The organism is Mesorhizobium sp. CA14 (assembly GCF_020165195.1).
GTDB lineage: Bacteria > Pseudomonadota > Alphaproteobacteria > Rhizobiales > Rhizobiaceae > Mesorhizobium.
In genome coordinates, this window is the sequence record NZ_JAIUHR010000016.1 from 1 (window position 1) to 113,888 (window position 113,888).

Genomic DNA, 113,888 nt, shown 5'->3' on the forward strand with positions numbered 1-113,888 from the left:
ACCATCCTCTGCGCCATGCTGCGCAACAATCAGGAATGGAACCCTCAACACACCTGAAAAACACAGTTGCTCATCCGGCCGCTTCGCCGCCACCTTTTCCCCGACGGGGAGAAGAGACTGGCGCCAGCGCCGGCCATCTCCTCTCCCCTCGGGGAGAGGTCAGCCGAGCGAAGCGGAGGCTGGGTGAGGGGAGCGCCACACGCGGTTGGCTCGCTCCAAGGCGATACCGGCGTCAGCCGCCGTTCGCCACCAGGGCGATGGCCGCGCGCAGCTCATCCAGTCCGGCGGCCTTTTCTGACGAGGTGGCCAGCACCACCGGAAACGCCGCCGGCCGCTTCTTGATCTTGGCCAGCGTCTCCTCGATCAGCCGCGGCACGCCGGCAGCCTTGATCTTGTCGGTCTTGGTCAGCACCACCTGGTAGGACACCGCCGCCTTGTCGAGCAGCGTCAGCACTTCCTCGTCCTTGGCCTTGATACCGTGGCGCGCGTCGATCAGCACATAGACGCGTTTCAGCGTCACGCGGCCCTGCAGATACTCATAGATCAGCTTGGTCCACTCATCGACCTTGTCCTTCGGCGCGCTGGCATAGCCGTAGCCCGGCATGTCGACCAGCGCCATCGGCGGCAGGTCGGCGCCCTCGCCGGAAAAGCCGTCGGGCACGAAATAGTTGAGCTCCTGCGTGCGGCCCGGCGTGTTCGAGGTGCGCGCCAGGCCCTTGTGCCCGACCAGTGCGTTGATCAGCGACGACTTGCCGACATTGGAGCGGCCGGCGAAGGCGATCTCCGGCGGTCCTTCCGGCGGCAGGAACTTCATCGACGGCACGCCGCGGATGAAGACCCAGCCGCGGGTGAACAGCTCCGGGCTGATCGCCGTTTCGTTCGGGGTCTTGTCGTTTGTCGTTTTTTCGGGCGCGTTCAAACCGCTGCCTCCAGCCTGGAAATGTCGGCACCGCGGATGGCATCGAGATTGTGGCTGATCTTGTCGACCGACCAGTCCCACCAGGCCGCCTTCAAAAGTCGCCGCACCGTGAATTCGTCGAAGTGCATCTTCACCACCTTCGCCGGATTGCCGGCCACGATCGCATAAGGCGGCACGTCATGCGTGACAACCGATTTCGCGGCGACGATGGCGCCATTGCCGATCCTGACGCCCGGCATGATCACCGCATCCATGCCGATCCACACGTCATTTTCGACGATGGTGTCGCCGCGGATCTCCTTCGACCATGTCTCAGGGTCGAAGCCTTCCTCCCAGCCATGGCCGAAGATGTTGAACGGATAGGTCGAGAAGCCGGACATGGCGTGGTTGGCACCGTTCATGATGAAGCGCGCGCCTTCGGCGATGGCGCAGAATTTGCCGATCACCAGCCGGTCGCCGATGAAATCGTAGTGATGCAGCACGCATTTCTCGGCGAATTTATCGGGACCGTCGGGGTCGTCGTAATAGGTGAAGTCGCCGATCTCGATGTTGGGCGATGTCACCAGCCCCTTCAGGAAGCCGACGCGTGGATGCATCGCGATCGGATGCTTGATGTTGGGGTTGGGTCCGGGCATCGCGGTCCTTTGCAGGCGGGTTTGGGCGCGGCCGGCGAAGCCCCCGCGCGCAATCAAACTAACGCGATCCTTTGACGGCACCAACCGTTCAACGGCTGCCGCGGCAGATCGCGATCGGGGGGAGGGGCGCTGTCGGAGATTGGCCGGAACCCTGCGACGTCGTCATATCCGGCCCTGCCGGTTTCGGCGCTTGGCGAAAATGCGCTGTCGCTGAAGATGGCGGCGGGTTGATCGGCCGCTTCTGGCGCCGACGTTGGAAGTTAGCCGAATCGCCCGTCACTCGGGCTTCACCGAGTATCCATGCCGTGACCCTTGCCGTAGAGTGCTACGGCGCAGAATGCAACGCCTTAGCGTAACGGCATGGATTCCAGGGTCTGCGCGCGTCGCTTCGCTCCTTGCTCCGCCCTGGAATGACGGCGGAGCTGCACGCCTTCTATTCCGCCGGCGATGGTTTCTTGCGGAACATCGATGCCAGATTGTCCCACAATTCGATCTTGGCGCCCTGGCGCTTCATGATCACGCCCTGCTGCAGGATCGACAGCGTGTTGTTCCAGGCCCAGTAGATGACGAGGCCGGCCGGGAACGAGCCCATCATGAAGGTGAAGATCACCGGCATCCAGGTGAAGATCGCCGCCTGCGTCGGGTCCGGCGGCGCCGGGTTCATGCGCATCTGCAGGAACATGGTGATGCCCATGACCACCGCCCAGGCGCCCATATGCGGCAGGAAGGCGGGCGCCGCGAAGGGCAGCAGGCCGAACAGGTTGAAGATCGAGGTCGGGTCCGGCGCAGCAAGGTCGTGGATCCAGCCGAAGAACGGCGCATGCCGCATCTCGATGGTGATGTAGAGCACCTTGTAGAGCGAGAAGAAGACCGGGATCTGCAGCGCCACCGGCCAGCAGCCGGCCAGCGGATTGATCTTCTCGGTCTTGTAGAGCTCCATCATCGCCTGCTGCTGCTTCATCTTGTCGTCCGCGTATTTCTCGCGGATCTCCAGCATCTTCGGCTGCACCTTCTTCATGTTCGCCATCGAGGCGTAGGACTTGTTGGCGAGCGGGAAGAAGATGGCCTTGACGATGACGGTGGTGGCGAGGATCGCCAGCCCGAAATTGCCGAAGAATTTGTAGAGCGTGTCGATCAGCCAGAACATCGGCTTGGTGATGAAATAGAACCAGCCCCAGTCGATCAAAAGGTCGAACCGCTTGATGTGCCGGTCCTGGGCATAGGCGTTGATCTTGGCGACTTCCTTGGCGCCGGCGAAGACTTCGGTCTCGACGGTCGCCGACTGGCCGGCCTCGATGTTGATCGGATCGGTCAGGAAGTCCGACTGATAGCGGTGACGGCCGTCCTCGAAATAGGCATAGCGCGGCTGGAAGGGCTGCTTCTCGGTCGGCACCAGCGTCACGGCCCAGTATTTGTCGGTGATGCCGAGCCAGCCGTCGGTCGACTTGCCGGGCTTGACTTCCTTGTCCTTCTCGATGGTCGCGTATTTGTACTCCGACAGCCCCTCGGCGCCGGTGACGCCGATCAGGCCCTCATGCAGCACATAGGTGCTGGCGACCGCCGGCTTGTCGTAGCGCGTGACCCGGCCATAATTGAACAGGCTGACGGCGGCGCTGCCTGAATTCTGCACCGTGTCGGAAACGGTGAACATGTAGTCGTTGTCGACCGAGATGGTGCGCTTGAAGGTAAGACCCTTGTCGTTGGTGTAGGTCAGCGTCACCGGCGTCGAGGGGGTCAGCGTCGGATTGCCCTCCACGCTCCATACCGTGTCCGAGCTTGGCACCGCGCCTGTCTTGTCGGTGCCGACGAAACCGATCTCGGCGAAATAGCCGGTGGGCAGCGCCTGCGGGTTGAGCAGTTGGATCTCGGGCGAATTCTTGTCGACCGTCTCGGTGTAGTGCTTGAGCTTCAGGTCGTCGAGGCGCGCGCCGGTCAGGTTGATAGAGCCTTCGAGGCTGGGCGTATCGATCTTGACGCGCTTGGTCGCGGCGATGGCCTGGTCACGACCGGCCGCCGTGGTCGTGTCGCCGCCGGGCGCGCTGGGGATGGCGCCCGGCGCCTGAGCCGTCGGCGCCGTGGCCGGATTGGTTCCTTGCGCTTCCTTCTTCTGCGCCTCGACGCGCTGCTGCTCTATGCGGGCCTGCTCGCGCTGCTGCTCCATCTTCGGGTTCATGTAGAACACCTGCCAGAGCGTCAGGATCAGCACCGACAGCGCGATGGTGATGAAGAAATTGCGGTTGTTTTCCATCGAAAGCCCTGGCCTATCGTGTTCCGCGCAGCCGGCGGGAAAGCTCGGCCTTCAACTGGCCGAAGGGAATGGCAAGCACGTCTTCACGCCCGACGATGACATAGTCATTGCCGGGCGCCATGTCATCGGCGGCATGAACGCGCACGGCTTCCCTCAGCCGCCGCCGGACGCGGTTTCGCACCACGGCGTTGCCGACCTTCTTGGTGACGGTGTAGCCGACGCGCGGCGCAAGGTCATCGCCGCGGTCGAGAACTTCAACGAGAAAAAGCCGCCCGCGGCGTTTCTCGCCGCCGCGCACAGCCAGGAAATCCGCGCGTTTCAGAAGCCGCCCGGGAGTTTTCCCCTGTGGCTTGCCGGGTGCGGGCAACGATCTCGTCTTCCGTTCAGGCGCTGAGCCGCTTGCGGCCGCGGTTGCGGCGGGCAGCAACGACGCCACGGCCACCCTTGGTGGCCATGCGGGCACGGAAACCATGCCGGCGCTTACGGACGAGCTTGGACGGTTGGTAGGTACGCTTCATTTGTTTTAATACCGCGGCGTGCGGCCCTTCTTGATTCTGTCACTCTGTAACAGGAGCTTTGCCGGGCCGGCTTAGGCGCGATCGAAACCGCGCCGGGACGAACGGCCCGAGCGTGAGCGGGCTTATAGAAAGAAGGTTTTTGGAAGTCAATCCGGCGCGGCCGCGAGGCATTTTTCGCTGGACCAAGGTTGAAATTGGCAAAAAAGCCGCAAATCGCATAATCTGAACCGATCAAGGCTTCGTGAAGACCGCGTCATGACGAATGAAGCTCTGTCCACCGATGAAAAGGCCCGGCCGGCTGCGGCGAACTCGTCGCGGCGGGTGCCGCTGTCGCGCGGCCTGTCGACCAAGCTTCTCTTCCTCACCATCGCCTTCGTGCTTTTGGCCGAAGTCCTGATCTTCCTGCCCTGGATCGCCAGCTATCGGGTCAACTGGCTGAAGGAGCGCTTGAGCACCGCAGCCGCCGTGTCGATCGTGCTCTTGCAGGGCGAGCCCAACGCGCTGTCGCACAACGCCCAGAACGACGTGCTGATGGCGATCGGCGCCAAGGCCATCGCGGTGCGCGACGGCGGGGTCTCCCGGCTGCTCGTCGTTTCCGACATGCCGCCCCAGGTCGACGAGCATATCGACATCGCCGATGTCGGCCTGGTCAACGGCATGACCGGCGCGCTCGAGACGCTCTTTTTCGGCGGCAAGCGCATGCTGCGCGTCTTCGGCCCGGTCGGCGACAGCGACAAGGAATTCGAGCTGATCATGCCGGACTACCGTCTGCGCGACGCTATGCTCAGATATTCGCGCAACGTCGCCGTCGTCTCGCTGTTGATCTCGCTGTTCACCGCCATGCTGGTCTACGCGGCGATCGACCTGATCATGATCGGGCCGATCCGCACCATGACGCGTTCGATCCTGGCCTTCTCCGAGGCGCCCGACGATCCTGGACGCGTCATCCGTCCCGCCGACCGCGCCGACGAGATCGGCGTGGCCGAGCGCGAGTTGTCGCAGATGCAGGACCGGCTGCAGAAGATGCTGTCGGAGCAGAAGCATCTCGCCGACCTCGGCCTCGCCGTCTCCAAGATCAACCACGACATGCGCAACATCCTCGCTTCCGCGCAGCTGATGTCGGATCGCCTGCGCCAGGTGAAGGACCCGACCGTGCAGGCCTTCGCGCCGAAGCTTCTGCGCGCGCTCGACCGCGCCGTCTCCTATTCCGAAGGCGTGCTTCACTATGGCCGCACGCAGGAGCCGGCGCCGTCGCGCCGCCGTGTGCGATTGCGCCAGCTGGTCGACGACGTGCACGGCCTGCTCGACATCGAGGAGGGCATCGAGTTCGTCAACGGCGTCGAGGCCGCCTTCGAGGTCGACGCCGATTCCGACCAGCTGTTCCGCGTGCTGACCAATCTTTGCCGCAACTCCGTGCAGGCGATGGCCGCCGACACCGAAAGCGCGGTGGTGCGCCGGCTGGCGGTCTCGGCCGAGCGCCATGGCAGCGTCAGCCGCATCACCGTCGCCGACACCGGCCCCGGCCTGCCGCCCAAGGCGCGCGAGAATCTGTTTGCCGCCTTCCGCGGCTCGGCGCGCAGCGGCGGTACCGGCCTCGGCCTGGCGATCGCGCATGAATTGATCCGCGCCCATGGCGGCACGGTCGAGCTTGTCGAATCGATCGGCGGCCGCACCGTCTTCGCCGTCGTCATCCCCGACCAGCCGGTCCGGCTCGATCAAGCGCGCAATGGCCTGCGCCGCCCGGCTTGAGGCCGCCGCCTCCGGCGGAGCCGCTTGTCGGCAGCGGCGCGCCTCGATCAAAGCCGGCAAAACCACCTGCGACAAAACTTTTGCCGGATCGGCTTGCTTTTCGCAAATTCAGTCGTTAGGGAACACTCCACATCGCGGCCGGCCGTCTCGACCGGATCGCGGGGCCTGTGTCATGCACGGCCTGTTGCGCGCCCGTAGCTCAGCTGGATAGAGCACCAGACTACGAATCTGGGGGTCAGGAGTTCGAATCTCTTCGGGCGCGCCATTTCAATTCCTTGAATCATTAGCGTTTCAAGTCGCCGCTTACGCGCAAAAGCAATCACGATCGAGACCTCGCCATGCTGTACCGAATGCAGTACCGCTTGAGGCGTGATTGCCGCTTCGCGACAGCCTCTGCACCTACCGGAGCCAATGCGCCCCAGATTCGCGGCACAGCGATCTCTCGCGAGGTCCCGCATTCCAATTTTCAGACCAACTTGGTATCGATCGGACAAAGCGGCATATTTGGCACAGGCAACCCATGACGCCAAATCGACAAACCGAGACTCCTGTCCGAGCCTATCATGGCAGCTTCTCCGACCCGGGCTCGATGGCGCAGGCGATCGGCGGTACCAATTCCTGGTCCGGCGATCCTCGTCCAATCGGGCGGGCGGGCAAGAACTTTCATGCGACATTGGAGCTGGCGGCTGTCGACCGGATCAATGTCTCCATCGGCAGATTCACTGAAGCCATTTCTCAATCCGGCGTTACTGCGAACCTGCATACGTTCATGTTCGCCATCGAACCTGGTACTGTTCGCCGCGTTTCGGGCAGGAAACTCTCCGGCCGACATGTTTTTCATTTGCGGCCAAACGAGAGGACTGTCACGAGCTCTCCGCCGGGTATGCCCTGGGCCTCCGGCGTCATCTCAATACCTTTCGACCTGCTCGCCGCGCATGGACCGAAACTGGCAGGGATAGACCAGCTCGACGACGACCGGATGTTTCTGGCGCCCAAGGCGGCCATGGCCCGGCTTGTCGGGTTGACGAAGGACGTTTCGCGCGCCATCAGGGAGACACCGCAGATCATCGAGGCGCCGCAACCGGCCAAGGCGCTTTCGGGCGCCATCCTCGATGCGCTTCTCGCCTGTCTCACCCAAAGCAATGTGAGACCCGACCGCGCCGCTCTCGGCCGGCATCGTCAGATCGTCGCTCGTTTTGAGCGCGCGGTGGAAGAACGCCTCGAGGAGATGCTGTCGCTGGGCAACATCTGTGCAGCCGTCGGCGTGGCAGAGCGAACCCTCAACCTCGCTTGCCGGGAATTCCTTGGAGAGAGCCCGGTACAATATGCCCGCAACCGCCGCCTCGACCGAGTTCATGAAAGGCTGTTGGCGTCCGATCTGGCCACGATCCCGGTGACCAGTGTGGCTATGCAGTACGGCTTCTGGGAACTCGGCCGCTTCGCCCAGGCCTATCGCCTTCGTTTCGGTGAGCGTCCTTCCGACACCTTGCGCCGAAACGCGCATTAATCTGTCGCCACGATCCCCAGTCCGTTCATGCCGGAATTGCATAGTGCCACTCGCGCCGCGCATGGCAAGTGACCGGCTTCCACCGTTGAAGCTCCGGCAAGGTCACACTGATGGTCTGCGCTGCCTTTGCGGAACCTAACACAGCGCCAGGCCACCAGAACCAAAGGGAATCAGAATGACCCTTCGCATCAACGACGTCGCACCGGATTTTATAGCGGACACTACCGACGGGCCGATCGCTTTTCATGATTGGATCGGCGACGGCTGGGCGGTCCTTTTCTCGCATCCCAAGGATTTCACGCCAATCTGCACGACCGAGCTTGGCACGATGGCCGGCCTCAAGACTGAGTTCGACAAGCGCAACGCCAGGATCATCGGCATCTCGGTCGATCCGGTGGAGAACCACAACAAGTGGAAGAGCGACATCCGCCAGGCGACCGGCCACGCGGTCAACTATCCGATGATCGGCGACCGGGAACTCGAGGTCGCGAAGCTCTACGACATGCTGCCAGCCTCTGCCGGCGACACGTCGGAAGGGCGCACGCCCGCTGACAATCAGACGGTGCGTTCGGTGTTCGTCATCGGACCCGACAAGAAGATCAAGCTGATACTCACCTATCCGATGACGACCGGCCGCAATTTTCGGGAAATCCTGCGCGCCATCGATTCCATCCAGCTCACGGCCAAATTCCCGGTCGCGACTCCCGCCGACTGGGAGCCCGGCGAGGAGGTGGTGATTGCCGGGTCTGTCTCGGACGAAGATGCCGCAAAACGCTTTGGCGCCTTCGACGCCATTCTTCCCTATCTGCGCAAGACCAAGCAGCCGACGGCCTGAAGCGATGCGAGTTGATATTTCAATCGTAGTTCCCGCGAGACGGGCGGCGGTAGGTGGGACCAATGCGGCAGCAGTTTGAACAAGCGCGGACGAAGACGCCGTTGCATCGGCATGCCCGGCTGGTACGCGGTTCGGCCTCGATCGCGGCGCTGGCGTTCGCGTTGGGCATTGCGGCGCCGATGGCGCATGCGCAGCAGATCACAAAGGCCGGCGGCAATGCCACGGGCGGTATCGCCGGCGGTGGTGGCGGCAGTGGTGGCGCCGTAGCCAGCGCAGGCGGCTCTGCCGCAACAACACCAGGCGGATCGGCACAGGACGGCGCGGCCGGGACCAGTGCTACAGGCGGCGCCGGCGGCCAGGCAGGAACTCCGAACGATCTCGCAGCCGGTGGTGGGGGCGGCGGCGGTGCTGGCGATGGCACCAACTTTGGCGGCAACGGCGGCAATGGCGGCGGCGGCAACCTGCTCTCGACGACCGGTACCTTTTCGCTAAGCGGCGGCTATCTCGGATCATCCGGCAGCGGCGGCGCCAGTGGCGCTGGCACCGGCAGCGTCGGCGGTGGCGGCAGGACCGGCGCGGGCGGCGCCGGCGTTTTCCTCTATGCCGGAGGGACGCTCGCCGTCCAGGCCGGCACCATCATGGGTGGGGACGGCCTGGACGCCGGCAGCATCGCCGGTGACGCCGGTGCCGGCGTACTCAGCAATCTGGGGACCATCAGCAACCAGGGAACGATCGCCGGCGGGGCGGGAGGCGACGGATTCGGGGGTGCCTTCGGCGGCGATGGCGGCGCGGGCTTGGTCGCCTGGGGTGGCAGCATCGACAACGCCGCGACCGGCGTGATCGCCGGCGGCAACGGTGGGAATAATAGAACCAGTATCTTCGGCCGTACTGCGGGTGACGGCGGCGCTGGCGTCCAGTTCCTGAATGGCCAGACGGGCAGCCTGTTCAACGCGGGCACGATCCAGGGCGGCACCCGCGGCGAGAGTCCCGAGGTGCCTGCGCTTGGCCACGCCGGCGTGGGCGTCATGGGCGCGGCGAGCGGCAGCATCGCCATTGTGAACTCCGGGACGATCACCGGCGGAACGGGCGTCACAGGGGGCGGACCCGCGGTGCTGGCCAACGCCATCTCGCTGTTCGGCAGCAACAACCGTCTGGAATTGCGGGCGGGCTCGACCATCACCGGCAATGTCGTGGTTGCGCCGGGCGGCGGCAACAATGCGCTGGTGCTCGGCGGCACGACAGACGCCAATTTCGACGTGTCGCAGATCGGCGATACGCAACAGTATCGCGGCTTCGACACTTTTGAGAAAACCAACACGAGCCTCTGGATTCTGACCGGGGCCGGCAATCAGAACTGGTCGATCACGGGCGGCGCTCTGCAGGGCGACACGAGCAGCATCGCCGGCAATGTGACCTTCGTCAGCAGCCCCGCCAACCGTGCCGTCGTCTTCGATCAGGCCTTTGACGGAGTCTATGCTGGCACGATGTCCGGCGATGGCGCGCTGTTCAAGGACGGCGCGGGCACGGCAACGCTGACGGGAGCCAATACCTATACCGGCGGCACGACGATCATGGACGGCACGCTGCAGATCGGCGATGGCGGCACGGCGGGCTCGATCGCCGGCAACATCGTCAACAACGGCACGCTCTCGTTCAATCGCTCCGACGCCTATACCTTCGCAGGTGAGATTTCCGGCAGCGGCATCATACGGCAGCTGGGCGACGGCAGGACGACGCTGACGGGAAACAGCGCCGGCTTCACCGGCGCAACCACGATCGCGGCCGGTACGCTGGCGGTGAATGGTTCCCTCATTGGCTCAGCGGTGACGGTGCAGTCCGGCGCCACCTTGGGCGGATCGGGCACGGTCGGCGGCACGAATGTCGAGACCGGCGGCCGGCTGGCGCCTGGCAATTCCATAGGCATCCTGACGATTGCCGGCAACCTCACCCTTGCACCGGGCGCCAACCTCGACTTCGAGCTGGGCAGCCCCGGCGCATCGTCCGCCGCGCCCGGCGTCAGCGACCGCGTCGTCGTCAGCGGCGACCTGGCTCTCACCGGGACGGTCAACCTGTTGCAGAGCAGCGCCCCGGCCGACGGCGACGCGGGCCTTGGCTATTACCGGCTGATCACCTATGGCGGCGCCCTCACGAGCAACACCGCGGCGATCGGCAGCACGCCGGCGCTGAGCGGCGGCCAATATGAGCTGCAAGCCGGTAGCGGCCGGGTGGATCTGTTCATCGATACCTCGCTCGGCGACGATACCCTGCAGCATTGGCAAGGCGGCGACGGCACCTGGAAGGCCGGCAACCCGCAATGGCTGAACCAGGGAGGCGCCGAACCGGTGGCCTGGGCGGGCAAGCACGCCATTTTCAAGGACGCGGGTGTCTACGCCGGCGGCACAGTCACGGTGGAAGGCGCGCAATCGTTCAAGGGCATCCAGTTTGTCGACGAGGGCTACCGGCTGCAAGGCGCCGGCCAACTGGTTACGGACGCGGCCGGCAGCGAAATCCGCGTGCTCGCCAATTCCGCCGAGATCGCCAACGCGATCACCGGCACGGGCGCTCTCATCAAGACCGAGGCCGGCACGCTGGTGCTGACGGGCGACAACACCTACACCGGCGGGACTCGCATCGACCAGGGCACACTGCAGGTCTCCGCCGACGCCAATCTCGGCGATGCGAGCGGCAAGGTGACGCTCGACGGAGGCGCGCTCGCAACGACCGCCAGCTTCTCGATGGCGCGCGCGTTCGAGATATCGAGCACCGGCACACTCCTTCCCGGTGAAGGGACCAGGCTGACGATAACCGGCGTGATCTCCGGTGCGGGAAACCTTCTCGTGAAAGGCGGCGGCACGACGGTGGTTACGGCAGACAGCTCCGCTTTCACCGGCACGACCTCGATCGACAAGGGCACGCTCGCCGTCAATGGCGGCCTATGTGGCGACGTCAACGTGCTGGACGGAGGCCGGCTGCAAGGCACCGGCACGGTCTGCCATACCAACAACTTCGACGGCGGCACGGTGGCGCCCGGCAATTCGATCGGCACACTGACCGTCGCCGGCGATTACGTCGGCAGCGGCGGCACGCTCGATATCGAGACGGAACTAGGCGGCGACGCTTCACCGACCGACCGGCTGGTCGTCACCGGCAACGCCTCCGGCACCACCAGAGTCAAGGTCACCAATGTCGGCGGCGCTGGCGCGCAGACGGTGGAAGGCATCAGGATCATCGATGTCGGCGGCAGCTCGGACGGCACTTTCAGCCTGCTCGGCGACTATGTGTTCCAGGATCAGCAGGCGGTCGTAGGTGGCGCCTATGCCTACCTGCTGCAGAAAAATGGCGTCAATACGCCAGCCGACGGCGACTGGTATTTGCGTTCGACCTTCCTCAATCCCGAAAATCCTGAGGATCCCGACCCGCAGCCGCTCTATGCGCCCGGCGCGCCGCTTTACGAGGCTTATGCCGGCGTGCTGCAGAGCTTCAACGAGCTAGGCACCCTGCAGCAGCGCGTCGGCAACCGCTCATGGGGCGAAGGCGCCACGCCGCAAGGGGCCGATGTCCCCGGCGCTGCGCCGCTCGACGGCAGGGCCATCTGGGCGCGCCTCGAGGCGGCTCATGCAGAGTTCGACCCGGAAACCTCTACCTCCGGCACCGCCTACGACGTCACCACCTGGAAGATGCAGGCCGGGGTCGACGGGCTGCTTGGCGAGAGCGCGGCCGGCCAGCTGCTCGGCGGCGCCACTGTCCACTACGGGCAGGCCTCTTCGGACGTCTCCTCGGCCTTCGGCACAGGCTCGATCGACGCCACCGGCTATGGCCCCGGCGGCACGCTCACCTGGCTTGGCAACTCCGGCTTCTATGTCGACGCGCAGGCCGAGGCGACCTGGTATGACAGCGATCTCAAATCCGCGACGCTCGCCACCACGCTTGCCGACGGCAATGAGGGCTTCGGCTATGGTCTGAGCATCGAGGCCGGCCGGAAAGTCGCCCTCAATAACAACTGGTCGCTGACCCCGCAGGCTCAGCTCACCTATTCGTCGGTCGATTTCGACGACTTCGCCGATCCGTTCGGCGCCGTCGTCTCGCTGGGCAGCGGCGACACGCTTGTCGGCCGGCTCGGCCTTTCCGCGGACTACGAGGATCAGTGGGTGGATCGCGCCGGTCAAGTGAGCCGCGCCCATGTCTATAGCATTGCCAATCTCCACTATGACATCCTCGACGGCTCGAAGGTTAACGTGTCCGGAATAGACTTCGTCAGCGAGAACCAGGCGCTGTGGGGCGGGCTCGGTGCGGGCGGCTCGCTCTCTTGGGCCGACGATCGCTACGCCATCTTCGGCGAGGCGATCGCGCGCGCCAGCCTGGAAGACTTCGGCGACAGCTACGCTATCGGCGGCAAGGTCGGGTTCAGCGTGAAGTGGTAGCCGGGTGATTGAGCTGACTGACCTACAGAGCCTGCGACTCGCGCCGGTTCGCTATGACGTCCGCCGCAAGCGGGCCAGAGGTCCATCCTGTGGGTGATGAGTTGGCGTCGGGATACAGCAGCGCGCCCCGGTGCTACAAAATGTGCTCGCGCGGCTAGCGCCCGAGACCAATTGCAAAACAAACCAGTCGGTCTAAGCTGAACCGATTGCACAACGCAATCAGATCGCGCGAATTCATGTGAGGAGCACGCAATGGCCAAGCTCGTGTTCGGGATGAACCAGTCGCTGGACGGCTATGTCGATCATAAGGCGTTCGGGCCAAGCCTCACGCTCTTCCGCCACTTCATTGCGGAGGCCGAGCGGCAGTCGGGCAGCGTCTACGGTCGCCGCATGTACGAGATCATGCGCTATTGGGACGACGAGCATCCCGAGTGGGATGTCGAGCGGCTTGCCTACGCGGCGGCGTGGCGGCGCCAGCCGAAATGGGTCGTCTCGCGCTCGTTGAAGTCTGTAGGTCCCAACGCCACGCTCGTCGAAGATGATCTCGAGGGCGCAATGCGGAAGCTGAAGGCCGAGCGCGACTGCGAGATCGAAGTCGCCGGCCCGGACTTGGCGCGAGGCCTCACCGAACTGGGCTTGATCGATGAGTATCGGATCTACCTGCACCCCGTGGTGCTTGGTCAGGGCAAGCCCTATTTTGCCGGACCCCGGCCGCCGCTGCGTCTGATGGCTCATGATCGGATCGGCGAGGATGTGATCAGGTTGACCTACGTTCCTGCCTGATTGCGACGTCCTCTCGAGCTGCGCCAGACTACTTATCCGAAGTTCGCAGTTCAAATCTTCGGACGCCATTCGTGTTCAACGCCCACTCTGAATGGTCAGGGCAGGGCTCAGCGCGGCTTATGCCGTATATGCCAGCGCCAGGATTCTGGGCGAGATGGTGAAGCGCACCGTCAGACGATTGCCGGATGAAGTGACCGCCTCGCCCGAGGTGAGATCGACGGCGATGTCCTCAAAGCCCAGCACCCGGCCGTCGAGCGGAAACGAGGCCTTGTAGACCGCCTCCTTGATCGCAAACAGAATGCGGCTGCCTATATCGGAATCAAGATCGCCCAGGCGGTCTTGCGGCGTTGCCACCATGCCTTGGAGGTCATGCGGCAAGGGCAGGGCAGGCTCGATGTCGACGCCCACGCTTCTCATCGCGCTGGATCGCCCGGCGACCGCCACGGCAAGTTCGTCGTCATGCGCGATTGAACCGACGATCCCTGCAGGCCAGATCGGGTTTCCCAGTTGGCCCCGCAAGACGGCGAGATCCGCACAGCTCAGGCGCCGCAGCAATTCATGCGCGACCCGGCGGCCCGCTCCGGTGGCGGCGCGCGCCCTCTGTTCGCGCGTGGCGATGGAAGCGCCTTCCGCCGGCAGGAGGTATTGTTCGTCGCCGGCACGAACAAGACGGCAGCCGGTGACGAGGCCGGGCGGCATGAGGCCGGCCAGCGCCTGCTCGCCGGCGCTCTCGATGTCCGCGTCGTCCGGCCGTGTGCTCACTTGCTGCCCAATTCGAGCACGGCAATCATCTCACCATCCTCGTCCAGTCCCGTCTCGACGAAACCGAAGCCGGCATAGAGCCGCCGCGCCGCCTCGTTCTCCGGTTCGTAGCAGATCGAGACGCGGCGTATGTGGCCGATCTGCGCGATCTCCTCCAGCGCCTGGGCAACCGCGGCACGGCCGAAGCCCTTGCCCTGTTCGCGGCGGTCGATCATGAAACGGTAGATGATCGCCTCGTCATCGTCGTCCGGAGCGCTGTACATCAGGAATCCGACGACGCGCCCGGCCGCAACGACAGCGCGGGCGACGGCCTCATCATCCTCCCCGGCCTCTTCCAGCGAGTCGGCATTCGAGGCGACGAAGCCTTGCTGCTCAGGCATCAGTTCGAGCGCCAGGATCGCCGCCCGGTTGTCCTCGCCGACAGGCCGCAGGGCCACCTGGCGGTCGTGCGGCCGCGCTTCGGCCGAACGCGTCACTGTTTCTGCCCGATCTCGATCGCGCGCGCGTCGATCGGCGTCACCACGCCATAGAGCTTCGCCGGGTTGCCGCGCCACACGGTGTTGGGCTCCAGCACTTCGCCCTTCATGACGAAGCAATCGAGGTCCGCCACGGATCCCTCGCCCATCACCACGGCGTAGTGGATGAAGGCGGCAGAGGCGAGCGTGCAGCCATTGCCGATGCGGATATAGTCGGATTTGAACGCGCCTTCCTCCAGCGAATGCGCCTGGATGACGCAGCCCTCGTTGAGCGTCGCGTCGTCGCCGATCTCCACCAGCGACCGCTCGGTGATGATGCTTCCCCCGTCATAGACGCGCCGCCCGACCTTCACGCCCACCAGACGCAGGATCAGCGGCCTGAACGGGGTGCCGGTGAACAGGCCCATGATCGGCGAATCGGACAGTTTCCAATGGCGTTCGTGGCGCCAGAAGACCGGGTCGTAGATCGTGGCCATCCTGGGCTTCAACCGGCGGAAACCGAGGCTGACCCGTTCCAGGAAGATGTAGAACGGAATGCCGATCGCCGTGGTCAGCACCACCGCCAGGAACAGCGCCGTCTGGCCCCATTCGGTGTAGTAGTTGAGCGCCCTGTCCCAGATGGCGAGCGTCAGGAACAGGATCAGCCACTGCGCGGCCAAGAACAGCAGCGCGGTGACCAGATTGTGGAGGTTCTTCAGCGGTAGCCGGCGGTGGCGCTCCTTGTCGGAGATCAATCCGAGAAGCTCCTTGTCGCGATTGACCATGCGCGGGATTTCAAAAGGCGGCGACCCCAGCAGCCCGACATTCTCGCGCAAGGGACCATCGACCGGTACATGCACCTTGGTCCCGAGCAGGCAATTGTCGCCGGTGCGGGAATCCGGCGAATAGATGATGTTGTTGCCGAAGAAGTTGCGCTCGCCGACCCGCGTGTGCTCGAGCCGGAAGGAGTTGGCGGACTTCTGCATGTTGACCATGAACAGGCCGTCCGAGACCATCGTTTCCGAGCCGATCTCGCTGAGCTGCGGGTTTTCATGCCGCTGGTTGGTGCCGAAATTCGACCCGGTCTGGTCCACCTTGTTCAGCCGCCAGCCGATGGCGCGCAAATAGTAGACGATGGCCGAGCTGTCGCCGAACAGCACGTTCAGCAGTCGCACGTTGCTGACCAACTCCAGCATCGATTGCAGCCAGTAGTGGAAGCCGTAGAGCGAATAGTCCCGGCCGGGCTTCAGCATGAGGTTGAACAGCCGCGGCACGATGGCCGCCAGCAGCACGCCGCCGATGATGAAGCCCGCCAGCGTCACCGTGGTGCCGATCGCTACGATGCCGATGGTCTCCTGATAGTCGTCGCCGATATTTTCCCAGTAGGTGTGGAACAGAAGCGGGAACGGCGTGACGATGGCGAAGAGGATGAAGAGCTGGATCGCCTCGTAGATGATCCGGCGCGCTCGCGACAGCGGCATGTTGGGAACCGTGCAATAATCCGCCTCGGTCGGAATCGCCGGCGATCCGTGCCAGCGCTCGCCGGCAGGGATCGCCTGTCCGCGATGCAGCGACGAAGCGTGGCCCAGCTGGGCGCCGTCGCCGACGCGGGTGTCGATGTCCAGCGTTGAGCCGACGCCGACGAAAGCGTTGTGGCCGATGTCGAGCGGGCCGGTGTGGATGTAGCCCGCCTGGGCGCGGAAGCCCAGGATCATGGAATCCTTGCGCAGGATCGAGTTGTCGCCGATCCTGATCAGGTCGGTGCAGACCGGAACGGAGCGGCACTCGATAACGGTGCGGTCGCCGAGCCGGGCGCCGAGCAGGCGAAGATAGAGGCTGTACAGCGGGCTGCCGCGGAACAGCACCACCGGCGCGGTGCGGACCAGCGTCTTGACGACCCAGAAGCGATAATAACGCCAGCCCCAGATCGGGAACGTCTCGGCCTTCCAGCGGCCGACCAGCAGCCATTTGGCGATGATGGCAAAGCCGCTGAGCCCGAAGAACACGCTGGCGGACAAGAAGACGCAGCGCAGATAGAGCTGCACCGGGTCGTCCAGCGCGTCATAGACCCAGTTGAGCCCGTCATTGATCGCCCAGAGCGAGGCATAGCTGTAAAGCGCGTAGAACATGAGCTGCCCAAGGCCCGTGCTCCAATAGGCGAGGCCGGAAGCCCGATGCGTCAGCATCGGCTCGCTCGCGGCAACCGCGACCATCTGCGGCGCACGCAGATAATCCGCGAGCTTCGCAACGGTGGGATGCAGGTAGATGTCGCGCATCGAGGTCGTCGACCACGCCTTGCGGGAGCGGATGCGCGCGCAGAACCTCGCCATCAACAGCGAGTTCGCGCCGAGGTCGTCGAAGAAGTGGTCTTCGATGGAGATGTCATCGAATTTCAGCACATCCTGCAGCGTGTCGACCAGGAACCTCTCGTCCTCGTTGCGCGGGTCGATCATCGCATGGCCGGCCGCGACGCGCGCGGTGGTCGGCTTGGGCAGTTTCCTCAGGTCAACCTTGTTGGAGACGGTCATCGGGATCGCGGGCAGCTGCTCCAGATAGGCCGGAATCATGTAGTCGGGCAGCCGCTGCTTGAGCTCCCGCACGAGCATGGTGCGATCCACATTGTCGCCGCCGCTCCTGGGGGCATAGTAGGCGACCAGTTCAGTGCGCTCGGGCTCGATCTCCCACGTCGTGACCGCCGCCTGCGCGATGCCCGGCTGTTCCAGCAGCACGGCCTCAATCTCGCCCAGCTCGATGCGGTAGCCGCGGATTTTCACCTGCGTGTCGATGCGGCCGTGATACTCGATCTCGCCCTTGTCGTTGATGCGGCCGAGATCGCCCGTCCGGTAGATGCGGCCGCTGGGATTGTTCGGCAGGCCGATAAAGTCTTTGATGAATCGCTGTTCGGTGAGTTCCGGCCGGTTGAGATAGCCTACCGCCACGCCCATGCCGCCGATGCAGACCTCGCCCAACTGGTCGCCGGTCAGCACCTTCGGCGTTTCGGGGTCGAGAATTGCTATTGAATAGGTGGGCAGCGGCGTGCCGATCGTCACCGGTTCGTCCGGCGTCAGCAAGGACATGGTGGCGGTGACCGTGGCTTCGGTCGGGCCATAGGTGTTCAGGATCTGGCGGCCGGGCTTCGCCCAGCGCACAACGAGCTTTTGCGAGCAGGCTTCGCCGCCGACCAGGATCGCGCGAAGGCTGGGCGCGTCGCTCTCGATCGACGACAAAAGCGTCGGGCTGCAGGCCATGCAGGTGATGTGATGCTCGCGCAGGAAGCTGGCCAGCTCCTCGCCCACGAGGGGCTGCTGGCCGGGCGCCGGCACGACCGTGGCGCCGGCGGCAAAGGGCACCCAGATCTCCTCCGAGGAGAAGTCGAAGGCGATGGTCATGCCCTGATACACGCGGTCGCCCGGCTGGTAACCGTAGGATGCTGCGGCGACGCGGATGAAGTTGCAGAAGCTCTGATGCGTGATGACCACGCCTTTCGGCTTGCCCGTGGTGCCGGACGTGTAGAGAATGTAGCAGGTCTGGTCCTGGCTGCCCTCTGGCAGGGGCGCCGTTTCCGGCTTGAGAGCGATTTCGGATTCCGCCGAGTCGATCGAGATATGCGGAACAGGCAGGCGCGCCACGCGCGCGGCATAACCGGAGACGCTGATCACCATCGTGACGCTGGCGTCCTCGATGATCATCACCATGCGATCTTCAGGGAAGGCGGTGGCTAAAGGGACGAAGGCCGCCCCGGCCTTCATCACGGCAAGGATAGCGATATAGGTTTCGGCGGAGCGGTCCAGCAAAAGGCCTACCCTGTCGCCCGGCTTCACGCCACGCTCGATCAGCAGATGCGCGAACTGGTTGGCACGGATGTTAAGCTCGCGGTATGACCAGGGCCGGCCGCCGGAAATCACCGCCGGTGCCGCGTCGAAGCGGCTCGCCAGATCGCCGAAGAAGCGGTCGAGCCTCTCATGCGGCTCGCCCTTATGGATGAAATCGGGGCCGATCAGGATCTGATCGCGCGGTGGCGATTCCGTCACTACTTTGGCTTTGGCCGCGTTTTTCTTGGCGGGCTTGCTTGCTTCATTCAGAGACATTGGGAGGACCCGCGAGCTGGTGATGGCTCGCACTATGCCGTGATTGGCGAAAAGACAATTGGCTGACGATGATGGGCCAGTTGATTTGCCTTTGCGGCGGATTTGAGATGGCGTTCCGATCGGCAATTCATGCCACGCGACGTTCACGATGTTGTGACGGAGCGCCGTCCCGCGAGGGCACCTGATCGCCTCTATTCAGCCCTTGGCGGCATTTGGCCTTCCCGTTCGCGCCGCCGATGCCGCATGCCCGGCGCTTCCGGGCGTAGATACACGGCCAGGCAGCAGCAACAGATGGCCAGTCCGACGATCGGATATTTCAAGGCGACGATCGCGGCGAGCCCGAACAGACAAAGCGTCGCCGCCGCGCGAAGGCGCATCGTTTTGCGCGCGCTCTGGGGGATCGTCTCCGCCGGCAGCGGCTCGATCAGCTCGCGGATGAGGAAGAGGTAGGTCAGGTTCACCAGGAAGAAGACACCGGCATAGAAGGCGACGGGCTGCGGCGAGAGTTCGCTGATGGCCATCCAGGCGGTGGCCAGCGGCAGCAGAGAAACCGAGAACAGATGCGCGAAATTGTGCCACATCAAGCGGGCGGTCATCCCGGTTGCGTAGCGCAGCAGGTGATGGTGGTTCGCCCAGACAATGGCCATGAACAAGTAGCTCACGCCATAGCTCAGCCAGGTCGGCCACAGTCCGAGCAGCGCCGCGAAGGTCGGGATTTCCGGCGGGCGAAGCTCCAGCACCAGCACGGTAATGAGAACGGCGAACACGCCGTCCGAGAACGCGTTCAACCGTTCGAGGCCTGATGAAGGAAGCATGTGGCCGTCCTCTCGCCGGTGCCGCCAGGCCGAGTATAACTTTGCCGGCGGCCGATGCGAACACGCTGGACAGCACCTCAACGCGACACGCTCGGTTCTATTCGAATAGTGATCGCGTCGCAGCTTAATCGGTAAGCAAGCAGATATCCGCTTCGACAACGCAATAAGGCGCGTAGCGGAAATCGCGGATGCGCGCGACCTCTTCGCCGCGCCAGTCGATCAGCACGAAGCCGCGCACGGCATCGTCCGCCTGCGGGTTGCGGATCAGGATCGCCGGCTGGTTATCGACGAAGCCGAGCGACAGCTCCCAGTCGCCGACGCGGTCGTAATTGCCGAAATACGTCGAAGCCTCTTTTTTGCCCCTGAGCCGGGTGCGATTCACGACCTCGAGCTCGATATCTTCGGCGATCAGCCTCCTGACCCCGTCGAAATCGCGCGCGTTGAACAGGTCGACATAGTGGCGCAGGCGGCGCTCCTCCTCCGGATCGAGCCTCGGCATGGCGACTTCATCGGTTCGGCCGGCCAGCGCCTTCAGCTCTGCCCGGCCGCGATGCAGCGCCGCCTTGGTGGCAGCCAAAGTCGCGCCCGTCACCTCGCAGGTTTCGGAAAGGCTGAGGCCGAGCACGTCGGTCAGGACCACGGCGCTGCGCTGCGCCGGCGTGAGCTGCATGAAGCTGCGCAGGCTTGCCGCCGCCGCAAGCCTCGCCTCGGCGCTGGCCGAGAGATCTTCAATTGTCGTCATATCGGTTTCGCTCATTCGGGAGCGCTCCCGCTGGCGGCGGCGCAGATGATCCTGCGCCGCATTATGGGCGATGCGGAACAGCCACTGCTCGGGGCGCTCGACGCGAGCGCCGCCATCATGCGCGGCAAGCGCCTTCACCACCGTCTCCTGCACGATGTCCTCGCCCTCGATCGCCGAGCCAGCCATGCGGGCCGCATAGCGGTGCAGTTTCGGCCGCAGGCCGACGAGCATGGTGTCCAGTTCCGCGCGGTCGAACCCTGCTGAGCTCATTCGTCCTCTTTCTCGCCTGGCCGATGCCATGCGGTGCCCGGGTCAGGCGGGCACGGCTTCATCGGCCTTGGCCAGCATACGATAGTTGCCGACGATCTTCGCCGGTGCCCTCACAAGCGGCGTCGAACGTCGCGCAGCATGGTCGGCGCCGAAAGCCTTGAACGCGTCGAGTTCGGTCAGCGCCGAGCTGTCCTTGTCGTAGCCGACGAAGTGGACGAACTCGCCATTCTCCAGTTCGAGCACCAGATAGCGCACGGATTGCGGCTGCGTTTCATCCAGCGCCTCGAACACTTTTGCCACCAGCGCCCGGTTCTCGGCGATGCCGGCGTCCTTCACGCCGTAGCGGATCAGATTGTAGGTCATGGTCGTCTCCTGTTTGAGGTGTCTGCGTGAGGAAGACGTTTCGCGTTGCCGAAAAGATTCTCATCGGCTCGCGAATCCTTTTGCCCGGGGCAAACGTCTTTCGCGCGTAGAGGCCGCGCCCGCGGCCGCGATGAGGAGAGACATCATGCATATCCAGTTTGCCGAACTGCCCGTATCCGACCAGGACCGCGCCAAGGCGTTCTACACCGAAAACCTTGCGTGCCAGGTCATTGCCGATCACCCGATGGGCGATGGTGGCTGGCGCTGGGTCGAGGTGGCTTTTCCCTTCGCGGTCACCAACCTGCATTTCATCAGGCGCGCCGATGCGGCACCGAGCGCCGAGCCGGTGCTCGTCCTGGTCGACGATGATGTCGACGCAAGGGTCGCATCGCTTAAGGCCAAAGGCGTCGAGATCGTCACGGAGCCGCAGCAAGCGCCGTGGCAGCCGGGCCGCACCGTGGCCGAATTCCGCGACAGCGAAGGCAACCGCATGATGCTTGCCAGCCGATAGCAACATCGCCTCGCGGCCGCCGGCCCATGCGCTCAGCCGACCGCTTTCGCCGCCGCCCGCCCGGCGCTGCGTCCCGAAAAAATGCAGCCGCCGAGGAACGTGCCTTCCAGCGCCGCATAGCCATGCACGCCGCCGCCGCCGAAACCGGCGGCTTCGCCCACAGCGTAGAGACCTGGCACCGGCCGGCCGGCGGCATCGAGCACGCGGCTGTCGAGGTCCGTCTGCAGGCCACCCAGCGTCTTGCGGGTCAGGATGTTGAGGCGCACCGCGATCAGCGGGCCGTTCGCCGGATCGAGCATCTTGTGCGGCTTGGCGGTGCGGATCAGCCTGTCGCCTAGATAGGCCCGGGCGCCGCGCAGCGCGGTGACCTGGGCGTCCTTCGAGAACGGATTGTCGAGTTGCCTGTCGCGGGCGCGGATCTCCTGCTCGACCAGGGCGACCTCCAGCAGCGGCTCGCCGCCGGCCAGCGCGTTCATCCGCGCCACCAGTTTCGCAAGGTCGGCCTCGACGATGAAATCCTCGCCCTTTTCCATGAAGGCTTTCACCGGGCCGGGAATTCCCGATGTCGCGCGGCCCAGCACCTGCCGCCAGCTTTTTCCGGTGAGGTCGGGGTTCTGCTCGGAGCCCGACAGCGCGAACTCCTTCTGGATGATCTTTTTGGTCAGGATGAACCAGGAATAATCGAAGCCGGTGCTCATGATGTGGCTGAGCGTGCCCAGCGTGTCGAAGCCCGGATAGAGTGGCACCGGCAGCCTTTTGCCGCGCGCGTCGAGCCAAAGCGAGGAGGGGCCGGGCAGGATGCGGATCGCGTGCTCGGTCCAGATCGGCGCCCAGTTCTTGATGCCCTCGACATAGTGCCACATGCGGTCGCGGTTGATGATCGAGCCCCCGGCAGCCTCGGTGATCGCCAGCATGCGGCCGTCGACATGGTCGGGCACGCCGGTGATCATCCGCTTCGGCGGCGCGCCCAGGCGCGACGGCCAGTTCTGGCGCACCAGCTCGTGATTGCCGCCGATGCCGCCGGAAGCGACGATCACCGCTTGCGCGCTGAGCTCGAACGCGCCGGTCACGGCGCGCGAGCTCTTGCGGCCGCGCTCAACGCTGCTCGGTTCCAGCATATCGCCGCGCACGCCCGTCACCGTATCGCCTGTGCGGATGATCTCGTTGACCCGGTGGCGGAACTTGAACGCGACCAGCCCGCGCTTCTGCGCCTCGCGCACGCGCTGCACGAAAGGCTCCAGCACGCCGGGCCCGGTGCCCCAGGTGATGTGGAAGCGCGGCACCGAGTTGCCGTGGCCGGTCGCGTTGCCGCCACCGCGCTCGGCCCAGCCGACCACGGGGAAGAATCTCAAGCCCCGCTCGATCAGCCAGGAGCGCTTCTCGCCGGCGGCGAAGCCGACATAGGCTTCCGCCCATTTGCGCGGCCAGAAATCCTCTGGCCTGTTGAAGGCGGCCGTGCCCATCCAGTCCTTGAGCGCGAGGTCGTGCGAATCGCGGATGCGCATGCGCCGCTGCTCGGGCGAATCGACCAGGAACAGCCCGCCGAACGACCAGAAAGCCTGGCCGCCCAGCGACTGTTCCGGCTCCTGGTCGACGATGATGATCTTCCTGCCGGCGTCGGTCAGCTCGGCCGCGGCGACGAGGCCGGCCAGCCCCGCGCCGACAATGATCACGTCCGCGTCAGCCATCTTTCCTCCCAGAACCAGCCGGCAAAACTTATTGCGAAGCCTCAGATGGGCTCCCAGCCGTCCTTGTCCCCGGCGCGGAAGATGGCGTCGATGACTTTCTGGTTGAGCACCGATTCCTCCAGGGTGAAGACGCGGTCCTTGCCGCCCTGGGCGGCGCGCACGAAGGCTTCGCACTCCAGCCGGTATTGCTGCGTGCCCGGGAAGCGGAACACCTGCGCCTCGGTGTGGTTCTGGTTGTGCAGCTCGATGCGGTGGTGGTCGTAGAGCCCGGCATTGAAGGGGGCGAAGACCTCGATGAAGCCCTTCTCGCCGTGGAACACCATCACCTGCCGCGCCGCCATCTGCGTCGAGAGATAGAAGGACAGCTCGAAATCGCCGAAATCGGCGCGGATCGAGGAATAGATGTCGGTGCCGAAATTCTTGTCGCGCTCGATATTGGCCTGGACGCGGATAGGCTCCTTGCCGGTCGAAAAGCGCGTCGACACGGTCGGATAGACGCCGATGTCGGGCAGCGCGCCACCGCCGAGATCGAGCTGGTTGCGCATGTTCTTGGGGTCGACATTGTAGTAGGAGAACGCGCCCTGCACATGGCGCAGCCGACCGATGGCGCCGCCGGCAATGAGGTCGCGCACCTTGATCCATTGCGGGTGGTAGGTGACCATGAAGGCTTCGCAGACCAGCACCTTCTTCTCGTCGCGCAGCTTGATCAGCGGCGGGATGTCCTTGGCGTCGAGCGCCAGCGGTTTTTCCACCAGCACATGCTTCCCGGCCTCGATCGCCTTTGCCGTCCATTCGACATGCTGGGAGGTGGGCAGCGGAATGTAGACGCCGTCGACCTGCTTGCAGGCGAGCAGGTCCTCATAGGAGCCGAACGCATGACAGGCGCCGAAACGCTCGCCCAGTGCCTTGGCCTTCGACAGGTCTCGGCTGGCGATCGCCGACAGGACGCCGTTCTCCGATTCCACGATTGCCGGCAAAAGCTGCTCGCGGCCGATCTTTGCCGTCGACAGAACACCCCATCGGAACATCACGCTTCTCCCATGACGGTTACATCGATGGAGGTGTGCCCCAAATCGAGGGAAAAGCCAATGTGGGAGAAGCTCCCTTCCTCGCCCCACGCAGTGGGGAGAGGTGGCTCGGCGAAGCCGGGACGGAGAGGGGTCTTCATAGAGCGCCGGGTTGCCGGAGCCGCCTCATGATCGCCAGCTTGCAAGGGCTCTGCCGTCGCGAAGGTCTCCCCCCGCTCCGTCTCGGGCTTCGCCCGAGTCCCCTCTCCCCCGCTTTGCCGGGGCGAGGAAAGGGACTGCGCCTAACCCCTCTTGCCCGTCAGCATCATGTCGAAATCGACGACATTGGAATAGAGCGGCGTGCCGACATCCATGCCATAGCGCGACCGCAGAACCTTGCCGGTGACGTGGAATTTGATGGTCCCGCCCTTCAATCCGGCGAGCTCGGCCGTGAATTTTTCCGGAAACGTCTTGCGGCGCGCCGTCAGCCGGCCGGTCACCACCGCCGTCGTGTCGCCGGTGCGCGTCACGTTTGTAGAGCGGAACTGGATCTCCGGATTGTTGGCGGCGTCGAACACGGCGTCGGAGCGCAGGAAGGCGTCGATGCGGCCCTGCCCGGTGCCGACGCTTTCGGGATAGATGGTGAGGTCCACCTTGGAGCGGCCGACATCGCCATTGTCGATGCGGATCGTGCCCTTGAAACGGCCGAAGGCGCCGTCGAAGCCACCGCCGCCGGCCTTGCCGATGGTAAAGCGGATCGAGGAGGCCGACGGGCTGATCGTGTAGCTGCCTGCGGCGTCGCTGAGCGCCACCGCGGCAACGGCAGGCATAGTAAGGCAAGCGGCAAAAGCCGCCAATCCGAGGATACGCGCGTTCATGGGTTCTTCCTTCCGCAGATACGTTTTTCTGCGTTCTCGCCCCACCAACGAATGATGGCGCAGTTCTATTCCCTGCCTGACGAAGGTGTGATCATGCGCGTCAGCACCATATCGCGCAGCAGGAAATGGTGGCGCAGGGCCGCTGCGATGTGCAGCGCCACCAGCGCGATGCCGGCATAGGCGAGATACCAGTGCGCGGAAGCCCAGAAGCTTTCCGAAGCGTCGGATTCGGCCAGCGGCAGATTGGGCATCACGAAGAGATTGAACGGCATGGTCGGGATCTCCAGCGTCGACACCGAGACCAGCGCCCAGCCGGAAAGAGGCAGCGCGATCTGAAACGCATAGAGCGCGAAATGCGCGAGCGGTGCGGTCCTGCGCTCCAGCGTTCCGACCGCAGCCGGCAAGGGCGGCGCCGCATTGCCGAGCCGCCAGGCGATGCGCAGGATGATCAGGCCGAGCAGCAGGAAGCCGAAGGATTTGTGCAACTGGATCAGCTCGAAGGACGTTCGCTGGCTTTCGATCCGCACCATGACGACGCCGAGCACAAACTGACCGATGAAGATGATGCCGATCAGCCAGTGAAGGACGATCATCGCCCAGCCATAGCGGGTCGGGGTGTTGGTGAGAGATTGCATGCGAGGCGAACGAAGCCGGCGCCGGCTTTCTTCCGAGATGTGCAGCCAATGTCGGCGGCGCCAATGTCGGTAAGTGGATGCGAACCGAAGCGACGGCTTCGTTCCGCAATCGCCTCCTACCCGCTCACTTTGAAGAAATCCACGAAGGCCCTGAGCGCCGGCCGCATTTGCCGGCGGCTGGGATAATAGACGAAGAAGCCGTCGAAGGGCGGGCACCAGTCTTCCAGCACGCGGATCAGCCTGCCGTCGGCGAGCGGCGCCCGCACATAGGGCTCGAAGACGAAGGCCAAGCCGGCGCCGTCGACCGCCGCCTGGGCGATCAGATGATCCTCGTCGAGGATTAGAGGTCCCTCGACCGCCATCTCTATTTCCTCGCCGTCCTTCTCGAACTCCCAGCGGTAAAGGATGCCGCTGGAGAAACGGAAGCGGATGCAGCGGTGGCCGTTGAGGTCACGCGGATGGCGCGGCTTGGGCATAGAAGCGAAATAGGAGGGCGCTGCGACCACCGCGCCGCGGATTTCGGGTCCGATCCGCACCGCGATCATATCACGCTGCAGGCTTTCGCCGAGCCGCACGCCGGCGTCGAAGCCGCCCTCGACGACATCGGTGAAGCGGTCCTCGATGACAATCTCCAGCACGATATCGGGATAGGCGGCGGCAAAGGCGCCGAGCCGCGGTGTCAGCACCAGATGCGCGGCGGTGCGCGGCACGCTGAGCCTGAGATTGCCGGCCGGCCGGTCGCGCGCCTCGACCGCCGTTTCCAGCGCCAGGTCGATCTCGGACAGGGCCGGCCGCAGCCGTTCCAAAAGCTGCGCGCCTTCTTCGGTCGGAGCCACGCTGCGCGTGCTGCGCGCGAGCAGCCGAACGCCGAGCCGTGCTTCCAGGCTCGATACCGCATGGCTCACCGCCGAGGGCGCGATGCCGAGCTCGCGGGCGGCGCCGCGGAAGCTGGCGCATTGGGCGACCGAGGCAAGCACAGCGAGTTGTGAAAGGTTCGTCCGGTTCATTGTTCTATTTTATAGAGCAAGCCGTACAAAAGAGAAAGAATTATCGAACGCATCGCGAGGCGCTATCTCTTGCCCATCGCAACAAGGAGATGCGCCATGAAAACCCGCAAACTTGGAACTGAACTCGAAGTCTTCCCCGTCGGCCTCGGCTGCATGGGCATGAGCTTCGGCTATGGCGGCCAGCCGGAGGCGGAAGCGATCGCGACGCTGCGCCGCGCCGTCGAAATCGGCGTGACCTTCTTCGATACGGCCGAAGTCTATGGTCCATATGAGAACGAGATCCTGCTCGGTAAGGCGCTGAAGCCGGTGCGCGACAAGGTGACCATCGCCACCAAATTCGGCTTCAAGATTTCCGAGCACGGCTCGGGCACCGACCGTATGATTGGCGTCGACAGCCGTCCCGAGCACGTCAAGGCGGTGGCCGAAGCCTCGCTGAAGCGGCTCGATACGGACGTGATCGACCTCTATTACCAGCACCGCGTCGACCCCAACGTGCCGATCGAGGATACGGTCGGCGCCATGGCCGAACTGGTGCGCGAGGGCAAGGTCCGGGCGCTCGGCCTGTCGGAGGTGAGCGGCGCAACGCTGCGCCGGGCGCATGCCGTGCACCCGATCGCCGCCGTGCAAAGCGAATATTCGCTGTGGAGCCGCGATCCCGAGGACGAGGTCTTCGCCGTCTGCCGCGAGCTCGGCATCGGCTTCGTCCCCTACAGCCCGCTCGGCCGCGGCTTGCTCACCGGCGCGATCAGCAAGCCGGACGCCCTCGGCGCCGGCGACTGGCGCCTCACTTTGCCGCGCTTCCAGGCCGAGGCCATGGAAGCCAACAACGCGGTCATTGCTGTGCTGGAGAAGATGGCGGCTGAAAAGGGAGTGACGCCGGCGCAGCTGGCGCTCGCCTGGGTGCTGCACCAGGGCGATTTCATCGTGCCGATCCCCGGCGCAAGGAAGATTCGGCACCTTGAGCAGAACACGGCCTCGGCGAATATCGAGCTGAGCGCGGTCGAGGTCGCGGCGATCGGTGATGCGCTGTCGCCTGACAAGGTCGTCGGCAAGCGCTACACGGAGGAATTGCTGGCGCTGGTGAACGGGTGATAGTTGAAAGGGCGCTTCGGCGCCCCCTAGGAAAGGTCGGCGCGAGGCCCCCCTCTCTGTCCCGCCGACTTTTCTAATGTCCTACCACGGCACCACCTCAATCTCCGGCCAGTACTCCTGCGCCCTTCTCCCCTTCGCCTCATGCGTCCGCTGATTGTCCAGCACCCGGTTCGGTGTGATGCGAAACGAAAAAAGGTCGTCGAGCCCGAACGGCGCCACTAGCTCCAGAGCTCCGTCGGCGCCGTACCGCACCCCGACCGCATGCGTCTTCGACGCAAAATAGCTCACCGATTCACTCGCGCTGGCATAGCGCGGGCATTCCTGCCCGAACTTCACCGGATACCACAGATGCACCCGCGCCTGGTTGCGTACCTCGACCGGCAGTGCCAACCCCTCGAAATGCACCGCCGCCCGGCGGATCACCGCGTCCTCGGCCTCGTAGGATAAATCCGTGTCATCGAAATAGAACAGGTCGACATCCTTGATGCCGTAGCCCGGCGGCTTGCCGGTCAGATGGTTCCAGACGCTGTTGTAGAGCGCGCCGGAAACCACCAGCCAATCGGGCAGCGCGAGTTGGCGCACGCGCGTCAGCGTTTCATTGAGCAGCGGGTCGCCCGCAACGATGGCGAGGAACGCCGCGCGCTGTTCTTCGAAGGCAAGGCCGGAATAGCGGAGATGGTCCATCGCTCTTTTGGAGAGCGATTCGCCATGCTCCGGCAATCCTCAGAAGCAGTTCCAGGAAAAGTGCACAGCGGTTTTCCGCCCGGAATTGCGTAAGGCAGAGACGCGCTACGCCCTCAGAACGCCGCCCGTCTGCTTGTTGACGTTCTCGACGATGCGTTTTGCGAGCGCCTCGAAATCCTCGTCGGTCAGCGTCTTTTCGACCGGCTGGATCGAGACCTCGATGGCGATCGATTTCTTGGCCGCACCGAGCGACGCGCCCTCGAACACGTCGAACACCGAAACGCCGGTGACCAGCTTCTTGTCGGCCGCGAGCGCTGCCCGCACCAGCGTGCCGGCTTCCACCGACCTGTCGACGACGAAAGCAAAATCGCGCTTCACCGCCTGGAACGGGGAGAGCTCCAGCTTCGGCTTGGTGCGCGTCGGCTTGGCCTTCGGTTCCGGCACGGCATCGACGAAAACCTCGAAGCCGCAGATCGGACCGGACACATCGAGCGTTTCGAGCGTCTTCGGATGGAACTCGCCGAATGTGCCGAGCACGGTCTTGGGGCCGAGCTTGATCGTGCCCGAGCGCCCGGGATGATACCAGGCCGGACCGCCGGGCTCGATCTGCAGCCGGTCGACCGGCGCGCCGCAGGCTTCGAGCGCCGCGATCGCGTCTGCCTTGGCGTCGAACACGCCGACCGGCCCCGTATTGCCGGACCAGCTCCGGCCCGAGCCGTCGAGCTTGGCCGTGCCGCGCCGCACGCCGGCTGCGACGCGCCGCTGCTGGTCGGCCATGTCGCCTTCATAGGTGCCGGAGACCTCGAACAGAGCCACATCGCCGATGCCGCGGTCGGCATTGCGCTGCGCGGCCGCGATCAGCCCGGGCAGCAGCGAGGGCCGCATGTCGGACATGTCGGCGGCGATCGGGTTGGCGAGTTTCAGGCCGTTCTGGCCGCCGCCGAACAGCTCGGCGTGCTTTGCGGGGATGAACGACCAGGTCACGGCCTCCATCATGCCGCGCACGGCGAGCGCGCGTTTGGCTGCGCGGGTGCGCAGCTGCAGCGTGGTCAGGATCTTGCCGTTGACCGCGTCATGCGAGGTAAGCGGCTGCGGCGCTATGTTGTCGACGCCGTGGATGCGCATCACCTCCTCGACCAGATCCGCCTTGCCGTCGATATCCGGCCGCCAGGACGGCACCTTCACCTCGACGGTCTCGCCCGAGCTGCGCGGCTCGAAGCCGAGCCGCGTCAGGATGCTGAGCGCTTCCTCTCTTGGCACCTCGATGCCGGTCAGCCGCTTCACTTCCGAGAGCGGGAAGAAGATGATCTTCGGCTTGTGGCCGGCATAGCCCGCCACTTCGATTTCCGTCGGCGTCCCGCCGCAGAACTCAAGCACCAGCTTGGTCGCAAGCTCGACACCCGGCACCATGAACTCGGGGTCGACGCCGCGCTCGAAACGATAGCGCGCATCGCTGATGATGCCGAGCGTGCGGCCGGTGCGGGCCGTCGTGATCGGATCCCAGAGCGCCGATTCGATCAGCACGTCGGTTGTGTTCTCGTCGCAGCCCGAATGCTCGCCGCCCATGATGCCGGCGATCGATTCGACGCCATTGTCGTCGGCGATCACGCACATTTCCGGTGTCAGCGTGTATTCGCGCCCGTCAAGCGCCAGTACCGTCTCGCCTTGCTTGGCGCGGCGCACGACGAGGTTGCCGGCGACCTTGTTGGCGTCGAAGACATGCAGCGGCCGGCCGCGGTCGAAGGTGACATAGTTGGTGATGTCGACCAAGGCGCTGATCGGGCGCAAGCCGATGGCGATCAGCCGCTGTTGCAGCCATTTCGGCGATGGGCCGTTCTTCACGCCGGTCACCAGCGTCAGCGCGAAGCCGGGGCAGAGTTCCGGCGCCTCGATCTTGACCTTGACCGGGCACATGCCATTGCCGACATGCGGCATGATCGCGCCGCCCGTAAGCCGGCCGAGTCCGCTCGCCGCGAGATCGCGCGCGATGCCGTAGACGCTGGTCGCGTCCGGCCGGTTCGGCGTCAGATTGATCTCGATCACCGGATCGTCGAGACGCGCATAGGCGGCGAAGCTGGTGCCGACCGGCGCGTCCTTCGGCAAATCGATGATGCCGTTATGCTCGTCGGAGATTTCCAGCTCGCGTTCCGAGCACATCATGCCGTGGCTTTCGACGCCGCGGATCTTGCCGACCGAGAGCGTCACGTCGATGCCGGGAATATAGGTGCCAGGCGCCGCGAAGGCGCCGATCATGCCCGCGCGGGCATTGGGCGCGCCGCACACCACCTGCACCGGCGGCTTGCCGTCGCCGGTGTCGACGGTCAGCACGCGCAGCCGGTCGGCGTCCGGATGCTGCACTGCCGTCAACACTTTGGCGATGACGAAAGGTTTCAGGCCGGCCTTGTCATCGACATGCTCGACTTCGAGACCGATCGCGGTCAGCCGCTCGACGATCTCGGCAAGCGAGGCGTCGGTCTCGAGATGGTCCTTGAGCCAGGAGAGGGTGAATTTCATGACTGTGTTTCCGAGGGTCTTTGTTCTTCGGGCCGGGGCACGCTGGTCTTCAGCTCGCGCGGCAATGCGTCGGGCATATGCAGGAAAGGCAGCTGCTCGCGCACATGCGCATGCACGGTCGGCCTGAAATAGGCCGGCATGTCCATGGCGCCGAGCATGAAATAGATCCGGTTGTCGAGCCGCTGATCGGTATAGGCGATGGGCGAGCCGCAGATGCCGCAGAACGAGCGCTCCACCGGGCCGTTGCGGTAGCTTTTCAGCGATTTGCCGTTGAGCGCGACCTGGTCGGCCATGAAGCCGACAAAAGCCGATACCGGCGCGCCCGTCGCGCGCCGGCAATCGCCGCAATGGCAATAGCTGATGTGATGCGGCTCGGCCGAGGCCTCGAACCGCACCGCGCCGCAACGGCAGCCGCCGGTGTGAGGTGCCGTCATGCAGACAGTCCCCCGAACAGCGTCGGCAGGTCGAGCGGCCGGAAGCCGTAATGCGACAGCCAGCGCACGTCCGCATCGAAGAAGGCGCGCAGGTCCGGCATGCCGTATTTCAGCATGGCGATGCGGTCGATGCCCATGCCCCAGGCGAAGCCCTGATATTCGTCGGGATCGAGCCCGCCGGCGCGCAGCACGTTGGGATGCACCATGCCGCAGCCCAGGATCTCCATCCAGTCGGACCCTTCGCCGAAGCGCACCTCGCCCGGACGCGAGCGGTCGCACTGGATGTCGACCTCGAGGCTGGGCTCGGTAAACGGGAAGAAAGAGGGGCGGAAGCGCATCTTGACCGACGGCACCTCGAAGAAGGCCTTGCAGAACTCCTCCAGCACCCACTTCATATTGGCGACATTGGCCGATTTGTCGACCACCAGCCCCTCGACCTGGTGGAACATCGGCGAGTGGGTGGCGTCGGAATCCTGCCGGTAGGTCTTGCCGGGGATGACGATGCGGATCGGCGGCTTCTGCCGTTCCATGGTGCGGATCTGCACGGGCGAGGTGTGCGTGCGCAACAGCTTGCGCTCGCCCTTCTCGTCCGGCTGGAAGAAGAAGGTGTCATGCATCTCGCGCGCCGGATGCCCCTCGGGGAAATTCAGCGCCGTGAAATTGTAGTAGTCCGTCTCGATGTCCGGGCCTTCGGCGATCGCGAAGCCGAGGTCGCCGAAGATCGCCGCGATCTCGTCGATCACCTGGCTGATCGGATGGATGCGGCCGCGCTCGGCCGGCGACTGGCGAACGGGGAGCGTGACATCGACTTTCTCGGCGGCGAGCCGCGCGGCGATGGCCACATCCTTCAGCTCCGCCTTGCGCTGGCTGAGCGCTTCGGTGATGCGGTTCTTCAACCCATTGATCGCCGGGCCCTTCACCTGGCGCTCCTCGGCGCTCATCGCGCCCAGCGTCTTCAGCATTTCGGATACCGAGCCCTTCTTGCCGAGCGCCGAGACGCGCACCGCCTCGATCGCGGCCTCGTCGGTCGCAGCCGCGATTTCGGCCATCAGAGAAGCTTCAAGGGTTTCAAGATTTCCAGTGGTGGCGTTCACGGCGAAACTCTCTCGATTGGATGACTAGCATTCAGCGTGCGTCACCATTTTGGTTACGCGGGTGCCATTTTGGTTACATCGGGGCCAAAAAAAGAACCCGCGCCAGCCGTGCCAGCGCGGGTTCCCCAAATCAGAATTGCGTATGCTTGGGAAGCGCTGGCTTAGGCGACAGCGCTCTCAAAAGCATTCGGCGTGGTGTTCTTCAGATATTCGAGCGCGACCTTGGCCTTGGCGACCAGCGCGGCGAAGGCCTGCGGCTCGTGGATGGCCATGTCCGAAAGAACCTTGCGGTCGATCTCGATGCCGGCCTTGTTGAGGCCGTCGATGAAGCGGCCATAGGTCAGGCCATGCTCGTGGGTCGCGGCGTTGATGCGCTGGATCCACAGCGCGCGGAACGAGCGCTTGCGATTCTTGCGGTCGCGGTAGGCATACTGCAGCGACTTCTCCACCGCCTGCTTGGCGATGCGGATGGTGTTCTTGCGGCGGCCGTAGAAACCCTTGGCGGCTTTCAGGACCTTCTTGTGCTTGGCGTGGGCGGTGACGCCTCTCTTTACGCGTGCCATGTCATGATCTCCTTAAAACGTTGTCCAAGCCGAGGGATTAGAGGCCGTTCGGCAGAAAATTCTTGATGACCTTCTTGCCATCCGGTTCAGCCAGAACCATCGTGCCGCGGGCATCGCGAATGAACTTGTTGGAACGCTTGATCATGCCGTGGCGCTTGCCGGCGGCAGCCGACAGCACCTTGCCGGTGGCAGTAATCTTGAACCGCTTCTTGGCGGCCGATTTGGTCTTCATCTTGGGCATTTTGCTACTCCGTATTGGTGGCGCACCATCGCGCTTCTTTTCTCGCTTCGGGCCGACCAAAGCCCGAAAAGCAAATGAAACCGCCACGGCATGCCCTGCCGGGCGGTTTTCTTGGAACCGCGGTGCTATAGATCAAAGACGGCCAGTACGCAACACCTCAAGCCATGCGACGCGCTGTCCCCGCCGTGCGCCGGCAGGAACGGTTGAGATTCAGGTCAGGCCGAGTCGGAGTCGAAGACGGGCGCGAAGCGACCAAACTGGGTGGGTTCCGAGAACCGGAGCGGAGCGTACTTTTCATACGTGAGCACCGGAAGCGCAGGAAGCCGCCATTTGCAGGCCGGCCTCACCTGAACATCACCGTCCCTAAGGCAGCGTGAACCACACCGGCAGCATCCCCGACTGCTGCATGCTGTCGATCAGCTCGAAGGCCGGCAGCGCGACCAGGAACACCAGTCCGTCGAGCAGCGTGTTCAAGAGCAGGCGCGGCCTGAAGCTGCCGGTATCGCCTTCCTGGTAGAGCGCCAGGTTCGGGAAGAAGCGCGGCACCTTGGCGAGATAGGCCTGGTAGGGCGCGCCGAGCACTTCCTTCAGGTACCGCTCCTCGCGCAGGATGACGATGTGGAAGGCGCCGGCGCAGAGCAGCGAGAACAGGATGATGCCGCTGAACGAGCCGATCTGCGCCCCAACCCCGGCGGCAGCCACGGTCGAGAACAGATAGAGCGGGTTGCGGGTGATCGAATAAGGCCCGCCCGTGACCACTTCGGCGGATTTGCGCCCGCCGATATAGAGCGTCGACCACAGCCGCCCGACAATCCCGAGAAAGATCAGAAGCACGCCGAACATCTCGATCGACTCGTGCATCCAGGTCTCGGGTGGGAAGCTCGATTGACCGAAAAGAAGCGCGCAGAACAGCACCACGACCAGCACCGCCAGCACGATCCTGCGCATGTGCTGGTAGCCGCCCAACCCCTCAGTCTGTTTGTCGGCTGGGACCTTCACTTCATCGACCATGACCCATCCGATCGTTGGTTCGCGATCGGCAAAAGCCGATCGTCGCTTGCTCGCGATCGCGAAGCGATCGTCGATCTTTGGCGATCGGATTGAAAACAGGCGCCCCGCCGATCGTCGGGACGCAGTGCCCGGCAATTCGGGCGGATTTTAGTGCAGGATATAAAGAGCCCGGCAACTCTCGAAACCGTGATGGACGCGGCGCTTAGACAGCCGCGCCATCCTTGATTAGCGCGGCGCCAGAACCATCATCATCTGGCGGCCTTCGAGCTTGGGCTCCGCCTCGACCTTGGCGATCGCCGAGGTTTCCTCGCGCACCTTGTTCAGGAGCTGCATGCCGAGCTCCATATGCGCCATCTCGCGGCCGCGGAAGCGCAGCGTCAGCTTGACCTTGTCGCCTTCCTCGAAGAAGCGCCGCACGGCCTTCATCTTGGTCTCGTAGTCATGGCTGTCGATGTTCGGGCGCATCTTGATCTCCTTGATCTCGATGACCTTCTGGTTCTTGCGCGCTTCAGCCGCCTTCTTCTGGTTGGCGTATTTCAGCTTGCCGAGATCGAGGATCTTGACGACTGGCGGCACCGCATTGGGCGATATCTCGACCAGATCGAGCCCGGCCTCCTCGGCCAGCAGCAATGCGTCGTTGATGGAAACATCGCCTCGGTTCTGACCGTCGGCGTCGATAAGCTGGACCCGGGGCACCCGGATGTCTCGGTTGGAGCGCGGCCCATCCTTGGTGGGTGCCGCTGCTTTGAAAGGTCTGCGAATGGTCGTGGTCTCCTCGGCCGTTTCGTTCAGGGGTTCTTTAGGTTCAAACAGGTGGACGCGCCTATGTGGTGAGCGCGCGGCCGGAGTCAATAGCATAGCCGCGCCGGAAAATCACCTCCTGTCCGGCAATTGTCTGCACCAAGCAAAGAAACGCCGCGAGCACTTTTCGTTGAACCCCGGCCTGTGCCAAAAAGACCGGCCGAAAGGACAAGCTCATGGCCGCCAGCACTCCGGTTTTCATCGATGTGGACGGGTCGAACATCGCCGTCAGGCAGGCGCGCGGCGCGGCGCCCGGCGTGGTCTGGCTCGGCGGTTACAAGTCCGACATGTTGGGCACGAAAGCCGAGGCGCTTGCCGCCTGGGCCGCTCGCGAGCGCCATACCTATCTGCGTCACGACTATTCCGGTCATGGCGAGTCGGGCGGCGAATTCGCCGAAGGCACGATCTCCAGATGGGTTGCCGAGAGCCTTGCCGTCTTCCGGCGGTTCAGCAAGGGCAAGCAGATCCTGGTCGGCTCCTCGATGGGCGCTTGGATCGCGCTGCGCATGGTGCAGGAACTGCGCAAGGCGGGCGACACGCGCGTTGCCGGCCTGGTGCTGCTCGCCCCGGCGCCGGACTTCACCGTCGAGCTGATCGAGCCGGTGCTGACCGACGCTCAACGCCGCGATCTGGAGGAAAAGGGCTTCTTCGCCGAACCGTCGGACTATTCGGACGAGCCCTATGTCTATACGCGCGCGCTGATCGAGGACGGCCGCGCCAACCGGGTGATGACCGGGCCGATCGACACCCATTGCCCGGTGCACATCCTGCAAGGCCTTGCCGATCCGGATGTGCCGTCCGGCCATGCGCTGAAGCTGGCCGCGATGCTGCCCGCCGACGACGTGACGCTGTCGCTGATCCCGGACGGCGATCATCGCCTGTCCCGTCCCGAGGATCTCGAAATGCTCTCACGGATCGTCGGCGACATGGTCAGGCGGGCCGCCGCATAATGCGCATCTCCATCCCGATATCCGCCTTCGTCGCGGCAATCGTCGGCTTTGGCGGCACGCTGGCTCTCGTCATCGCCGCCGCCAAGGCGGTCGGCGCGACCCAGATCGAGACCGCAAGCGGTGTCACCGCGATCTGCCTGGCCATGGTCATTGAATGCCTGTGGCTGTCCTGGCGCACGAAAATGCCGGTCATCACTGCCTGGTCGACGCCTGGCCTGGCGCTGATCGGGGCATCCAGCGGTTTTACGATGCCGCAGGCCGTCGGCGCCTTCATGGTCACCGGCGTCCTTCTGGTCGCCACCGGCCTGTTCAAGCCATTGACCAGGCTGATCGCGAAAATCCCGGCCTCAGTCGCGTCCGGCATGCTGGCCGGCATCCTGGTCAGCTTTGCCGTCAATCCGGTGAAAGCCATTCCCGCCGACCCTTGGCTGATCCTGCCGCTGATCGCCGCCTTCTTCGTCATCCGGCTGTTCAACCCGGCTTTGTCGGTGCTGGTGGTGCTGATCGGCGGCGGCCTCGCCGCCTTCCTCACCGGCCGCGTCGGCAGCCTGCCGGCGCCGGAACTGTCGACATTGACGTTCATTGCGCCGCAATTCACCGCCTCGGCGATCATCGGCCTTGCCTTGCCGCTCTATCTCGTCACCATGGCCTCGCAGAACCTTTCCGGTCTCGCGGTGCTGCGCGCCGCGGGCTACCATCCGGAGCCTGGTCCGCTGATCGGCGTCACCGGTCTGTTTTCGCTGCTCTCGGCGCCGTTCGGCGCCGCGACCACTAATCTTGCGGCGATCTCGGCGGCAATCTGCACCGGCCCCGATGTCCATCCCGACCCGGCCGAACGCTGGAAGACCGGGCCGTTCTATGCGCTTGCCTATCTCATCTTCGCGATCTTCGGCGCCTCGCTGGTGGCGATCTTCGCCGTCCTGCCGCAAAGCCTGATCGTGCTGGTCGCAGGGCTCGCCTTGACTGCGCCCTTGGCCAATGCGTTGTCGATCGCGCTCAAGGACGAGGCCGAACGCATGCCGGCCACCATAACCTTCGCCGTGACGGCTTCGGGGCTCACGCTTTTCGGCGTCGGCGCGGCATTTTGGGGGCTGGTTGCCGGAATGGCAGTGCTTTTCCTGGAAAAGCTCAAAAAGCGATAATCATTTCAGATGCTTCGCCGGTTTTGGCCGGACTTGTCTTGAATCGCCGATTTCGCCTTCCCATTTCGATTCCACGCAGCCGGTTTGGCTGTCTCCAATGGAAGGATTGGGAGAAATGAACACAAGTGCATTGATCCGTCCGGCCTGGACGCCGGCCACCATCGCGCTGATGGTCATCGGCTTCATGGTCTTCTGGCCGCTCGGCTTCGCCATGCTCGCCTACATCATCTGGGGCGACCGGTTGGAAGGCTTCAAGCGCGACGTCAACCGCGCCACGGACGGCATCTTCACCGGTTGCCGTCGTCGCTCCGAAAAGGCGGCCCGCTGGGGCCACGGCCCGGCCCGCACCGGCAACGTCGCCTTCGACGATTGGCGCGAGAAGGAACTCGAGCGCCTCGCCGAGGAGCGCCGCAAGCTGGACGAGATGCTCTCCGAGTTCGACGAGTACGCCCGCGAACTGCGCCGCGCCAAGGACCAGGAAGAGTTCGACCGCTTCATGGCCAACCGCAACAAGTCGACCGCGCCGACCTCGACCGGCTCGACCGACAAGGCGGGTCCGGAAGGCGGCAAAGGTACCAACCTGCTCGACGACTGAGATCCCGCGACACATCTCGGTATGATATGCGGCGTCGCGTTTAGCGGCGCCGTTTCTTTTTTGTTCTCCATGGTGCTTCCCTCCACTGGCCGTTTTTTTCGAATCGCGTATCGTCCAGCCATGACCCTCGGCTTCTTTCGCAACCTGACCAAGCCAAAGCCCACGCCTGTCGTGGAGCGCGAATATTGTGTCGCCGGCCGCACGCTGCCGCTGAAAATCGTTGAAAGCGCCAGGGCCAGGCGGCTCACGCTGCGCATCGATTCCGGCGGCCAGGGCCTGCGCGTCACCGTGCCGCCCGGCTTGCGCCGGGGCGAGGTGGAGAAATTCCTCGACCGCCACCAGGACTGGCTGGAACAGCGGCTGGCCAAAGTGCCGACGAGGCCGCAGGTCCGCCCCGGCATCAGGATCCCGATCCGCGGCGTGCCGCACCGCATCGTCCATGAGCCTTCCAAGCGCGGCACCATCACCGTCTCGCGCGACGAGCGCGGCCCGGTGCTGATCGTCCATGGCGAGCGCATCCATCTGCCGCGCCGCATCGCCGACCACCTCAAGCGCGAGGCGAAGAAGGAGATCGAGAGACTGGTAGTCAAGCACACCGAGGCGATCGGCAAGCGCGCCAAGGCGATAAGGTACAAGGATACCTCCAGCCGCTGGGGGTCATGTACCTCGGAGGGCAATCTCTCCTTCTCGTGGCGCATCATGATGGCGCCGCCGGCGGTGATAAACTACCTGGTGGCGCATGAGGTGGCGCATCTGAAAGAGATGAACCACGGCCCGAAATTCTGGAGACTGTGCGAGAAGCTTTGCCCCGACACGGATCGCTGCAAGGACTGGCTGAAGCGCAACGGCGGCGCCCTGCAGGCGATTATGTTTGAGTAGGAGCGGGAGCGGGGCGCCGCCGCTAGCCGAGCAACACTGGAGATTAGCCGAGCCATCTCACCGTCGTCATTCTAGGGCGGAGCAAGGAGCGAAGCGACGCGCGCAGACCCTAGAATCCATGCCGTGACGCATGAGCGCCGCAACGGTCCAAGAAGCAGCTATGTCTTTGGAGAAGAACGCTAACACCCTCCATCGTAGCGCCCTCCGGCCGATGTAACGGCATGGATCCTCGGGTCAAGCCCGAGGATGACGACGGCGTGGTTCCCTCGCCCTGCGGAACCCCCTCAATCGTCATTCGCGGCGTTCAGCTCTTCCGGCCGCAGTCCTTCCTCGGTATGCGGCCACGGCAAAAAATCCCGATCAAACGTATCGCTGCCAAAATACTCCAGCGCGCGGTGCGCCTCGGCGCCGTTGAAGGCGGCTTTGTCCATCAGATGCGCGATCACCTCGCGCGCCTGCGCGATCTTCTGCTTCAGTTCGGCGACGGTCCGGTCGGCCATCATTATTCTGCTCCCGCCTGTGGTTCCTATATGAAGGTAGTGTTTTCCGCCGGACCGGCAACAGCATGCTTTTTCTCGACTCTTTTCCCGTTTCGTGCCAAGCCCGCGCCATGACGCTCGACATCAAGATCTGCGGACTGAAGACCGACGCCGCGATGGCCGTTGCCCTCGCCGGCGGCGCCAGCCATGTCGGCTTTATTTTCTTCGCCAAAAGCCCGCGCTATGTCGAGCCCGCCGAGGCCGGGCGCCTGCGCGAAGCGGCGCGCGGCAAGGCCAAGGCGGTCGCCGTCACCGTCGATGCCGATGATGCTTTCCTCGACGAGATCGTCGCCAAGATGCAGCCGGACATGCTGCAGCTGCATGGCTCGGAAACGCCCGAGCGCGTGGCGGAACTCAAGGCCCGCTATGGTCTCCCCGTCATGAAGGCGCTGTCGGTCAGCGAGGCGGCGGATCTGGAGCGGGTAAAACCCTTTGTCGGCGTCGCCGACTGTTTTCTCTTCGACGCCAAGCCGCCGAAGGGATCGCAATTGCCAGGCGGCAACGGCGTCGCCTTCGACTGGCGTGCCCTTGCCGGCCTTGACGCCGGCGTCGAATACATGCTTTCCGGAGGGCTCAACGCCGCCAATATCGGCGATGCCCTGAGACAGGCAAGCCCGCCCGGAATAGACGTTTCGTCCGGCGTGGAAAGCGCTCCGGGCGTCAAGGATCCGGCGCTGATCGAGCAGTTTTTCCGGGCCGTCGGGGCCGCGCGCGACGACCGCGCCGCCTGAATACAATTCACATCAGGAGATCGGCGATGAATAAGCCGGCAATGCCCAATTCCTTCCGCACCGGGCCCGACGAGCAGGGCATGTTCGGCATTTTCGGCGGCCGCTTCGTCGCCGAGACGCTGATGCCGCTGATCCTCGATCTGGAAGAGCAGTGGAACAAGGCCAAGACCGATCCCGAGTTCAAGGCCGAGCTGCAGAACCTGTCGACCCATTATGCCGGGCGGCCGTCAAAGCTCTATTTCGCCGAGGGCCTGACGAAGCATCTCGGCGGCGCGAAGGTCTATTTCAAGCGCGAGGACCTCAACCACACCGGCTCGCACAAGATCAACAACTGCCTTGGCCAGATCCTGCTTGCCAAGCGCATGGGCAAGAAGCGCATCATCGCCGAAACCGGCGCCGGCCAGCATGGCGTCGCCTCGGCCACCGTCGCCGCGCGCTTCGGCTATCCCTGCGTCGTCTACATGGGCGCCACCGACGTCGCCCGCCAGAGTCCCAACGTGTTCCGCATGAAGCTGCTCGGCGCCGAAGTGCGGCCGGTCACCGCCGGCCACGGCACGCTGAAGGACGCCATGAACGAGGCCCTGCGCGATTGGGTCACCAATGTCGAGGACACCTATTACCTGATCGGCACCGCCGCCGGCCCGCATCCCTATCCGGAGCTGGTGCGCGACTTCCAGTCAGTGATCGGCACGGAAGCCCGCGCCCAGATGCTGGAGCAGGAAGGCCGGCTGCCCGATGTCATCATCGCCGCCGTCGGCGGCGGCTCCAACGCCATCGGTTTGTTCCATCCCTTCCTCGACGACAAGGATGTGCGCATCATCGGCATCGAAGCCGGCGGGCGCGGCCTTGACGGCATTGAGCATTGCGCATCGATGAGTGCCGGCAAGCCAGGCGTGCTGCATGGCAACCGCACCTATCTGCTGCAGAACTCGGACGGCCAGATCCTCGACGGCCATTCGATCTCGGCCGGCCTCGATTATCCCGGCGTCGGTCCCGAGCATTCCTGGCTGCGCGATTCCGGCCGCGTCCAATACGAACCAATCCTCGACGACGAGGCGCTGGAAGCCTTCCAGCTCACCACCCGGGTCGAAGGCATCATCCCGGCGCTGGAATCGGCGCATGCCATCGCCCACGCGATGAAGATCGTGCCGAAGATGGACAAGGATCAGCTCGTCATCGTCAACCTGTCCGGCCGCGGCGACAAGGACGTGCATACGGTGGCCAACATGCTGGGCATGGAGATCTGACAATGACCACCCGCATCGACCGCCGCATGGCCAAGCTCAAAGCCGAAGGCCGCCCGGCATTGGTCACCTATTTCATGGGCGGCGACCCGGACTACGACACCGCCTTGGCTATTATGAAGGCGCTGCCGGGCGCTGGCTCGGACATTATCGAGCTCGGCATGCCCTTCTCCGACCCGATGGCTGACGGCCCGGCCATCCAGGCGGCGGGGCTTCGGGCGCTGAAGGGCGGCCAGACCCTCGCCAAGACGCTCAAAATGGCGTCCGAATTCCGAGCCGGCGACGACGAGACGCCGATCGTTCTGATGGGCTACTACAATCCGATCTATATCTATGGCGTCGACCGCTTCCTCGCCGACGCCAAGGCCAGCGGTATCGACGGCCTGATCGTCGTCGACCTGCCGCCGGAGATGGATGAGGAGCTCTGCATTCCGGCGCTGAAGGCCGGCGTCAACTTCATCCGCCTGGCGACGCCGACCACCGACGACAAGCGCCTGCCCAAGGTTTTGGAAAACACTTCCGGCTTCGTCTATTACGTCTCGATGACCGGCATCACCGGCTCGGCGCTGGCCGACACGGCCAAGGTCTCGGCGGCGGTCACGCGCATCAAGGGCCATACGGCGCTGCCGGTCTGCGTCGGCTTCGGCGTCAAGACCGCCGAGCAGGCACGTGTCATCGGCGCCTCGGCCGACGGCGTCGTCGTGGGCACGGCGATCGTCAACGCGATCGCCAATGTGCTGGGGCCCAGGGGCGAGAAAACAGCCGATCCGGCGGAAGCGGTGGCCACTTTGGTCAGCGGGCTCGCCCAGGGCGTCCGTTCGGCTCGCCTTGCCGCCGCCGAATAGCCTGACTAATTCTTCGCTGCGCAATTCCGACCGGAAAACCGCCACAGACTTTTCCTGGACTAGCTTGAAGTCCTTTCCAGGACAGGAGCCGAAACCATGAACTGGATCACCAATTACGTCCGCCCGAAGATCAATTCGATGCTCGGCCGGCGCACCGACATGCCGGAAAACCTCTGGATCAAGGATCCCGAGACCGGCGAGATGATCTTCCACAAGGATCTCGAATCCAACCAGTTCGTCATCCCGGCTTCCGGCCATCACATGAAGATATCGGCCAAGGAGCGGCTGAAATACTTCTTCGACGATGGCAAATACGAGACGCTGGAAAATCCCAAGGTCTTCCAGGACCCGCTGAAATTCCGCGACGAAAAGCGCTACACCGACCGCCTGAAAGAGGCCAAGACGAAGACCGGCCTGGAAGACGCTATCCTCAATGCGGTTGGCACCATCGAAGGCCTGCCGGTGGTGGTCACCGTGCAGGACTTCGCCTTCATGGGCGGCTCGCTCGGCATGGCTGCCGGCGAAGCCATTGTGCATGCCTTCGAGGTGGCGCTGCAGCGCAGGCGGCCGCTGATCCTGTTCGCCGCCTCCGGCGGCGCCCGCATGCAGGAAGGTATTCTGTCGCTGATGCAACTGCCGCGCACCACGGTCGGCGTCGACCGGCTGAAGGAAGCCGGCCTGCCCTACATCGTCGTGCTCACCAACCCGACCACCGGCGGCGTCACCGCCTCCTACGCCATGCTGGGCGATGTCCACATCGCCGAGCCGGGCGCGCTGATCGGCTTTGCCGGCCCGCGCGTCATCGAGCAGACCATCCGCGAAAAACTGCCCGACGGCTTCCAGCGCGCTGAATATCTGATGGAGCACGGCATGGTCGACATGGTTGTGTCGCGGCTGGAGATGCGCCAGACGATCGCGCGGTTGCTGAAAATGCTGCTCAAGATGCCGCCGGCCGAGAAGCCGCTCGAGCCGGAGATTCTGCCGCCGGCAGTGGTCAACGCGGAGGCGCGGCCGCAAGCCTGAGGCGAGGTCGGCCTGAAGCGATATCGGCTGGCGCGAACCGCGATTTGCGTCGCTTGTTGCGTGCTGTAGCCTCGGATTTGCGTATGGCCGTTGCGAAACCGATTCACGGTTCGGGGCCGGGCGCCAAAGCAATTCCAGGAAAAGTGTAAACGGTTTCCGTTCGGAATTGCGTCAACAAAAAAGAGAGAGCGGTTCTGCATTCCGTGAGATGATGAACCGCTCTAGGATTCCATCATGACAACGCTCGCCGCCGAACGCGAAATCGAACATCTGATGACGCTGCATCCGAAAGGCTTCGACCTTTCGCTGGACCGCGTCACGCGGCTTCTCGAGCGCCTCGGCAATCCACAGGACCGGCTGCCGCCGGTCATCCATATCGCCGGCACCAACGGCAAAGGCTCCTGCGCCGCCTTCTCGCGCGCGCTGCTGGAGGCGGCCGGCCACCTCGTCCACGTCCATACCTCGCCGCATCTGGTGAACTGGCACGAGCGCTACCGGCTAGCGGCCGAAGGCGGCGGCAAGCTCGTCGACGACGATGTTTTCGCCGAGGCCATCGCGCGCGTCGCCGAGGCCAATGCGGGCCAGGCGATCACCGTCTTCGAAATCCTCACCGCCGTCACCTTCATCCTTTTTTCGGAGCATCCGGCGGAAGCGGCGATCATCGAGGTCGGCCTTGGCGGCCGCTTCGACGCCACCAATGTCATCAAGCGGCCGGCGGTTTCGGTGATCATGCCTATATCGATGGACCATGAGGCCTATCTCGGCGACCGCGTCGAGCTGATCGCCGCCGAGAAGGCCGGCATCATGAAGCGCGGCTGCCCGGTGGTGATCGGCGCCCAGGAAAGCGACACCGCGCTTCAGGTGCTGATCGAGACGGCCGAGCGGCTGGATTGCCCGACCGTGGTCTATGGCCAGGATTTCCTCGCCTTCGAGGAAAACGGCCGCATGGTCTATCAGGACGAGGACGGGCTGATGGACCTGCCCTCGCCGCGCCTTCCGGGGCGTCACCAATACGCCAACGCCGCGGCAGCGATCGCCGCCGTCAAGGCGGCCGGCTTCGAGATCGGCCACCGCGCCGCCGAGCGGGCGATGACCCATGTCGCCTGGCCGGCACGCATGCAGAAGCTGACGCAGGGCAAATTGGTGGATCTGGCGCCGAAGGGCGCGGAGATCTGGCTGGACGGCGGCCACAACCCCGGCGCCGGCATCGTCATCGCCGAGGCATTGGCCGAGCAGGAGGAAAAGAACCCGAGACCGCTGGTCCTGATCTCCGGCATGATCAACACCAAGGACCAGACCGGCTATTTCAGCGCCTTCAAGGGCCTCGCCCGCCATGTCTACACCGTGCCGGTGACCAGCAGCGACGCCGGCGTTCCCAACGACGAGTTGGCATTGCGTGCCGAAGAGGCCGGCCTGTCGGCGGAGCCGGTCAGCTCCGTTGCCAACGCGCTGATGCTGTTGCGCGACTCTTGGGATGGCCCGGCGCCGCGCATCCTGATCGGCGGCTCGCTCTATTTCGCCGGCGCCGTGCTGGCCGAAAACGGCACGCCGCCGACCTGAGGCTAAACGGGGACAGCATTGCGGATTTCGGCGGGGGCCGAAAGGAACCAGCCATGATCAAGGTGAAGCAGCTCGCCCATGTCTGCATCTTCGCGCGCGACCTGGAGGCGACGCGCGGCTTCTACCGCGATGTGCTCGGCATGGATACCCGCTTCAATTTCCTCCGCGACGGTAGGATTTTCGGCTTTTATCTCGATTGCGGCGGCCGCAGCCATGTCGAGGTCTTCGAGAAGAGCGAAGCCCGCTACAGCGAGGCAAACCAGATCAACCACTTCTGCCTTGAGGTGGAAGACATCGAGGAGGCCGTCGCTCATATCCGATCGAAGGGTGTCGAGGTCACGCCGAAAAAGCTCGCCTGCGACGACACATACCAAGCCTGGATCACCGATCCCAACGGCGTGAAGATCGAGCTGTTCGAATACACCGCCAAAAGCGCTCAATTCGCCGGCGGCGATCGCATCGCCGACTGGTGACTTATGCATGTCGACCAAAGTGAGCAGCGCTTTGGGAGAACGACATGCATCAAAACAAAGACTTAGAGGCGTCACCTGGATCCGATTCAACGTGGCGCGCTATAGCTGGTTGATCAGTCTAAGTTCTGCCGGCGGCGCCAACTCGCGGTCTTCTCGGATAATTTTGTCCAGATCGATGTCGGCGCCGCTCTCAGTCGTCAGGCGAGCATAGAAACTGGACGCCGGTTCGCGTCCCGCTTCCCGGATTTCATAGGATTCAAGCGCGCGTTCGACCACATCGGCTATGGAGCGATTCTCCCGATGAGCAAGTCGGTGAGCAAGATCTCGTGCTTTCGCGCTACGGACTGAGAGCCGTGGTTCGGCCATATGAGAAACTCCGTTTTGACCAAACATAGGCCGCCAAAGCACGCCATCAAAATGGCAATTGATTGCTAGCCACCTTCCGCTTTTCCTGAAGAGCTTTAGTCTAGATAGCAAGATGCATCGCGGCGGGCAGCGCCAGCGAGAGCCCTGACAGGAAAAGCAGAACAAAGACGATCTTTCGCATCGTCCCTTGCGATAATGACGGTGGCCAGCGCCGCGCTGCATAGGTCATCAGCATTACGGCCGGTATGGCGAGGAGGAGCGCGACAGGCGACATGGTCGGCAGGTTGCCGCTTGCCGCCACCAGGATAAGCCGCACCACCTGCGCGGCGCCGAAAACGGCGACCAGTGTTTCGCGGACACGTTCGTGCGGCATTGGCTGGCGAAAGAGATGATAAACGAGCGGTGGGCCACCGGTCGCAAACAGCCCACTCATCAGGCCCGAAATGACACCGAAGCCGACGAAACTCGCGTCCGACGACCGTTTCGCCAAGCCGGCAGGCCTGATGGCCAATTGCAGGCTGGACATCATGATGACCACGCCGAGCCCGATTTTCAGCAGGTCGGCCCTTGTGTCCGCCAGCCATTCCAACAGGGCATAACCGACGAGCAAGGAAGGCAGGCTTGCGACCAGGACAAGCCGCAGCTCCCGGCGCGCAATCTCCCGCCAGCCGCCCTGGATCAGCATCTGCGTGGCGTTGACCAGGGTCAGCATGCCGACCATCGCGGCTGCGTCGGGCAGCGGCAGCAAGCCGACAAGCGCAATCGCGCCCATCATCACCAGGCCGAAGGCGAAGCCCGTCAGGGTCTGGACATAAGCGGCCATCGCCGCAAAACCGGCAAAGGCGAGGAGAGGCGCTACAGTCACGACATCCCGCACGAGGCCGAAATGGAACCGAGCAAGCCGGCAATCACGGCCGGCCTACTTCAGCTCGATCTCGATGAAAGCATACTCACCGTCATTGGCGTTGATGACGTCGTGCTCGACGCCTTCCCGGCGGAAATAGGGCGCGCCCTGCTTCATCTCGGCGAAGGATGCGCCGTCCTTGGTCACCAGCTTAACCTTGCCGTCCATCAGCGGCACCACGACATAATCGTGGCCATGGCGGTGCCAGCCGGTGTTGGCGCCGGGCGCGAAGCGGTATTCGGTGACGATGACGCGCTCATTGTCGACGTGAACTGTGGCCTTGGCTGTTCCGGTCATGGCGCTCTCCTTTTTCTGAAGCAGAGAGTATGGCGTGCCTCCATGCGAGGGCCAGAGCGCGTCGAGCGATGACGCCAAAGAAAAAGCCCGGCGCAATCGGCCGGGCTCGTTCTTGAACTTTTCGGATTGGCTCAGGCGATGGCGCCGTTGATCCAGTGCGACAGCGCCGTCTTCGGCGCGGCGCCCACCTTCATGTCGGCCACTTCGCCGCCCTTGAAGATCATCAGCGTCGGTATCGAGCGCACGCCGAACTGCGCGGCAAGCTCGGGATTCTCGTCGATGTTGAGCTTGGCGACCTTCACCTTCGAGCCGAGCTCCTTGGCGATGTCTTCCAGCGCCGGGGCAATCATCTTGCACGGGCCGCACCACTCTGCCCAGAAATCCACCACGACGGGCTCCTTGGCGTTGAGCACATCTGCCTGGAAATTGCCCTTGTCGACCTTGACGGTGGCCATGCTGAAATCCTTTCGAAAACGCGGGTTGCACCAAATGTGGTGGTTGTGGCGGCGATGTTCAAGCAGTTCTTGTGTCACGCTCCCGTGAGTCGGGCAAGGGCGTCGTCCATGGCCTTGGCCGGCAGCTCGATCAGGCGCGGCGCCTCGGTGAAGAGCAGCGCCGCCGTCACCTCGCGGCCCGGATAGAGCGGCTCAAGCAGCGCGCGGTAGAGCGCAAGCTGCAGCACATAGGCCGGCGGCACTTCCGCCAGGTCTTTGGGCGCCGGCCGGTTGGTCTTGTAGTCGATGATCGACACCTTTTCCGGGGTGACGGCCAGCCGGTCGATCTTGCCGGAGATCGAGCGGAGCCTGCCCTTCACCTCAAGGCTGCCCATGATCGCGACTTCGGCGCGCGACGACGGCGAGAACAACGCGCCGAAGCGGCCGTCGGACAAGATCGCAAGCACGGCGTCCAGCGCCCTGTCGCGCTCACCATCCGGCCAGCCGGCGCCGGCGCGCGCCAGGTAGCGCTCGGCCGCGCCTTGCCTCTCCGCCTCCGCGATGCCGGGCAGCATCTGCAGCAATTTGTGCAGCGCCAGCCCGCGCACCACCGCGAAACCGGGCTCGGCCGCGGCGTCGAGCACCGGCGAGCGTGTATCGGGCGCAGCGTCTTTCGCTTCCTCGATCAGCGCCGAGGCCCCGGAAGGCGAAAGCGGCCGCGGCAGCTCCTCATAGGGCGGGAGCGGCCGGAACAGGTCTTCGGGCAGCGGCGCTATGTGCTCGAACGGCCCTGCCTCGTCGACGCTGGTCAGCGCCACCGGCGGCAATTTTGTCACGTGGAACCGGTGCACGGCCACCTCGGCCGTTGCCGGATGCCGCCGCTCGGAACTCTCGGGCGCGCCCAGCAATGCCCGGCTGACGATCGAATGCCAGGTGCCGGTGCTGGGCTGACGCTTGCCTTGATAGCCGCAGACGATCAGCCGGTCCTCGGCGCGGGTCATGCCGACATAGAGCAGCCGCCGGTACTCATCGTCGGCCAGTTCGCGCGCCCGGACCGAGGCCGCCTTCGAGACGCCATTGGCGACATCGCTGGCCGAGCGCCACAGATAGCCCTTGCCTTTCCATTGGGCACCCGAGCTCTCGAACGGCATCAGCCGCGGCAGATGCTGGTCGCTGAACGGCGCCGAGCCGCCATCGACCAGGAAGACCACCGGCGCTTCGAGACCCTTGGCAGCGTGCACGGTCATGACCCGCACCTCGTCACGTGTCTGGTCCATCTCGCGCTTGATCTCGGGGCCGGCATTTTCCAGCGTCGAGAGGAAGGACTCAAGCCCCGGTAGGCCCGTGCGTTCCTCAGCCAGGCAAAAGCTCAGGAACTCGTCGAGGATGTCGCCGGCCTCCGGTCCGAGCCGCGCCGTCATCTTGCGGCGCAGGCCGTCGCGCGCCAGCGCGGCGGCGTAGAATTCGAACACCGGCTTGAAGGCCACTTCGGTTGCCCAGCCGTCGAGCCGGCTAACGACAGCGGCGAGTGCTACATCCTCGGCCGCATGTTGCCGGAGCGAGGCAATCAGCGACTGGCCTTTCGGCCTCCCGCCGGCCAGCGCCAGCAACGTCTCTTCGGAGACCTCGAAGATCGGACTGCGCAGCACCGCGGCCAAGGATAGGTCGTCCTCCGGCTGGATCAGGAAATGTCCAAGCGCGATCAGGTCCTGCACGGCGATATGGCCGGGCAGGCTTAGCCTGTCCGCGCCGGCGACCGGGATCTGCCGATTCTTGAGGCTGCGCGACAGCGCATGCACGAAACGATCGCGCTTGCGCACCAGGACGAGGATGTCGCCCGCGGTGAGCTTCCTGCCCTTGCCTTCGATGACCTCGCCGCTGCGCAACCAGGTCTGGATGGTCGTGGCGACATGCTCGGCGACACGCACCGCCGGCGCGCTGGCATGGTTGACCGGCAAGGTCCAGTCGTCCGGCTCCTCGACCATCTCGGCGCCGATCGAAGGCCACACCTCGACATAGCCCGGCGCGTCATTGCGGATCGCCTTGTGGCTCAAAGGGTCTGGATCGTGGCTGATACCGCGCCTGACGCCAGGCTCGGCGAAGACGCGGTCGACGGCGGCCAGCACGTCGTCGCTCGACCGGAACGACCAGGTGAGCTTGAGATTGGCGAAAGCGGCTTCCGCGTCGCGCACGCGCCCGGCAAACAACTGCCGGCTTTCGGCAAAGGAATCGGGCGCTGCGCCTTGAAAGGAATAGATCGACTGCTTCTCGTCACCCACGGCGAAGATCGTGCGCCTGACCGTCTCGCGCTGGCCAAGCCCGGCAAAGAATTCCTCGGTCAGCTTTTTCACCACTTCCCACTGATCCGGGCTGGTGTCCTGCGCCTCGTCGAGCAGGATATGATCGATGCCCTGGTCGAGCTTGAACTGTACCCATGGTCCGGCATCGGGCCGCGACAGCAGGCTCACGGTGCGGGTGATGAGATCGTTGAAGTCGAGGAAGCCCCGCCCGCGCTTCAACTGCTCATAGCGCGCGATCAGCCAGCCGGCGACGGTGAGCGCAGCCGCTGTCCCTTCCAGCATGCGGAACAGCGCCAGCCGGTCCGACACGTCGAGGATCGCCTTGGCCGCCGCAAGGTAGCGTTCCGGCAGATCCGGCAGCCGATCGACCAGCGCCTTCTTGAAGATCTTGGGCGGCTCATAGGGGTCGCCGTCGGCCTTGAGGAAGGCCTTTGCCAGGAGCCGCAGCCGGCGGATCGGGTCGGCTTCGGCGAAAGCGCCCCGCGCATAAGGGACGACGTTGTTCAGCACCTGCCGCGCGTCGGCGGCCTCGGCGGCCTGCGCGAATTCCGCGAACTGACCGGGGGCGAAGCCGGGCAACGGCCAGAGCGAAGCGGCGATACCGTCGGCCGTCTGTCCGGGCCTGAAGCCGAATTCGGCGAAGAGCGGCCGGAAGTCCCGGTCCCTGCCGAGCTTGGCGATGAAATCGCGCAATTCGTCACGCTTGCCGACGATCTCGGCAAGCAGCGAATCGAGCCCGAACTCGCCACCGCGTTCCAGCACGGTGGCAAAGGCTTCCGCCAGCCCTTCGACACCAGCGCTTGCGCCGGAGATCATGTCGCGGCGGGCATCGGCGAACAGCGAGGCCTCCATCTGCGGATCGAGCATCTCGAAATGCGCCGGGATGTTGGCTTCGAGCGGGAACTGGTGCAGCACGGATTCGCAGAAGGCGTGTATGGTCTGGATTTTCAGCCCGCCCGGCGTCTCGAGCGCCTCGGCAAACAGCCGGCGAGCGCGCCGCATCATGTCGCGGTCGGCGCTCCGGCCGTCCAGCGCCGCGATCCTGACCGCCAGCTCCGCATCGGGCAGCGCCGTCCATTCCGACAGGGTCGAGAACACGCGGTTCGACATATTGGCGGCGGCCGCCCGCGTATAGGTGAGGCAGAGGATCTTCGACGGATCGGTGCCGTTGAGCAGGAGCCGGATGACGCGCTGCGCCAAAACGTGCGTCTTGCCCGAACCGGCATTGGCCGACACCCAGGCGGAATAGGCGGGGTCTGAGGCGCGCGCCTGGCTGGCGGCGGTATCGGAGGGGATCGGATATTTCATCCTTCCGCCTCGTCTTCGCTGGCGCCCCCGGCCGACCATTCGAGCACGCGCGCCAGATGATCGTAGTCGCCGTCCGCCTCGCCCTCACGGAAGGGAAGGGCGCGTGACAGATAGCCGGTGGTCGGGTCGGCATAGTGGAAGAGCAGCCGCTCCAGCCGCGCCCAGGCTTCCTCGGAGAGATCGTTGGCGGTGCGGGGCTTGCGGTTGTATTCGAGGATCGATTCCTCGAACACCTCACCATTCGGCTTCAGCCGCACGAAGGCAAGCTGCGACGGCTCACGAATGCCGAGTTCCTTGAAGGCGCCGCGCCTGAGCAGCGCGCCTTCCAGCGCAAGCTGCGGCGACAGCAGCGTGTGCGCCTGCGCTTTCGAGGGCGAGGAGCCGGTCTTGTAGTCGAGGATGTCGGCCATGCCGCCGGCAAGCAGGTCGACGCGGTCGGCATAGCCGGACAGCGTCACCCCGGTGCGGCCGACCACCGTCTTCTCGGCGCGCTCCTCGGCGTAGCGCCTGGCAACGGCATCGGCGCGGGTATGCTCCCATTCGATGATGTTTTCGGCGAGCTTTTCGAAACGCGGCCACCAGATAGCCTCGATATCAGGCGGAAGCTTTGCCTCGGCAAAGCAGAGACGGCCGGCCTCAATGAGATTGGGCAGCGCGCTAGACGCCCTTGGATCCTCCACCCGCCGCGAGAACAAATGCAGGATTTCGTGGAACAAAGTGCCGCGTTCGGCCGCGCCCGGATCGCGGATCAATGGCTCGAGCGGCATCAGGCCGAGGATGCGCCGCGCATAGACCGCATAGGGGTCGCGTCGCAAAGTCTCGATCTCGGTGACCGAGAAGTGCTGAGGGCGCATGCTGAGCGGCGGCTTGGGCTGCGGGCGGGAGGCAAAATCCTTCTTCTCGCCGGCGTCGAGCGCCCGCGCCCAGGCAAGCAGTGCGTCGCCGCGGCCGCGAAGCGCTGCCGCCGGCTCCTTGCCGATGAAGGTCAGGATGCGCTGCAGCCAGCGCGACGGCACCGCCGGCGCGTCGCCGGAGCGGGCCGACCGCGTCAGCACCACTTCGCCGGCGCCCATCGCCATCTGGAAATCATGCGCGGCAAGGCCGATGCGCCGCTCCGGCGGCTCGAGGTCGATGCCGGTCTTCATCAGCCGCGACATGAAGCGGTCGCTCTCGGGCTTGCGCGGCCAAACCCCTTCATTGAGCCCGCCGATGACCAGCGTGTCGACATTCTGCAGGCGAGCTTCCAGCGCGCCCCAGATGGCGATGTTGCGGTCGCTGCCTTGCGCCGGCTTCACCGTCTCGGGCGCGATCAGCGCCTCCATCACGTCGGGCCACTCCGAAGCGGCGAAAGTGAAGGGCGAGGACGCCGCCACCAGTCCGCGCAGCAGCTCGGCGAGTTTTTCGCCGGCGTCGCCCGCATAGAGCTCCGCCAGACTGCCATCGGCAGCGCGGCCAAGATCCTCAAGCGCTACCACGCTGGCGCTGGTCAACGTCGCGATGTCGGCGTCTTTCTCGCCGCGCATCGCGGTGAGAGGCAGGAGCGCATCGGTAAGGCGGCTAAGCATACCTCGCGCCTGCTCGATGCCGCGCACGGTCAGGCGCGAAAACCAGAAGGGCTGCCTTGTGTCGCCGCTCAGCTCCGCCAGCCGTGCCTCGAAAAGCGCGCCGAGCGATGCGACATCGGGTCGGCCGGTGCCGCCGCGCAGCGCCACCAGCTCGATAAGCTCGGCCGCCTTGCGCATGGTCGGGCGTTCGAGGCCGAGCCCGAGCAGCGGATGCTTGAGCAAGGCAAGCAGGCCGACGGGATCGCCGGGCCGGAAGGCGGCGCTCAGCGCGAGCCTGAGCAGACTGGCGGCCGGGGTGTTGATGAGCGGCGCGCCGCCGGAATCGTCGGCGACGACGCCGAAACGCAGGAGTTCGGCCGAAACCCGCCGCGCCAGCGCGCGGTCGCCGGTGACGAGCGCCGCGCGACTGCCCGGAGCCTCTACGGCGCGCTTCAGCGCAATGGCGATTGCCGCCGCCTCGTCGCGTTCGTTCGCCGCTTCCACCAGCGTCACGCCGGCAAGCGCCTGTTCGATGTCGTATGCCGTGAAGCGCGGCCGCGTCTCGGTCCAGTATTCGGTGGTCTCGGCCGGCCGCAGTGCCTCGCCGACAAGGGCCGCGCGCAACGCAAGCGGCGGTGGCGCGGCAACGATGTCCTCGACATCGCGGCGCGGAATGCCGATCCCGCCGATCAGCTCGGCGAGGCCATATTGCGGGTGGCCGAGTGTTGCCGGACGCGCGCCGGACGCCGTGATAGCCGCGAAGGATGCATCATCGAGCTCGCGGTCGAGCCCGGGCAGCACGACGGCGCCGTTGGGCAGGCCGGCGATCACGGCAAGCAATTCCGCCGTGGCGGGAATGGAGCCGGTCGAGCCGGCGGCGATGACCGGCCCGGTCGGTGGATTGCGCTTCAGCCGGGCCGCTTCGAGGCGGATCAGCGCGCTGCGATGCGCCGCCGGATTGGAACGGTTGCGCTCCTTGAGCAGTTCCGGCCAATTGTCGGTGACAATGCCGAGGAAATCGAGCGTCACCTGCCACCAGCCGGCGAGGTTGCCGGTGACCAGCGTCGCGAGCTTCGCCCAATCCGTGCCCTCGGTCTCGATCTCGTCCATCAGCCGGGCAAGGTCGCGCGCCAGCCAGATGGCGTCGGCGGCCGACGTCGGCACGACGAATTCCTCGTTGAACCGCTCTCTCACATGCGCAGGCAGGCTTTCCTTCCAGGCCCGCACCAGCGGCGCCAACAACAACAGCCGCTCCTGCGCCGCGATCGGCGGCGCCAGATCTATTGCCGGCGCCGCCTCCGCGTCGAAGGCCGCCTCATCCTCGTCGAACTCGCCGAGCGGCCGCACCGTCGGCAGGATGGCGGAGCGTCTGCCCCCTCCCAATCCGGAAAGTATGTCGACGAAGGCGCCGCGCAACGCCCGTGCGGCGCGCCGCGTCGGCACATAGATGGTGGCATCGGCCAGCGCCAGCGGCTCGCCCTCGAAGCGGAAGCCGGGGATCAGGCGTCCGTCGAGCAACGCCCCCGCCAGCGTCGGCAGGAACGGCGCTCCGGGTGGGATGGAAAAGACGCGGCGGGTGCCGCTCATACCGCCTTCGCGAGCGCGCCGGCGACAGCCGCTTCGGCGGCAGGGATCGCGTCCGGCGTGCCGACGGTGATCCAGCGCCCGTTCATCTTCATGCCGAACAGGCGCTCTGCGGCGATCGCCTTGTCGAAATAGACATTGAGCGAATGCGAGCCGGTTGGCGCGTCCTTGAAGATGCGCGGATGGATGATGGCGGCGCCGGCATAGATCAACCCCGTCGGATCGCCCTTCGAGCGCGTGAGCACGCCGTCCGGCGCCACCAGGAAATCAGTGCCGACGCAGTGCCCGGTCGCTGAGTCGAGATCGGTAAGCATCAGCAGAATATCCATTCTCGCGGCGTCCCATGCAAGGGCAAGACGCTCGAGGCTCGGCTGACCGCTGTCGATCCAGAAGGTATCGGCATTGATGACGTAGAAGGGCTCGCTGCCCAAGAACGGCAGCGCCTTGACGATGCCGCCCGCCGACTCCAGCAGCGCTTCGCGCTCATCGGAGATGACGATCTTCGGCGCCTTGCGGTCGGCGACATGCGCGACGAGCTGCTCCGGCAGATAGTGCACGTTGACGACTGCCTTGGCGACGCCGGCCGCTTTCAGGCTGTCCAGACCCCAGTCGAGCAAAGTCTTGCCGGCGATCTTCACCAGTGGCTTGGGCATAGTGTCGGTGATCGGCCGCATGCGCTTGCCGAGCCCAGCCGCCAGCACCATCGCGGTCTTCGGCGCAATGGTTGGGGGCTTCATGGGACCCATTCCTCGAGCAGGCCGTGGGCCATGTAGAATTCCTTCAGGCTGGCCAGCGCCGGATGCGCCAGCGCCCGCCTCAGATAGTCGCGGATGCGCGGCAGGTGTTTCAGATAGTAAGGCTTGCCGTCGCGCTTTTCGAGCCGCACGAAGATGCCGAGAATCTTCGAATTGCGCTGCGCCGCCATGATCGCATAGGCCTCGGCGAAGCCGGCCTCGTCGAAAGTGCCCGCGGCGCGCCTGGCCGCGACATAGGCGGCAACCGTCCGCCGCTCGATCTCGGGCGGGACGGTGACCCGCGCATCCATGGCCAAAGAGGCGACGTCATAGGCGGCAGGGCCGATCAGCGCGTCCTGCACGTCGACGATGCCGAGCCGGTCGAGGCCGGATCGTTCCGCCCGCCAGATGATGTTGGGCGAGTGGAAATCGCGCAGCATCAGCGTGTATTCATTGCCGGCGAGGCGGTCGAGCACCGCATTCCATACCTGGTGATAGCCGTCTCGCAATTCGTCGCTAGCCGGTCCGCCGGTGATCCATGGCACATACCAGTCGACCAGAAGGTCGGCCTCAATCAGCATGGCTTCCCGGTCGAAAGGCGGCACGTCGTGAAATACGCCTGGCGCCGCTTCCATGCGCGTGGGCCAGGCCTTGCCATGCATCATGGCCAGCAGCTCGGCCGCCGCCTCGTAGCGTTCCGCGATCGGCTGGCCGCCCTGGCCTAGAAAACCTTCCGAGCCGAGATGTTCGATGAGCAGAAAACCCTGATCGAGGTCCTGGGCATGGATCGCCGACACGCTGACGCCGGCGGCATAGAGCGCCCGGTCGATGGCGGCGAAGGCGGCGACGGATTGCGCCGTGTGGGCGATCACCGCATAGGGCTTGCCGCCGCGCACCGGCGGCCCGAGCACCAGGCGCGGCGAATTCATCAGCACGCGCAGCGCCTGGCCGGGCAGTGAGACGATCTCGTAGGAGCGGGCGGAGGCGTCGCCGACGAAATGACGGCGGCTGGCGTCGCCCCAGCCGGCTGTGGCCAGGAAATCGCGCATCGCCAATGATCGCGCCACGCGCTCGAAAACCGGTCCCTGCCCGGAAAGCCGCGCCATGCGGCCTTCGCCCTGCTCGGCAAGATCGAGCCACAGCGCCGTTTCCGGCAAGCGGTCTGCGGCCCGTTCCGGCCATTCGATGAGCGCAGCGCCTTGGCTGAGCGCGTCGTCGAGGCCGAGCTCGTCGAGCTCGTCCGGCGCGGCCAGCCGATAGAGGTCGAAATGATGCACCGGAACGCGCGTCTCGTAGCTCTGCACCAGCGTGAAGGTCGGGCTCGGCACCTCGAGGCCGCTATCGTCGGCAAGCGCCCGGATCAGCGCGCGCGCCAGCGTCGACTTGCCGGCGCCGAGATCGCCTTTCAGCGCGATCGCGTCGCCCGCGCGCAACGCCATGGCGAGGTCCTCGCCAAGCCTTGCCGTTGCCGCCTCGTCGGCGAGAAAACGCTCCAACACCGTTCCTGCCATATAGTGCGCGCTACTCGGCCGCGTCGCGGATGCCCGCCGGCGTATCGGGGATTCCGGAAGGCTTGTCCGGGAAGGTGCAGATCACCGTGGTGCCCTTGTCCTTGCCGGTCTCGATGCGCACGGTTCCACCATGCAGTTCGACGAAGCTCTTGACAATCGAGAGCCCGAGCCCCGCGCCGCGCCGCCGCCCGCCATTGGTGCGCGGCTCAAAGCGGCGGAAGACCGATTCCAGCACATCGGGCGGCATGCCGGGGCCGTCGTCATGCACCGAGAACTCGACACCGTCGGCCAGCCGGCGGCAGGTGAGCCGGATCGTGCTTGCCTCCGGCGCGTAATTCGCCGCGTTGCTGAGCAGGTTGTAGAGGATCTGGCGGATACGGGTCTCATCGCCATGGAAGCTCGCCGGCGCCCCCGCTGCATCGATCTCGAGCTTGATTTGATGCTCGTCCAGCCGGTCGGCTACCAGCTCGGCGGCCGCGGCGATCGTCCGGTCGACGTTCATTTCGGAGATGTCGAGCTGCATGATGCCGGCATCGACGGTCGCCAGGTCGAGTATATCGTTGACGATGGTGAGCAGCACCGATGACGACGAGCCGACATGCTCGACATATTCGCGCTGCTTCGGCGTCAGCGGCCCGGTCGCGGGCAGCGACAGAAGCTCGGTGAAGCCGATGATGTTGGTCAGCGGCGAGCGCAGCTCATAGGACACGTGCTGCACGAATTCATTCTTCAGCTGGTCGGATTTCTCCAACGCCTCGTTCCTGTCCTTCAGTGCCCGTTCGACATTGACGGTGTCGGTGACGTCGACGAAGGTTATCATCACCTGGCCGTTGGGCAGGTGGATCACCGCGTAGCTCAGCACGTCGCCGTTCATCAACTCGATCTGGCCGCGGCGGTCGCGGCGCTCGTCGTCGAAGCCGGTGACCGCGGCGACGAAGCCGCCCCACGGGCTGTTCGCCGCACGCTGATCGCACAGGTCGCGGATCGCCGATACATGGACGTTCGGCTTGACCGCTTCCGCCGTCAACCCCCACAGCGCGACGAAGGCCGGATTGGACAGCCGCAGCCGCCCGTCCGGACCGAACACGACCACGCCCTCGGCGAGATTGTCCAGCGTCTCGCCCTGCACGCGCACGGCGGTCTGGTACCGGCTTTCGAGGTCCATCTTCTCGGTCAGGTTCTCGAACACCCAGGTGACGCCGCCCTTCGGCTGCGGGTTCGCCACGACGCGGATCGTCTTGCGGTCCGGCAGGTGCCACCAATGCTCCTGCGGTTCGACGGCACGATAGGCGCTGAGCAGGTTCTCCTTCCAGCGCCGCCATTCCGGCTGCTCGGCGATCCTGCCTTCGCTGCGCAACCGGTCGAGCAGCAGCGTGTTGGAAGGAGCGCTGAGCAGGAAGCCCGAGTCGAGGCCCCAAAGCTTCTGGAAAGCCTGGTTGAAGAAGCGCAGCTTTTCCTCGGTGTCGAAGATCGCCACAGCGGTGTTCAACTGGTCGAGCGTGTCGGCATGGCTGCGCACGGTCCGCTCATGTTCGGCGCGGATCGTCTCGGCCGCACTTGTGTCGCAGGCAAGCCCCGCCGAGCCGTCGGCGCCGGCGAAGTCGGTGACCGCGAACATGCGGCGGTCGCCTTCGATCACGGTGGAAAGCGTCTGTTCGAAGACTGGTCGCGTCTTGTGCTGCTCGGCGATCTGCTCGCGCGCCTGGCCGCCAAGGAATTCCTTGGCGTCGCGCACGGCCGCCGCCGGGCTTTCGGCCTCCACCGCCTCGGCATAGGCGCGGTTGACCCACTGCAATCGCCCATCCGCGGCGCGCAGCCATGTCGGCATCTTCAACGCGTCGAGCAGGCCGACCAGGGTGTCGTATTCTGCGCTGAGCCGCTGGTTCTCGATCTTCAGCCTGGCCTGGTTGCGCAGCGTCTCCGAAAGCGACACGAAGCGCACCAGCACATGCGCCGCGCTCTTGCGGCCATGCACCTCCAGCGGCACGCCGGCCTGTGTTTCGATGACCAGGTCGAAGGCCTTCGCCTGTTCGCGCAGCGCGGCGACCGCGTGCTCCAGCGCCGCCGCCGAGCGCGGCATGAGCCAACGGCCGAAGGCGAGGAAGGCGGACCTGTCGTCGGGCGCGCCGCTTTCCAGCGGCAGGCTGCCGATGAGCTCGGGCTTCTTGTTGTCCGTTGTCCAGACGATCAGCCGCTGGTCGCGCAGGTTGAGCAGCGCTTCGGAACGCTGCAGAGCCGCGTTGACGTCCGCGATGCGGGCCCTGAGCTGGACGTTCTGCGAGGCGGTGCGGGCACGCTCGCGGATCAGAAAGATCGCCGAGACCATGGCGGCACCCATGACGCCGACGAACATCGCGAGCTGCATGACCTCGACGGTATCGACCGGTGCCGCGACCTTTCCCGGAATGCCTGTCTCGGCTTGGGCGGCAAAGGCAAGCAGCGGGCCGGCAAGCGCCGAGGTGGCAAGAAGCGAGGCCAGCCGCAAGCCGGCGCGAAAACCGCCGCCGCTCACGGCGGGGCCGGCCTCGTTCGAATCCCTATGGCCGCCGGAAACGGCCTTTCCCGCGCGTGGCGGGTAATCCCCCGGCATGTCTTGGTCCTCTTCGCCGCTTGAATGCAAGACCGCCCTGAATGCGTCCCCGGCCCAATATGTCCCCGGACCGCGAATCACAACAATAACGCCTGCCGAAATCGGCGTGAAGAATCATTGGCGCAAAAAATAAAGCCGGACGGAAAGTCAACCACCCGGCTTCAATATCTGGTAGATAATTTCGCTTTGGTTAATAGCGGTAGTGTTCCGGCTTGTACGGGCCCTGCGGCGTCACGCCGATATAGGCGGCCTGTTCGCCGGAAAGCTCCGTCAGCTTGGCGCCGAGCTTGTCGAGATGCAGCCGCGCCACCTTCTCGTCGAGGTGCTTGGGCAGTACATAGACCTGGTTCTGATACTGGCCATGCTTGGTGAAAAGCTCGATCTGCGCCAGCACCTGGTTGGTGAACGAAGCCGACATGACGAAGCTCGGATGTCCAGTGGCGTTGCCGAGGTTGAGCAGGCGCCCTTCAGACAGAAGGATCATCCGCTTGCCGTCCGGGAAAGTGATCAGGTCGACCTGCGGCTTCACGTTGGTCCATTTCAAATTGCGCAGCGACGCGACCTGGATCTCATTGTCGAAGTGGCCGATATTGCCGACGATCACCATGTCCTTCATCGCCCGCATATGGTCGAGCGTGACGACGTCCTTGTTGCCGGTGGTGGTGATGACGATGTCGGCCGTGGGGGCGGCGTCTTCCAGCGTCACCACCTCATAGCCGTCCATGGCCGCCTGCAGCGCGCAGATCGGGTCGACCTCGGTGACCTTGACGCGGGCGCCGGCGCCGCGCAGCGAGGCCGACGAGCCCTTGCCGACGTCGCCGTAACCGCAGACCACCGCGACCTTGCCGGCCATCATCGTGTCGGTGCCGCGGCGGATGCCGTCGACCAGCGATTCCTTGCAGCCATATTTGTTGTCGAATTTCGACTTGGTGACGGAATCGTTGACGTTGATTGCCGGGAAGGGCAGCAGGCCCTTCTTCTGCAGCTGGTAGAGGCGGTTGACGCCGGTGGTGGTCTCCTCGGTGACGCCGCGGATTGCTTCGCGCTGCTTGGTAAAGAAGCCGGGCGAGGCCTTCAGGCGCTTCTTGATCTGGGCGAACAGGATCTCTTCCTCCTCGCTGCCGGGATTGGACAGCACGTCCTCGCCGGCCTCGGCGCGCGCGCCGAGCAGGATGTACATGGTGGCGTCGCCGCCATCGTCCAGGATCATGTTGGAGGTGCCGCCATCGGTCCACTGGAAGATGCGGTCGGTGTAGTCCCAGTAATCCTCGAGTGACTCGCCCTTGATGGCGAAGACCGGGACGCCGGCCTCGGCGATGGCCGCCGCGGCATGATCCTGCGTCGAGAAGATGTTGCAGGAGGCCCAGCGGATGTCGGCGCCCAGCGCCTTCAGCGTCTCGATCAGAACCGCCGTCTGGATGGTCATATGCAGCGAGCCGGTGATGCGCGCGCCTTTCAGCGGCTGCTTGGCGCCGAACTCCTCGCGGCAGGCCATCAGACCCGGCATTTCGGTTTCGGCGATCTCGATCTCCTTGCGGCCCCAGCCGGCAAGCGAGATGTCGGCGATCACATAGTCCTTGCTACCCGTCATGGCAGTGCTCCGGTGTGATTTTTCTCAGGCGCGCCGGCGCCGGGAGGCGCGTGGGAGAGCGCGGTTGCCGGCCTGACTAGCAGATCGGTCGCCATACGACAATGGGACATAAAGAAATCTTTATGCGCGCATGTCTTGAGAGCGTAAGATACGAGCGTTGCGCGATCAGATTTCCTCGCCGAAACGCGAGGCGACCAGCTGCTCCAGCGCGTCCATGGCCGGCACGGCCTCAGGGCCGCTGGCGATGACGCGGATCGAATAGCCCGGGCTCGCCGCCAGCATCATCAGGCCCATGATCGATGTGCCGCCGACCTTCACGCCGTCCTTCTCGACATGGATGGTGGCGTCGAAGCCGCTGGCGACCTGGACGAACTTGGCCGAAGCGCGCGCATGCAGGCCGCGCTGATTGATGATCGGGAACTCCCGCACAACCTCGTCCGTCCGCGGCGCCGATGCGTTCATTTGCTGCTCAGGAGCTGGCTGGCGACGTTGATGTATTTGCGGCCCGCCGCCTGCGCTTCGTCGAGCGCGGCGGCCATGTTGTCGCCCTTGCGGATCGAGGAGAGCTTGATCAGCATCGGCAGGTTCATGCCGGCGATGACCTCGGTGCGGCCGGATTCCATCACCGAGATAGCGAGGTTGGAGGGTGTGCCGCCGAACATGTCGGTGAGCACGATGACGCCGGCGCCGGTGTCGACGCGCGCCACCGCGTCGACGATGTCGGCCCGGCGCTGCTCCATGTCGTCGTCGGCGCCGATCGCCACGGTTTCGAAATTGTCTTGCGGCCCGACGACATGCTCTACGGCATGCCGGAACTCGGTGGCGAGTTGACCGTGCGTCACGAGCACGAGTCCGATCATTCTCTGGTGGCTCCCGTCATCGCCGCTTCACAGGCGTATCTTATGTTCGCCAGCCATTCCAGGCGGCGGGAGCGCTATCTTGTCGACGCACGGCCGGTTGACAAGCCCAAAATTGCGGCGGTCCGGGCCATTTTGACGCATCGCAACAAAAAACCCCGGGCGGATCACGAAAAAGGCTGGATCGACAGCCGCGCCATCAGCATGGGCAGCGCGGCGGCGACATTTTGCCGAACGACGTCGATGCGGGGCAGCCGGCATCCGGCAGTCGTCTCTGCGGCTTCGTCCTGCAGACGCGCCATGTCGGCCGGTTCGACAAGCCGAACCACCAGATCGACCACGGCGGCCGGCTCGAAGGCCAGCGGCCGCGGCCCGATGCCGTGCACCTCGCAGAGTCCGGCGATGGTGGGCGGCGCGCGGCACACCAGCCGGCCGCCATGCGCGGTCGCAAACAACTGGTCGTCGCCGACCAGCCGGGAAAACATGCCGCGGGTGCGGCAATGATCGATAAGCGCCAGCGCCAGCGTCGTCTTGCCGGAGCCGGACGGGCCGGTGATCAGCACGCCATGCTCGCCGATCAGGAGGGCCGTTCCATGGATGTTGCGAGGTTTCGTGGCGGTGTCCGGCATGTTCGGCTCGGCGATCAGCCTTCCGCGGGCAGCGTCACCACGAAACGCGCGCCCTTGATCTCGCCGGGCTTGGTGCCGGGGATGTTCTCGGCCGTCAGCGTGCCGCCATGCGCCTCGACGATCTGCCGGCTGATCGACAGCCCGAGGCCGGAGTTCTGGCCGAATGCCTCGCCGGCCGGCCGGTCGGTGTAGAAGCGCTCGAAGATGCGGTCGATCGTTTCGGCCCGGATCCCCGGACCGTTGTCGTCGACGGTGATGATGTTGAACTTGCCCGCGCGAGCCAATGAGATCGCGATATGCCCGTGCTCGTCGGGCACGAAGGAGCGCGCGTTCTCGATCAGATTGGTGATGACCTGGCCGATCCGGAGGTCGTGGCCGACAACGAAGAAGCCTTTAGCGCCGGCCGGCAGCTTTGCCGCCTTGAACTCGATCTCGACTGCCTTCTTGTTGCGCGTGGTCTCGCGCGACACGGCGACGAGGTCGGTGATGAACTTCTTCAGGTCGACCGTCGTCGCGTCGTCGCGCGCAAGCTCGGCGTCGAGCCGCGATGCGTCGGAGATGTCGGTGATCAGCCGGTCGAGCCGCTTCACGTCGTGCTGGATGATGTCCATCAGACGCGCTCGAGACGTATCGTTTTTCGCCAAAGGCAGCGTCTCGACCGCGCTGCGCAGCGACGTCAGCGGGTTCTTCAGCTCATGCGACACATCGGCCGCAAAGCTCTCGATCGCCTCGATTCTTGCATACAGTGCATTCGTCATGTCGCGCACGGCAATGGACAAATTGCCGATCTCGTCCTGACGATCGGAAAAATCGGGGATTTCCTCGCGGCTCTTGACGCCGCGCCGCACTCTGACGGCGGCGGCGGAAAGCCGGCGCAGCGGATTGGCGATGGTGGATGCCAGAAGCAACGACAGGATCGCGGTGACGAGAGCCGCCACCCCGAACACGCGCAGAATCGCCTTGCGCTCGGCCGCGACGATCTTGTCGATGTCGCCGCCTTCGGTGGACAGCATCAAGACGCCGAGCACGGCGCGGAAGCGCTGGATCGGCACCGCGACGGAGACGATCTGCTCGCCCTGCTCGCTCACCCGCACGATGGTCGAGGGGCTGCCGGTCAGCGCCTTGACCACTTCCGGGAAGGCCGCGCCATTGCCGCCGGGCTGCTCGTGATAGACCGGCAGGTCCTTGTTGCGGAAGAAATCGAAGATGAATTTCTCGACCCGTTCCAGGAGGTCCGGCTGCTCGTCCTCGACCGGCGGCAGATCGTAGCGCAGGATCTGGCCGCGCGAATAGAGGTGCCGCGAATCGAGCAGCAGATTGGCGTCGCGGTCATAGATGCGGGCGCGTGTGCGCGTCGGCGAGATCAAGCGCCTGAGCACCGGCGCGACGCGTTCCGGATTGATCGGGAAATCGAGATTGTCGAGCTGGTCGGAGCCCGGTCCAAGGCTCTCGCCGGCCTGCAGTTCCAGCAGCTTTTCCGGGTCGATGCTGATCGAGTCGGTCTCGACGGTCGCCGAAGCGGCGATCGCGCCGGCGATGATCTCGCCCTGCGTCATCAGGCTTTCGACGCGCGCGTCGATCAGCCCGTCGCGGAAGGTGTTGAGATAGAGGATGCCAGTGACCAGCACAGCGAGGCCGGCCATGTTGAGGAACAGGATGCGCCGCGTCAGGCTGGAGAAGATGTGATGGCCGAGAAAGCGGCGCATCGGCACCGTGATTTTCGACACGAAGGCGGGCACGATCCGCGGCGGTCGCCTTGCCGCGCCCGCCCGTCTGCCTCGCTCTACTTCCACTGCCATCGAATAGCAGGCCCTGCCTAATTAGTGAGTAGTGAGCAGGCAGTAGGCAGTAGGAACAATGGTTGGCTGACCGCGGCTATGCACGAGTGGCCGCTCGCATCGTTCGAAACTGACTACTGACTATTCCCTACTGCCTACTGCCTATCTCATGCCTCGCGGAACCGGTATCCGACCCCGTAAAGGGTTTCGATCATCTCGAAGTCGTCGTCGACGGCCTTGAACTTCTTGCGCAGCCGCTTGATGTGGCTGTCGATGGTGCGGTCGTCGACATAGACCTGTTCATCATAGGCCGAATCCATCAGCGCATCACGGCTTTTTACCACGCCGGGGCGCTGCGCCAGCGAATGCAGGATGAGGAACTCGGTCACCGTCAGCGTCACCGGCTCGCCCTTCCAGGTGCAGGTGTGCCGCTCCTGGTCCATCACCAGCTGGCCGCGTTCGAGGGAGCGGGCCTGCTGGGTGGGCGCCTTGGCCGCCGCCTCGCGGGCGCTGGTGCGGCGCAGCACCGCGCGCACGCGCTCGACAAGGAGGCGCTGCGAGAACGGTTTGCGGATGAAGTCGTCGGCACCCATCTTGAGACCGAACAACTCGTCGATCTCGTCGTCCTTCGACGTCAGAAAGATCACCGGCAGGTCCGACTTCTGGCGCATGCGGCGCAACAGCTCCATGCCGTCCATGCGCGGCATCTTGATGTCGAGGATGGCAAGATTAGGCGGCCGCGCCGCCAGGCCTTCCAGCGCCGACGCGCCATCGGTGTAGGTTTCGACCCGATAGCCCTCGGACTCGAGCGCGATCGACACCGAAGTCAGAATGTTGCGGTCGTCGTCGACAAGCGCGATTGTTGCCATTTCAAGCGGCTCCCTCATGAGCTGTCCCTTCTGTCGTCGAGAAGGGGCTTTTGCAGGACAAATTGGGTACAAAATGTGGCACGGCCCCTGGCCGAAGTCACGGGCGGCCTGCCGCTACACACGATCGCACCCACAGTGGGATTGGACGAACCGAGCCTGCCAATCCTTTGGGCAACCTCTATGGTTTTTTGCACATATAAACGATTTAAACAACTTTCAAATTTTTTAAATCGATTAATGATTTGATATCATTCGGCTTTTCTGGTTCTGAACTTGGCAGCCCTGTGCGGGGCTCCGGGAAATCTCCCGTCACATGCGGCCAAATCCAGAGAGGAAATTTGATGTCGGAAGCCGGCAAACGCAACCCCGACTGCGCCATCGACGCGATCGGCCTGAAGACCACGGGCATGGTGCGCTACAATTTCGGCGCGGCCGAACTCTATGAGGAAGCGATCCGGCGCGGCGAGGCACGGTTGACCGCGCGGGGCGCGCTGGTCGCCGAGACCGGCCAGCACACCGGCCGTTCGCCGAAGGACAAATTCGTCGTGCGCGATGAGGCGACCGGTCCGCATGTCTGGTGGGACAACAACAAGGCGATGTCGCCGGGTGAGTTCGAGACGCTGCTTGCCGATTTCCGGGCACATGCAGCCGGCAAGGACCTCTACGTGCAGGACCTCGTCGGCGGCGCCGACGCCGATCTGAAGCTGCCGACCCGGGTCGTCACCGAATTCGCCTGGCATTCGCTATTCATCCGTAATCTCCTGATCCGTCCCGAAGCCGCGGAGCTCGAGCGTTTCGTGCCGCAGATGACGATCATCGACCTGCCCTCCTTCCGCGCCGATCCGGCGCGTCACGGCACCCGCACCGAAACGGTGATTGCGGTCGATCTCACCCGCCAGATCGTGCTGATCGGCGGCACCTCCTATGCCGGCGAGATGAAGAAATCGGTCTTCACCATACTGAACTATCTGCTGCCGGCAAAGGGCGTGATGCCGATGCACTGCTCGGCCAATGAGGGGCCGGACGGCGACGCGGCGGTGTTCTTCGGCCTGTCCGGCACCGGCAAGACCACGCTCTCCGCGGATCCGTCGCGCACGCTGATCGGCGACGACGAGCATGGCTGGGGTCCGCACGGCATCTTCAATTTCGAGGGCGGCTGCTACGCCAAGACGATCAGGCTCTCGGCCGAGGCGGAGCCGGAAATCTTCGCCACCACGCAGCGCTTCGGCACGGTGCTGGAGAACGTCGTGCTCGACGCCGGCCGCGTTCCGGACTTCAATGACGGCAGCCTCACCGAAAACACGCGCTGCGCCTATCCGCTGGATTTCATCCCCAACGCGTCGAAGACCGGCCGCGCCGGTCACCCGAAGAACATCATCATGCTGACCGCCGATGCCTTCGGCGTCATGCCGCCGATCGCCAGGCTGACGCCGGCGCAGGCGATGTACCACTTCCTTTCGGGCTATACCGCCAAGGTTGCCGGCACGGAAAAGGGCGTCACCGAGCCGGAGGCGACCTTTTCGACCTGTTTCGGCGCCCCGTTCATGCCGCGCCATCCGTCCGAATACGGCAACCTGCTGCGCGAGCTCATCGCCAGCCATGGCGTCGACTGCTGGCTGGTCAACACCGGATGGACCGGAGGCGCCTATGGCACCGGCCGCCGGATGCCGATCAAGGTGACGCGCGCCTTGCTGGGCGCCGCGCTCGACGGTTCGTTGAAGTCGGCCGAGTTCCGCACCGACGCCAATTTCGGCTTCGAGGTGCCGGTGGCGGTTCCGGGCGTCGACGGCGCCATTCTCGACCCGCGCTCGACCTGGGCCGACAAGGCTGCCTATGACCGCCAGGCCGCGAAGCTGGTCAACATGTTCGCGACCAATTTCGAGAAGTTCGAACGTCACGTCGACGCCACCATCCTGGGCGCTGCGCCGCGTCTGCAGGAAGCGGCTGAATAGCAATCACCGCTAATACCTTTCCCCCAGGGCCTGGCTTGCGCCGGGCCTTTTCTTTTTGCCGCCGCCGCGCCATGACTGCGCGCATGGCGAGCGACGACGACATCATCATCAGCGGCGAAGCGATTATCCGTCCTGGCGACCTGCATGAGGACTTCATCCGTTCCTCCGGCCCGGGCGGCCAGAACGTCAACAAGGTGGCGACCGCCGTACAGCTGCGCTTCGACGCGGCGAACGCATCCGGCCTGTCCGAGCGCGTGCGCGAGCGCGCCCTCAAGCTAGCCGGTCAGCGCGCCACCAAGGACGGCGTCATCGTCATCGAGGCCGGCCGCTTCCGCACCCAGGAGCAGAACCGCGCCGACGCGCGGTCGCGGCTGACGGTGTTGATCGCCAAGGCGGCCGAGCCGCCACCGCCGCCGCGCAAGAAGACCAGGCCGTCCAAAGGCGCCGTGGAGCGCCGCCTCAAGAGCAAGGCAGGCCGGTCGACGGTGAAAAAGCTGCGCGGTCGTGTGGAAAGCGACTGATCCTGCCAAAGCCGCAGTTTTCGGGTCGCCGGCTTTTTTGAAGGATGGCATGGCTTAGAGCATGATGCGGAAAAGCGTGAAGCGGTTTTCGGACGACATCATGCTCTATCTCTTTGATTTAGAGTCGGATGATTTAAGGTCGATTCGACCTGAAATCATCCGACTCTGCGGATAAAACGGGTCGACCCATGCTCGTTCTGCCCAAAGGCGTCCGCCATATGCCGGGTTACCTCGCGCGCCCGGCGCAGGAAGCGCTGGTCGAGGAGATCAGGCGCGTCGTGCAGGCCGCACCGCTCTACGTGCCGGCCATGCCGCGCACCGGCAAGGAGATGAGCGTGCGCATGACCAATTGCGGCGCGCTTGGCTGGGTCACCGACAAGGAGCGCGGCTATCGCTACCAACCGACACATCCGGTGACGGGCGAGCCGTGGCCGCCGATCCCGGAGGCCTTGCTGAAAGTGTGGCGCGAGGTTTCGGCCTATCCGCATCCGCCCGAGGCCTGCCTGGTCAACTTCTATGCGGCGGATGCCAAAATGGGCCTGCATCAGGACCGCGACGAGCAGGATTTTGACGCGCCGGTGGTGTCGGTCTCGCTGGGCGACGACTGCCTGTTCCGGGTCGGCCAGGACAGGCGCGAAGGCGGCACCAAGTCGTTCAGGCTGAAGAGCGGCGACATCGTCGTGCTCGGCGGCGAAGGGCGCCTCGCCTTCCACGGCGTCGACCGTATCTATCCCGCGACATCGGCGCTGCTGAAGAATGGCGGCCGCATCAATCTGACGTTGCGGCGGGTGACGGTGCCTGGCTGAGCACGCCTGGCGCCGGGGCAACGCGATCTTAAGGACAAAAGCCTAAGAAGAGCGCGACAGCCGGGATTGCCATGGAACCGAGCCGAATCAGGATCCGACGCCTCTTGGACGTGGCCACCGTGACCATCGTGACGGTGATCGGCTTCTGGATGGCCGAGTTTTACCTGCGCACATTGTGGGCCTATCGTCCCGATGGCTTGTCGCTGCTCTCGCACAAGCTTCCCTATTGGGATTTCACCAATCTCTGGGCCGGCTCCCGCATGGCCATGGAAGGCCACGTAGCCGTCCTTTTTGACGTGGATGCCTACCGCGCCGCGCTGCGCGCCATGTTCTCGCCCGATCTTCCAAATCAGGAATGGAGCTATCCGCCGAGCATTCTCTTGCTCGGCGTTCCGCTTGCAACCCTGCCGATCCTGCCTGCCTATCTGATCTGGACGGTTGGAACCGTTCTGTGTCTGTGGCTGGCAATCCGACCGCTGAGGCTCGGGATTGCGGTGGAACTGGCGATCGTCTTGAGTCCCGCCGTCATCTGGAACTCGGTGTTCGGCCAGAACGGCGCGTTGACGACAGCTCTGCTGATCGGCGGTCTCGCGCTGGCGCCCCGGCGTCCCGCATTGGCCGGTATCCTGTTCGGCCTGCTGACGATCAAGCCGCATATCGGCATTCTGGTGCCCTTCTGCCTGCTCGCCAGCGGCAACTGGCGGGCTATGTTCGCCGCCGTCGCGACTACGGTCGTGATCGCCCTCGCCACCGGCCTGTTCTTCGGCTTCGATGTCTGGCGCCTGTTCCTGACCGAAACCCGTCCCTTGATGACGGCGATCATGGAAGCACCTTATCCGCAGCCCTACCACTACAACGCGGTCACGGTGTTCTTCACGGCGAGGGTAAGCGGCTTTGGGCTGGCCGCGGCCTATGGTGCGCAGGCGATCGCGACCATCGCTTCCATCGCCGCGGCGGTCTGGCTTTGGTGGCCGGCGCGCCGGGTCCGGCATCAGGAACGCGTGGCGCTTACCGCTGTCCTTGCAATCCTTGCCACGCCCTACGGCTACACCTACGACATGATCGGTGTCGCGGTCGCGGTCGCCATGCTGTTCACAATGGCGTCAAGACCGCCCCGGCTTCTTCTCGCGCTATGTTGGCTCTATCCCTTTTTCGCGCATATCTTGAACAATGTCGGGTTTTTCGTTGGTGTTCTGGTGCCGCTCTCGCTCTGCGCTTGGATGCTGATTTCGATACTGGCCCGAAACCGCAGGTCTGAAATGGGCAGGGAGCCTGCCGCGACATAGAACGGTGGCCAAGGCTGGAGCAGCGTCCTGCAGCGGTTCGGCGTTTATTTCGCCGTTTCACCGCCGGCAGCGAAATCCTTGCGGAAATACACCCTTGTCCCCGGCTCCTCGTGCAGGACGCTGTATTGCTGCAATTCGAGTGCGATCCTTGGATTGCGCAGCATGAGATTGCCCCAGTCTGGTCCGGTCTCGTCGCCATAGAGCACGATATCCGGTCTCTTGGTCGCGATCTCGTCGGCTAGTTGTCCAATCATGCGATCGCGTATATCGGCGAGCCGGCGTCTGAGCTGCGGATCGTTGCCTGTTTCGGCAAGCTTGTCGGCATCGAAAACCATCGATGCCGACGGATATCGCGAGACGAAATGGCCGCCGACCCGTCGCGAGAGCGGATGTGCCACTTGCAGCCTTGCCGCGAGCGAGACGATCGTCGGGTTGCGGTCGACCTGTTGAATTGAAGCGATGGAGCGTTCCAGCGGGCTATTGTCATTGGTCAGTATAAACCATTGAATTTTGGCCGTCAGCTGCAGCACCAGAAAGCAGCCGAAAATGGCGGCCGTTTTGCCGATGGGCTTCAATCTGCCCGGACTCTCGCCATGCAGGAGTTGCATGCCAAACGCAAGGGTGCCGAGAACAATCATGGGCATGGCATGGTTAGGCCAGCCCTTGCCCATGATCAGGAAGGCGGGAAGCAGTCCAAATGCGGCGAGAAGCGGGATTTTTGCGTCCCAACGCATACGCTGGAAGCCGTCAGCCAGAAGCACCGTCGCAATCGTCAGAAGGATGAGTATCTTGGGCCAGTCCAGCAACGCCAGAAGCGGCTCCCGTGCGGGCAGGTACACGTCTCTCGCCAAAGGCAGGATCTCGGTAATGAACTGTGTGTCGAACACGGCGATGTAGACAACATAGAACGCGACGATCGCCGCTCCGGCGATGTTTTCCGGGACAAGCAATGGCTTGAGGGAACGACGCTGGATGGCCAGCCAGGCCGCCGGCAGGGCAAAGGCAAGGGCGAAATGCGGCGGCTTGACCATGACCACGATGGCGGCGCACACGCCCGCGAGCATTTGATCCAGTCTCGAGCCCGCCGCGAAGTCGGATGCGCGCTGGCGGGCGCATTGCAGCGCAATCCAGGGCAGGATCGCTATGATGGCGAAATGCTCGCGCTGCCCGAATTCACCGGGGTGGAAACAGACGATCAGCAGAAACGCCGCGGGGAAGGCCCAAATGAAACGAGGTTTAAAATAGACCGGGTCGGCACGCGCCAGGATGCGGGCGGAAAACGCAAGGCTTGCCAGCGCGAGGCCGATCACGCCCAGGATCAACCAGAGTTCGGCGCGGCCACCGGTTAGCCGCTCCAGGAACATGAACGGCATGTACATCCAGACGGAGAATGGCGGATTGATCTCCACGATGTCGGTTTGCAGATGCTCGCCGTTCAGCAGCCGATCGCACACGACCAGCAACCATGAAACGTCGACATTGGTCGGCACGATGGCAACGGCCAGCCAGGCTGCGTAGCCGGCCACAAGCAAGGTCAGGAGTAGTGGTATCGCTTGCAGGCGCTCCTGCAACACCTTCATCCGGAGGGCACTCCCCGGCTCGGCGAGAGCCTTTCCAAAAACCCAATGGCGAATCACCACATAATTGATGAGCGAAATGAGCAGGCAGGTCAGCGCGATGGGTATCCACGCTGGCAGGGCAAGCCTTTCCGACAGCGTGACCGGGAGCACGAAGGACATCGCCAGGCCGACCAGCGTCAGCACCGCAAAGCGCGGCGCGTCACGGCGGTGCGCACCGTTGAAGTATTTGTGCCCGGCATAGGAGAAGGTCGCGGCCAGAGCGTAGGCGAGTACCGAAGCCAGGGCCGGGCTTATCGTTGTCGAAAATGCCGCGGCAAGCAAAGCATAGAGCAGCGTCGCGCCAATGCCGGTCACCAGAAACCGGATCGGTCGACGGCTTGCCAACAGGTCAGACGCGGCCGCTGCAAACATAGTGCGCTCCTGGTGGCAGGCGCGAAACCCAGCTTTCGGCCCTGCGTGCGACAGCGTTGGCGAAAGGAAGCAACAGGAGGTGCCTGCCTTTGATTCCGCTAAGCCTGGCGGCCTTCAACAATCGGCCGGCTTTGTGCCTGCCGATCAGCACGGCGGCCTCGTCGAAGGCACAACGAAGGGCTTTGCGGCCGGCGGCATTGCCCGCGTTGATCACCGGTTGCCTCCCACACCCGCTGGAGTTTGGCTGGCAACGCTAATCGCGATTGCCTAAGGCGCCGTTAAGGGGTCACAATTTCCTTAACGCCACTTCTTCGACCAGGTGTTTGGTGCCCTTGCGCAGGATGAGATCGGCCCGCGCCCTGGTCGGCAGGATGTTCTCGCGCAGATTCTTCAGGTTGATGTTGGCCCAGAGCCCCTCCGCGATGGCGCGCGCGGCATCCTGCGAAAGCTGCGAATAGCGGTGGAAGAAGGAGTCCGGATTGCGGAAGGCGGTTTCGCGCAGCCGCATGAAACGCTGGATGTACCATTGATGGATCAGCTTCTCGTCGGCATCGATATAGATGGCGAAATCGAAGAAGTCGGACAGGAACGGCACGATCTTGCCGTCCTTCGGCAGCTTGCCCGGCTGCAAGACGTTGATGCCTTCGAAGATCAGGATGTCCGGCCGGTCGATGGTGACGAACTCGCCCGGAATGACGTCATAGGTCAGGTGCGAATAGACCGGCGCCCGGACGCTGCCTTGCGCCGACTTGATGCCGGACAGGAACCTGAGCAGCGCGCCGACGTCGTAGCTCTCCGGGAAACCCTTACGCTCCATGAGGTTCTCGCGGCGCAGGATCTCGTTTGGCAAGAGGAAGCCGTCGGTGGTGATGAGGTCGACCTTCGGGCTCGACGGCCAGCGCGCCAGGAGCTCCTTCAATACGCGCGCCGTGGTCGACTTGCCGACCGCGACCGAGCCGGCGATGCCGATGATGAAGGGTGTCTTGGTGACGTCCTGCGCCTTGAAGAAGGCCTGGCGCTGCCTGAACAGCAGCTGGCTCGCCTCGACATGCGCCGAAAGCAGCCGGGAAAGCGAGAGGTAGATGCGCTTGACCTCTTCGAGGTCGACCGGGTCGTTGAGCGAGCGCAGCCGGTCGATCTCGTCCCCGGTGAGCGTCAGCGGCGTGTCGGCGCGGAACTGCGACCATTGCTCGGCAGAGAAGAATCGAAACGGGGAGTACTTCTCGGTCGGAGCCAGCTGGTCCATCGGGTTTCCTGCCCTCCTAAAGCATGATGCCGAAAAGTGTGAAGCGGTTTTCGGGCGACATCATGCGCTATCCCGTTTCTTTCAATCCTTTGATCGGGCTGCCTTTTCGGCAATGCCCGAGCGGCTGGTGCGGCCCTCGAGCTCCTTCAGCACGTCGTCAAGCGGGACGCCCGCTATGCCGAGCACGACCAGCCAATGATACAGAAGATCGGCACTTTCCGAAACGAGCGCCTGCCTGTCGCCGCGGATGGCGGCGATCACGGTCTCGACCGCTTCTTCGCCGAGCTTCTGCGCCGCTTTGTCCATGCCCTTGGCGAACAGCTTCGCCGTCCACGATTGCGCGTCGCCGGAATGGGCGCGCTGGTGGATGATCGTTTCCAGATCGGCGAGCGAAAAGTCTGCCATAACAGTCGTTTAAGCCCGCTGGACGGCCGAGTCCAGCCGCATCGGCAGGCCCGCCCTGGCCATATGCGCCTTGGCTTCGGCGATTGTGTAGGTGCCGAAATGGAAGATCGAGGCGGCAAGCACCGCGCCCGCATGGCCGTCGCGGATGCCGTCGACCAGGTGATCGAGCGTTCCGACGCCGCCCGATGCGATCACCGGCACGCGCACCGCGTCGGCAATCGCCCGGGTAAGCGCAAGGTCGTAGCCCGCCTTGGTGCCGTCGCGGTCCATCGAGGTCAAAAGGATCTCGCCGGCGCCGCGCTCGACCATGCGCCGTGCGAAGTCGACGGCGTCGATGCCCGTCTTCTCCCGCCCGCCATGGGTGAAGATCTCCCAGCGGTCGGCCTCGTCCGCCGCCGACACCTTCTTGGCGTCGATCGCCACGACGATGCACTGGTTGCCGAACTTGTTGGCCGCTTCCGCGACGAAATCCGGGTTCTTCACCGCCGCCGTGTTGATCGATACCTTGTCGGCGCCGGCCAGGAGCAGCTTGCGGATGTCGGCCACCTGGCGCACGCCGCCGCCCACGGTGAGCGGCATGAAGCACTGCTCGGCCGTACGGGCGACCACATCGAAGATCGTCTCGCGGTTGTCGGACGATGCGGTGATGTCAAGGAAGCAGAGCTCGTCGGCGCCGGCAGCATCATACGCCTTGGCGGCCTCGACGGGGTCGCCGGCATCGACGAGATCGACGAAATTGACGCCTTTGACCACGCGGCCGTTCTTGACGTCGAGGCAGGGGATGACGCGGGCCTTGAGCATCACTTGCCCTCCAGCGTCGAGAGCAGGTCGACCACCAGCGCGCCGACCAGCGGCGGCACGTCCCCCCTGGGATCGAAGGCCGGATCGTAGGCGGAGATGGTGAGCCCGGCGATGGCGAGCGGCCCGGCGAGGCCGCACATGGCGGTACGTATCTGCTCCGGCGCCGGACCGCCGGGCGTGGTGTAGCGATTGGCCTGCAGCTTCTCGGGGTCGTGCACGTCGAGATCGACATGCATGTGGACCTGGCGTGCACCGTCGGCCTTCAGCCTTTGCGCCGCGCTCTTCCAGTCCAGGCATTCGGTCCGGATGATCGGCAGCTTCTCCAGCAGTTCCTTTTCCGCGCTGTCGAGGTCGCGCGCATTGACCAGAACGCAACGCGCCGGATCGACCGGCTTGAAGCCCGGGATCTGCGCCGCCATCGATCGCCAGCAGAGACCCAGCACGGTCGCCAGTGCCATGCCGTCGAGAAAGCCCGTTGTGGTGCTTTCCGGCGTGTTGAGGTCGCCATGCTGGTCGGCCCAGATGATGGCGTCGGCGCCGGCACCTGCCACGGCGCCGGCGGCCGTCAGGCAGTTGCCGGCCAGCACGATTGGAAACCGTTTCCTGTCGAGCGCCATGCGGACTTCGCCCGAAACGGCATTGCAGACGGCAAATCCGGTGCCGATCTCGCGCTCTTCTTCGTCCTCGACCACCTTGCCGATGTCGCTCACCTCGACATCGTGGCCGGCGAGCTTCAGCGCCTCGGCCAGCCCGCCGGAGATCAGCGCGTCCGGGCCCTGGCCGCAGCCGCCGTGGAAATGGCCGCTGTCATAGGCTGCCAGGATGATCGAAATGTTCACGCTCTTGCCTCCGCCCGCTCGCCGCGCAGGATCGCCAGTGCCTCGGCCGGGTCGATACGGCCGTCATATAGGGCGCGGCCGGAGATCGCGCCTTCGAGTTTTCGCGCATCGGGCATGGTCATGCGCACGATATCGGCGATCGAGGCGAGGCCGCCGGATGCGATCACCGGAATGGACACCGCCTCGGCGAGGCTGATCGTCGAATCCCAATTGATACCGGAAAGCACGCCGTCGCGGTCGATATCGGTATAGATGATGGCGGCGACACCCGCGCCCTCGAATTTCTTGGCGAGCTCGATTACGCCGAGCTCAGAGGCCTCGGCCCAGCCTTCGACCGCCACCTTGCCACCCTTGGCGTCGATGCCGACGGCGACCTTGCCGGGAAAAGCCTCGCAGGCTTGTTTGACCAGCTCCGGCTCGCGCACCGCGACCGTGCCGAGGATGACGCGGGCGAGGCCGCGATCCAGCCAGTCCTCGATCTGCGGCAGGGTGCGGATGCCGCCGCCGAGCTGCACCGGGTTCTTCGTCGCCTTCAGGATGGCGCCCACCGCCGCGCTATTGACGCTCTGGCCTTTGAAGGCGCCGTTGAGGTCGACGACATGCAGCCACTCGAAACCCTGATCCTCGAAGGCCTTGGCCTGTGCGGCGGGGTCGTCGTTGTAGATGGTCGCGGTGGCCATGTCGCCGTGCTTCAGGCGCACGCATTGGCCGTCCTTGAGGTCGATCGCCGGAAACAGGATCATGGGTCAGGCGCCCTCGACGATGACGAAATGGCCGGCCGAAGCGGCGAGCCGGAACTTCGAGGCGTGCCGATATTCAGGCGAATGACAGCATTCGATCGCTTTGTCGTAGGACTCGAACTCCACCAGCACGTGACGGTTGCCGGTCGCTCCTTCCGGACTCGCGTAGCGGCCCGCGCGAACCGCGAACTTCGCGCCGTATTTCGCAAAGGCGACCGCATTCGCCTCGATATACTGTTTGCAGACATCCGGATCGCGGACATCGATCATCGCCATCCAATAGCCCTTCCTGCTCAATTTCAGGGCCTCCATTTCAGGAAATTGGTGATCAGCGCCAGACCGAGCGCCTGGCTCTTCTCGGGATGGAACTGCGTACCGGCAAGGTTGTCGCGCGCCACCGCCGCCGTCACCGCGCCGCCATAGTCGGTCGTCGCCAGCACTTCGCCGGAATTCTTCGCGTCCAGATGATAAGAATGGACGAAATAGGCGTGCAGCCCCTTCGGGCCGGTCTCGATGCCGGAAAACAGCGGGTGCTTGCGTTGGAGTTCGATCGTGTTCCAGCCGATCTGCGGGATCTTCAGCGCCGGATCGGAGGGCTGGATCTCCTTGACGTCGCCGGCGATCCAGCCGAGGCCATTGGTGACGGTCTTCTCCAACCCGCGTTGCGACATCAGTTGCATGCCGACGCAGATACCGAGGAAAGGCCGCCCTTTACGAAGCGCGACCTCTTCCACCGCCTCCCACATCCCCGGCACCGCATGCAGGCCGGCGGCGCAGTCGGCATAGGCGCCGACGCCCGGCAGCACGATGTGGTCGGCGGAACGCACGCGCTCGGCATCGGCCGTCAGCTCGATCGTCGCGGCAAGGCCCGCCTCATGCGCGGCGCGCTCGAAGGCCTTGGTGGCCGAGCGCAGATTGCCCGAGCCGTAATCGATGATGGCCACCCGCATCTCAGGGCCTTCCAGGCGTATGGGTCAGGCCGAGCGCCATGCCTGTCTGCGGCGGACGTGCCTGCGATGCATCCGGTACTATGCGCGGCAGGGATGGCTGCTCCTCGCTCTCTTCGCCGGTTTCCAACACATGGCGCGTCTCGGCATCGGCGAGATTGCCGGCCTCGATCACGCCCCATTCGCGCCAGCCGCGCCGCCGCAGCGAGGCGATGCGCAGGCCCTGGCCTTCGAAGCCGACATAGAGCGAGACCAGCAGCGAGAGCAGCGATCCGGTCCCTTCGAGCCCGAGCCTCTCGCCGGCCACCGACAGGATCGCCATGACGATGAAGGTCAGGGCCGCCTCGATCCACATCCGGTGCCAGGCGAGCCAGAGCGGCGCGACCAGGAAACCCAGCCAGGTGAAGCTGTCGCGCACGAAACTTACGTCCTCGGCTTTGTTGCCGGCCGGCGGCGCCATCACGACATAGATCGCCATAGGGCTAACCTTTCAGGGATCCCTTGGTGGACGGCACAGCATCGGGTTGGCGCGGATCGGGCTCCAGTGCCGCGCGCAAGCTGCGCGCCACTGCCTTGAAGCAGGTTTCGGCAATGTGATGGTTGTTGGCGCCGTAGTGGTTGGTCACATGCAGCGTGATGCCGGCATTCTGCGCCAGCGCCTGGAAGAACTCCCGCACCAGCTCCGTGTCGAACGTGCCGATCTTCGGCGACGAGAAGCCGACATCCCAGACCAGGAAAGGTCGGCCGGAGACGTCGATCGCCGCCCTGGTCAGCGTCTCGTCCATGGCAAGGTCGATCGAGGCATAGCGCATGATGCCGCGCCGCTCGCCAAGCGCCTTGCTCAGCGCCTGGCCGATCGCGATGCCGGTGTCCTCGACCGTGTGGTGGTCGTCGATATGCAGGTCGCCCTTGGCCTTGACCGTCATGTCGATCAGCGAATGCCGCGACAGCTGGTCGAGCATATGGTCGAAGAAGCCGACGCCGGTCGAAATGTCGGATTTTCCCTTGCCGTCGACATCGACGGAGACCGAAATCTCGGTTTCCTTGGTTTTGCGGCTGACTTCGGCCGAACGCGTCATCGTTTTGTCCTTGTTGCCCTGCTCGGAGGCGCCAGGGCTTGAAAACGAAAGCCTTCTACCAGCATGATCCGGCGATTGCCAGTTGCCATTCCGGCCGCTATCTGCCTCGGTCGAGGGGCGGTTTGCAATCGTTGGCCTTGTGCATACATATGGCCGATCAAACTCACTCGTACCGCGCCAATCGCCTTTTCAAGGGATAGCGCGCATCGGAGCTCAAATGTCGAATGAACTCACCATGCACGCCACGACCATCATAAGCGTGCGCAAGGGCAATAAGGTCGTGATCGCCGGCGACGGCCAGGTCAGCCTCGGCCAGACGATCATGAAGGGCAACGCCCGCAAGGTGCGCCGCATCGGCAAAGGCGGCAGCGTCATTGCCGGCTTCGCCGGCGCTACCGCCGACGCCTTCACCCTGCTCGAGCGGCTCGAAGCCAAGCTCGAACAATATCCGGACCAGCTGACGCGCGCCTGCGTCGAGCTCGCCAAGGACTGGCGCACCGACCGCTATCTGCGCCGCCTGGAAGCCATGATGCTGGTCGCCGACAAGTCTGTCTCGCTGGCGCTGACCGGCAATGGCGACGTGCTGGAGCCCGAACATGGCGTCATGGCCATTGGTTCCGGCGGCAATTACGCCCTGGCAGCGGCCCGTGCGCTGATCGACACCGACAAGGATGCCGAGGAGATCGCCCGCAAGGCTATGCAGATCGCGTCCGACATCTGCGTCTACACCAACAACAATTTTGTCGTCGAAACGCTCGATGCCGCTTGAACGACCACGACCCCGAACCGAAGGACCGCGAAAGCGCAAGGTGGCCACCGGTTTTCGGACAAGATCATGATCGAACCAGCAGATACATATGATTTTCGGCCGGTCACGGAAAAAGACCTGCCGATGATCGCCGGTTGGCTGCGCGAGCCGCATGTCGCCCAATGGTGGGACGCTCCCGACAAGGAGGTCGCCGAGATCCGCGAGCATATCGATTCGGTTTCGGTGGAGCCGCTGATTGTCGAGCTCGACGGCAGGCCGATCGCCTATCTGCAGAGCTACGATCCGCATATGGAGGACGACCATCCCTATGCCGACCAGCCCTTCGGCACGCTGGGCATCGATCTCACGATCGGCCCGCCGGAACTGGTCGGGGTCGGCCATGGCTCGGCCATCGTGCGGCAGTTCGTCGAGGAGCTGTTCGAGGAAGGCGCGCCGCGCGTCATCATCGATCCGCATCCCGACAATGGCCGCGCCATCCGCGCCTATGAGAAGGCCGGCTTCAGGCCGATCGGGCGCAGGCATTCGCAATACGGGGACGTCGTTCTGATGGCCGCCGATGCGGCCGACGACGACGAAAATCTGGGGGACTGAGGCAATGACCGCATCCGGAGAGGACAAGACGCTTTCGGCCTATGAAGACAGCTGGCGCATGGGCCTGCTGCTCGTGCTCGCTTTGATCGTCTTCCAGGCAGGCACCCTGTACGGCATGGGCCACCCCCCGATCTGCACCTGCGGCTACGTCAAGCTCTGGCAAGGCGTGGTCAACAGCTCGGAGAATTCCCAGCACATTGCCGACTGGTACACATTCTCACACATCATCCACGGCTTCCTGTTCTATGCGCTGGCCTGGGCGCTGTTCCCGCGCTCGCCGGTGGGCTTAAGGCTCGCCTTCGCCGTCCTCATCGAAGGCGGCTGGGAGATCCTGGAAAACAGTCCCTTCATCATCGAGCGCTACCGCGCCGGCACCATCTCGCTCAGCTATTACGGCGATTCCATCATCAATTCGGTGTCCGACACGCTGTTCATGGCGCTGGGATTTGTGATGGCGCGAAAGCTACCTATATGGGTGATCGTGGCCCTGGCGCTCATCTTCGAGCTCGGCACGGGTTACATCATCCGGGACAATCTGACGCTCAACGTGATCATGCTGCTGCATCCGTTCGAGTTTATCAGGCAGTGGCAAAGTGGAATTTGAGTAACATGAGCACCTTTTCTCCCCGCGAAATCGTTTCGGAACTCGATCGCTTCATCATAGGCCAGAAGGACGCCAAGCGCGCCGTGGCCATCGCCTTGCGCAACCGCTGGCGCCGCCAGCAGCTGGAAGGCCAGATGCGCGAAGAGGTGATGCCGAAGAATATTCTGATGATCGGCCCGACCGGCGTCGGCAAGACCGAGATATCGCGCCGCCTGGCGCGGCTCGCCGGCGCTCCCTTCGTCAAGGTCGAGGCCACGAAATTCACCGAGGTCGGCTATGTCGGCCGCGATGTCGAGCAGATCGTGCGCGACCTCGTCGAGGTCGCCATCGGCCTGACGCGCGAGAAGATGCGCGAGGATGTCGCCGCGCGCGCCCAGATCAACGCCGAGGAACGCGTGCTGGAAGCGCTGGTCGGCAAGACGGCGAGCCCGGCGACCCGCGACTCCTTCCGCAAGAAGCTGCGCGACGGCGAGCTCGACGACAAGGAGATCGAGATCGAGGTGGCCGACACCGGCAATGGCGGCATGTCCGGCTTCGAGATTCCCGGCATGCCGGGCGCCAATGTCGGCGTGCTCAACATCAACGACATGCTGTCGAAGGCGATGGGTGGCCGCAGGACCAAGACCCGCAAGACCACGGTGCGCGATTCCTATGCGCTGCTGGTCAACGACGAGTCCGACAAGCTGCTCGACCAGGACGAGGTGGTGCGCAGGGCGCTGGAATCGGCCGAGAACGACGGCATCGTCTTCCTCGACGAGATCGACAAGATCGCCGCCAGGAGCGACATTTCGGGCGGCCCGTCGCGTGAAGGCGTGCAGCGCGACCTGCTGCCGCTGGTCGAAGGCACCACTGTCGCGACCAAATATGGGCCGATCAAGACCGACCATATATTGTTCATCGCGTCGGGCGCCTTCCACGTCTCCAAGCCGTCGGACCTGCTGCCCGAGCTGCAGGGCCGCCTGCCGATCCGTGTCGAGCTGCGCGCGCTGGAGAAGGCGGATTTCATCCGCATCCTCACCGAGACGGAGGCGAGCCTCATCAAGCAGTACATCGCGCTGATGAAGACAGAAGGCGTCGAGCTGACCTTCACCGACGACGCCATCGATTCGCTTGCCGGCATCGCCGTCGATCTCAACGCCAGCGTCGAGAATATCGGCGCCCGGCGCCTGCAGACGGTAATGGAGCGCGTGCTGGATGAGATTTCCTACGACGCGCCGGACCGCCACGGCACGGCGGTCACCATCGACGCCGCTTATGTCGAGAAGCATGTCGGCGACCTGTCGCGCAACACCGACCTGTCGCGGTTCATCCTTTAAGCTCTATCGGGGTTTCGGGCCGGCCTTCTAGCCGGCCTGAAACGCCTTCCGATGCCCCGATTTCGGGCCGGCTCAGGCCGGCCTGAAACGCCCTTCCAATGCAAAGTGTGGCCAAATGGAAGCATCTGGCCACGATTTTTGGTGGCAGCTCGAAGCCTTCTCTCGACTCTGCCATGCGCTTTACCTAGTTTGCCGCGCATTCGAAAGCGGCGGCGTATGAAGAAACTTATCCTGCTTTTTCTCGGCATGGCCTTGGCGACGGCAGCGGCAACCGCCGACGCCGCGACCATCGTGCCCCCAGGCAACCGCAACAGCGTGCAGCCGGACATTCCCGGCGCCTCCAGCCGGCGCACCCAGGCCACCAACACAACCTTCCAGGCCAAGTACCGCAAGGTCTACGCGCTCTTGCAGAGCGATGCCGAGCTGCGCGGCAAGATCAGGAAGGCGGCCGCGGCCTACGGCATCGATCCCATGCATATCGTCGGCGCCATCGTCGGCGAGCATACCTACAATGTCGACGCCTACGACCGCCTGCAAACCTACTACGTCAAGGCGATCTCCTATTTGTCGAGCAAGCTTTCCTTTGCCTATCACGGCGAGGACGTCAGCGATTTCATCCAGCGGCCGGAATTCAAGAAATGCGCCGGCATGGACGACAGCTATGATCTCTGGGAATGCCGCGAGCAGGTATGGAACCATTCGTTCCGCGGCAAGACCGTGGGCGGCGAGGATTTCCCCAACGACCGCTTCGGCGCCACCTTCTTCCAGCCCTACTATGCCGGCCAGACCTTCGGCCTCGGCCAGTTGAACCCACTGACCGCGCTGCAGATGAGCGATCTCGTGCACAAGGTCTCTGGCCTGCCGAAGCTCGACGTCGATGATCCCAACACGGTCTACAAGACCATCATGGACCCCGACCTGACGCTGCCTTACGTCGCCGCGACCATCAAGAAGTCGATCGACGCCTATCGCAGCATCGCCGGCTTCGACATCTCGAAGAATCCAGGCCTGACCGCGACGCTCTACAATGTCGGCAACCCTGAACAGCGCGCCTATGCGCTGAAGGCCGAGAACGAAAAGCGCCGCGCCGAAGGACAAGCCGAAAAGCTGCCCGAGGAGAACTATTACGGCTGGCTGGTCAACGACAAGCTGGATGAGCTGAAGGCGCTTTTCTAGAGGCAGCGCGACCTCCCGCGATTAGGGAAAATCAAGCCACCAGCAGCGACTTCAGCTTGACTGCTTGCGAGCCGAGCGCTTCTGGCGCTGGCGTCGCCCGCTTGGCGATCAGCATTTCCGCCAGGCGGATGTCGCGCGCCACCGCATTGCCGGGGCCGATGCCGCTGGCGGCGACCAGCCTGCCGTCCCCGGCCAGATGGAACAGGATGAAGGCGCCGTCGTCGAGGTCGCGCCGCGCGATGCTTTTGCCTTCGTCGGACAGCCCGGCGATCTGCAGGGTAAGCCCGTATTGATCCGACCAGAACCATGGCACGGCGGCATGCGCCTCGCCGGCGCCCAGCATGTTCTTCGCGGCCAAGGCCCCCTGTTCCTGCGCGTTGCGCCAGGCTTCGAGGCGCACGCGCCGCCCGTCATAGACGGCGAGCGGGAACGAGCAGCAATCGCCGGCGGCGAAGATGTCCGGGTCGGCGGTGCGCAATTGCCCGTCGACCGCGATGCCGTTGTCGATCGCCAGCCCCGCCTCGGCGGCAAGCGCGGTCACCGGCACGGCGCCGATGCCGATCACCGCGAGATCGGCGACGATCGTCTGCCCGTCGGCCAATGTGATGGCGACTTTGTTGCCGTCGTCGGCGACCGCCGCGATCCCCTGGCCGGTGCGGATCGTAACGCCCTCGGCCGCATGCGCCTTGTGGATGATCTCGGCGATCTCGGCCGGCACGCCGCGCATCAGGATGCGCGGCTGCGCCTCGATGACGGTGACGGCGGCGCCGAGCCTGCGTGCCGAGGCGGCAAGCTCCAGGCCGATGAAGCCGCCGCCGATAATAGCGACCCGGTTGCCGGCGCTGAGATGGGCGCGGATGGCCAAAGCGTCGTTGAAGGTCCTGAGATAGACGCAACGGCCTCCAGGGCCCGGCATCGGCAGCTTGCGCGGCACGGATCCGGTCGCCAGCAAAAGCTTTTCATATGGCAGGGAAGAGCCGTCCGATAGCTGCACGACATGCGCGGCACGATCGATCGCGACGGCCCTGACGGAATGGATGTGGCGGATCGAGCGCTCGGCGAAAAGCGCGTCGGTGGCGATCGCCTTGATGGCCGGCGTCTCGCCAGTCATCGCTTCCTTCGACAGCGGCGGGCGCTCATAGGGCAGATGCGGCTCGTCGCCGACCAGCGTCAGCGGCCCTTCGAAGCCGAGATCGCGCAGAGCGAGCGCGGCGCGGCCGCCGCATTCGCCTGCTCCGATGATCACCATCCCCGCCTGCATTGTCTCACCCGATCTGGATCAGGATTTTTCCGGCATCGACCTTGACCGGATAGGTCTTGAGGTTGACGCAGACCGGCGCGCCGCGTGCGTCACCGGTCTTGTAGTTGAAGCGGCCGTTGTGCTTCGGGCATTCGATGATGTCGTCCATCACCAGCCCGTCGGCCAGATGCACCTTTTCATGCGTGCACAGGCCGTCGGTCGCGAAATATTCGTCGTCCGGGCTGCGATAGATGGCGAAGGTGCGGCCGCCATGGTCGAACCGCATCACGTCCTCTTCGTCGATGTCCCCGGCCGCGCAGGCCTCGACCCAGTCGCTCATCTCGTCCTCCAAAATTCTGGTCGGCTAGTCGGGCAGCTCACTCGGCCGCTGCCGCCACCGGATTGTCGTTGTGCAGCTCTTCCCGGTAGGGCTTCGCCGTCGGTGGCAGCGCGCGCTTGAGGAAATAATCCTCGTTGCGCAGCTGGCGCAGGAAGGCCGGGATCATCTCGCGGTAGCCCGCGAGGATCGAAGGCGTCGGCGCCGGCAGATCGTGCTTGATCATCTCATGCAGCTTCGGCAGCGCGTGATAGGGCACCATCGGGAACATGTGATGCTCCACATGGTAGTTCATGTTCCAGTAGATGAAGCGGCTGACCGGGTTCATGTAGACCGTGCGGCTGTTGAGCCGATGGTCGATGACATTGTCGGCGAGGCCGCCATGCTGCAGCAGGCCGGTCATGACGTGATGCCAGGCCCCATAGAGGCGGGGCAGGCCGACCAGCATCAGCGGCAGCCACGAATGCAGATAGAGCGCCAAGGCGATGGTCGCGAGATAGATGGTGAGCCATATGCGGGCCACACGGATTGCCTTCGGCTGTTCCTGCTCGGGAATGAAGGTCTTTTCCGCCGCGCTGATGATTCCGGCGGCGTTGCGGACCATGTCGACCATCGCGTGCCAGGCGTCGAGGATGCCGAAGAAGTTGAGCACCACGCGCAAAAGGTCCGGTGGGCGCATGACGGCGATCTCGGGGTCGCGGCCGACGATGATCGTGTCGGTATGGTGGCGCGTATGGCTCCAGCGCCAGGTCACCGGGTTGCGCATGATCATGAAACAGGCGAGCTGGTAGACGGCATCGTTCATCCACTGGGTGCGGAAGGCCGTGCCGTGGCCGCATTCGTGCCAACGGGAATCGGTCGAGGAGCCGTAGAGCGTGCCGTAGACGAAGAAAAACGGCACGCACCACCAGCTGCCCCAGAACCAGATGCCGCCCGCCGCGCTGACGACGAACGCGGTCAGCCAGATGATGGTGTCGCGGATCGCCGGCTGGTCCGAGCGCTGCATCAGCTCCTTCATCTGCTTGCGCGGCACTTCGGTGTGATACCACTCGGCCGCAGCCAGCCCGTTCTCGACCGCGTGCCTGGCGTCTCGCCCGGTCAGGCTGTAGTCGCGCGGCGACGCCGCCGAAGACGTGATTGCCGTCATTGAGGTTCCTCCGCCAGCGCCTTGGCGACCGCCCCGACCCTGCAGGGCTCGCGCATCGCTGACTTTCGACTTCAGCATAGCCCCAAGGTCTGATAGTCTCAACATCAAGAAGATAGTTTCTATCATTTCCTATCAGAACAAGATATCGTTAGTCGGACAAGCGAGGAAGCATTCATGGCAAAGCGGCCGACCATCACCGATCTCGCGCGCGTCTCCGGCGTCAGCGTCGCCACCGTCGACCGGGTGCTGAACAGCCGCCTGCCGGTGCGCGAGGAGACGGCGCGCCGGGTCTACGACGCCGCCACCGAGATCGGTTATCACGCTGCCGGGCTGATCAAGCAGCGCATGCGCCAGGAATTGCCGGAATACTGGCTCGGCTTCCTGCTGCTCAGGGGCAATGATGTCTTCTACGGCGATTTCGCCAGGGAGCTTGAGCTCGCGGTCGCGCAATCGCAACGCTTTCGCGGCGTTGCGACGGTCGACTTCGCCGCCTCGCTGGCGCCCGACGAGATCGCCGCCCAGATGCGCAGCCTGGCGGCGAAGTCGAGAGCCATCGCCGTCGTCGGCCCTGATCATCCGACGCTGACGGCGGTCGTGGAGACGCTGAAGGCGAGGGGCCAGCCGGTCTTCTCGCTGCTGTCGGATTTTGCCGCCGGCATCCGCGAAGGCTATGTCGGGCTCGACAACCGCAAGGTCGGGCGAAGCGCGGCCTGGATGATCGCCAAGGCCGCCAGGAAGCCGGGCAAGGTCGCGCTCTTCGTTGGCAGCCACCGCTTCCACGGCCATGAGCTGCGCGAGATCGGCTTCCGCTCTTTCTTCCGCGAGCATGCGCCGGACTTCACCGTGATGGAGACGCTGGTCAACCTCGAGGCCAACGATGTGACGCATGACGCCATGCTCGACCTTCTGGCACGCCATCCCGATCTTGCCGGCTGCTATATCGCCGGCGGCGGCATGGAGGGCGCGGTCTCGGCGCTGCGGACGGCGCGCCCGGCCGAGATGCCGGTCGTCATCTGCAACGAAATCAACGCCGTCTCGCGCGCGGCGCTTGCCGACAACATCCTCACCATGGTGATCTCGACGCCGCTCGCGGCGCTCTGCCGGGAGCTCGTCGGGCTGATGGCGCATGCCATCGAAAGCGGCGCTGCCAATGCGCCGGGCCAGACCTTCCTGCCTTTCGACATCTATCTGCCGGAAAACATCTAGGCGCCTACAGCGATGTAACCTGTGTGATGGAATCTATCAGACTGATGGATTCTTTCATCGCGGTTCATTCGGCTTCGGGCACAAGTTTCGACGATTTTTGGTCTTGGTCACGTCGATAGTGATCGAAAACCGGCCGCCCCGGTCGGAATCGCCCTTGACGTTTCCAAAACGAAATGGAATAAATATTTCACTAACTAGGCTTTTTGGTTCTTTCGTTCCGGAACGGTTGTTCGAACGGAGGAAGAGGCGTTCCAATCGAATTGGCGACGCCGCATGGCCGCAGGGAGATTCCTCGGGCAAACCGGGGATTCCGGTTCAATGGGTGCAGCCGGACACCAAGTGGAGGAGAATAAAATGAAGAAACTTCTTTTGGGCGTCGCGCTTTCGGCGCTGATGTGTTCATCCGCCTTCGCCGCCAAGATCGGCGTTTCGATGGCTCTTTTCGATGACAACTTCCTCACCGTTTTGCGCAACGGCATGATCGCGCAGGCCAAGGGCATGAGCGGCGTCGAGCTGCAGGTCGAGGACGCGCAGAACGACGTCGCCAAGCAGCTCGACCAGATCAAGAACTTCGCCGCCTCGGGCGTCGACGCCATCATCGTCAACCCGGTCGACACCTCGGCCACGCAGGCCATGTCCGACGCGGCCGCCGCTGCCAAGATTCCGCTGGTCTATGTCAACCGCCAGCCGGTCAATGTCGACACGCTGCCTGACAACCAGGCCTTTGTCGCTTCCAATGAGGCCGAATCCGGCACGCTCGAGACCAAGGAAGCCTGCCGCCTGCTCAAGCAAGCCGGCAAGAAGCAAGCCAATGTCTATGTGATCATGGGCGAGCTCTCCAACCAGGCCGCGGTGCAGCGCACCAAGGACATCGAGGAAGTGATCGCCACGCCGGACTGCAGCTTCATCAAGATCATCGACAAGCAGACCTCGAACTGGAAACGCGACGAAGCGCAGAACCTGATGACCAACTGGCTGTCGTCGGGCAAGCCGTTCGACGGCGTCATCGCCAACAATGACGAAAGCGCCATCGGCGCCATCCAGGCGATGAAGGCGGCCAATATCGACATGAAGTCGGTGGTCGTCGGCGGCGTCGACGCCACCCAGGATGCGCTGGCCGCGATGCAGGCGGGCGATCTCGACGTGACCGTCTTCCAGGACGCGGCCGGCCAGGGCGCGGGCGCGCTCGACGCCGCGCTGAAACTCGCCAAGGGCGAAAAGGTGGAACACAAGGTCTACATCCCGTTCCAGCTCGTCACCCCTGCGAACATCGACAAGTTCTTGAAGAAGAACTGAGCCGCGCCCGCGCAATTCCGGGAAAAATCGCGCAGCGGTTTTCCGTATGGGATTGCGAGAACGAACCGCGGAGTGGTGCCGCGACGCATCGGACTGGCTGAAATCGGCTGCTGACGAAGCGGCGCCGCTCTGTTCCTCTCCCGCCCGACCGGGCGGGAGAACGGGCGCGGTCATTCGGAGGAAGAAGACGTGTCACAGACATCGCATGGCATTGGCGGGCTGAGCTATGACGCCAAGAAGCGCCCATGGCCGGCCGAGTTCAACGTGTTCCTGGCGCTGGTCATTCTGGTCGGCGCCTTCGAGCTGATCGGCCGCGTCTTCCTCGGCGACAGCTTCCTGTTCAACACCCGCGAGAATGTTTCCGGGCTCTTCAACGAGCAGCGCCTGCAGATCATCATCCTGCAGGTCTCGATCGTCGGCATCATCGCCATCGGCGTCACCCAGGTCATCATCTGCGGCGGCATCGACCTCTCCTCGGGCTCGATCGTCGGCGCCACCGCCATGATCGCCATGAGCTTCGCCCAGGTTGCGACCGTCAACGGCAATCCCAATCCCAAGGCGATGTTCATCGCCTTTGGCTGGACCGACCTGCCGGTCATCGTGCCGCTGCTGGTCGCGATCGGCTGCGGCTTGATCGCCGGCCTGATCAACGGCTTCCTTATCGCCTACACGCGTATTCCGCCTTTCATCGCCACGCTCGGCATGATGGTCACGGCGCGCGGCATCGCCAAATGGTGGTCGAAGGGCCAGCCGATCTCGTTCCCGACCGAAAGTTTCGCGGCCATCGGCAAGGGCCTGATGCCCGTCGTTATCTTCATCTCGCTGGCGATCCTGTTCCAGCTCATTTTGACCTACACGAAATACGGCAAGCACTGCTACGCCATCGGCTCAAACGAGGATGCCGCGCGCATGTCCGGCATCAAGATCGCCAACCATAAGGTGCTGGTCTACGCCATCGCCGGGATCCTGGCCGCGATCGCCGCGGTGGTGCTGTCTTCCAAGAACCTCACCGCCCAGGCCGGCATGGGCGTCATGTACGAGCTGGACGCCATCGCCATGGCGGTCATCGGCGGCGTTTCGCTATCGGGCGGCCGCGGCTCGATCATCGGCACGGTCATCGGTTCGCTGATCTTCGGCGTCATCATTTCCGGCTTCACCTTCCTGCGCCTCGACGCCTATTATCAGGAGATGGTCAAGGGCGTGATCATCGTCGGCGCGGTCGTTCTCGATCAATGGCGCCAGCGCCGCCGCGCGATAGGAGCTTGACCATGTCGGACATCGTTCTGAAGACCGAAAACCTCACCAAGCATTATGGCGGCGTGCACGCGCTGCAGGAGGCGAATTTCGAGCTGCGCAAGGGCGAGCATGTCGCCATCATGGGCGACAACGGCGCCGGCAAGTCGACCTTCGTGCGCCAGATCACCGGCGTCGAGCAGCGCACCGACGGCAAGATCTGGTTCGACGGCAAGGAGGTGAACTTCGCCGGCCCGATCGAGGCGCGCGAGGCGGGCATCGAGACGGTGTTCCAGAACCTCGCACTGGCCGACGACCTCGACGTGCCGTCGAACCTGTTCCTCGGCCGCGAGAAGGTGCTGTTCAACCTCGGCCCCTTCTCCATCCTCGACCGCAAGGCGATGCGCAAGGCGACGGAGGCAGCGCTTGTCCGCACGGCGGTGAAGATCCCAAACCTCTCCAGCACCATCCGCCACATGTCGGGCGGCCAGCGCCAGTGCGTGGCGATCGCCAGGACCGCGACCTTCGCCTCCAAGCTGATCATCATGGACGAGCCGACGGCGGCACTCGGCGTGCAGGAGACCGCGCAGGTCGAAAACATTATCCGCACGTTGAAGGAGAACGGCGAACCGCTGATCCTGGTCAGCCACAACATGCGCCAGGTGTTCGACCTGGTCGACCGCATTGTCGTCTTCCGCCGCGGCCGCATCGTCGCCAACCTGCGCAAGCAGGACACCGACGGCAACGACATCGTCGCCTACATAACCGGCGCCAAGACCGGACAGGCGGAACTGCAGGCCGCCTGACGGCGCGTCGCGACGGGACCAACCAATCGTCCGCGCCGGAGGGCGCGGATACGTCTACAAACCCACCCTCGAAGGACATTCCATGACACTACGCTTCGCTCTTCTCGGCGCCGGCCGTATCGGCAAGGTGCATGCCCGCGCCGTTGCCTCCAACCCACAGGCCAAACTGGTGGCCGTGGCCGACGCCTTCGAGAAAGCGGCGACGGAGCTGGCCTCCGCCTACGGCGCCGAAGTCCGCACGATCGAGGCCATTGAGCAGGCCAAGGACATCGACGCCGTCATCATCTGCACCCCGACCGACACCCATGCCGATCTGATCGAGCGCTTCGCCAAGGCCGGCAAGGCGATCTTCTGCGAGAAGCCGATCGACCTCTCCGTCGAGCGGGTCGAAAAATGTCTTGCCGTGGTCGAGAAAACCAATGCCACGCTGATGGTCGGCTTCAACCGCCGCTTCGACCCGCATTTCGCCGCTGTCCGCAAGGCGATCGACGACGGCGCCATCGGCACCGTCGAGATGGTCACCATCACCTCGCGCGATCCGGGCGCCCCGCCGTTCGATTACATCGCCCGCTCCGGCGGCATTTTTCGCGACATGACCATCCATGACTTCGACATGGCGCGCTTCCTGCTCGGCGAGGAGCCGGTGGCCGTCAGCGCCCATGCCTCGGTGCTGGTCGACAAGAAGATCGGCGAAGCTGGCGATTTCGACTCGGTCAGCGTCATCCTCGAAACCGCCTTCGGCAAGCAGGCCGTCATCTCCAATTCGCGCCGCGCCACCTATGGCTACGATCAGCGCATCGAGGTGCATGGCTCCAAGGGCATGGTCGCGGCCGAGAACCAGCGGCCGGTGTCGATCGAGCTCGCCAACGACAAGGGCTACACCCGTCCGCCGCTGCACGACTTCTTCATGACCCGCTACATCGATGCCTATGCCAACGAGATCGCCGCCTTCATCGCCGCGGCAACTGCCGGTAAGAAGGCGGCGCCGAGCGGCAAGGACGGGCTGATCGCGCTGAAGCTGGCCGACGCGGCCTTGCAGTCGGCCAAGACGGGCAAGACCGTCCGCATCGATTGAACGTTAGAAACACGGATTACAGGAGAGAGCGATGAGCGGTTTGGCCGGTCGCAATTCAGAAACGCGCGCCATCGTCACCGGCGGCGCGCAGGGTATCGGCTTCGCGGTTGCGGAAGCGCTTGCCGACGAGGGCTGCCGCGCGCTGGCGCTGATCGGCCGCTCGCAGGAAAAGGGCGACAGGGCGGTCGCGGCGCTGAAGAAGACCGGCGTCGACGTCATCTTCGTCAGCGCCGATGTCGCCAAGGTCGCCGACTGCAAGCGCGCCGTCGAGACCGCGATCAAGCACTTCGGAACGCTGAACGCGCTGGTCAACGCCGCCGCCACTTCCGCGCGCGGCTCGCTGGTGGAGACGTCGGAGGAACTGTTCGACCAGATCTTCGACACCAATGTGCGCGGCCCCTTCTTCCTGATGCAGGGCCTGGTCGCGCATCTTCTTGAGCGCAAGGCGCCGGGCTCGATCGTCAACGTGCTGTCGATGTCCGCGCATGCCGGCCAGTCTTTCCTGACGCCCTATTCGACCAGCAAGGGCGCGCTGATGACGCTGACCAAGAATGTCGCGGGCTCCTATCGGAAAAACCGTATCCGCTGCAACGCCGTGCTACCGGGATGGATGGACACCGAGGGCGAGGACATCGTGCAGAAGAAATGGCATGACGCGCCGGACGACTGGCTGGAAAAGGCCGAGGCCGCGCAGCCCATGGGCCAACTGGTCAAGCCGGCGCAGCTCGCCCGGCTGATCACCTATATGCTGAGCCCCCAAGCTGGCGTGATGACCGGCTCCCTCGTCGACTATGATCAGAACATAGCCGGCGTTATCGGGGAGTAGTGACAAACGCCCACACATCGACTATATGGGCCGCATGATCCACCTGACCGCCTCGTTTTGGTACTTTTATGACAGCTCGCTGGCGGCGGGAGGATTGCGCTCGATCTGAAAACTCCAGATCAAAAATCCGACAAGCCGCCAGACCTGGCGGCTTTTTTGTTTCAAGCCGGCAGGTCTCCTAACCAGGAGCAGAAAGCCGTGTTGACCACCACAGACGACCTTCGGGTCAGGGAACTCAAGGTACTGACCACGCCGGACGAGGTAATGCGCGAGATACCGCACTCGCTCACGGCGACGCGCACCGTTGCCGCCTCGCGCAACGCCATCCATTCCATCCTCACGGGGGCCGACGATCGACTGGTGGTCATCGTCGGCCCTTGTTCCATCCACGATCCGGTCGCCGCCGTGGACTACGCCAGCCGTCTGGCGGTGCTGCGCGAGGCCCTGGCCGACCGGCTCGAGATCGTCATGCGCGTCTATTTTGAGAAGCCGCGCACCACCGTCGGCTGGAAGGGCCTGATCAACGATCCAGACCTCGACGGCAGCTTCAACATCGACAAGGGCTTGCGCATGGCGCGCAACGTTTTGTCGGCCGTCAACAATCTCGGCCTGCCGGCGGCGACCGAATTCCTCGACATGACGACGCCGCAATACATCGCCGACCTCGTCGCCTGGGGCGCGATCGGCGCGCGCACCACCGAAAGCCAGATCCATCGCGAGCTGGCCTCGGGCCTTTCTTGCCCGGTCGGCTTCAAGAACGGCACCGACGGCAATCTCAGGATCGCCGGCGAGGCGGTGAAGTCCGCCGCCCAGCCGCATCACTTCATGGCGGTGACCAAGGGCGGCCGCAGCGCCATCGCGGCGACCACCGGCAACGAGGATTGCCATGTCATCCTGCGCGGCGGCATCACGCCGAACTATGATGCCGCGAGCATCGACGCCGCCGCTGCCGAGCTTGGCCGCATCGGCGTCGCGCCGCGGCTGATGATCGATGTCAGCCACGCCAACAGCGCCAAGAAGCCGGAGAACCAGCCCAAGGTGGCGCACGACGTGGCGGGCCAGGTCGCTGCGGGCGACGAGCGCATCATCGGCGTCATGATCGAGAGCAATCTCGTCGCCGGCCGCCAGGACGTCGTGCCCGGCAAGCCGCTCGTCTACGGCCAGAGCATCACCGATGGCTGCATCGACTGGGCGACCACCGAGACGGTCCTGCATGGCCTCGCCGGCGCCGTCGAATGGCGCCGGTCGGTGAAGCGCGAGATGCTCGCCAGCCGTCAGGGCGCGGCTTGAGCGGAAAGGCGAGGGCGGCGATCACGCCGCCCTCAACCCCTCCCAGGCCGTGAATATCGAAACGGCAAACAGCAGCAGCCCCGCTGCGCGGCCTGCAAATATGGTCGCCTTCGGATTGTCGACCAGCAGGCCCCGGCTGCGGCCGGCGGTGACGGCAAGCCCGCCATAGATCGCGGCCTGCGTGGCGACCGTCAGCAATCCCATGATTGTCGCCTGCATCCAGATCGGACCGTAAGCCGGCTTCAAGAATTGCGGATAAACGGCAAAGATGAAGAGATAGGCCTTCGGATTGATCAGGCAGGTGACCAGGCCCTGCCGAAACGCCTTCCAGGCCGAGCGGCTCCCCGCGGGCCCGTCATCGCCGACGGTGATCGAGCTGCGCATCAGCGAAATGCCGATATAGGCCATGTAGGCGGCGCCGGCGACCAGCAGCGGCGTGAACAGGATCGGCACGAGATGCATGAGCAGGCCGACGCCGATCGCGCCGTTCAGCGTGTGCACTGCACCGCCCAGCATGATGCCGGCGGTCGCGGCCAGGCCCCTGTTGCTGCCGCCGGCCAGCGCATTGGCCAGCACGAACAGCATGTCCATGCCCGGAACGGCGATGATGCCGAACAGAAGCACGAAGAACAGCCAGAGATTTTCGCCATAGCTCATGTCAGTTGCCTGTCGCATTATCCGCCTGCACGCAAAGGAATCTGTTGATTTTCAAGCGGGTAGGCGGCCCTATAGGTCACTCCAACTGACGGGGATGTGTCAGTTGCGTTTCGGTCGGATGAAAAAATGCGCAAGGCCTCGCGGCTGTTCGAGATCATCCAGGTCCTGCGGCTGGCCAGGAAGCCGGTGACGGCGGCGATGCTCGCCGGGCAGTTGGAAGTCACCGTGCGTTCGGTCTATCGCGACATCGCGGCCCTGCAGGCGATGCGCGTGCCGATCGAGGGTGGGCGCGGCATCGGCTACATATTGCGCCCCGGCTTCGACCTGCCGCCGCTGATGTTTTCCATCGAGGAGATGGAAGCGATCGTGCTGTCCTTGGCGCTGCTCGAGCGCACCGGCGACGACGAGCTCAAGCAGGCCGCCAAACGGGTCGGCGCCAAGATCGCCGGCGCCGTGCCGCCGCCCATGCGGCAGACGCTCGACGCCAATGCCCTCCATGCCTGGGGCTTTGCCGCGCCCTCCGCTTCCGCCGTCGACCTCGCTCTGGTCCGCCGCGCCATCCGCCACGAGGAGAAGCTCAGCCTCTCCTATCGCGACGAAGCGGGGCGGGCGAGCGACCGCATCATCCGCCCGGTCGCGCTGATCTATTATGCCGAGACGGCCAACATCGTCGCCTGGTGCGAGTTGCGGCAGGCCATCCGCAATTTTCGCAGCGATCGCATCGAGGATTGCCGAGAGACCGGCCTGTGGTTCAAGGGCGAAGGCGACCGGCTGCGGCAGGTCTGGGTCGACAGCTGGGAGATCAACGCCGCGGCCGCCGGCGGCAACTGAGGCGTCGCCGGCCTCGCGATGCAGTGCTGCACGATCGACTCGCTTTCAGGGCACGATGCCGCGACAAGCCCAGGCGACATTGGCGAACGATCGCGGGCCGTCAGGCCGGCCGGCCTGATAGGCATCGCGGACGGCCGCCTCGACACGCTTCTGCTCGGCCGCGTCCAGCATGGCTATGTATTTGCCGAGCGGGCCTTCGCCGGCGCCGATCGGCGCCCAGAAGTCATCGAAATCCGCGTAGTCCATGCGGATCATCAATTCGGCTTCGGCGACGTCGACGAGACCCTGCTCGACAAAGGTCCGCTTCATCTCGCCCGGCTGCATCATCGGCTGGAAGCAATAGCGGCTGCGCATCTGGCGCCCGCTTTCGCTGAGCGCCGCGACAGTGTCGATTATCATGCGCATGCCGGTCATGCCGCCGTAATGGTCCCAAACCACGGCCGCGACCACGCCGCCAGGCCGCGTCACGCGGCGCATCTCGGCCACCGCCTTGCCGGCCTCCGGCACGAAGTGCAGCACCAGCAGCGCCAGCGCGCGGTCGAACGCATTGTCGGCGAACGGCAGGGCGGTGGCATCCGCCTGCTGGATGGTGACGCGCGGATCGGTGTTCCTCTCCTTCGCCGCCGCGACGAAGACCGGCGAGAAGTCGATGGCCTGGATCTCGGCGAGATCACCTGATTTCGCCAGTTCGAAGGTCAGGCTGCCGGTGCCGCAACCCACATCGAGGATTTTTTCGCCGCCGGCCAGACCTGCGAAGTCGATGAACTTGGGCGCGAGCCGGCGGCTCCAGCGCCCCATCAGCTGCTCATAACCGGACGCCGCGTGAACGGTGAAGCTTGATGTCATCCCGCCCTCCCTTCGCTGGTTTCAGCCTAGACCTGCGCGGAAGCCATGCCAAGCAGCGGATCGTTCCGTGACCGCACGCAAGGGTTGGAGCGGGTGGGCGCCGGCCGGCCAGGCACGTTGCCGGGAACATGCACAGAAGCTAACATGGCGCCGGACCCTCGCGGACATTGGGGGACGGGGTGAGCAAGATCCTGATTTGCGGTGGAGGCGTAATCGGCTTGTGCACGGCGGCCATGCTTGGCCGCGATGGTCATGACGTGACGGTCCTCGAGGCCGATCCGGCTGATCGGCCTTCAAGTTCCATTCAAGGATGGGACTGGGAGCGCCCCGGCGTCGCGCAGTTCAGGCAGCCTCACAACCTCAGCTCGCGATTCCGGATGGTCGCCGATCAGGAGCTGCCGGGGCTGACTGACACATTGCTGCGCGCCGGCTGTGTCTGGATGGACTTTTTCGACCCCCGATCGTTGCCCCCGACAATAACGGACAGGGCGCCCCGCCCGGGTGACGAAGCCATGCGCTTCGTCACCGGCAGGCGGCCGGTGATCGAGTGGGCCGTAGCCGAGATGGCGCAAGCTGCGCCCAATGTGACGGTCCGGCGGGGGATCAAGGTTCGCGAGCTGATCACGAGCGCCTCAGCCATCCCCGGCGTGCCGCATATTGCGGGCATTCGCACCACGTCCGGCGAGGAGATTCGCGCCGATCTGGTGATCGATGCGATGGGGCGGCGAAGCCCTGCCTGCGAATGGATCGTTGCGGCGGGAGGGCGCAGTCCGAGCGAGGAAGCCGAAGACAGCAATTTCGTCTATTTCACTCGCTATTTCACGGGCAAGCAGCGGCCGCCCCGAAAGGGCCGCCTGCTCACTCCGATGGGGCTGTTCTCGATTCTCACGCTGGATGGCGACAACGACACCTGGTCGGTCACCCTGTTCACCTCGGCGAGAAACAAGGCCATGCGGGCTTTGCGCGACACCGCCACGTTCCACCGTGTCGTCATGGCATGTCCGATGCAGGCCCATTGGCTTGACGGCGAGCCGATCACGCATGTCCTGCTGATGGCAGGCGTTCTCGACCGCTACCGGCGGTTTGTCGTCGACGGTCAGCCTGTCGTCACCGGGTTTGCGGCTGTGGCCGACGCCTGGGCCTGCACCAATCCGTCGGCCGGGCGGGGGTTGAGCGTCGGCGTTCTGCACGCGCAGGTGCTCAGGAATGTCGCTCGCCGGCACATCGACGACCCCGCCGAATTCGCGCGGGAATACGATGCCGAGACCGAGCGCCAGGTCGGCCCGTTCTACCGTAACCAGATCGCCGCCGACCGTGCCCGGATCGCGGAGATGAACGCCCTGGCAGACGGACTTCCCGTTCCGCCATCAAATCCGGTCATGGCCCGGCTTTTCGCTGCCGCAAGCGAGGATGCCGACGTGTTTCGCGGCGTGGTCGAGATCGCCATGTGCGTTTCGCTGCCGCAGGATGTCGTCGCCAGACCGCATATCGCGGCAAAACTGGCCGAACTGGACGGCCGCCCTTTGTCGCCGAATCCCAACATCATTGATCGCGACCGTATGGCATCCCTGCTTGCCGGCTGATCTTTTCGCAATCCAGCGTCGACGCGCGGGGTTAAAAGCTTACTGGGACTGCGACGACGGAGAGTTCGCTCACGCCGGCGTCGTTTTGCCGGTCGAGAGAGCGTCGAACACTTCGCTTGTTTCGGCCACGAGCGTTCGCACCAGTTGGCCGGCCGGAAGCTCCCTGTTCAGCGCCGCCGCCTGCCCATAGAGATGGAAGGCGAAATCTTCCTTGGCATTGCTGAGCGGAGCGCTGAGCGCGACCATTTGCGGGAAGTCCGGAAGGGGCCCCCTGCTCTCCTCCATTTCCAGGGCGTAGCGGGTGCGTCTCGCCCGCGCCGCGCGGCCGGTGAAGACATCGGTGACCATCGTGTCCATGTCGGTCGCGGTGCGGATCAGGGCGCGTCGCGTCGCGTCCGTGCCGGCTTCGTCGCAGGACAGGAAACCGGTGCCGATCTGCACGCCGCTGGCGCCAAGCGCGAAAGCGGCCGCTATGCCGCGGCCGTCGGCGATGCCTCCCGCGGCAATGACCGGGAGTTCGACGGCATCGACGACCTGGGGAACCAGTGCCATCGTTCCAACGCCGTCGCCGGGACCATTGGGAGCGTGCGAACCGCGGTGACCTCCCGCCTCCCAGCCCTGGGCTATGACCGCATCGGCTCCACCGCCGGCGAGCTTGTGCGCCTCGGCGACATTGGTCGCGGTGCCGATGATAGCGATCCCGGCCTGCTTCAGCCTGCCAACGGCAGCCGCATCCGGAATGCCGAAATGAAAGCTCACGACCGGCGGGCGGATCTCGAGCAGCAGTTCAAGCTTTTCTTCGTCGAAACCCGGCCCGACCGGCGGAAGCCTCCGCGAGGGTTGGTCAAGCGACAGCTCCTCGTAGTAGGGCCGCAACCTGTCGATGACCCGGGTCAGCACGGCGTCGCCGGTGTCGGGCCTGGGAAAAACAAAGAAGTTGAGGTTGAAGGGACACACGGTCAAGGCGCGCATCTGGCGCGCGGCGTTGCGCAGGCCATCCGGCAGCATCGATGCGCATCCGAGCGACCCCAGCCCTCCGGCATTGCTCACCGCGGCGGCGAGTTCCGGCGTCGCCGAGCCCGCCATTGGCGCCTGGATGATCGGATGCTCGATCTTCAAGAGATCGCATAAACGGCGGTTCGGCCACATGAGCGTTTTTCCTGTTGGGAAGGAACACACGCCCACCCATCATAAGCCGGTCGCGGGGCCCGGTCACCGGAATTGTGCGGGTACGCTCCCCCCAACTCTCCCGCTCCACCAGCGGGCACTTCAGCTTGGTGATCGGATACCGTCCGCGGCCGGGCGTCGGCGGCGTTTCGAGCTGCTCGATCGCCCATTGGCCCATCGCCAGATGCGGCAAGGTCGTCAGCGGCGGGAAGAGATGGCGGGCGATCTCCTCGTCATTGCAGGGGCCTGCACAGCTCGCCTCAAGTTTTCGAGAACAGCGCCTGTATCGTCTCGATCGGCATCAGCATGACGCGCTCGCCCAGCGGAGACATAATGAAGCCGTGACGCTGGTAGAAACCAACGGCGCCGTCGTCGATTGCGTGTGCCACCACGGCACGAACCCCGGCAATGTCCGAAACCGCGAGGCAACGCCGCAAAGCATCGGAAAGCAGGTCGCCGCCGAGGCCCATTCCCTGGAACGCCTCATCGACCGCCAGACGGCCTATCAGCAGCAAGGGAACCTGTTCGGGCATGCCCCGGCGCAGCTTGGCGCTTGGCAGCGCGATCCGCTCCTCCATCGCCGTCGAGATCGCATAGTAACCGACGACACGATTTTTCGTGCCCGCGTCGCAGACGACATAGGTTCGCGCGGATAGCCCTTCGCCAACTAAGGCACGGTTTCGCAGCCAGTCATCGAGAGATGAATGCTTGCCATTTTGAAATTCGGAAACGTCATGGCTGACACTCAGCCGTTCCGGAGCGCGCACCCGCAATCGCTGCGGCTGCCCGGCGGGCATCATCGCTCCCAGATTGGCTTACGCGTAATACGTGCCCGAAGCTCGTCCGATGGTTCGTTCGGAGCATCAAGCAGATCGAGAAATTTCTCATGCGCGTCGGAATCGAGAAAGAAGGCGCGCTGGTCGAGAATGGTCTCCTCGGCCTGCGTGCGGGCGCTATCCAGCATGAACTCCGACAGTTTTTGCCCGCGCAAGCTCGCGGCGCGGTTGAGGATAGCTTTCGTCCCCGCCGAAGCGCGGATTTGAATCACGTCATCCTTGCGTGCTGCGTCGTGATTGCCGCCAGCATGACCGGACTGCACCATCGAACCCTCCTATATCAGGATAAGAGATCTAGCGGCTGTCGGTACAATGTCAATACATTTCGAATTTTGGCTTGCGGGCTGGGACATCCTACCCCTTCACGTCTGCCACGCTCTCCCGCTCCACCAGCGGGCATTCCAGCTTGGTGATCGGATAGCGGCCGCGGCCGGGCGTCGGCGGCGTCTCGAGCTGCTCGATCGCCCATTGGCCCATCGCCAGATGCGGCAGGATGGAGGTCGTCAGCGGCGGGAAGAGGTGGCGGGCGATCTCCTCATCGTCATAGCCGACCACGGAGATGTCCTGCGGGATATGCAGGCCGGCTTCCTTCAGCGCCTCGTAGCAGCCGATCGCCGTGCGGTCGTTCTGGCAGAAGATGGCGGTCGGCCGCTCCTTGAGTCCGAGCAGCTTGACCGTCGCGGCGTAGCCGGCGCTGGCCGACCAGTCGCCCTCCACCACCAGTTCCGGGTCGAACGGGATGTCGGCGGTGGCCAGAGCGCGGCGGTAGCCCTTGAGCCGGTCTTGAGCGGCCTGCATCCACGGTTCGCCCGTGATGGTGGCGATGCGGCGATGGCCGTGGGCGATCAGATGCCTGGTCGCGCTCTGGCCGCCGGCGATCTCGGAGGGAACCACGGCCGGGAATGCATAGTCGGCGGTGTAGCAGTTGAGCAGTATGACCGGGATGTCGAGGCTGTAGAGGAAATCGGGCGCGGCGATCTCGCGGGTGAAGATGGTCATATAGATCAGCGCCGAGATGCCGCGCCTTGTCAGTGCCTGGATGGCGCGCGGCTCCATCACCGCGTCGCCCATGGTCTGCGCCACCAGAAGCACATTGCCGGCATTCCACGAGGCCTGTCGCGCGCCCTCGATGGCGACCACCGCCTCGGGGCTGGTGGCGAGCTGGTCGACCGCGAAGCCGATGACGCCGTCCAGGCCTTCGAACGGCGTCACGGGCGGCCGCAGCGCCGAAAAGACCGGTGGCGAATAGCCCAGCGCCCTGGCCGCCTCGATCACCCGGTCGCGTGTCTGCTGCGACAGCCTGATGCCCGGCGAATTGTTGAGCACGAACGAGACCGTCGCCTGCGAGCAGCCGGCCGCGCGCGCAATGTCGGTCATGGTGACGCGCCCCTTGGGCTTGCCGGCCGGCTTGCGGCGCCTGGAAGCCCCGGGAGGATCGCGCAGTTCCGTCGGTTCGCTCATGGTCGTTTCCCAAACCCAGCCCGCTCTAAAGCAAAGGCCGGCAAAGGCCAGATGGTCAAGGTCAGTGCGTTTATTGCGATCGCCTTTGACTAATGTATATTAGCAAGCGCAACATGCAAATCGCTGGCTGCGCCGCTTCGCGACGAAACCGGCCAAACAACGTCAACAATGCTGACGATTCCTAGGTTTTCTGCGCGGCTGCAAGCCTTGCCGCGCTCACTCTCCTCACTCCCCGCGCATCCCTTCGACCAGCGTCTCCTCCGCTTCGAAAGCCCGCGTCTTGGTTTTATAACTAATACTCTTTACTAATAGCCGTCGCCGATCTACTGTCAACTCGTCGTCACCGTCCGGGCTTCCGTTGGGTGACGGCGGGTGTGAGGGACGCTCGCTCGAAACCCGGCGGATAGCCGGTTAGGGCTCGTGTCCCATCCTCACGAAAATGTCAGACAAATCGGACTATTTACGAACGCCACATGAGTGTCTAGTGTCCCCATCGCGGCCGGATCGGCACCGTTCTTAAGTCGGCGGACCTTTGCGCCGTACCCTTGAGGAGGGTTGTCCGGGCCGCAGCCGAGATATCGGCGACGAGTTCTACAAGGCAAGTTCTACAAGGGAGGTTGAACTATGAAATCCATGATCCGTAATGCATATGTCGCCGCGGCGGCCCTGCTCATCGGGCTTGCGGCCACAGCGGTAACCCGCGCGGACGACAAGCCGACGCTGGCCTTCGTCGTCAACGGCGCGTCCGACTTCTGGAAGGCGGCGGAAGCCGGCGTGAAGAAGGCGCAGGGCGAATTGCCCGACTACAATCTCGAGCTCAAATATCCGGAACAATCCTCGGTCGCCATCCAGCAGCGGCTGATGGACGATCTGGTGACGGCAGGCGTCAAGGGCATCATGGTCTCGGCCGTCGATCCCAAGACCTCGACCGACGGGCTGAACAAGATCGCGTCGCAAACCGCGCTGTTCACCACCGACTCGGATGCGCCGCAGACCAAGCGCGTCGCCTATATCGGCTCGTCCAATGTCGATGCCGGCAAGCAGGCGGCCGAAATCGCCAAGAAAGCGATGCCCAACGGCGGCAAGTGCCTGGGCTTCGTCGGCCTGCTCGGCGCCGACAACGCCAAGGAGCGCATCCAGGGCATGAAGGACGGGCTCGCCGGCAGCAAGATCGAGCTGGTCGACGTGCGCGGCGACGACATCGACCAGGCCCGTGCCAAGAAGAATGTCGAGGACGCGCTGGTCGCCAGCCCCGATATCACCTGCATGGTCGGCTTCTACTCCTACAACACGCCGCGCATCTATGAAGCGCTGCGCGACGCCGGCAAGCTCGGCCAGATCACCGTCGTCGGCTTCGACGACGATCCGATCACGCTGGGCGGCGTCAAGGAAGGCACCGTCGCCGCGACCGTGGTGCAGCAGCCGTTCGAATGGGCCTATCAGGGCATGAAGCTGATGGCCTCCTATCTCAAGGGCGACAAGTCGGGCATCCCGGCCAACAACCTGATCATCATCCCGACCAAGATCATCGGCAAGGATGACGTGGACGCCTACGCCGCCAACCTCAAGGCGATGCAGGGCAAGTAAGCTCAGCACAGTTGCGCCGGCTCAAGGTTTTGCCTTGAGCCGGCGTTCGTATTGACGGAGCCGCCGAGGCCCGTCAGTCTGTGGCCACTGGCTGTTGCCCCGTGCGGTAAACTTTAGGCGCGATGACCTCTACCGACACCACTCAACCGATCACCGCTCCGTTCCTGAGCCTGGATGCCGTGCGCAAGACCTATCCGGGCGTCGTCGCTCTGGACAGGTTCTCCATGGAGGTCCGGCCCGGCGAGGTCATCGGCCTGGTCGGCGAAAACGGCGCCGGCAAATCGACGCTGATGAAGATCCTCGGCGGCGTGACGCGGCCTGACAGCGGCACCATCACCGTCGATGGCACAGCACATGACGCGCTGACCGTCGAGCACAGCATCGGCTCCGGCATCGCCTTCGTGCACCAGGAACTCAACCTTTTCGAAAATCTCGACGTCGCCGCCAACATCTTCTTCGGCCGCGAGCCGCTGCGTGCCGGACCGCTGAAGCTGGTCGACCGCGCGAAACTGCGCGAGATGGTGGCGCCGCTGCTGAAGCGCGTCGGCGCCAATTTCTCGGCCGACGCCCCTGTCGCGTCGCTGTCGCTCGCCCAGCAGCAGATGGTCGAGATCGCCAAGGCCTTGTCGATCAAGGCTCGCCTTGTGATCCTCGACGAGCCGACCTCCAGCCTGCCGATCGCCGAGACCGAAAAGCTGCTCGACGTCATCAAGGGGCTGAAGGCCGAAGGCATCAGCGTCATCTTCATCTCGCACCGGCTGCACGAGATCGAGCGCGTCGCCGACCGTGTCGTGGTGCTGCGCGACGGCACGCTGGCCGGCACGCTGGCGAAGGACCGGATCAACCACGACGAGATGGTCAGGCTGATGATCGGCCGTATGCTGAAGGAGCGCGAGAAGGCCGGCGAAGCCGCGCGGGCTCCGGGCAGCGTTGCGCTGTCGGCCGACGCGATCCGCACCGGCACCTATCCGGATAGGCCGGTCAGCATCGAACTGAGGCGCGCTGAGATCCTTGGCCTGGCGGGCCTGGTCGGCTCCGGCCGCACGGAGCTGGCGCGCGTGCTGTTCGGCATCGACGAGCGGTTGGCCGGCAGCGTCACGCTCGACGGCAAGCCGCTGAATGTGACATCGGCCGCCGATGCGGTGGCGAACGGCATCTTCCTCGTGCCGGAGGACCGCAAGCTAACCGGCATATTGCTCGATCTCTCGATCGCGCAGAACATTTCGTTGCCCAACCTGCCGGCCCATGCCAGGCGCTCGCTGGTCTCGGTCGGCGCCGAGCTCGCGACGGCGGAAAAGCAGAAGAAGAACCTCGGCATCAAGGCGCCGTCGGTGCTCACCCGCACCGGCACCCTTTCGGGCGGCAACCAGCAGAAGGTAGTCCTGGCCAAATGGCTGGCGATGAACCCCAAGGTGATGATCCTGGACGAGCCGACGCGCGGCATCGACATCGGCGCCAAGGCCGAGATCTACGGGCTGATGCGGGCGCTCGCCGATGCCGGCGTCGCCGTGCTGATGATTTCCAGCGACATGGAAGAAGTGATCGGCGTGTCGGACCGCATCGCGGTCATGCATGAGGGGCAGATTTCCGGCATCCTCGACAAGGACGATTTCAGCCAGGAGAACGTGCTCTTGCTGGCGGTCGGCAAGAAGCCGAAACTGCTGCAAGCGGCGGGAGGAGCGCAATGAGCAAGAAAGATCTCGGCCTGCTGATCCTGATCCTGGTGGTCGGCGCGGTGGTGACGGCCATCAACCCGCGCTTCCTGTCGGCGATCAATCTCGCCAACACCTCCAACCTGGTCGCGCTGTTCGGCATCCTGTCGATCGGCCAGGCCTTCGTCATCATCACCGCCGGCATCGAATTGTCGGTCGGCTCGGTGATCGCCCTGCTGGGCACGCTGTTCATCGACTTCATCGCGGTGCGCGAGGTGAGCTGGCCGTTGGCCTTCGTGCTGATCCTCGTGCTCGGCGCCATCATCGGCTTCGTGCATGGCTGGCTGATCACGCGGCTCAAATTGCAGCCTTTCGTGGTGACGCTGTGCGGCCTGCTCATCTATCGCGGCGTGGCGCGTTTCTACACCGCCGACGGCACGGCGGGCTTCGCCTTCGGACAGAATTTCCCGACGCTCGAATTCCTGACCGCCGGCCGCTCCTATGGCCTGCCGAACAGCTTCATCGCGCTGATCGTCATCGCCATCGTCATGTGGGTGGTGCTGCATCGCTCGGTCTTCGGCCGCTATCTCTACGCCATCGGCAAGAATGAGGAAGCGGCGAAATATTCCGGCATCCGTACCGGCCGGGTAATCATCGCCGCCTATGTCATCTGCGGCGTGCTGACGGCGCTGTCGGCGATCTATTTCGCCATGTACACGCGCTCGATCTCGCCGGCGAGCCACGGCCAGTTCTACGAGCTCTATGCCATCGCCGCGGCGGTGCTCGGCGGCTTCTCGCTGCGCGGCGGCGAGGGCTCGCTGGTCGGCGCCGTTCTCGGCACCGTGCTGCTGCAGGAGTTGCAGAACCTCGTCAATTTGCTCGGCATCCCCTCGTCGCTCAACTTCGCGGTGATGGGCGGCGTGATCCTGATCGGCGTGCTGGTCGACCAGCAATGGGGCGTCTTCCGCACTCGGCGCCGGATGCTGGAGGCGTCGCGCAGGGGCGTCGCCGGTGCGCCGGCGGAGTAGCCTCGCTCTCTTCCACCACTCCCGGACCGGGTTCCGATTGGATCGATGCTCGCGGTGAAGCCGCGGGCAAGTCCGGATTCGTGGACGAATTGCAACAACGCGTGAACCGGAAAACAGCCCTTGTCGCAGAATCGGGGCTGGGCTAAGCAATTGGCATCTGAGGGTTCCTAGAACAAAATATGGGAGAAATGACCGTGACATCATCACGTTGGATCGCGCTTGCCGCGCTGGCGTTGACCTGCTCGACTCCGGCGATGGCCAAGGACTGGAAGACCGTGACGGTAGCGATGGAGGGTTCTTATGCCCCCTGGAACCAGACGGATGCCAGCGGCAAGATCGTCGGCTTCGAGGTGGACATCCTGAACGACGTCTGCGCCCGCGCGAAGCTCCAATGCAACATCGTCGCGCAGGATTGGGACGGCGTCATCCCCGGCCTCACCGCCGGCAAGTTCGACATCGTCATGGACGGTATGTCGATCACCGAAGAGCGTATGAAGACCATCGACTTCTCGATCCCCTATGCCTCGTCGCCGGTGGCTTTCCTGGCCGACAAGAACGGTCCGCTGGCGAACATGTCCAACAGCGGCAAGATGATCGACCTGTCGAAGGACGACGCCGAATCCAAGGCGGCGCTCGACACGCTGCGCAAGGAGCTCACCGGCAAGAATGTCGGCCTGCAGGTCTCGACCACCGAGGCAACCTTCGCCGACAAGTATCTCAAGGACGTCGCCAATGTCCATGAATACAAGACCACCGATGAGCACGACCTCGATCTGATGGCGGGCCGTATCGACGTCGCCTTCGCCGATACCACCTATTTCCTCGGCACGTTGGCCAAGCCCGATGCCAAGGACCTGGAATTCGTCGGCCCGCAATTCAAGGGCGGCCCGATCCTCGGACCGGGCATCGGCGCGGCTTTCCGCAAGACCGACAAGGACCTGCAGGACATCTACAACAAGGCGCTCAAAGCCGCGCTCGACGACGGCTCGGTGTCGAAATACTCCATGCAATGGTTCAAGATCGACATTACCAAGTAATTTCGCAACGGGAGCAGCCAAGGCTGCTCCCGTTTTGCATTGAGCAATATACGTCGATACCTATCTCGGCGCCCGCAGGAGCCGTAAGTGGAGTTTCTCAGCGATCTGAAGGACCAGGTGTCGACGGCCTATGAGCTGTTGGCCGCCGGCTGGGGTGTGCAACTGCTCTGGGGCATCGCCTGGACGCTCGCCGTCACCGTCATCTCGATGCTGATCGGCGCGGTGCTGGGGTCCCTGGTGGCGGCAGCCAAGCTTTCGCATCGCGGCGGATTGAGACTCATCGGCGAGAGCTACACCACCGTCTTCCGCGGCGAACCGGAACTCCTGATCATCTACCTGTTCTACTATGGCGGCACGCAGGTTCTGACCGGCGTGGCGCGGTCGACCGGATCGATCGGCTCGACGGACATCTTGAACATGCCGAGCTTCCTCGGCGGCGTGCTCGCGGTCGGCATCATTTCCGGCGCCTACCAGGCCGAGGTCTTTCGCGGGTCGTTCCTGGCGATCCATCGCGGCGAGCTGGAAGCTGCCCGTGCCTACGGCATGTCGGCCTGGCTGCGGTTTCGCCTCGTGATCATGCCGCAGGTCCTGCGTCTCGCTGTGCCGGGGCTGGGAAATGTCTGGCAATTGACCATCAAGGATTCGGCGCTGATCTCGGTCACCGGCGTCGCCGAGCTGATGCTCACCGCCAACAAGGCCGCGCGTTCGACGCATCATTCGCTGCTTTTCTACACGCTCGCGGGCATCCTTTACCTGGTGATGACCTCGGTCTCGACGCCGATCTTCGACAAGGCCGAGCGTTACACCTCGCGCAGTTTCACGCGGCCTAAGTGAGAGGTGGCGGTGGCGTTCGACTTCTATCTTTCGACCATGTGGAGCGTGCTCAAGGCACTGCCGCTGACGCTCGAGATATGGTTCTTCGGCATCGCCTTCGGGCTCATCATCGCCACCGGCCTGACCTGGCTGCGGGCTTCCGGCTACAAATTGGGTGAATATTTCACCCGCGGCTATGTCTTCGTCTTCCGCGGCTCGCCGCTCTTGGTGCAGCTCTATCTGATCTATTTCGGGCTCTCCCAGTTCGACTTCGTCCGCCACAGCCCGATCCTGTGGCCTATCCTGCGCGATCCGATGTATTGCACGATCGTCGCCATGGCCTTGAACACAGCCGCCTATGAGAGCGAGATTTTCCGCGGCGCGCTGCGGGCGGTGCCTGTCGGCCAGATCGAGGCGGCCAAGGCGTTCGGCATGTCGGCTTTCACCCGTTTCCGCCTCGTCACGCTCCCGATCGCGCTGCGGCTCGCCTTGCCGGCCTATTCGACGGAAATCATTCTCATGACCAAGGCGACCGCGCTGGCGTCCGTGGTCACCATCATGGAGATGATGGGAACGGCGCAGAAGATCCAGCACGACACGTTCCGGCCGATCGAGGTGCTGACCTGCGCCGGTGTTATCTACCTGCTGCTCAACCTGTCGATCGCCCGGCTGTTCGCCTGGGTCGAACACCGGCTTTCGCCGCATCTGCGTCCCCCGCCCGAGCAGAGCCAGTTGGTCAAACCCATCCCGGAGGTGTTGTGATGTCGGCTAATATCGCCGCTGCCGCGAAAGCCGCACCGTCCTCCGATGAGACACCCGCCATCAGCGTCAAGGATCTGCGCAAGTGCTTTGGCGATCATGAGGTGCTCAAGGGCATTTCACTCGAGGCGCATAAGGGCGACGTCATCTCGATTCTCGGCTCCTCCGGCTCCGGCAAGAGCACGATGCTGCGCTGCATCAACCTCCTGGAAACCCCGGATTCCGGCGAAGTGCGGGTCGACGGCGAGCTCATCAAGATGAAGCGGGGTCGCGACGGCCACCAGATACCCGCCGACATCCGCCAGGTGGAGCGGATCCGCGCCAACCTCGCTATGGTTTTCCAGAGCTTCAATCTGTGGTCGCATATGACCGTGCTGGAAAACCTCGTCGCCGCGCCGACACATGTGCTCAAGCGGCCGCGCGCCGAGTGCTTGGAGCAGGCCGAGGCCTTGCTGAAGCGCGTCGGCATATGGGAGCGCCGCAACTACTATCCGCCCCACATGTCCGGCGGCCAGCAGCAGCGCGCGGCAATCGCCCGCGCGCTGGCGATGAATCCCAAGGTGATGCTGTTCGACGAGCCGACATCGGCGCTCGATCCGGAACTGGTCGGCGAGGTGCTGCGCGTCATGCGCTCGCTCGCCGAAGAAGGACGCACCATGCTGGTCGTCACCCATGAAATGGGCTTTGCCCGCGACGTGTCGAGCAAGGTGATGTTCCTGCACAAGGGCGAGGTGGATTCGGTTGGCGAGCCGAAGGAGATGTTCGCCAGGCCGCCGACGCCGCAGTTCAAGCAGTTCATCGCCAACTTCAATAAGTAGGCGCTGCGTTCCCTTCTCCCCTTGTGGGAGAAGGTGGCCGCGAAGCGGCCGGATGAGGGGTGCTGGAAGAAACGAGGCGTTGAAGAATAGGATGCTTCAAGTGCCCATTTCCCCCCTCGGAGCGATCCTTCCAACACCCCTCATCCGTCTCGGCGCTTCGCGCCGATCCACCTTCTCCCACAGGGGGAGAAGGGGAAGGCGTCAGATCATGTCCGACAGATCCGAGAACGCCATCGCTTTGCGCAACACCTCGGCAAAGCGTTCGCCGGCGATTTCCTTGTCGCCGCTATTGTCGATCGAGGTCACGTCCGGTCCGGTCAGCTTGACGCTGGTGCTGCGCGCCAGGCGGGCAAGCACCTCGCCGCGCGATTCTCGGCCGCGCGCCGCCAGCCGCTCGGCGAGGATCTCCGGCGTGGCGGTGATCTCGACCACGGCCAGATTGGCATAGCGCTCGCGCAGCGCCGGGATGACCGCGCGGGAGACATTCGCCACGGCTACGTGGCCGTTCGCCACAGCCCAGTCGACATCGGCCGGCAGGCCATAGCGCAGGCCGTGCGCGTCCCAGCAAAGCGAGAAGGCGCCGTCGGCCTCCGCTTCGGCAAAGGCGGCATCGGCCAGCGTATCGTGGTCCTCGCTTGCCGTATCGCTTGGCCGGGTGATGACGCGGCGCACGAATTCCAGCCGCGTCTCGCCGGCAAAGCGCGCCTTGGCGTAGCCGATCAGCGTATCCTTGCCGGCGCCGCTCGGGCCGACCACCGCGACGAAGACGCCGTGGCGGATCGGCAGGCTGTCGGCCAGCTCGCGCTCGATGAGGGCCGAGACCATCATGCGACCCGGCGATCCTGGCGCCAAACGGTGCGCACGACCGGCACATGGTCGTCGATGCGCACGCGCACCAGGTCGGCCCGGCGGCCTGGCTCGATGACACCGCGGTCGGCGAGGCCGACCGCTTCGGCCGGGTTCTTCGACACCATGGCTACCGCCTGCGGCAGGGAAATCCCTTCGACGACATCGCCGAGGAAGAAGGCCGACTGGATCAGGCTGAAGGGGATGTAGTCGGACGACAGGATGTCGAGCAGGCCGTTGGCCGCGAGCGTACGCGCCGAGACATTGCCGGAATGCGAGGCGCCGCGCATGACGTTCGGAGCGCCCATCAGCACGCCGAGGCCCGCCGCTTTCGAGGCCTTGGCCGCCTCTTCCGTCGTCGGGAACTCGGCGACGCGCACGCCCTGCTCGATCGCCTCGTCGACATGGCCGGCGGTCGCGTCGTCATGGCTGGCCAGCACGATGCCGCGCTCATGGCAGGCGGCCGAGATGAAGACGCGGTTCGGACCGGAATTGCGGGCCGATTCCGCCATCCGCTTTTCGCAGAATTTCTGGAAGTCGCGGTCCGTCAGCTTCAGCTTGCGCTGGTAGTAATAGGCATAGGTCTCGAGATTGACGAACTGGCGCTGTCCGGGCGCATGATCCATCAGCGAGGCGAGCTTCACCCGCTCGTCGGTCTCGAAATTGGCGAAGGCCTCGAGGCAGTCCGGCGCCGAGACCTCGCAGCGCAGGTGGATGAAATGGTCGGCCCTGAGCCGATCCTGGCGCACGCTGTCCTCGATCGCGTCGGCCAGCTTGCGGACGTCGTCGGATTTCAGGTCGGCGTCCTCGTCCATGCCGACGCGCAAGGCGTCGAGCACGGTGGTGATGCCGGCCGTCGCAACCTGGGCATCATGGGCAAGCACCGCGGCGATCGGGTTCCAGCGCACCTTCGGGCGCGGCGCGTAGTGGCCTTCGAGGTGGTCGGTGTGCAGCTCGACAAGGCCCGGGATGATGTAGTCGCCGCCCATGTCCTCGCCGGTGCGGGCAGCACCCGGCTCGACGGCGGCAATCAGGCCGTCGCGCAACAAAAGCGAGCCTTCGACGATTTCGTCGGGCAGCACGATGCGGGCATTGGTGAGAACGGTTTCGGCGGTCATCTCGGGCGGTCCTATATCAATCAAGCTGTTTTGCGGGCGGGGCTGCGGCCAAGCGCATGGTGGGAAAGCACCATGAACGGAGCGCCGGGCTCGCTTTCGACGAACAAGGTCAGCGCATCCACCGGCACCGGCTGCCGCAGCACATCGGCGAACAGGCCGTCGATCGCTGCGCGAAGACGTGGGCTTTCCTCCGGCCCGACGCGCCCCGACAGCGTCATGTGGAAGCGGAACGTGTCGAAGACGTAAGGATAGCCCCATTGGCAGAGGTTGCGGAACTCGTCCGGCTTCAGCGCATCGGGGCTGCGGCGCTCGATCTCGGCCTCCGTCAGCGGCGCGCGGAACGGATCGAAGGCGCGCACCACCTCGCCGGCGAAATCGTTGAGCGGCGCGAACTGCGTTTCCGGCACCAGCGCGAAGAAGCCGTCGATCTGGCCGATGACCAGACGCGAGATGACAACCGGCGGCGTCGCCTCGGCGAAAGCGTCGAGCGCGGCGCGCAGCGAAGCTTCCGTCTCGTTCGGCGCCAGCCGGAACGGCGCCTTCAGCGTGGCGTGGAATCCGTAGCGCCGGGCGGACGCGGTGTGGAAGGCGACCTCCGCGGCCGACAGATCGCCCACGGCCTCGACCGGCCGCGTCGCCGCGCCGAACGGGTCGCGGCCCAGCCAGTTGGCGGCAATGCGCGCCAGCCTCTCGTCCTGCCTCGGGGTGTAGTAGATGGCGTAGCGCATGGGCGTTCCTCGTCAAGCGCGCTGCGTGCCCCGAAGGATTATGCGACGCGCTTCAAGTCATTGTCTCGGCAAGTCGTGGGCCCAAAAAACGCCGGAGCGCTTGCGGCGACATGCACCGGAACCGCTGCCATAGGTGATTTCCATGACGGATTGACGAAGCTTTCATGGGTTTTCGAAGGCAAGTCCAGCACCGAGCTCGTTAGCCGACGATTTTTCAGAGCCTGGACCAACGGCTTTGCCGGCGTGCCGATCAGGCCTTCATCAGCCATTCATGCTCGGCCGCGTTGTGGAATTTCCACGTCCGCTTCGGTCCGGCCATGACATTGAGGTAATAAAGGTCGTAGCCGTGGCAGGCGGCGCAAGGGTGATAGCCCTTGGGCACCAGCACGACATCGCCGTCCTCGATCGCCATCGCTTCGTCCAACTCGCGCACGCCGTTGCGGTCGGCATCGGTGTAGACGCGTTGGAAGGCAAAGCCCTGCGGCGGGTTGAGCCGGTGGTAATAGGTTTCCTCGAGATAGGATTCGGCCGGCAGGTTGTCTTGGTCGTGCTTGTGCGGCGGGTAGCTGGAGGTATGGCCGCCGGGCGTGATCACCTCGACCACCAGCAGCGAATCCGCCGGTTTGCCCTCGGGCAGGATGTTGGTGACGTAGCGCGTGTTGGTGCCCTTGCCGCGCACCTCCTGGCCGAGATCGTCAGGCCCGATGACGCGCACCGGCAGGCCGCCGTCTAAGCCGGGCGCCGAGCAGACGGCAAGCTCCAGTTCGGTATCGGCCGTCACCGACCAGTCCGAGCCTTGCGGCACATAGACCGACCAGGGCTTGCCTTCGAAGGGCGACATGCGCTCGCCGAGCAGGCCGAGGTCCTTGCCGCCGGCCGACGCCTTGCCCTTGCCGGTGACGAAGACCAGGCACACTTCGCGCTCGCCCGTCTTTCCCGACGCCGTCTCGCCTGGCCGTAGCCGATGCAGATCGAAGCCGACATAGGTCCAGCCGGCGCTTTGCGGCGTGATGTGGGCGACATGGCCGTGGCCCTTGTCGGCCTTGACGAGCAGTTTCGACATGGGAGCTCCTTGGATCATTCCTTCGGCTCGACCGGAGGCTTCGCCTCCTCCGCCGGCTTGTAGAGGTAGAAAAACTGCCACACCGCATAACCGGCGAAGCCGAGCGCGATGACGCCCCAGAAGGGTGTGCCGGAGGCGAACTCGATCACCGACCAGACCAGGCAGACCGCGACGACGGCGATGCGGCGCCACAGCGGCCGGAAGAAGGGATGCTCATAGTCTTTCATCGCGCCAATCCAGGATTTTACCAAAGCGCAACGGATAAACCGCGCGCCCCGGCGAATCCACCGGTTACGCCGAAAACCCTTGCGTCTCGACCGTATAGCCGGCGGCCGTCATCACCCGCATCAGCTCCTTGTGGCCGACTTGAGCCATCTTGAGCGGTGGGTTCTTCTTCGGGTCCTGCTCGGCCTCGACCACGAACCAGCCCTCATAGCCGTGGTCGGCGAAACGCTGGACGATGGCGCCGAAGTCGAGCGAGCCGTCGCCCGGCACGGTGAAGGCGCCAAGTGCCACAGCATCGAGGAAGGACTGTTTTGTCCGGTCGAGCCCGTCGATGACGCCCATGCGCACGTCTTTCACATGGACGTGGTTGATGCGCTTGTGGTGGTTGTCGATCGCGCGCAGCACATCGCCGCCGGCAAAGGCGAGATGGCCGGCGTCGAGCAGCAGCGGAATGCCTTCGCCGGAATTGCGCATGAAGGCGTCGAGCTCCGGCTCGGTCTCGACCACCGCTGCCATGTGGTGGTGATAGGAAAGCGGTATGCCCTGCTCGGCGCACCATTCGCCGAATTCGGTGACGCGGCGGCCATAAGCCTTCATCTCGTCGTCTGAAAGTTTCGGCTTGGTGGCCAGAGGCTTGGAGCGGTCGCCCTGGATGGACCGGCCGACCTCGCCATAGACGATGCAGGGCGCGTCGACCGCCTTGAACAGGTCGATCATCGGCTGGATGCGATCCTTATTCTTCGCCAGGTCCTCATCGACCAGCGTGCCGGAGAACCAACCCCCGCAGAGCGTGACGTCGGCCTCCTTCAGGATTGGCAGCATCACCTTCGGATCGTTGGGGAAACGGCGGCCCATCTCCATGCCGGTGAAGCCCGCCGAGCGCGACTGGCGCAGACATTCCTCCAGCGACACGTCGTCGCTCAATTCCACCAGATCGTCGTTCCACCATGCGATGGGGGACATGCCCAGTTTGGCTTTCAAGTCGTCACTCCAGCTTCGGATTGTCCAATTTCGTTCGTCGGCGCTGCCCCTCATCCGCCTGCCGGCACCTTCTCCCCGTGAAGGACAGGGAGAAGGGACAAGCTCCAGCGCTGGCGACCCCCTCTCCCCGTTCTTACGGGGAGAGGGTGAGGGTGAGGGTGAGGGGCAGCGCCAGCGTCAATCGCCTGCACTCTGCATCTGCTTTCTCTCTTCATAGACCTTGCGCGCGGCATTGACCTGCGGCCGCGACGAGACTTCCGGCACGGCGACGTCCCACCAATGGCCGCCGGCCTCGGTCGACACCAGCGGGTCGGTGTCGATGACCAGCACCGTGGTCTTGTCGTTTTTCTTCGCCTTGGCCAGCGCTGTCTCCAGTTCGGCGATGGACGCCACCTTCTCGGCGACGGCGCCTAAGCTTGCCGCATGGGCGGCGAAGTCGACGTCCGGCATCACCTCGTGGCGCGCGTCCTTCAAGAGATTGTTGAAGTTGGCGCCGCCGGTCGCCATCTGCAGCCGGTTGATGCAGCCATAGCCGCGATTGTCGAGCAGCACGATGGTGAGCTTCAGGCCAAGCATCACCGAGGTGGCGATCTCGGAATTGAGCATCAGATAGGAGCCGTCCCCGACCATGACGACGACCTCCTGGTCGGGCTTCGCCATCTTGACGCCGAGCCCGCCGGCGATCTCGTAACCCATGGTCGAGAAGCCGTATTCGGCATGGTAGGAGCCCGGCGCGCCCGCCTGCCAGAGCTTGTGCAATTCGCCCGGCAGACCGCCCGCAGCATGCAGAAGCGTCACGCCCGAGCCCATGGCGCGCTGCACGGCGCCGATCACCTGCGCATCGGAAGGATAGGCGGTGTTGGTCGAAGCGGTCACCTTGGCGGCGGCGGCCTGCCATTCCGTCTTGCCCTTCATCGCATTGTCGGTCCAGGTGGCCGGCGCCTTCCAGCCCTTCAGCGCGGCGGACAGTTCGGCAAGCCCCTCGGCCGCGTCGGCGACCAGCGGCAGCGCCCAATGCTTTCCGGCGTCGAAGGCCTGGGTATTGAGGCCGATTATGGTGCGGCCGGCATTCTTGAACAGCGCCCAGGAGCCGGTGGTGAAATCCTGCAGCCTGGTGCCGACGGCGAGCACGACATCGGCCGCTTCGGCCAGCCGGTTGGCGGCCGACGTGCCGGTGACGCCGACGGCTGCCATATTGAGCGGATGATCGTCGGGCAACGAGGATTTGCCGCCCTGGGTCTCGCAGACCGGAATACCGGCGCCCTGCACCAGTTTGGCGAGCTCGTCCGAAGCCTGCGAATACAGCACCCCGCCGCCCGCGATCACCAGCGGCTTCTTCGCGCCCTTCAGCGCTGCGACGGCTGCCGCCAGCTCACTGCGATCCGGGCGCAGCCGGCGCAGTGCCCAGACACGCTCGGCGAACAAGCTTTCGGGATAATCATAGGCTTCGGCCTGCACGTCCTGGCAGAGCGAGAGCGTCACCGGGCCGCATTCGGCCGGATCCGTCAGCACCTGCATCGCGCGGTTCAGCGCCGGGATGATCTGCTCCGGCCGCGTGATGCGGTCGAAATAGCGCGATACGGGACGGAAGCAGTCATTGACGCTCGCCGTGCCGTCGGAGAAATCCTCGACCTGCTGCAGCACCGGGTCGGGCAGGCGGTTGGCAAAGATATCGCCCGGCAGAAACAGGACAGGCAACCGGTTTACATGCGCGAGCGCCGCGGCCGTCACCATGTTGAGCGCGCCGGGGCCGATCGACGAGGTCGCGGCCATGAAGCGG

The 113,888-nt window shown here is 64.5% G+C and carries 109 protein-coding genes, 1 tRNA gene and 1 pseudogene (1 of these 111 running past the window's edge); 43 read left to right on the forward strand and 68 right to left on the reverse strand.

Annotated features, from left to right (window positions below):
• Positions 1-232: 232 nt before the first annotated feature.
• From yihA to rpmH, 5 genes are all read right to left on the reverse strand, one after another.
• Positions 233-868 carry a ribosome biogenesis GTP-binding protein YihA/YsxC gene (gene yihA, locus LB565_RS17475; protein ID WP_318012169.1) on the reverse strand — a complete coding sequence of 212 codons (636 nt, stop codon included), beginning with the start codon at positions 866-868 and terminating at the stop codon, positions 233-235.
• 47 nt (positions 869-915) lie between these two features.
• On the reverse strand, positions 916-1,554 hold the full coding sequence (locus LB565_RS17480; RefSeq protein WP_224586109.1) for a CatB-related O-acetyltransferase: 639 nt from the start codon (positions 1,552-1,554) through the stop codon (positions 916-918).
• 433 nt (positions 1,555-1,987) lie between these two features.
• Positions 1,988-3,802: a membrane protein insertase YidC gene (gene yidC, locus LB565_RS17485; RefSeq protein WP_224586112.1), complete on the reverse strand. Its 1,815-nt coding sequence runs from the start codon at positions 3,800-3,802 to the stop codon at positions 1,988-1,990.
• Between the two features lie 13 nt (positions 3,803-3,815).
• A complete protein-coding gene (gene rnpA / locus LB565_RS17490) occupies positions 3,816-4,169 on the reverse strand; it encodes a ribonuclease P protein component (protein ID WP_095767954.1) in 354 nt (117 codons plus the stop codon).
• 16 nt (positions 4,170-4,185) lie between these two features.
• Positions 4,186-4,320, reverse strand: coding sequence for a 50S ribosomal protein L34 (gene rpmH / locus LB565_RS17495; RefSeq protein ID WP_008833937.1), 135 nt, complete (start codon positions 4,318-4,320; stop codon positions 4,186-4,188).
• Between the two features lie 255 nt (positions 4,321-4,575).
• Between rpmH and LB565_RS17500 the strand changes: the two genes are divergently transcribed.
• From LB565_RS17500 to LB565_RS17525, 6 genes are all read left to right on the forward strand, one after another.
• Positions 4,576-6,069: a sensor histidine kinase gene (locus LB565_RS17500; RefSeq protein ID WP_224586114.1), complete on the forward strand. Its 1,494-nt coding sequence runs from the start codon at positions 4,576-4,578 to the stop codon at positions 6,067-6,069.
• Positions 6,070-6,257: 188 nt separating this feature from the next.
• Positions 6,258-6,334, forward strand: a tRNA-Arg gene (locus LB565_RS17505).
• Between the two features lie 324 nt (positions 6,335-6,658).
• Positions 6,659-7,576: a helix-turn-helix domain-containing protein gene (locus LB565_RS17510; RefSeq protein ID WP_224586116.1), complete on the forward strand. Its 918-nt coding sequence runs from the start codon at positions 6,659-6,661 to the stop codon at positions 7,574-7,576.
• Positions 7,577-7,751: 175 nt separating this feature from the next.
• Complete coding sequence (locus tag LB565_RS17515; protein ID WP_224586118.1) at positions 7,752-8,411, forward strand: peroxiredoxin; 660 nt, start codon at positions 7,752-7,754, stop codon at positions 8,409-8,411.
• A 62-nt stretch (positions 8,412-8,473) separates the two neighbouring features.
• Entirely contained in the window at positions 8,474-12,832 is a 4,359-nt protein-coding gene (locus LB565_RS17520) for an autotransporter outer membrane beta-barrel domain-containing protein (RefSeq protein WP_224586119.1), read from the forward strand.
• Positions 12,833-13,084: 252 nt separating this feature from the next.
• Entirely contained in the window at positions 13,085-13,615 is a 531-nt protein-coding gene (locus LB565_RS17525) for a dihydrofolate reductase family protein (RefSeq protein ID WP_224586121.1), read from the forward strand.
• A gap of 117 nt (positions 13,616-13,732) precedes the next feature.
• On the opposite strand, the gene LB565_RS17530 is transcribed toward LB565_RS17525, so the two are convergent.
• The 6 genes from LB565_RS17530 to LB565_RS17555 form a co-directional block, all read right to left on the reverse strand.
• Positions 13,733-14,377 (reverse strand): 4'-phosphopantetheinyl transferase, encoded by a 645-nt coding sequence (locus LB565_RS17530; RefSeq protein ID WP_224586123.1) that lies wholly within the window; start codon positions 14,375-14,377, stop codon positions 13,733-13,735.
• The gene (locus tag LB565_RS17535; protein ID WP_318012167.1) at positions 14,374-14,853 is read right to left on the reverse strand and encodes a GNAT family N-acetyltransferase; all 480 of its coding nucleotides are present in this window, start codon (positions 14,851-14,853) and stop codon (positions 14,374-14,376) included. The genes LB565_RS17530 and LB565_RS17535 overlap by 4 nt, the downstream gene beginning before the upstream one ends.
• The gene (locus LB565_RS17540; RefSeq protein WP_224586125.1) at positions 14,850-18,920 is read right to left on the reverse strand and encodes a Pls/PosA family non-ribosomal peptide synthetase; all 4,071 of its coding nucleotides are present in this window, start codon (positions 18,918-18,920) and stop codon (positions 14,850-14,852) included. Before LB565_RS17540 ends, LB565_RS17535 begins: the two co-directional genes overlap by 4 nt.
• A gap of 191 nt (positions 18,921-19,111) precedes the next feature.
• Complete coding sequence (locus LB565_RS17545; RefSeq protein WP_263488527.1) at positions 19,112-19,708, reverse strand: TMEM175 family protein; 597 nt, start codon at positions 19,706-19,708, stop codon at positions 19,112-19,114.
• Between the two features lie 151 nt (positions 19,709-19,859).
• Positions 19,860-20,747 (reverse strand): RNA polymerase sigma factor, encoded by an 888-nt coding sequence (locus LB565_RS17550; protein WP_224586134.1) that lies wholly within the window; start codon positions 20,745-20,747, stop codon positions 19,860-19,862.
• Between the two features lie 42 nt (positions 20,748-20,789).
• Entirely contained in the window at positions 20,790-21,110 is a 321-nt protein-coding gene (locus tag LB565_RS17555) for a hypothetical protein (protein WP_224586136.1), read from the reverse strand.
• A 145-nt stretch (positions 21,111-21,255) separates the two neighbouring features.
• On the opposite strand from LB565_RS17555, the gene LB565_RS17560 reads away from it, so the two are divergent.
• Entirely contained in the window at positions 21,256-21,621 is a 366-nt protein-coding gene (locus LB565_RS17560; RefSeq protein ID WP_224586139.1) for a VOC family protein, read from the forward strand.
• Between the two features lie 32 nt (positions 21,622-21,653).
• Here LB565_RS17560 and LB565_RS17565 read toward each other — a convergent pair whose 3' ends face one another.
• The 5 genes from LB565_RS17565 to LB565_RS17585 all read right to left on the reverse strand — a co-directional run bounded on the left by LB565_RS17565 (position 21,654) and on the right by LB565_RS17585 (position 26,836).
• Positions 21,654-23,309 (reverse strand): FAD-binding dehydrogenase, encoded by a 1,656-nt coding sequence (locus LB565_RS17565; protein WP_224586141.1) that lies wholly within the window; start codon positions 23,307-23,309, stop codon positions 21,654-21,656.
• A gap of 41 nt (positions 23,310-23,350) precedes the next feature.
• The gene (locus tag LB565_RS17570) at positions 23,351-24,337 is read right to left on the reverse strand and encodes a Gfo/Idh/MocA family protein (protein ID WP_224586144.1); all 987 of its coding nucleotides are present in this window, start codon (positions 24,335-24,337) and stop codon (positions 23,351-23,353) included.
• A 281-nt stretch (positions 24,338-24,618) separates the two neighbouring features.
• Positions 24,619-25,194: a YceI family protein gene (locus LB565_RS17575; RefSeq protein WP_224586146.1), complete on the reverse strand. Its 576-nt coding sequence runs from the start codon at positions 25,192-25,194 to the stop codon at positions 24,619-24,621.
• Positions 25,195-25,259: 65 nt separating this feature from the next.
• Positions 25,260-25,829 (reverse strand): cytochrome b, encoded by a 570-nt coding sequence (locus LB565_RS17580; RefSeq protein ID WP_224586148.1) that lies wholly within the window; start codon positions 25,827-25,829, stop codon positions 25,260-25,262.
• A gap of 116 nt (positions 25,830-25,945) precedes the next feature.
• Entirely contained in the window at positions 25,946-26,836 is an 891-nt protein-coding gene (locus tag LB565_RS17585; RefSeq protein ID WP_224586150.1) for a LysR family transcriptional regulator, read from the reverse strand.
• Positions 26,837-26,932: 96 nt separating this feature from the next.
• On the opposite strand from LB565_RS17585, the gene LB565_RS17590 reads away from it, so the two are divergent.
• A complete protein-coding gene (locus LB565_RS17590) occupies positions 26,933-27,928 on the forward strand; it encodes an aldo/keto reductase (RefSeq protein WP_224586152.1) in 996 nt (331 codons plus the stop codon).
• 81 nt (positions 27,929-28,009) lie between these two features.
• Here LB565_RS17590 and LB565_RS17595 read toward each other — a convergent pair whose 3' ends face one another.
• The 8 genes from LB565_RS17595 to infC all read right to left on the reverse strand — a co-directional run bounded on the left by LB565_RS17595 (position 28,010) and on the right by infC (position 35,231).
• Complete coding sequence (locus LB565_RS17595) at positions 28,010-28,612, reverse strand: nucleotidyltransferase family protein (protein ID WP_224586153.1); 603 nt, start codon at positions 28,610-28,612, stop codon at positions 28,010-28,012.
• A gap of 105 nt (positions 28,613-28,717) precedes the next feature.
• Positions 28,718-31,126 (reverse strand): phenylalanine--tRNA ligase subunit beta, encoded by a 2,409-nt coding sequence (pheT, locus tag LB565_RS17600; protein ID WP_224586154.1) that lies wholly within the window; start codon positions 31,124-31,126, stop codon positions 28,718-28,720.
• Positions 31,123-31,560 (reverse strand): GFA family protein, encoded by a 438-nt coding sequence (locus LB565_RS17605; RefSeq protein ID WP_224586155.1) that lies wholly within the window; start codon positions 31,558-31,560, stop codon positions 31,123-31,125. The genes pheT and LB565_RS17605 overlap by 4 nt, the downstream gene beginning before the upstream one ends.
• Positions 31,557-32,609 (reverse strand): phenylalanine--tRNA ligase subunit alpha, encoded by a 1,053-nt coding sequence (gene pheS / locus LB565_RS17610; RefSeq protein WP_224586156.1) that lies wholly within the window; start codon positions 32,607-32,609, stop codon positions 31,557-31,559. The genes LB565_RS17605 and pheS overlap by 4 nt, the downstream gene beginning before the upstream one ends.
• 206 nt (positions 32,610-32,815) lie before the next feature.
• Positions 32,816-33,217: a 50S ribosomal protein L20 gene (gene rplT / locus LB565_RS17615; protein ID WP_042637600.1), complete on the reverse strand. Its 402-nt coding sequence runs from the start codon at positions 33,215-33,217 to the stop codon at positions 32,816-32,818.
• Between the two features lie 37 nt (positions 33,218-33,254).
• Positions 33,255-33,458: a 50S ribosomal protein L35 gene (gene rpmI, locus LB565_RS17620; protein WP_027166935.1), complete on the reverse strand. Its 204-nt coding sequence runs from the start codon at positions 33,456-33,458 to the stop codon at positions 33,255-33,257.
• A gap of 363 nt (positions 33,459-33,821) precedes the next feature.
• Positions 33,822-34,469 carry a methyltransferase family protein gene (locus tag LB565_RS17625; protein WP_224586157.1) on the reverse strand — a complete coding sequence of 216 codons (648 nt, stop codon included), beginning with the start codon at positions 34,467-34,469 and terminating at the stop codon, positions 33,822-33,824.
• A gap of 225 nt (positions 34,470-34,694) precedes the next feature.
• On the reverse strand, positions 34,695-35,231 hold the full coding sequence (gene infC / locus LB565_RS17630) for a translation initiation factor IF-3 (RefSeq protein WP_140757206.1): 537 nt from the start codon (positions 35,229-35,231) through the stop codon (positions 34,695-34,697).
• 215 nt (positions 35,232-35,446) lie between these two features.
• Between infC and LB565_RS17635 the strand changes: the two genes are divergently transcribed.
• The 4 genes from LB565_RS17635 (at position 35,447) to LB565_RS17650 (ending at position 38,836) form a co-directional block, all read left to right on the forward strand.
• Positions 35,447-36,220, forward strand: a complete 774-nt coding sequence (locus tag LB565_RS17635) for an alpha/beta hydrolase (RefSeq protein WP_224586158.1) — start codon at positions 35,447-35,449, stop codon at positions 36,218-36,220.
• Positions 36,220-37,362 (forward strand): benzoate/H(+) symporter BenE family transporter, encoded by a 1,143-nt coding sequence (locus LB565_RS17640; protein WP_224586159.1) that lies wholly within the window; start codon positions 36,220-36,222, stop codon positions 37,360-37,362. The genes LB565_RS17635 and LB565_RS17640 overlap by 1 nt, the downstream gene beginning before the upstream one ends.
• A 115-nt stretch (positions 37,363-37,477) precedes the next feature.
• On the forward strand, positions 37,478-37,957 hold the full coding sequence (locus tag LB565_RS17645) for a DUF2852 domain-containing protein (RefSeq protein WP_224586160.1): 480 nt from the start codon (positions 37,478-37,480) through the stop codon (positions 37,955-37,957).
• A 120-nt stretch (positions 37,958-38,077) separates the two neighbouring features.
• On the forward strand, positions 38,078-38,836 hold the full coding sequence (locus LB565_RS17650) for a M48 family metallopeptidase (protein ID WP_224586162.1): 759 nt from the start codon (positions 38,078-38,080) through the stop codon (positions 38,834-38,836).
• A 284-nt stretch (positions 38,837-39,120) separates the two neighbouring features.
• Here LB565_RS17650 and LB565_RS17655 read toward each other — a convergent pair whose 3' ends face one another.
• Entirely contained in the window at positions 39,121-39,336 is a 216-nt protein-coding gene (locus tag LB565_RS17655) for a hypothetical protein (RefSeq protein ID WP_224526008.1), read from the reverse strand.
• Between the two features lie 110 nt (positions 39,337-39,446).
• Between LB565_RS17655 and LB565_RS17660 the strand changes: the two genes are divergently transcribed.
• The 6 genes from LB565_RS17660 to LB565_RS17685 all read left to right on the forward strand — a co-directional run bounded on the left by LB565_RS17660 (position 39,447) and on the right by LB565_RS17685 (position 45,251).
• The gene (locus LB565_RS17660) at positions 39,447-40,106 is read left to right on the forward strand and encodes a phosphoribosylanthranilate isomerase (protein WP_224586164.1); all 660 of its coding nucleotides are present in this window, start codon (positions 39,447-39,449) and stop codon (positions 40,104-40,106) included.
• Between the two features lie 26 nt (positions 40,107-40,132).
• Entirely contained in the window at positions 40,133-41,353 is a 1,221-nt protein-coding gene (gene trpB / locus LB565_RS17665) for a tryptophan synthase subunit beta (protein ID WP_224514884.1), read from the forward strand.
• A 2-nt stretch (positions 41,354-41,355) separates the two neighbouring features.
• Positions 41,356-42,195: a tryptophan synthase subunit alpha gene (gene trpA, locus LB565_RS17670; RefSeq protein ID WP_224586166.1), complete on the forward strand. Its 840-nt coding sequence runs from the start codon at positions 41,356-41,358 to the stop codon at positions 42,193-42,195.
• 96 nt (positions 42,196-42,291) lie between these two features.
• The gene (accD, locus tag LB565_RS17675) at positions 42,292-43,218 is read left to right on the forward strand and encodes an acetyl-CoA carboxylase, carboxyltransferase subunit beta (RefSeq protein WP_224586168.1); all 927 of its coding nucleotides are present in this window, start codon (positions 42,292-42,294) and stop codon (positions 43,216-43,218) included.
• A gap of 234 nt (positions 43,219-43,452) precedes the next feature.
• Positions 43,453-44,778 (forward strand): bifunctional folylpolyglutamate synthase/dihydrofolate synthase, encoded by a 1,326-nt coding sequence (locus tag LB565_RS17680; protein WP_224586170.1) that lies wholly within the window; start codon positions 43,453-43,455, stop codon positions 44,776-44,778.
• A gap of 53 nt (positions 44,779-44,831) precedes the next feature.
• Positions 44,832-45,251, forward strand: a complete 420-nt coding sequence (locus LB565_RS17685) for a VOC family protein (RefSeq protein WP_224586171.1) — start codon at positions 44,832-44,834, stop codon at positions 45,249-45,251.
• Positions 45,252-45,350: 99 nt separating this feature from the next.
• Here LB565_RS17685 and LB565_RS17690 read toward each other — a convergent pair whose 3' ends face one another.
• The 15 genes from LB565_RS17690 to LB565_RS17760 form a co-directional block, all read right to left on the reverse strand.
• Entirely contained in the window at positions 45,351-45,617 is a 267-nt protein-coding gene (locus tag LB565_RS17690; protein ID WP_224586173.1) for a plasmid stabilization protein, read from the reverse strand.
• A gap of 100 nt (positions 45,618-45,717) precedes the next feature.
• A complete protein-coding gene (locus tag LB565_RS17695) occupies positions 45,718-46,482 on the reverse strand; it encodes a TSUP family transporter (protein ID WP_224586174.1) in 765 nt (254 codons plus the stop codon).
• Positions 46,483-46,536: 54 nt separating this feature from the next.
• On the reverse strand, positions 46,537-46,818 hold the full coding sequence (locus LB565_RS17700) for a cupin domain-containing protein (protein WP_224586176.1): 282 nt from the start codon (positions 46,816-46,818) through the stop codon (positions 46,537-46,539).
• 131 nt (positions 46,819-46,949) lie between these two features.
• The gene (trxA, locus tag LB565_RS17705; protein ID WP_224514891.1) at positions 46,950-47,273 is read right to left on the reverse strand and encodes a thioredoxin; all 324 of its coding nucleotides are present in this window, start codon (positions 47,271-47,273) and stop codon (positions 46,950-46,952) included.
• 74 nt (positions 47,274-47,347) lie between these two features.
• A complete protein-coding gene (gene addA / locus LB565_RS17710; RefSeq protein ID WP_224586179.1) occupies positions 47,348-50,860 on the reverse strand; it encodes a double-strand break repair helicase AddA in 3,513 nt (1,170 codons plus the stop codon).
• Complete coding sequence (addB, locus tag LB565_RS17715) at positions 50,857-53,991, reverse strand: double-strand break repair protein AddB (protein WP_224586181.1); 3,135 nt, start codon at positions 53,989-53,991, stop codon at positions 50,857-50,859. The genes addA and addB overlap by 4 nt, the downstream gene beginning before the upstream one ends.
• Positions 53,988-54,725: a nucleotidyltransferase family protein gene (locus tag LB565_RS17720; RefSeq protein ID WP_224586183.1), complete on the reverse strand. Its 738-nt coding sequence runs from the start codon at positions 54,723-54,725 to the stop codon at positions 53,988-53,990. Before LB565_RS17720 ends, addB begins: the two co-directional genes overlap by 4 nt.
• Positions 54,722-56,233: a tRNA (adenosine(37)-N6)-threonylcarbamoyltransferase complex ATPase subunit type 1 TsaE gene (gene tsaE, locus LB565_RS17725; protein ID WP_224586185.1), complete on the reverse strand. Its 1,512-nt coding sequence runs from the start codon at positions 56,231-56,233 to the stop codon at positions 54,722-54,724. The genes LB565_RS17720 and tsaE overlap by 4 nt, the downstream gene beginning before the upstream one ends.
• A gap of 10 nt (positions 56,234-56,243) precedes the next feature.
• On the reverse strand, positions 56,244-58,823 hold the full coding sequence (locus tag LB565_RS17730) for a sensor histidine kinase (RefSeq protein ID WP_224586187.1): 2,580 nt from the start codon (positions 58,821-58,823) through the stop codon (positions 56,244-56,246).
• Positions 58,824-59,013: 190 nt separating this feature from the next.
• Positions 59,014-60,414, reverse strand: coding sequence for an adenosylhomocysteinase (ahcY, locus tag LB565_RS17735; RefSeq protein ID WP_224586190.1), 1,401 nt, complete (start codon positions 60,412-60,414; stop codon positions 59,014-59,016).
• Between the two features lie 165 nt (positions 60,415-60,579).
• Positions 60,580-60,876: an HPr family phosphocarrier protein gene (locus LB565_RS17740; RefSeq protein WP_224586192.1), complete on the reverse strand. Its 297-nt coding sequence runs from the start codon at positions 60,874-60,876 to the stop codon at positions 60,580-60,582.
• The gene (locus tag LB565_RS17745; RefSeq protein ID WP_027166957.1) at positions 60,873-61,274 is read right to left on the reverse strand and encodes a PTS sugar transporter subunit IIA; all 402 of its coding nucleotides are present in this window, start codon (positions 61,272-61,274) and stop codon (positions 60,873-60,875) included. Before LB565_RS17745 ends, LB565_RS17740 begins: the two co-directional genes overlap by 4 nt.
• Positions 61,275-61,438: 164 nt before the next feature.
• Positions 61,439-61,900: an HPr kinase/phosphorylase gene (locus LB565_RS17750; RefSeq protein WP_224586194.1), complete on the reverse strand. Its 462-nt coding sequence runs from the start codon at positions 61,898-61,900 to the stop codon at positions 61,439-61,441.
• 14 nt (positions 61,901-61,914) lie between these two features.
• Positions 61,915-63,699 (reverse strand): sensor histidine kinase, encoded by a 1,785-nt coding sequence (locus LB565_RS17755; protein ID WP_318012168.1) that lies wholly within the window; start codon positions 63,697-63,699, stop codon positions 61,915-61,917.
• Between the two features lie 146 nt (positions 63,700-63,845).
• Positions 63,846-64,547: a response regulator transcription factor gene (locus LB565_RS17760; RefSeq protein ID WP_126063331.1), complete on the reverse strand. Its 702-nt coding sequence runs from the start codon at positions 64,545-64,547 to the stop codon at positions 63,846-63,848.
• Between the two features lie 341 nt (positions 64,548-64,888).
• Here LB565_RS17760 and LB565_RS17765 point away from each other — a divergent pair, with 341 nt between their 5' ends.
• The 4 genes from LB565_RS17765 to LB565_RS17780 all read left to right on the forward strand — a co-directional run bounded on the left by LB565_RS17765 (position 64,889) and on the right by LB565_RS17780 (position 69,112).
• Positions 64,889-66,499, forward strand: coding sequence for a phosphoenolpyruvate carboxykinase (locus LB565_RS17765; protein ID WP_224586195.1), 1,611 nt, complete (start codon positions 64,889-64,891; stop codon positions 66,497-66,499).
• A gap of 83 nt (positions 66,500-66,582) precedes the next feature.
• Positions 66,583-67,020 (forward strand): alternative ribosome rescue aminoacyl-tRNA hydrolase ArfB, encoded by a 438-nt coding sequence (gene arfB / locus LB565_RS17770; RefSeq protein ID WP_224586197.1) that lies wholly within the window; start codon positions 66,583-66,585, stop codon positions 67,018-67,020.
• 188 nt (positions 67,021-67,208) lie between these two features.
• The gene (locus LB565_RS17775; protein WP_224586199.1) at positions 67,209-67,826 is read left to right on the forward strand and encodes an alpha-ketoglutarate-dependent dioxygenase AlkB family protein; all 618 of its coding nucleotides are present in this window, start codon (positions 67,209-67,211) and stop codon (positions 67,824-67,826) included.
• A 110-nt stretch (positions 67,827-67,936) separates the two neighbouring features.
• Complete coding sequence (locus LB565_RS17780) at positions 67,937-69,112, forward strand: glycosyltransferase family 87 protein (protein ID WP_224586303.1); 1,176 nt, start codon at positions 67,937-67,939, stop codon at positions 69,110-69,112.
• Positions 69,113-69,156: 44 nt separating this feature from the next.
• On the opposite strand, the gene LB565_RS17785 is transcribed toward LB565_RS17780, so the two are convergent.
• The 11 genes from LB565_RS17785 to hisB form a co-directional block, all read right to left on the reverse strand.
• A complete protein-coding gene (locus LB565_RS17785; protein ID WP_224586201.1) occupies positions 69,157-71,103 on the reverse strand; it encodes a GtrA family protein in 1,947 nt (648 codons plus the stop codon).
• The gene (locus LB565_RS17790; RefSeq protein ID WP_224586203.1) at positions 71,081-71,317 is read right to left on the reverse strand and encodes a hypothetical protein; all 237 of its coding nucleotides are present in this window, start codon (positions 71,315-71,317) and stop codon (positions 71,081-71,083) included. The genes LB565_RS17785 and LB565_RS17790 overlap by 23 nt, the downstream gene beginning before the upstream one ends.
• Positions 71,318-71,389: 72 nt before the next feature.
• Complete coding sequence (coaA, locus tag LB565_RS17795) at positions 71,390-72,349, reverse strand: type I pantothenate kinase (protein ID WP_224586205.1); 960 nt, start codon at positions 72,347-72,349, stop codon at positions 71,390-71,392.
• A gap of 81 nt (positions 72,350-72,430) precedes the next feature.
• Entirely contained in the window at positions 72,431-72,754 is a 324-nt protein-coding gene (locus LB565_RS17800) for a phosphoribosyl-ATP diphosphatase (RefSeq protein ID WP_224586207.1), read from the reverse strand.
• 9 nt (positions 72,755-72,763) lie between these two features.
• Entirely contained in the window at positions 72,764-73,555 is a 792-nt protein-coding gene (gene hisF, locus LB565_RS17805; RefSeq protein ID WP_263488530.1) for an imidazole glycerol phosphate synthase subunit HisF, read from the reverse strand.
• Positions 73,555-74,394 carry an arginase family protein gene (locus LB565_RS17810; RefSeq protein ID WP_224586211.1) on the reverse strand — a complete coding sequence of 280 codons (840 nt, stop codon included), beginning with the start codon at positions 74,392-74,394 and terminating at the stop codon, positions 73,555-73,557. Before LB565_RS17810 ends, hisF begins: the two co-directional genes overlap by 1 nt.
• Complete coding sequence (gene hisA / locus LB565_RS17815) at positions 74,391-75,137, reverse strand: 1-(5-phosphoribosyl)-5-[(5-phosphoribosylamino)methylideneamino]imidazole-4-carboxamide isomerase (protein ID WP_224586213.1); 747 nt, start codon at positions 75,135-75,137, stop codon at positions 74,391-74,393. Before hisA ends, LB565_RS17810 begins: the two co-directional genes overlap by 4 nt.
• A 3-nt stretch (positions 75,138-75,140) precedes the next feature.
• Positions 75,141-75,431, reverse strand: coding sequence for a DUF1330 domain-containing protein (locus LB565_RS17820; protein ID WP_224586215.1), 291 nt, complete (start codon positions 75,429-75,431; stop codon positions 75,141-75,143).
• Positions 75,432-75,433: 2 nt separating this feature from the next.
• A complete protein-coding gene (hisH, locus tag LB565_RS17825; protein WP_224586217.1) occupies positions 75,434-76,084 on the reverse strand; it encodes an imidazole glycerol phosphate synthase subunit HisH in 651 nt (216 codons plus the stop codon).
• A 1-nt stretch (position 76,085) separates the two neighbouring features.
• A complete protein-coding gene (locus LB565_RS17830; RefSeq protein WP_224586219.1) occupies positions 76,086-76,559 on the reverse strand; it encodes a DUF2628 domain-containing protein in 474 nt (157 codons plus the stop codon).
• Between the two features lie 4 nt (positions 76,560-76,563).
• Entirely contained in the window at positions 76,564-77,160 is a 597-nt protein-coding gene (hisB, locus tag LB565_RS17835; protein ID WP_224586221.1) for an imidazoleglycerol-phosphate dehydratase HisB, read from the reverse strand.
• A gap of 217 nt (positions 77,161-77,377) precedes the next feature.
• Here hisB and hslV point away from each other — a divergent pair, with 217 nt between their 5' ends.
• The 5 genes from hslV (at position 77,378) to LB565_RS17860 (ending at position 81,616) form a co-directional block, all read left to right on the forward strand.
• Positions 77,378-77,929, forward strand: coding sequence for an ATP-dependent protease subunit HslV (gene hslV / locus LB565_RS17840; RefSeq protein ID WP_040986886.1), 552 nt, complete (start codon positions 77,378-77,380; stop codon positions 77,927-77,929).
• A gap of 66 nt (positions 77,930-77,995) precedes the next feature.
• Positions 77,996-78,520, forward strand: a complete 525-nt coding sequence (locus LB565_RS17845) for a GNAT family N-acetyltransferase (RefSeq protein WP_224586223.1) — start codon at positions 77,996-77,998, stop codon at positions 78,518-78,520.
• 4 nt (positions 78,521-78,524) lie between these two features.
• Positions 78,525-79,124, forward strand: a complete 600-nt coding sequence (locus LB565_RS17850; protein ID WP_224586225.1) for a DUF2585 domain-containing protein — start codon at positions 78,525-78,527, stop codon at positions 79,122-79,124.
• Positions 79,125-79,129: 5 nt separating this feature from the next.
• A complete protein-coding gene (hslU, locus tag LB565_RS17855) occupies positions 79,130-80,440 on the forward strand; it encodes an ATP-dependent protease ATPase subunit HslU (RefSeq protein WP_224586227.1) in 1,311 nt (436 codons plus the stop codon).
• Between the two features lie 141 nt (positions 80,441-80,581).
• A complete protein-coding gene (locus tag LB565_RS17860; protein WP_411970661.1) occupies positions 80,582-81,616 on the forward strand; it encodes a DUF1402 family protein in 1,035 nt (344 codons plus the stop codon).
• 31 nt (positions 81,617-81,647) lie between these two features.
• Here the strand turns inward: LB565_RS17860 and LB565_RS17865 are convergent, their stop codons facing one another.
• Genes LB565_RS17865 through LB565_RS17875 form a run of 3 tightly spaced genes read right to left on the reverse strand, consistent with a single transcriptional unit; the run spans position 81,648 to position 84,340 of the window.
• On the reverse strand, positions 81,648-82,865 hold the full coding sequence (locus LB565_RS17865; protein WP_263488531.1) for an NAD(P)/FAD-dependent oxidoreductase: 1,218 nt from the start codon (positions 82,863-82,865) through the stop codon (positions 81,648-81,650).
• A gap of 16 nt (positions 82,866-82,881) precedes the next feature.
• On the reverse strand, positions 82,882-83,196 hold the full coding sequence (locus LB565_RS17870) for a MocE family 2Fe-2S type ferredoxin (protein ID WP_224586233.1): 315 nt from the start codon (positions 83,194-83,196) through the stop codon (positions 82,882-82,884).
• Positions 83,197-83,233: 37 nt separating this feature from the next.
• The gene (locus LB565_RS17875) at positions 83,234-84,340 is read right to left on the reverse strand and encodes a fatty acid desaturase family protein (RefSeq protein WP_224586236.1); all 1,107 of its coding nucleotides are present in this window, start codon (positions 84,338-84,340) and stop codon (positions 83,234-83,236) included.
• A gap of 174 nt (positions 84,341-84,514) precedes the next feature.
• On the opposite strand from LB565_RS17875, the gene LB565_RS17880 reads away from it, so the two are divergent.
• The 7 genes from LB565_RS17880 to LB565_RS17910 all read left to right on the forward strand — a co-directional run bounded on the left by LB565_RS17880 (position 84,515) and on the right by LB565_RS17910 (position 92,072).
• Positions 84,515-85,546, forward strand: a complete 1,032-nt coding sequence (locus tag LB565_RS17880; protein ID WP_224586237.1) for a LacI family DNA-binding transcriptional regulator — start codon at positions 84,515-84,517, stop codon at positions 85,544-85,546.
• Between the two features lie 354 nt (positions 85,547-85,900).
• Positions 85,901-86,842: a sugar ABC transporter substrate-binding protein gene (locus LB565_RS17885; RefSeq protein ID WP_224586238.1), complete on the forward strand. Its 942-nt coding sequence runs from the start codon at positions 85,901-85,903 to the stop codon at positions 86,840-86,842.
• A gap of 189 nt (positions 86,843-87,031) precedes the next feature.
• Positions 87,032-88,108, forward strand: coding sequence for an ABC transporter permease (locus tag LB565_RS17890; RefSeq protein ID WP_224586239.1), 1,077 nt, complete (start codon positions 87,032-87,034; stop codon positions 88,106-88,108).
• 2 nt (positions 88,109-88,110) lie between these two features.
• Positions 88,111-88,881 (forward strand): ATP-binding cassette domain-containing protein, encoded by a 771-nt coding sequence (locus LB565_RS17895; RefSeq protein WP_095768022.1) that lies wholly within the window; start codon positions 88,111-88,113, stop codon positions 88,879-88,881.
• Between the two features lie 82 nt (positions 88,882-88,963).
• Positions 88,964-89,956 carry an inositol 2-dehydrogenase gene (gene iolG / locus LB565_RS17900; protein ID WP_224586240.1) on the forward strand — a complete coding sequence of 331 codons (993 nt, stop codon included), beginning with the start codon at positions 88,964-88,966 and terminating at the stop codon, positions 89,954-89,956.
• Positions 89,957-89,987: 31 nt separating this feature from the next.
• Positions 89,988-90,782 carry an SDR family oxidoreductase gene (locus tag LB565_RS17905; RefSeq protein WP_224586241.1) on the forward strand — a complete coding sequence of 265 codons (795 nt, stop codon included), beginning with the start codon at positions 89,988-89,990 and terminating at the stop codon, positions 90,780-90,782.
• 198 nt (positions 90,783-90,980) lie between these two features.
• Complete coding sequence (locus LB565_RS17910) at positions 90,981-92,072, forward strand: 3-deoxy-7-phosphoheptulonate synthase (RefSeq protein ID WP_224586242.1); 1,092 nt, start codon at positions 90,981-90,983, stop codon at positions 92,070-92,072.
• Between the two features lie 21 nt (positions 92,073-92,093).
• Here LB565_RS17910 and LB565_RS17915 read toward each other — a convergent pair whose 3' ends face one another.
• Positions 92,094-92,729 carry a LysE family translocator gene (locus tag LB565_RS17915; RefSeq protein WP_224586243.1) on the reverse strand — a complete coding sequence of 212 codons (636 nt, stop codon included), beginning with the start codon at positions 92,727-92,729 and terminating at the stop codon, positions 92,094-92,096.
• 126 nt (positions 92,730-92,855) lie between these two features.
• Between LB565_RS17915 and LB565_RS17920 the strand changes: the two genes are divergently transcribed.
• A complete protein-coding gene (locus LB565_RS17920; protein WP_224586244.1) occupies positions 92,856-93,560 on the forward strand; it encodes a helix-turn-helix transcriptional regulator in 705 nt (234 codons plus the stop codon).
• Between the two features lie 45 nt (positions 93,561-93,605).
• Here LB565_RS17920 and LB565_RS17925 read toward each other — a convergent pair whose 3' ends face one another.
• Positions 93,606-94,406, reverse strand: coding sequence for a class I SAM-dependent methyltransferase (locus LB565_RS17925; RefSeq protein WP_224586246.1), 801 nt, complete (start codon positions 94,404-94,406; stop codon positions 93,606-93,608).
• Positions 94,407-94,585: 179 nt separating this feature from the next.
• Here LB565_RS17925 and LB565_RS17930 point away from each other — a divergent pair, with 179 nt between their 5' ends.
• The gene (locus LB565_RS17930; protein WP_224586249.1) at positions 94,586-95,989 is read left to right on the forward strand and encodes an FAD-dependent oxidoreductase; all 1,404 of its coding nucleotides are present in this window, start codon (positions 94,586-94,588) and stop codon (positions 95,987-95,989) included.
• Between the two features lie 69 nt (positions 95,990-96,058).
• On the opposite strand, the gene LB565_RS17935 is transcribed toward LB565_RS17930, so the two are convergent.
• The 5 genes and pseudogenes from LB565_RS17935 to LB565_RS17955 form a co-directional block, all read right to left on the reverse strand.
• On the reverse strand, positions 96,059-97,138 hold the full coding sequence (locus tag LB565_RS17935) for an NAD(P)H-dependent flavin oxidoreductase (protein WP_224586251.1): 1,080 nt from the start codon (positions 97,136-97,138) through the stop codon (positions 96,059-96,061).
• A 94-nt stretch (positions 97,139-97,232) separates the two neighbouring features.
• A pseudogene (locus LB565_RS17940) lies at positions 97,233-97,394 on the reverse strand (LacI family transcriptional regulator); the annotation flags it as partial.
• 22 nt (positions 97,395-97,416) lie between these two features.
• Positions 97,417-97,953: a GNAT family N-acetyltransferase gene (locus tag LB565_RS17945; protein ID WP_224586253.1), complete on the reverse strand. Its 537-nt coding sequence runs from the start codon at positions 97,951-97,953 to the stop codon at positions 97,417-97,419.
• Complete coding sequence (locus LB565_RS17950; RefSeq protein WP_224586255.1) at positions 97,953-98,258, reverse strand: DUF1778 domain-containing protein; 306 nt, start codon at positions 98,256-98,258, stop codon at positions 97,953-97,955. The genes LB565_RS17945 and LB565_RS17950 overlap by 1 nt, the downstream gene beginning before the upstream one ends.
• Positions 98,259-98,346: 88 nt before the next feature.
• Positions 98,347-99,453: a LacI family DNA-binding transcriptional regulator gene (locus LB565_RS17955; RefSeq protein ID WP_224586257.1), complete on the reverse strand. Its 1,107-nt coding sequence runs from the start codon at positions 99,451-99,453 to the stop codon at positions 98,347-98,349.
• A 624-nt stretch (positions 99,454-100,077) separates the two neighbouring features.
• Between LB565_RS17955 and LB565_RS17960 the strand changes: the two genes are divergently transcribed.
• The 7 genes from LB565_RS17960 to LB565_RS17990 all read left to right on the forward strand — a co-directional run bounded on the left by LB565_RS17960 (position 100,078) and on the right by LB565_RS17990 (position 107,147).
• On the forward strand, positions 100,078-101,040 hold the full coding sequence (locus tag LB565_RS17960; RefSeq protein WP_224586259.1) for a sugar-binding protein: 963 nt from the start codon (positions 100,078-100,080) through the stop codon (positions 101,038-101,040).
• A 122-nt stretch (positions 101,041-101,162) separates the two neighbouring features.
• Entirely contained in the window at positions 101,163-102,728 is a 1,566-nt protein-coding gene (locus LB565_RS17965; RefSeq protein WP_224586261.1) for a sugar ABC transporter ATP-binding protein, read from the forward strand.
• Entirely contained in the window at positions 102,725-103,720 is a 996-nt protein-coding gene (locus tag LB565_RS17970) for an ABC transporter permease (RefSeq protein ID WP_224586263.1), read from the forward strand. The genes LB565_RS17965 and LB565_RS17970 overlap by 4 nt, the downstream gene beginning before the upstream one ends.
• A gap of 194 nt (positions 103,721-103,914) precedes the next feature.
• Entirely contained in the window at positions 103,915-104,757 is an 843-nt protein-coding gene (locus LB565_RS17975; RefSeq protein WP_224586265.1) for a transporter substrate-binding domain-containing protein, read from the forward strand.
• A gap of 87 nt (positions 104,758-104,844) precedes the next feature.
• Positions 104,845-105,591, forward strand: coding sequence for an ABC transporter permease (locus tag LB565_RS17980; protein WP_224586266.1), 747 nt, complete (start codon positions 104,845-104,847; stop codon positions 105,589-105,591).
• A 9-nt stretch (positions 105,592-105,600) separates the two neighbouring features.
• A complete protein-coding gene (locus LB565_RS17985) occupies positions 105,601-106,332 on the forward strand; it encodes an ABC transporter permease (RefSeq protein ID WP_224586268.1) in 732 nt (243 codons plus the stop codon).
• Positions 106,332-107,147, forward strand: coding sequence for an ABC transporter ATP-binding protein (locus LB565_RS17990; RefSeq protein WP_224586270.1), 816 nt, complete (start codon positions 106,332-106,334; stop codon positions 107,145-107,147). Before LB565_RS17985 ends, LB565_RS17990 begins: the two co-directional genes overlap by 1 nt.
• Positions 107,148-107,348: 201 nt before the next feature.
• On the opposite strand, the gene phnN is transcribed toward LB565_RS17990, so the two are convergent.
• From phnN to iolD, 7 genes are all read right to left on the reverse strand, one after another.
• The gene (gene phnN / locus LB565_RS17995; RefSeq protein WP_224586272.1) at positions 107,349-107,975 is read right to left on the reverse strand and encodes a phosphonate metabolism protein/1,5-bisphosphokinase (PRPP-forming) PhnN; all 627 of its coding nucleotides are present in this window, start codon (positions 107,973-107,975) and stop codon (positions 107,349-107,351) included.
• A complete protein-coding gene (locus tag LB565_RS18000; RefSeq protein WP_224586274.1) occupies positions 107,972-109,111 on the reverse strand; it encodes an alpha-D-ribose 1-methylphosphonate 5-triphosphate diphosphatase in 1,140 nt (379 codons plus the stop codon). The genes phnN and LB565_RS18000 overlap by 4 nt, the downstream gene beginning before the upstream one ends.
• Positions 109,112-109,131: 20 nt before the next feature.
• Positions 109,132-109,839 (reverse strand): DUF1045 domain-containing protein, encoded by a 708-nt coding sequence (locus LB565_RS18005; RefSeq protein WP_224586276.1) that lies wholly within the window; start codon positions 109,837-109,839, stop codon positions 109,132-109,134.
• A 250-nt stretch (positions 109,840-110,089) separates the two neighbouring features.
• On the reverse strand, positions 110,090-110,902 hold the full coding sequence (iolB, locus tag LB565_RS18010; RefSeq protein ID WP_224586279.1) for a 5-deoxy-glucuronate isomerase: 813 nt from the start codon (positions 110,900-110,902) through the stop codon (positions 110,090-110,092).
• A gap of 14 nt (positions 110,903-110,916) precedes the next feature.
• A complete protein-coding gene (locus tag LB565_RS18015; RefSeq protein ID WP_224586280.1) occupies positions 110,917-111,129 on the reverse strand; it encodes a DUF3329 domain-containing protein in 213 nt (70 codons plus the stop codon).
• Positions 111,130-111,193: 64 nt separating this feature from the next.
• The gene (gene iolE, locus LB565_RS18020; protein ID WP_224586281.1) at positions 111,194-112,108 is read right to left on the reverse strand and encodes a myo-inosose-2 dehydratase; all 915 of its coding nucleotides are present in this window, start codon (positions 112,106-112,108) and stop codon (positions 111,194-111,196) included.
• 177 nt (positions 112,109-112,285) lie between these two features.
• Positions 112,286-113,888: the 3' portion of a 3D-(3,5/4)-trihydroxycyclohexane-1,2-dione acylhydrolase (decyclizing) gene (gene iolD / locus LB565_RS18025; RefSeq protein WP_224586282.1), read on the reverse strand. 248 nt of this gene lie beyond the right edge of the window; 1,603 of the gene's 1,851 nt are visible here — the last part of the coding sequence; its start codon lies beyond the right edge, outside the window; it ends in the stop codon at positions 112,286-112,288.

Excerpts from the sequence above, each read along its gene's own strand:
- LB565_RS17895 (WP_095768022.1), top strand. The coding sequence starts at position 88,111 with ATGTCGGACATCGTTCTGAAGACCGAAAACCTCACCAAGCATTATGGC.
- hisF (WP_263488530.1), bottom strand. The coding sequence starts at position 73,555 with ATGCTCAAGGCCCGCGTCATCCCCTGCCTCGACGTCAAGAACGGCCGC.
- LB565_RS17830 (WP_224586219.1), bottom strand. The coding sequence starts at position 76,559 with ATGGCGATCTATGTCGTGATGGCGCCGCCGGCCGGCAACAAAGCCGAG.
- LB565_RS17875 (WP_224586236.1), bottom strand. The coding sequence starts at position 84,340 with ATGACGGCAATCACGTCTTCGGCGGCGTCGCCGCGCGACTACAGCCTG.
- LB565_RS17760 (WP_126063331.1), bottom strand. The coding sequence starts at position 64,547 with ATGGCAACAATCGCGCTTGTCGACGACGACCGCAACATTCTGACTTCG.
- addB (WP_224586181.1), bottom strand. The coding sequence starts at position 53,991 with ATGAGCGGCACCCGCCGCGTCTTTTCCATCCCACCCGGAGCGCCGTTC.
- LB565_RS17935 (WP_224586251.1), bottom strand. The coding sequence starts at position 97,138 with ATGTGGCCGAACCGCCGTTTATGCGATCTCTTGAAGATCGAGCATCCG.
- LB565_RS17755 (WP_318012168.1), bottom strand. The coding sequence starts at position 63,699 with ATGGCAGTGGAAGTAGAGCGAGGCAGACGGGCGGGCGCGGCAAGGCGA.
- LB565_RS17660 (WP_224586164.1), top strand. The coding sequence starts at position 39,447 with ATGACGCTCGACATCAAGATCTGCGGACTGAAGACCGACGCCGCGATG.
- rpmI (WP_027166935.1), bottom strand. The coding sequence starts at position 33,458 with ATGCCCAAGATGAAGACCAAATCGGCCGCCAAGAAGCGGTTCAAGATT.
- LB565_RS17655 (WP_224526008.1), bottom strand. The coding sequence starts at position 39,336 with ATGGCCGACCGGACCGTCGCCGAACTGAAGCAGAAGATCGCGCAGGCG.
- LB565_RS17945 (WP_224586253.1), bottom strand. The coding sequence starts at position 97,953 with ATGCCCGCCGGGCAGCCGCAGCGATTGCGGGTGCGCGCTCCGGAACGG.
- rpmH (WP_008833937.1), bottom strand. The coding sequence starts at position 4,320 with ATGAAGCGTACCTACCAACCGTCCAAGCTCGTCCGTAAGCGCCGGCAT.
- addA (WP_224586179.1), bottom strand. The coding sequence starts at position 50,860 with ATGAAATATCCGATCCCCTCCGATACCGCCGCCAGCCAGGCGCGCGCC.
- LB565_RS17745 (WP_027166957.1), bottom strand. The coding sequence starts at position 61,274 with ATGATCGGACTCGTGCTCGTGACGCACGGTCAACTCGCCACCGAGTTC.
- LB565_RS17880 (WP_224586237.1), top strand. The coding sequence starts at position 84,515 with ATGGCAAAGCGGCCGACCATCACCGATCTCGCGCGCGTCTCCGGCGTC.
- LB565_RS17525 (WP_224586121.1), top strand. The coding sequence starts at position 13,085 with ATGGCCAAGCTCGTGTTCGGGATGAACCAGTCGCTGGACGGCTATGTC.
- LB565_RS18015 (WP_224586280.1), bottom strand. The coding sequence starts at position 111,129 with ATGAAAGACTATGAGCATCCCTTCTTCCGGCCGCTGTGGCGCCGCATC.
- LB565_RS17885 (WP_224586238.1), top strand. The coding sequence starts at position 85,901 with ATGAAGAAACTTCTTTTGGGCGTCGCGCTTTCGGCGCTGATGTGTTCA.
- LB565_RS17640 (WP_224586159.1), top strand. The coding sequence starts at position 36,220 with ATGCGCATCTCCATCCCGATATCCGCCTTCGTCGCGGCAATCGTCGGC.
- LB565_RS17575 (WP_224586146.1), bottom strand. The coding sequence starts at position 25,194 with ATGAACGCGCGTATCCTCGGATTGGCGGCTTTTGCCGCTTGCCTTACT.
- LB565_RS17590 (WP_224586152.1), top strand. The coding sequence starts at position 26,933 with ATGAAAACCCGCAAACTTGGAACTGAACTCGAAGTCTTCCCCGTCGGC.
- LB565_RS17650 (WP_224586162.1), top strand. The coding sequence starts at position 38,078 with ATGACCCTCGGCTTCTTTCGCAACCTGACCAAGCCAAAGCCCACGCCT.
- LB565_RS17690 (WP_224586173.1), bottom strand. The coding sequence starts at position 45,617 with ATGGCCGAACCACGGCTCTCAGTCCGTAGCGCGAAAGCACGAGATCTT.
- pheT (WP_224586154.1), bottom strand. The coding sequence starts at position 31,126 with ATGAAATTCACCCTCTCCTGGCTCAAGGACCATCTCGAGACCGACGCC.
- rplT (WP_042637600.1), bottom strand. The coding sequence starts at position 33,217 with ATGGCACGCGTAAAGAGAGGCGTCACCGCCCACGCCAAGCACAAGAAG.
- LB565_RS17785 (WP_224586201.1), bottom strand. The coding sequence starts at position 71,103 with ATGTTTGCAGCGGCCGCGTCTGACCTGTTGGCAAGCCGTCGACCGATC.
- iolB (WP_224586279.1), bottom strand. The coding sequence starts at position 110,902 with ATGTCGAAACTGCTCGTCAAGGCCGACAAGGGCCACGGCCATGTCGCC.
- hslU (WP_224586227.1), top strand. The coding sequence starts at position 79,130 with ATGAGCACCTTTTCTCCCCGCGAAATCGTTTCGGAACTCGATCGCTTC.
- pheS (WP_224586156.1), bottom strand. The coding sequence starts at position 32,609 with ATGGCCGAAATCGCGGCTGCGACCGACGAGGCCGCGATCGAGGCGGTG.
- LB565_RS17970 (WP_224586263.1), top strand. The coding sequence starts at position 102,725 with ATGAGCAAGAAAGATCTCGGCCTGCTGATCCTGATCCTGGTGGTCGGC.
- iolG (WP_224586240.1), top strand. The coding sequence starts at position 88,964 with ATGACACTACGCTTCGCTCTTCTCGGCGCCGGCCGTATCGGCAAGGTG.
- LB565_RS17580 (WP_224586148.1), bottom strand. The coding sequence starts at position 25,829 with ATGCAATCTCTCACCAACACCCCGACCCGCTATGGCTGGGCGATGATC.
- yidC (WP_224586112.1), bottom strand. The coding sequence starts at position 3,802 with ATGGAAAACAACCGCAATTTCTTCATCACCATCGCGCTGTCGGTGCTG.
- LB565_RS17925 (WP_224586246.1), bottom strand. The coding sequence starts at position 94,406 with ATGACATCAAGCTTCACCGTTCACGCGGCGTCCGGTTATGAGCAGCTG.
- LB565_RS17950 (WP_224586255.1), bottom strand. The coding sequence starts at position 98,258 with ATGGTGCAGTCCGGTCATGCTGGCGGCAATCACGACGCAGCACGCAAG.
- LB565_RS17585 (WP_224586150.1), bottom strand. The coding sequence starts at position 26,836 with ATGAACCGGACGAACCTTTCACAACTCGCTGTGCTTGCCTCGGTCGCC.
- LB565_RS17645 (WP_224586160.1), top strand. The coding sequence starts at position 37,478 with ATGAACACAAGTGCATTGATCCGTCCGGCCTGGACGCCGGCCACCATC.
- LB565_RS17955 (WP_224586257.1), bottom strand. The coding sequence starts at position 99,453 with ATGAGCGAACCGACGGAACTGCGCGATCCTCCCGGGGCTTCCAGGCGC.
- LB565_RS17800 (WP_224586207.1), bottom strand. The coding sequence starts at position 72,754 with ATGGCAGACTTTTCGCTCGCCGATCTGGAAACGATCATCCACCAGCGC.
- LB565_RS17905 (WP_224586241.1), top strand. The coding sequence starts at position 89,988 with ATGAGCGGTTTGGCCGGTCGCAATTCAGAAACGCGCGCCATCGTCACC.
- LB565_RS18000 (WP_224586274.1), bottom strand. The coding sequence starts at position 109,111 with ATGACCGCCGAAACCGTTCTCACCAATGCCCGCATCGTGCTGCCCGAC.
- LB565_RS17500 (WP_224586114.1), top strand. The coding sequence starts at position 4,576 with ATGACGAATGAAGCTCTGTCCACCGATGAAAAGGCCCGGCCGGCTGCG.
- LB565_RS17845 (WP_224586223.1), top strand. The coding sequence starts at position 77,996 with ATGATCGAACCAGCAGATACATATGATTTTCGGCCGGTCACGGAAAAA.
- tsaE (WP_224586185.1), bottom strand. The coding sequence starts at position 56,233 with ATGGCAGGAACGGTGTTGGAGCGTTTTCTCGCCGACGAGGCGGCAACG.
- LB565_RS17540 (WP_224586125.1), bottom strand. The coding sequence starts at position 18,920 with ATGTCTCTGAATGAAGCAAGCAAGCCCGCCAAGAAAAACGCGGCCAAA.
- hisB (WP_224586221.1), bottom strand. The coding sequence starts at position 77,160 with ATGACGCGTTCGGCCGAAGTCAGCCGCAAAACCAAGGAAACCGAGATT.
- LB565_RS17915 (WP_224586243.1), bottom strand. The coding sequence starts at position 92,729 with ATGAGCTATGGCGAAAATCTCTGGCTGTTCTTCGTGCTTCTGTTCGGC.
- LB565_RS17625 (WP_224586157.1), bottom strand. The coding sequence starts at position 34,469 with ATGGTCGATGAAGTGAAGGTCCCAGCCGACAAACAGACTGAGGGGTTG.
- LB565_RS17565 (WP_224586141.1), bottom strand. The coding sequence starts at position 23,309 with ATGGCTGACGCGGACGTGATCATTGTCGGCGCGGGGCTGGCCGGCCTC.
- ahcY (WP_224586190.1), bottom strand. The coding sequence starts at position 60,414 with ATGACGGGTAGCAAGGACTATGTGATCGCCGACATCTCGCTTGCCGGC.
- hisH (WP_224586217.1), bottom strand. The coding sequence starts at position 76,084 with ATGCGGGTGGCCATCATCGATTACGGCTCGGGCAATCTGCGCTCGGCC.
- LB565_RS17775 (WP_224586199.1), top strand. The coding sequence starts at position 67,209 with ATGCTCGTTCTGCCCAAAGGCGTCCGCCATATGCCGGGTTACCTCGCG.
- LB565_RS17960 (WP_224586259.1), top strand. The coding sequence starts at position 100,078 with ATGAAATCCATGATCCGTAATGCATATGTCGCCGCGGCGGCCCTGCTC.
- LB565_RS17515 (WP_224586118.1), top strand. The coding sequence starts at position 7,752 with ATGACCCTTCGCATCAACGACGTCGCACCGGATTTTATAGCGGACACT.
- LB565_RS17720 (WP_224586183.1), bottom strand. The coding sequence starts at position 54,725 with ATGAAGCCCCCAACCATTGCGCCGAAGACCGCGATGGTGCTGGCGGCT.
- LB565_RS17990 (WP_224586270.1), top strand. The coding sequence starts at position 106,332 with ATGTCGGCTAATATCGCCGCTGCCGCGAAAGCCGCACCGTCCTCCGAT.
- arfB (WP_224586197.1), top strand. The coding sequence starts at position 66,583 with ATGGCGAGCGACGACGACATCATCATCAGCGGCGAAGCGATTATCCGT.
- trpA (WP_224586166.1), top strand. The coding sequence starts at position 41,356 with ATGACCACCCGCATCGACCGCCGCATGGCCAAGCTCAAAGCCGAAGGC.
- coaA (WP_224586205.1), bottom strand. The coding sequence starts at position 72,349 with ATGGACCAGCTGGCTCCGACCGAGAAGTACTCCCCGTTTCGATTCTTC.
- LB565_RS17635 (WP_224586158.1), top strand. The coding sequence starts at position 35,447 with ATGGCCGCCAGCACTCCGGTTTTCATCGATGTGGACGGGTCGAACATC.
- LB565_RS17480 (WP_224586109.1), bottom strand. The coding sequence starts at position 1,554 with ATGCCCGGACCCAACCCCAACATCAAGCATCCGATCGCGATGCATCCA.
- LB565_RS17965 (WP_224586261.1), top strand. The coding sequence starts at position 101,163 with ATGACCTCTACCGACACCACTCAACCGATCACCGCTCCGTTCCTGAGC.
- trxA (WP_224514891.1), bottom strand. The coding sequence starts at position 47,273 with ATGGCCACCGTCAAGGTCGACAAGGGCAATTTCCAGGCAGATGTGCTC.
- LB565_RS17595 (WP_224586153.1), bottom strand. The coding sequence starts at position 28,612 with ATGGACCATCTCCGCTATTCCGGCCTTGCCTTCGAAGAACAGCGCGCG.
- accD (WP_224586168.1), top strand. The coding sequence starts at position 42,292 with ATGAACTGGATCACCAATTACGTCCGCCCGAAGATCAATTCGATGCTC.
- LB565_RS17920 (WP_224586244.1), top strand. The coding sequence starts at position 92,856 with ATGCGCAAGGCCTCGCGGCTGTTCGAGATCATCCAGGTCCTGCGGCTG.
- LB565_RS17850 (WP_224586225.1), top strand. The coding sequence starts at position 78,525 with ATGACCGCATCCGGAGAGGACAAGACGCTTTCGGCCTATGAAGACAGC.
- LB565_RS17750 (WP_224586194.1), bottom strand. The coding sequence starts at position 61,900 with ATGCCGGACACCGCCACGAAACCTCGCAACATCCATGGAACGGCCCTC.
- LB565_RS17865 (WP_263488531.1), bottom strand. The coding sequence starts at position 82,865 with ATGGTGATCATCGGAGCAGGCGAATGCGGCGGCCGCGCCGCGCTCGCT.
- LB565_RS18005 (WP_224586276.1), bottom strand. The coding sequence starts at position 109,839 with ATGCGCTACGCCATCTACTACACCCCGAGGCAGGACGAGAGGCTGGCG.
- LB565_RS17570 (WP_224586144.1), bottom strand. The coding sequence starts at position 24,337 with ATGTTCCGATGGGGTGTTCTGTCGACGGCAAAGATCGGCCGCGAGCAG.
- LB565_RS17550 (WP_224586134.1), bottom strand. The coding sequence starts at position 20,747 with ATGAGCTCAGCAGGGTTCGACCGCGCGGAACTGGACACCATGCTCGTC.
- LB565_RS17700 (WP_224586176.1), bottom strand. The coding sequence starts at position 46,818 with ATGACCGGAACAGCCAAGGCCACAGTTCACGTCGACAATGAGCGCGTC.
- LB565_RS17680 (WP_224586170.1), top strand. The coding sequence starts at position 43,453 with ATGACAACGCTCGCCGCCGAACGCGAAATCGAACATCTGATGACGCTG.
- LB565_RS17765 (WP_224586195.1), top strand. The coding sequence starts at position 64,889 with ATGTCGGAAGCCGGCAAACGCAACCCCGACTGCGCCATCGACGCGATC.
- LB565_RS17870 (WP_224586233.1), bottom strand. The coding sequence starts at position 83,196 with ATGAGCGACTGGGTCGAGGCCTGCGCGGCCGGGGACATCGACGAAGAG.
- LB565_RS17520 (WP_224586119.1), top strand. The coding sequence starts at position 8,474 with ATGCGGCAGCAGTTTGAACAAGCGCGGACGAAGACGCCGTTGCATCGG.
- LB565_RS17740 (WP_224586192.1), bottom strand. The coding sequence starts at position 60,876 with ATGAACGCATCGGCGCCGCGGACGGACGAGGTTGTGCGGGAGTTCCCG.
- LB565_RS17555 (WP_224586136.1), bottom strand. The coding sequence starts at position 21,110 with ATGACCTACAATCTGATCCGCTACGGCGTGAAGGACGCCGGCATCGCC.
- LB565_RS17605 (WP_224586155.1), bottom strand. The coding sequence starts at position 31,560 with ATGACGGCACCTCACACCGGCGGCTGCCGTTGCGGCGCGGTGCGGTTC.
- LB565_RS17730 (WP_224586187.1), bottom strand. The coding sequence starts at position 58,823 with ATGCCGGGGGATTACCCGCCACGCGCGGGAAAGGCCGTTTCCGGCGGC.
- LB565_RS17510 (WP_224586116.1), top strand. The coding sequence starts at position 6,659 with ATGGCGCAGGCGATCGGCGGTACCAATTCCTGGTCCGGCGATCCTCGT.
- hisA (WP_224586213.1), bottom strand. The coding sequence starts at position 75,137 with ATGATCCTGTTTCCGGCGATCGACCTCAAGGACGGCCAATGCGTGCGC.
- LB565_RS17560 (WP_224586139.1), top strand. The coding sequence starts at position 21,256 with ATGCATATCCAGTTTGCCGAACTGCCCGTATCCGACCAGGACCGCGCC.
- phnN (WP_224586272.1), bottom strand. The coding sequence starts at position 107,975 with ATGATGGTCTCGGCCCTCATCGAGCGCGAGCTGGCCGACAGCCTGCCG.
- trpB (WP_224514884.1), top strand. The coding sequence starts at position 40,133 with ATGAATAAGCCGGCAATGCCCAATTCCTTCCGCACCGGGCCCGACGAG.
- hslV (WP_040986886.1), top strand. The coding sequence starts at position 77,378 with ATGTCGAATGAACTCACCATGCACGCCACGACCATCATAAGCGTGCGC.
- LB565_RS17685 (WP_224586171.1), top strand. The coding sequence starts at position 44,832 with ATGATCAAGGTGAAGCAGCTCGCCCATGTCTGCATCTTCGCGCGCGAC.